This window comes from Kitasatospora sp. NBC_01302 (assembly GCF_035976515.1).
Classification (GTDB): domain Bacteria; phylum Actinomycetota; class Actinomycetes; order Streptomycetales; family Streptomycetaceae; genus Kitasatospora.
In genome coordinates this window covers 6,793,499-6,907,959 of record NZ_CP108404.1, presented here as the reverse complement: position 1 = coordinate 6,907,959, position 114,461 = coordinate 6,793,499, and the positions used below count along the sequence as shown (strand labels likewise).

The following is a 114,461-nucleotide window of genomic DNA, read 5'->3' as shown; positions in this document are numbered from 1 at the left end:
CGGTCTGGCTGGTGGGCCGGCTCGGCGAGGACGCCGCGGCCCTGACGCCCGGCGGCCCACCGGGTGCACCGCGCGGCGCACCACCGAGCGCGCGCCCGGGTGTGCCGGGCGGGCGCGCGGGCGGCGGCACTCCGGCGCCACCGGGCACGCCCGGCAGCACCGCGTGGGCCGGGCGCCCGACCGACCCCCCGGACGGACGCGGCGAGCGGGACAGCCGACGGCCTGTCAGCTAAGGTGAGCCTAACCTGATGGGTGAGGTGCGCGCGGAGACCGTCCGCGCGCACCTCACGCGTCCGGGCCCAGCTCACCCGGGGCCGCGCGCGGTCACCCGGCCGATCCGATGGGGCACGCCTTGACCGAGTGCACCGACCTCAGCCCCGGGCGACACCCGACACCCCCCTTCGCCGGCGCCTACACCGCCTTCGCCCAGGTCTTCCCCGACCTGCGGATCCACCACCGCACCGAGGTCCCGGCCCACGACGGCTGGGTGACCACCCGTCAGCTGCTCGCCGATCCGGCGCTGCGCGCCCGCCTGGTCGCCGCCGAGGCCCGGCACGGCCGGGCCCGGTTCGGCACGGCGCCGCGCGCCGATGTCGCGGCCGGCTTCTGGCTGCACCGCTATGCCTGGCCGCTCTGCCTGGTCTTCACGCTGCCCTGGCTGCTGGAGCAGCGGGTGCCGCTGCTGCCGGTCGAGCAGCTGGCCAGCCGCCGACCGGCCGGCGGCTGGGGTCCGGCCGAGCTCGCGCTGCTGCCGGGCACCGGGCCGCTCGCCTTCGCCTGCCTGCCCGGCGACCCGGCGGCCGGTCTGCCCGGCGCCCGGGTGGTGGCCGACCCGGCGGCCCTGCGCGCCACCCTGCGCACCACCGTCGCCGCCCAGTTGGACCCCCTGCTGACCGCCTTCCGCCCGCTGCTGCGGCGCGGGCCGCGCACCCTGTGGGGGCTGGTGACCGACGAGCTGGTGGAGGGGCTCTGGTACGCGGCCGGACTGCTCGGCGAGGAGGCGCGGGCGGTGACCGCCCTGACGGCGCTGCTGCCGGAGCCGCCCGCCGAAGCCACTGGGGCCACCGATGCCGGCGGGGCCGACCGCATCGACACCGCGCCGTTCACCGGCGCCGCCGCGTTCCGCCTCGCGGCCCCGCGGCAGCCGGGGGTCGCCGCGGCCCCGACCCGCACCAGGGTCAGCTGCTGCCTCTACTACACCGTGCGCCCCGCGGACCTCTGCCCCGGCTGCCCGCGCACCTGCGGCTGAGCCGTCGCCGGGCCCCTGCAGGACCCGTGTTCCGCGCGTCGGTCATACCATCATCATGACGAAACGTCAGTTCACGCTCTCTCCAGTGTATTTGAGCGCAAAACGCCCGTACGGCCGCCGGGCATCGGCCATGATGGGCGTCCTCTCGGGTGGCGCCGCGCCACCCGACCGCCGAGAGAGCGAGGCTGGCTCAGACCATGAAAATGCCGGACATACCACTGGGCTGGGCCGTCGCCGCCGTCGCCGTCCTGCTGCCGGGGGCGCTCCTGGTGGCGATCATGCGCAGCCGGGGGGCCACCGCCGCGCGCGGCGCGGACTCCTGGGAGCGCACCGAGGAGCGGCGGCGGCGCAAGGAGTCGCTCTACGGCGGCGCCTCCTACACCCTGCTCTTCTGCTGCGCGGCCGTGGCCGCCGCGCTCTCCTTCCACGGCCTGGTCGGCTTCGGCACCCAGAACCTGGGCCTGTCGGGCGGCTGGGAGTTCCTGGTCCCGTTCGGCCTGGACGGCGCCGCGATGTTCTGCTCGGTGCTCGCGGTGCGCGAGGCCAGCCACGGTGACGCGGCGCTCGGCTCGCGCCTGCTGGTCTGGCTCTTCGCCGGCGCCTCGGCCTGGTTCAACTGGGTGCACGCTCCGCGCGGCTTCGGGCACGCCGGCGCACCGCAGTTCTTCGCCGGGATGTCCCTGTCGGCCGCGGTGCTCTTCGACCGGGCGCTGAAACAGACCAGGCGGGCCGCCCTGCGCGAGCAGGGGCTGGTGCCCAGACCGCTGCCGCAGATCCGGATCGTGCGCTGGCTGCGGGCCCCGCTGGAGACCTACGCGGCCTGGTCGCTGATGCTGCTCGAAGGGGTGCGCAGCCTGGACGAGGCGGTGGAGGAGGTGCGCGACACCAAGCGCGAGGCCGTGGTCAACCGGGAGCGCCAGCGGCTGGCCAGCCGGCGTGAGCGGGCCGAGATCCGGGCGATCAACCGCTCGCACGGGGGCTGGGGCCGGGCCAGGGGTGCCGCCACGGCGCCCCAGCTGGAGCCCGGCGGTGCGGAGCCCGCGATAGCGGCGGGTGCCGCGGAGCCGCCCGCCGTGGCCGCCGCGCCCGTGCCCGGCCTGCTGACCGGCCCCGGTCGGCGGACCATCGACCTGACCGCCGACGACGAGACCATGACGCTGCCCCGGCTCGACTCGCTGGAGCAGAAGCTCAAGGACCTGGAGCGGCAGTTCGGCTGAGCATCAGCAGGCGGTGGCGGCCCGACCCCGCGGCCCTTCCCAGGGAAGGCCCGCGGTCAGGCCGCCTCGCCCGCCGACAGCTCGAACCACATCCGCTTGCCCGAGCCGCGCGGCTCCACGCCCCAGGCGTCGGCCAGCGCCTCGACCAGCATCAGTCCGCGCCCCGAGGAGGCCTGCTCGCCGGGGGTGCGGCGCTTGGGCCACAGGTCCGACTCGTCCTCCACCTCGATCCGCAGCCGCGGCTCGCGGCGGTCCTCGCGGTAGAGGCGCGCGGTGAACATCGCGTCCCGGTCGGTGTGCCGGATCGCGTTGGTGACCAGCTCGGAGGCGAGCAGCTCGGCGGTGTCGATCAGCTCCGGCACGCCCCAGCGGCGCAGCGCGTCGCGCAGCTCACCCCGCAGCTCGGCCACTCTGGCCAGATCCGCCTGGCCGATCCGGCGGCGCAGCTGCTGGGCGGCCAGCCCGCCCTCGGGACCGTCCCAGCGCAGCAGGAGCAGCGCTATGTCGTCCTCCCGCTCGGCGGAGTCCGCGGCCCGGGCGGCGATCCGGTCGGCGAGCTCCTCGATCGGGTCCACGCCGCCCTGCTCCAGCGGGGGCAGGTCGCCGGCCACCGCCTCGCACAGCCGGGCCATGCCGGTGTCCAGGTCCATCTCGCGCGACTCGACCAGGCCGTCGGTGCAGAGCACCACCGTCTCGCCGGGGTCCAGGCTGAACCGGGTGACCTGGTACTCCTGCGCGGCGCCGATCCCCAGCGGCAGGCCGCCGACCACGCTCTGCACGGTGCTGCTGCCGTCGGCCCGGCGGACCACCGGGTCCAGGTGGCCGGCCCGCACCGCGTAGACCACGCCGTAGTCGACGTTGACCTCGGCGTAGGTGCAGGTGGCGAAGTGGTCGGTGTCCAGATCGGCCAGGAAGCGGGAGGCGCGGGCCATCACGGCGGCCGGCGGGTGGCCCTCGGCGGCGTAGGCGCGCAGCGCGATCCGCAGCTGCCCCATGATGCCGGCCGCGTGCACGTCGTGGCCCTGCACGTCGCCGATCACCAGGCCGACGTGCCCGCCCGGCAGCGGCACCACGTCGTACCAGTCACCGCCGATCTGCAGGCCGGAGCCGGCCGGCAGGTAGCGCACGGCGGTGGTCACCCCGGGCACGGCCGGCACGGTGCGCGGCAGCATCACCCGCTGCAGACCGGCGGCCAGCTCGTGCTCGGCGTCGTGCAGCCGGGCCCGGGCCAGTGACTGGGCGACCAGGCCGCCCAGGGTGGAGAGCAGGGTGCGCTCGTCGGCGTCGAGCTCGCGGGCGTCGTCGAAGCTGACCACGCACAGGCCGATCGCCCGGCCGCTGGCCACCAGCGGCAGGAAGGCCCAGGCGCTGCGCCCGGTGTCCTTGGCGCGCGGCCAGGCCTCGGGAAAGCGCTCCCGGTACTCCTCGCGGCTGGCCAGGAAGACCGGCAGCCGGCGGCGGATCGCCTCGGCGGCGGGCTGGAACGGCTCCAGCGGCATCCGGTCGTAGAGGGCCACCGACTCCTGGCGGTAGCCGCTGGCGCCCAGGATCCGCAGCCGTCCGGCCTCCAGCGCGGCCAGCACCAGGCCGTCCGGCGGCAGCCCCGGCAGCGGCAGCTCGGTGAAGACCCGGGCCACGTCCCGCACGGTGACCGCCTCGGACAGCGCCCGGGCCGCCTCCTTGATGAACCGCGAGCGGTCCTCGCGCAGCGCGGCCCGGCGCCCCGCGTCGGCGCGCTTGCGCAGCTCGGCGGTGGCGTCCCAGACGAAGCCGACCATCCGCGAGGGGCGCCCGAAGGCGTCCGCGAGCACCCGCCCGCGGAACCGCACCGCGTGCAGCTCGCCGCCGGGGAAGACGGTGCGGTAGTAGGCGCCGCACTGGCCCAGCTCGGCCACCGCGCGCTCGACCCGGCGGCGCACCACCGGCGCGTCCTCGGGGTGCAGCAGCGCGAGGAAGGCCTCGGAGCTGAGGTCGAAGGTGGTGCCGTTGACGCCGATGATCGCGCAGGCGCGGTGGTCGGCCTCGATCACGTCGCGACGGATGTCCCAGTCGAAGGAGCCGATGCCGTTGGCGGCCATCGCGGGCTCCAGCCAGTCCGGCATGGCGTCCCCGGTCCGGTTGGGCAGGCTCTGCACGGCCGGGGCGGCGGTGGCCGCGGCCAGCCGCCCCGCCGCGACGCTGGTGGCGCGTACTCCGGCGCGCCGACCGCCCTGGGCCTGCGGGCCGAGCGGAAGACGCGCGGTCCCCTGTGGCTCGGGCTCAGTCGCCATGGTTCTCCTGCCCCTGCCGGGTCCGTCGGTTGGGTGGGTGTGCTCCGCGGACCGCCCCGCTGCGAGGGCCCCGGTCCGGACACACATTCTCACTATCCTGTCGAATGTTCGACCACGCGGCAATAACACTCCGGACCGCGGCCCGGATCGGGCCGTGCCCGTCAGGCGCCGGCGGCCCGTCGCCCGGGCTGCGGACGCGGGGGCGCCAGCTCGAACCAGGTGATCTTGCCGTCGGCGTGTCGGCGCACGCCCCAGCCGTCCGCCAGCACCTCGACGAGCAGCAGCCCGCGCCCGCTGGTGGCCGTCTCGGGGGCCCGGCGCGGCCTGGGCAGCTGGGGCAGCCGGGCGCCGCCGTCCCGGACCTCGACCCGCAGCCGCCCGTCGAGGCCGAGCCGGGCCTCCAGCGCCGCGCCGCCGCCGGTGTGCTGGAGCGCGTTGGCCAGCAGCTCCGAGGCCAGCAGCTCGGCGGTGTCGGCCAGTTCGGGTACGCCCCAGCGGCGGAGCGCGGCGCGCAGGGCGGCGCGCAGCGGGGCGATGGCCCCGAGGTCGGCGGGGGCGAGCACGGCGTGCAGGCCGTACTCGGGCGCGCGGTCGGGCCCGCCCGCGCACTCGGGCTCGGCTGCGGGCTCGTGGTCGGACGGGCGGTCGGACGGGCGGTCGTCGTCGGGCAGCTCGGCACCGACGCCGAACCTTTGCTGACTCTCCATCAGTTCTGTCCCCCCAGCAGTGCTCAGCTCCATCGTGAGTCCCGCGCACCCGCGGTCGCAACGGTGCACGAAACGTCGACTGGAGTACACGGGGGGCTCACGGCGCGCGAGTTGCTGACACTCTGTCAACATCCGCCGTCCGGCGGCGCTGGCGCCGGGCCCCCGACCAGGACCTCTCCCGCGGATCCGCCCCCGGAGCACGGCCCCGACCGGCGCCGCCCGCCACGCAGGCGTGCCGGCGGCACCGCGCGGTCACCCCGACGCGCAGCACAACGCGCAGAACCCCGCAAGCCAGGCGAGGCTGGACAGTGCGACCCGATCGGGGTTCAATGGCCAGCACTAGTTTGAACGCCGTTCTAACTCCGCCTACCGCGAGCGAGGCACCGTGCGACTCACCCCCACCGAACGGGACCGGCTGCTGATCTTCACAGCCGCCGAACTGGCCCGCGCCCGGCGTGCCCGGGGCTGCCTGCTGAACGTGCCCGAGGCCACCGCGCTGATCGCCGACACCGTCTGCGAGGCCGCCCGCGACGGCAGGCGGCTGGCCGAGGCGATCGAGGCGGGCCGCACCGTGCTGAGCGCGGCGGACGTGCTGCCCGGGGTGCCCGACGTGGTCACGGTGATCCAGGTGGAGGCCGTCTTCGACGACGGCACCCGGCTCGCCGTGGTCAACGACCCCTTCCAGGGCGCGGGTTCGCTCGGCGAGGACGGCCCGGGCGCGGCCCTGCCCGGCTCCGGCGAGGGGTACGACCCGGTCGAGGAGACGGTGGTCGTCACCGTCCACAACACCTCCACGGTGCCGATCTCGGTCACCTCGCACTACCACTTCTTCGAGGTCAACCCGCGTCTGGCCTTCGACCGCGCCGCCGCCTACGGCACCCGGCTCGCCGTCCCGGCCGGCTCCTCGGTCCGCTTCGACCCGGGAGCCGTGGTCGAGGTCGGCCTGGCGCCGATCGCCGGCGAGCGGGTCGCGATCGGCTTCGCCGGCCTGGTGGACGGCCCGCTGGACGCCCCCGGCGCCCGCGAGGCCGCACTCGCCAAGGCCCGCGCCACCGGCTACCTGATCAACGCCGACGACCAGGAGGTCGAGTCGTGACGTCCATCTCCCCGCACGACTACATCTCCGTGCACGGGCCGCGGGCCGGCGACCGGATCCGGCTCGGCGACTCCGGGCTGATCGTGCGGGTCGAGTCCGACTCCCAGGCGCCGGGCGAGGAGTTCCTGGCCGGCTTCGGCAAGACCGCCCGCGACGGCCTGCACCTGAAGGCCGCCGCCGTCCGCGACACCTGCGACGTGGTGATCAGCAACGTGCTGGTGATCGACGCGATCCAGGGCATCGTCAAGACCTCGATCGGCCTGATCGGCGGCCGGATCGCGGCCATCGGCCGGGCCGGCAACCCCGACACCATGGACGGCGTCGAGGTGGTGGTCGGCACCGGCACCACGATCGTCTCCGGCGAGGGCCTGATCGCCACCGCCGGCGCCATCGACACGCACGTCCACCTGCTGTCGCCGCGGATCATGGAGGCCTCGCTGGCCTCCGGCGTGACCACCATCATCGGCCAGGAGTTCGGCCCGGTCTGGGGCGTGGGCGTCAACTCCCCCTGGGCACTGCGGCACGCCTTCAACGCCTTCGACGCCTGGCCGGTCAACATCGGCTTCCTGGGCCGGGGTTCGTCCTCCGACGAGGGCCCGCTGGTGGAGGCGCTGGCCGAGGGCGGCGCGAGCGGCTTCAAGGTGCACGAGGACATGGGCGCGCACACCCGCGCACTGGACACCGCACTGCGGGTCGCCGAGCAGTACGACGTCCAAGTGGCCCTGCACACCGATGGGTTGAACGAATGCCTGTCGGTGGAGGACACCCTTGCGGTGCTGGAGGGCCGCACCATCCACGCCTTCCACATCGAGGGCTGCGGCGGCGGGCACGTGCCCAACGTGCTGAAGATGGCCGGCGTCGCCAACGTGATCGGCTCCTCCACCAACCCCACGCTGCCGTTCGGCCGCGACGCGCTCGCCGAGGCCTCCGGCATGATCGTCTCGGCCCACGACCTCAAGCTCGACCTGCCCGGCGACGCGGCGATGGCCCGTGACCGGATCCGGGCCGGCACCATGGGCGCCGAGGGCGTGCTGCACGACCTGGGCATGATCGGCATCACCTCCTCCGACGCCCAGGGCATGGGCCGGGCCGGCGAGACCGTGCGGCGCACCTTCGCGATGGCCGGCAAGATGAAGGCCGAACGCGGGCCGCTGGACGGCCCCGACGGCGGCTACGGCACCCACGACGGCGGCGACGACAACGAGCGGGTGCTGCGCTACATCGCCAAGCTCACCATCAACCCCGCCATCGCGCACGGCCTTTCCCACGAGGTCGGCTCGATCGAGATCGGCAAGCTCGCCGACATCGTGCTCTGGCGGCCCGACCACTTCGGCGCCAAGCCGCAGCTGGTCCTCAAGTCCGGCTTCCCCGCCTACGGCGTGGTGGGCGACCCGAACGCCTCCACCGACCGCTGCGAACCCCTGGTACTGGGACCGCAGTTCGGCGCACACGGCGCCACCGCCGCCGACCTCTCGGTGGCCTTCGTCGCCCAGGCCGCCGCCGACGGCGCCTACCTGGACCGGGCCGCCGACCAACTCCCCACCCGGCGACGGCGGGTGGGCGTGCGCGGCACCCGTGGCATCGGCCCGCGCGACCTGGTGCGCAACGCCCGCACCGGCCAGGTCGGCGTGGACGCCGGCACCGGGCTCGTCTCGCTGGACGGCGAACCGCTGCGCTCCGAGCCCTCCGAGAGCGTCTCGCTCAGCCGCCTCTACTTCCTCTGACCCTCCCCCACCCCCGAGGACCCCTCACCATGACCACCCCCGCTTCGCTCGGCTACTCGATGCCCGCCGAATGGCACCCGCACGAGCGCACCTGGATGGCCTTCCCCACCGCCAACCAGACCTTCGACACCCCCGAGGGTCTGCACGCCGCCCGGCTCGCCTGGGCCCGGGTGGCCGACACCATCGTCCGCTACGAGCCGGTGACCCTGGTCGTCAACCTCGGCGAGACCACCACCGCCCGCGAGTACGTCGCCGAGCAGGTCGAGATCGTCGAACGCCCGCTGGACGACGCCTGGATGCGCGACATCGGCCCCAGCTTCCTGACCGACGCCCAGGGCGCGCTGGCCACCGCCGACTGGATCTTCAACGGCTGGGGCGCCCAGTCCTGGGCCAGCTGGGAGCACGACCAGCACATCGCCGAGCACATCAGCGAACTGACGGATGCCCAGCGCTTCGCCTCCCGCCTGATCAACGAGGGCGGCGGCATCCACGTGGACGGCGAGGGCACCGTGCTCGTCACCGAGACCGTCCAGCTCGGCGAGGGCCGCAACGCCCACTGGACGAAGGAGGAGGTGGAGGCCGAGCTGCACGCCCACCTCGGCACCACCAAGGCGATCTGGCTGCCGCGCGGACTGACCCGCGACTACGACGAGTTCGGCACCCGCGGCCACATCGACATCGTCGCCGCCTTCGTGCGCCCCGGCGTCGTGGTCGCCCACGTCCAGCCCGACCCGGCCCACCCGGACCACGCCGTCTGCCAGGAGCTCGTCGCCATCCTGCGCGCCGCCACCGACGCCCGCGGCCGCCGCCTGGAGGTCGTCGAGCTGCCCGCCCCCACCGTCCTGCACGACGAGGACGGCGAGCCGGTCGACTACTCCTACATCAACCACTACGTGGCCAACGGCGCCGTCATCCTGTGCGCCTTCGACGACCCCCGCGACCAGGAGGCGGCCGACCTCCTCGGCGAGGCCTTCCCCGGCCGCACCATCGAACTCGTCGACGCCCGCGAGATCTTCGCCAACGGCGGCGGCATCCACTGCATCACCCAGCAGCAGCCCCGGGTCTGACGCCGGCTCAGCCCGCAGCCCCCGGCGGGGCCTGAGGCGGCCGGGGCGGGCGGCTGCCCTTGCGGGGGCCGGGCGTGCCACGGCGCCCGCCGGGGTGGGAGGGGCCGGCGGCGCCCGGCGGCGGGACATGGCCGCCCGGGGCGGGTCGGGGGGCGCCGGCCAGAATCCAGGCGTAGAGCGGGTCGCCCGGGCACTGGGTCGGATAGCCGTCCCGGTGCCCCTTGACCTCCGACCCGGCGCCGCCCTCCCGCCGCAACCACTCGATGGCGTCGCACACTCCGGCCAGCAGCGCATCGTTCGGCTCGGTGAGCCCGGAGTCGCCGAGCATGGCGCAGACCGCGTAGTGCGCGAGGTTGAGCGGCTGGTTGCCGTTGGCACCCGTCTCGTGGTGCGGGCCGCGTCCCTCGAAGACGTAGGAGTGCGGGCAGATCACGGCGTTGTAGGCGATGTCGATCCAACCCTCGGTGGGGTTGGCCAGGTGCGCCGCCTGGATGGCGCGTACCCGCCCCGCGCACCACTCGTGATGGTCCACCAGATCGGCCGGGACCGGCTCACCTTCGTAGTGGACCTTCACACCCTGGGTAGTCGCCACGTACGTCCAGTCGGCCTTGGGCGGTTGCGCACCCCACTCGGCGCGGGTGACCAGCTGCATGCGACCAGGCTAGCGACGTCCCGCAGGGCCTGTCACCCGACCTGCTGTCACCTAACCTGAGAAGCACCCCGCCCCCGGCCCCAAGGAGTCCGCAGCATGGCAGAGCCCCGGTCCCGGCGGCCCGCGCGGCCTCGGGAGGAGGTGCTGGCGGTGGCGATGGCGGCGATCGCGGAGCACGGGCTGGCGAAGCTGACCATGGCGGGCCTCGGCAAGCAGCTGGGGATGAGCGCCGGGCACCTGCTCTACTACTTCGGCAGCAAGGACCAGCTGCTGCTGGAGACGCTGCGCTGGAGCGAGGACCAGCTCGGCGAGCGGCGGCGGGCGGCGCTGGGGCAGCCGGGGTTGAGCGCCTGGCAGCGCTTCACGGCGTACGCGGAGCTGTATCTGGCCGACGGGCCCGGGGATCCGCGCTGGATCCTGTGGGTCGAGGTGTGGGGGCGCTCACCGGCCAGCGAGGAGATCCGGCAGGGGCAGCTGGCGATCGAGGCACCGTGGCAGGCGGACCTGGCGGCACTGATCGAGGACGGGGTGGCGCGGCGGGAGTTCCGGCCGGGCTCGGCCGAGGAGCGGGCGGCGCAGTTGCGGGCCGTGCTGGACGGGTTCTCGGTGCCGCTGGCGATCGGGCTGCCGGGAGTGGCGCGGGAGAGTTCGGCGGCGCAGGTGTCCGCGGTGGCGGCGGCGCTGCTGAAGCCGCTCGCCGCCACCGCGGAGTGCTGATCCGTCAGTCCGACCAGAGCGCGGCGGCCGTGCGGTCGTCCGCGTAGCCCTTGGCACGGACCTGGACCTGGCGCAGGAAGTCGACCGTGCCGGGCGGGTGCGGGTGGGACCAGTGGGTGGCCAGGAAGTGGGCGACGGCCGGCTCCTCGGCGATCGGCTCGGCCAGCCCCGGCGAGCAGAGCAGCAGGATGTCGCCGGGCGTCACCGGGACCAGCCGGAACCGGAACGGGCGCGGCTCGGGCACGGCGGCCGGGCCGTCCGGGTGGTGCAGCAGACGGGCGCCGTAGGCGTCGATCCAGTGCCCGGCCCGGAGCAGGTAGAGGCCGCCGGGGCCCAGGCCGAAGGCGGCCCGGTGGGTGGCCGCCGGGTCGAGGGAGATCAGCAGGCAGTGCAGCGCCCCGGCGTCCGGCGCCACCGCGCGCAGGCCCGCGGCGGCGCGCGCGGTCAGCCGCTGGAGCCCGTAGCGCAGCCGGTCGCGGGCGCCCTCGCGCAGGTCGGCGGCGAGTTCGGCGCACGAGCGGCCGATCGCCTCGGCCAGGTGGGCGCAGGCCTGCTGGATGGTGTCGGGCAGCGGTTGGGCCGGGTCGGCCGCGGCCCCGGCCGCGGAATCGACGCGCGGATCGACCCGGGGGCGGGCCCGGCTGCCGAGGACGGCGAGCACCAGGCCGTCCGGCGCCTCACCGAAGCGGGTCACCAGGAGCGCGTCCCCGCGCGGCTCGCCGCGGTAGCGGGCGGAGTCGCCGCGCACGGAGGCGGCGCGCAGGGTGAAGCCCGGGTACTGGGCGCCGTCGAGGACCGTGTCGGGGACGACGGCTGACGCGCGTTCGGGGAGCGCGGCGGGCAGCACGGTGGGCTCGGGCCCGTAGGTCGGCGGCCGGGAACCGACGTGCGGCGCGGGGGCGGGCGGGACTGCGGGGGCGGGCGGGGGCACCGGGGCAGGCGGGGCGGCGGGGGCGGGCGGGGCGGCGGGGGGACGAGCGGGCTTGGTGAGGTCCAGCTTGGCGGGAGCGGGCGCGGGCGCGGGGACGGGCACGGGTGCGGGCGCGGCCTCGGAAGCGGGCTGCGACTCAGGTCCGGGCTCGGGCTCCGCCGCCGCCAGCTCAGGCTCCGGCTCCAGGTCCGGCTCCGCCGCCGGCTCGCCCTCCCCCGAGCGCTGCGTCCCGATCAGGCCCACCGCCGAGGCGATCGAGTCGAACCAGTCGTCCACGCTGCCGTCCCCGCCCGCCGCCTGCGGGGTGTCGGGCAGGCGGCCGGCCGGACCCTCGTAGACGTGGGCCCACCAACCGTCCCGCGCGTCCCCGTCCTCCGGGCGGCGCTGTGCTGGGGCGCCCTGGTTGGTCATCTTCCGGCTCCTCGTCGCTTGGCAGGCGTGCGTGCGGGTCAGCTGCGGGGGTGGGCCACCAGGTCATTCTGCCCACGGGCTCGGCCGCTGTCCGGGCTTTGTCCGGGCTTTCCCCGCGAAGGCGACGATCCGGCCTCCGCCGCGGAAACACCCGATCCGGCACGGTTTCAGCCAAAAGAAGCGACCTATAAGGGGGACCCCACCACCCATCTGGCTGATTAATATGTGCGCATGACCGCGCCAGGACCTGTCCGACCGAAGCCGGGGAGTGCCGCTTTCGCCGGCCGCCCGGGCGGCGTGTCGTGGATCCTGCCGCTGGTCGGCCTCCTGGTGGCGCTGCTGGTCGCGCTGCCCTGCGCGGGCTCGGCCCACGCAGCGACGCCCGTCCCGACGCCCGCGCCCGTCCACACGGCGACGGCGGCACCGTCGAGCGCGGCACCGTCCGCTGACGAAGCCGGCCGGTCCCACCTCGGCAAGGACCGCCCCGGCAAGGACCGGGTCGCACCGGGGTACCCCTTCCAGCCGACCCTGTGCATGGTCAGCGACCCCGATCGCAGGCCCGGCGACGGCTGCTCCAGCCACCCGTTCAGTGGCCAGGAAGCCCAGCTGCCGAACGCCCCGCCGCACCCCGGCAAGGCCGACCCGCCACTGCTGGTGACGGTCGCACCGGCCCCGGCGCTCCGCCCCGCGGACACCGAACCAGGGCCGAGGACCGCCCCTGATCTCCACCTGCTTCAGGTCAACCGGACCTAGAGCGGAACCCCCGCCGGTCCGGCCCCGGGCACACCGTGACGTCCCGTTCGACGGTGTCCGCCCCTCGCCCGGCCTGCGGTCTCCACCCCTTCCTGTTACACCTCATTCCGCCGTGCGCACACCCCGCCGGCGGGGACAAGGATGATCTCCGTGGGTTCCGCCTCCAAGCAGACCAACAACGGCCCGGGCGGCAAGAACGCCGGCGCCGCCAAGTCGGACGAGCCGCTGGTGACCAACCGCTCGGCGAAGGCCAAGGGCGGCAAGCAGGCCGACCGCCGCGAGCGCATCGCCCAGCTGCGGGCGGAGGAGCAGCGCCGCGAGAAGCGGATGAAGGTCATCGCCTTCTCGGTGGCCGGCGTGCTGATCGCGGCCACCGTCGGCGTCGGCGGCTACATCGTCGTCGACGCCAACAAGAAGCACGACAAGGAGGTCGCGGCCGCGAAGGCGCCGATCCCGGGCGTGCAGACGTGGACCGGCCTGACCCGCAACCACGTGCAGGGCACGGTCAACTACCCGCAGACCCCGCCGGTCGGCGGCGACCACAACCCGGTCTGGCTGACCTGCATGGGCAACGTCTACGACAAGCCGGTGCAGAACGAGAACGCGGTGCACTCGCTGGAGCACGGCGCGGTCTGGGTCACCTACAACGACAAGGCCACCGCGGACGACATCAAGACGCTGTCGGACAAGGTCAAGGTCACCCCGTACTCGATGATGAGCCCGTACCCGACCGAGAAGGGCACCATCACCCTCAGCGCCTGGGGCACCCAGCTCGTGCTGGACAGCGCCAAGGACCCGCGGGTGAACGAGTTCTTCACCAAGTACGTCCAGGGCCCGCAGACCCAGGAGCCCGGCGCGTCGTGCAGCGACGGGGCGATGTAGTGGCCGCCGCGCAGGGTGGCGCCGAGCCGCCTGCCGCCGACGAGCTGCCCGGCTTCGACGAGACGGACGGGCTGGACGACACCGGCGCCCTCGAGTCCGCCGCCGCGCCCGAGCGGCGGCGCACGCTCTGGTGGCCGGCCGCGCTGGCGGCGGTCGTGGCGCTCTGCCTGGGCGTCCCGGCGCTGGTGGCCAGCGCCTCCTCGGCCTCCGGCTCGTCGGTGTCCGCGCCGTCCACCAGCTCGCCCGAGGCCGGGTTCGCGCGGGACATGGCGACGCACCATCAGCAGGCGATCGACATGTCGTTCATCGTCCGGGACCGGACCGACAACGCCGAGGTGCGCGGGCTGGCCTTCGACATCATCAACACCCAGGCGAACCAGCGGGGCATGCTGATGGGCTACCTCGACCAGTGGGGGCTGACCCAGGCCTCCTCGGCCCCGCCGATGGCCTGGATGAAGATGGCGCCCTACCAGGCGCACGACGGCTCGCTGATGCCCGGGATGGCGACCAACACGCAGCTCGCCCAGCTCCAGCAGCTCAGCGGCACCGCGGCGGAGATCTTCTACCTGCAGCTGATGCTCAACCACCACAAGGGCGGCATCGCGATGGCGCAGGCCTACGCCGACGTGGCGCAGAACGCGGCGGAGAAGCGGCTGGCGGACTCGATGGTGGCCTCGCAGAGCTCCGAGATCCAGCTGATGACGACCATGCTCGCGGAGCGCGGCGCCAAGCCGCTGCCGTCCTAGCCGTCGCAACCGCTGTCGCAGCCGCAACCGCTGTCGTACGAGTCGGGCCAGGACCGCGCCCGTCGGCCCGGGGTCTCCACGGAGATCGCCGGGCCGGCGGGCGCGGTCGTGTCCGGACGGGCGTGCGCGGCTCCGACCGGGCCGTCCGACGCGGAATCAGCAGCGGCAAACCGCTACGCTGTCGCCCATGTCCGCCGCGCCCCGCCCCCTGCCGCCGACCGACCCGGCCGATCAGGCCGATCAGTCCGGCCACGCCGGTTCCGGCCCGGAGCGGGCCCAGGGCCAGGACGCCGCCCGGCAGCTCGGCTCGGCGCTGGAGGAGGCGCAGGCCATCGAGCGGGCGCAACGGCTGACGGACGTCGTGACCCGGCTGCGCCGCGCGCTGCGCAGCAGCATCAGGACCGACTACCCGTGGGAGTCGCTGCCCATGGCGCAGGTGGAGCTGCTGCAGACGCTGGCCGCCGCCCCGCTGCGGGTCGGCGAGCTGGCGGCCCGGCAGAAGCTGGCGCCGAACACGGTCAGCGGTCTGGTCGGCAAGCTGCTGGACGCCGGCTTCGTGGACCGCCAGGCCGACCCCGGCGACCGCCGCACCGCCCGGATCGCGCTCACCGCGGCCGGCCACCAGCAGCTCGCCGACTGGCAGCGCGCGCACGAGCGCCGGATCGCGGGCGCGCTGGCCACGCTCTCCCCCGCGGAGCACGACGCGGTCATGGCCGCGCTGCCCGGCCTGGACCACCTGGCCAGGGCGCTGGCGGGCGGCATCCCGGCCGACGCCTGACCCCTGCCGCCCGCGCTGCGACCGTCCGCGCTGCGACCCGCCCGCGCTACCTCGCGTCCGACGCCGACGCCCCGTCCGAAGGCCCGTCCGACGCCGACGCCCACAGCTGGTGCACCGCGTACGAGCGCCACGGCGACCAGGCGAGCGCCGCCGCCGCAGCCGACCTGGCGTCGCCGGGTGCGCCGAGCCGGACCAGGCCGTGCCGCACGCCGAGGTCGCCGGGCAGGAAGACGTCCGGGTCGCCCAGTGCCCGCATCCGCAGGTAGCCCACCGTCCACGGGCCGATACCGCGCAGCGCGAGCAGTTGCTCGGCGGCCTGCTCGCGGTCCACGCCGGGATCCAGCCGCACGGTGCCCTCGGCGAGCGCCGCACACAGGCCGCGCAGCGCCTGCTGCCGGGAGGCGGGCATCGCGAGGTCGGCCGGGTCGGCGTCGGCCAGCGCGCCCGCCTCGGGGAAGAGCACGCTGAGCCCGCCGCTCGGCTCGCCCTCGCCGCTCGTAGGCCGCGCGGTGCCCATCGAGAGCGGGGTGCCGTAGCGGGCGGCCAGCCGGCCGGCCAGCGTGCGGGCGGCGGCCACGGTGACCTGCTGGCCGAGCACCGCGCGCACCGCGAGCTCGTGCGGGTCGACGTGGCCGGGCGAGCGCAGTCCGGGGCGCCCGGCGACCAGCGGGCCGAGCAGCGGGTCGGCGCCGAGCTGTTCGGCGACCGCCTGCGGGTCGGCGTCCAGGTCGAAGAGCGCGCGCAGCCGGTGCACGGCGGTGGTCAGGTCGCGCAGGTCGGTCAGCCGCAGCCGGCAGTCCAGCCAGCCCCGGTCCGGCCGCACCGCGTCACCGGGCGGGAGTGCGTCGACCTCGGCGATCGCCTGGCCGTGCGGCAGGCGCAGCGTGCGGCGGTAGGTGCGCACGCCCCGGGCACCGCTGACCACCTCCTCCACGCCGGGGACGGCGCGCAGTGCGAGGAAGTCCATCAGGTGCCCGGTGTCGATCGACCCCCGGTAGGCGAGCCGCAGGCTGAGCGCACCGGCCACCGCCGCCTGCGGGCCGCCGGCGCTCCCGCCGCCGCCCGCGCCGCGCACCTCGGCCCGCAGGCCGCTGGGCGTGCGGTCGTAGACCTCCCGCACGGTGTCGTTGAACTGCCGCACCGAGGCGAATCCCGCCGCGAACGCGACCTCGGTGACCGGCAGCCGGGTGGTCTGCAGCAGCAGCCGGGCCGCCTGCGCGCGCTGCGCGCGGGCCAGCGCGATCGGGCCGGCGCCCAGCTCGGCGGTCAGCTGGCGCTGCAGCTGGCGGGCGCTGTAGCCGAGCCGCTCGGCCAGCCCGGCCACGCCCTCGCGGTCCACCACGCCGTCGCCGATCAGCCGCATCGCGCGGCCGACCAGGTCGGCGCGGTGGTTCCACTCCGGGGAGCCGGGCACCGAGTCGGGGCGGCAGCGCCGGCAGGCCCGGAAGCCGGCCCCCTGCGCCGCGGCGGCGGTGGGGTAGAAGGTGCAGTTGACCCGCTTGGGCGTGACCGCCGGGCAGCTGGGCCGGCAGTAGATGCCGGTGCTCGTCACCGCCGTGAAGAACACCCCGTCGAAGCGGGCGTCCCGACTGTCCACCGCTCGGTACCGCGTCTCGTCATCGATCACGGGTCCAGTGTGCGCCGCGACGGGAGGCCGGACTGGCGGGAATCGGACATGACCGTCAGCGGCTCGACCCGGTCACGGGCGGATGTGGTCCCGCGCTCCCTTCGTGCGCAGCTTCCAGACCCGCGCCCGCTCGGCCGCCAACCGGGCGTCGGTGCGCGAGGCGATCCACTCGTTCTCGCGCTGGAGCTTGAGGTAGCTGTCCATCCGGCGCTGCGGCAGCGTGCCGTCGGCGAGCGCGGCCTGGACCGCGCAGCCGGGCTCCGTGCGGTGCGAGCAGTCGTCGAAGCGGCACTCCTCGGCCAGCTCGGCGATCTCGGCGAACGCCTGGTCCAGGCCCTCGCCACCGTAGAGGCCCACGCCACGCAGGCCGGGCGTGTCGATCAGCACGCCGCCGCCCGGCAGCGGGATCAGCTCGCGCGTGGTCGTGGTGTGCCGGCCCTTCTGGTCCACGTCGCGGGTCTGCTGAACGGTCATCACCTGCGCGCCCGCCAGCGCGTTGGTCAGGGTGGACTTGCCGGCGCCGGACTGGCCGATCAGCGCCGTCGTGGTGCCGAGGCAGGCGCGCAGCACGTCCAGTCCGGCGCCGGTCTCGGCGCTGACCACCAGGACGGCGACGCCGGGCGCGACCCGCTCGACGTCCTCGCGGACGAACTCGGCGTCGTGCACCAGGTCGGCCTTGGTGAGCGCGACCAGCGGCTGCGCACCGCTCTCCCAGGCCAGTGCGACGAAGCGCTCGACCCGGCCGAGGTCGGGATCGCCGGCCAGCGAGACCGCGATCAGCACGGTGTCGATGTTGGCCGCCAGCACCTGGCCCTCGGAGGCCTTGCCGGCGCTCTTGCGGATGATCGCGCTGCCGCGCGGCAGCAGCGCCGCGACGGCGGCCAGCGGCTCGTCCCCCTCGCCGCGGGCCGTCGCGGACCTGCCGAGGTCGAGGGCGACCCAGTCCCCGGTGCACGGGTTCTCGATCGTCTCGGCGCTGCCCACCGCGCGGGTGTCGGCGCGGACGGTGCGCAGCTCGCCGCTGTCGGGATCGGCGATGACGACGTCGGCCCGGCCGCGGTCGACCCGGGCGAGCCGGCCCGGGACCAGGCCGGCCTCGGCGAACGGGGTGAAGAGGTCGGCCAGCTCGGCTGTCCAGCCGTGGCCGCCCAGCGGGAAGGGCGCCGGCTCAGCCGCGGGCGCGGCCGAGGAGTTGAGGGAGAGCGAAGAGGAGGAGGAAACGGAGAACGCGTGAGCGTCGAACAACGTGGTGAAGCCCTTCGGGAGGAAAGCGCGGTCCCGGGGGCTGAACGATCGTCAGCCGGCGGCCGGGAAGGAGAGCGAGGTACGAGTGCTGCGCGGGGCAGCCGTGAGCGCGGTGACGGTCATCGGGGCCCACCTCCTGCTTCTGCTTCCAGGGCCGTCGTACGGCCTGACGATCACGTGGACGAGCACGTGCGGTGGCAGCCTAGAACACGCCGCCACCCGCCGCACCTGATTTTTCTACCGCGCCGCGGGCGAAGGGCCCGAGGACCTCAGGAGCCGTCCCACGGCGGCCTCGGCGGGTGGCTCGGCAGCGCCGAGTCCACCGGCCCCAGCTCCCCCGGGAACCGCCCGTCCCCCGCCCACGGCTCCACCGGCCGCTCGGCCGGCGCGCCCGGCAGCGGCTCGGCCGCCCGGTGCGGGGCGGCCCGGCGCGGCGCGGGGCGGTCGGTGTCCGGCGGCGGCGGCTGGACGCGCCGGTTGTGCCGGCGCGAGGGGCCGAGCCGCCCGCGGACGTTCTCCGGCGCCAGGAAGTCGGCCCACCGCTCGGGGTACTCCGAGGGCGCCTCGTCCTCGCCCTCGCCGTTCTCGTCCTCCTCCTCGAAGCCCTCGGCCAGGCCCAGCGCCCGGGCCCGCTGCGCCCGCTCGGCGGCCCGGCGGGCGCTGATCTCGCGGACCACGGCGGCGGCGTGCTGCTCGCTGGCCCGCTCGTTCTCGGCCCGCGCGTCGGCGGTCTCCACGCTGGGCCAGCGGCGGTCTATCGCCGCGTTCATGGCCGCGCCGATCAGCACCGCGAGGGCCAGCACGAAGATCCACAGCAGCACCGCGATCGGCGCGGCCAGCGACCCGTAGATGGTCTGGCCGCCCTCGACCGAGTGCACCAGGTACAGGCGCAGCAGCAGGCTGCAGATCACCAGCATGCCGAGCGCGACCAGCGCGCCGGGGATGTCCTCGCGCCAGGGCGTGCTGGCCGGGACGGCCAGGTGGTAGAGCGTGGTCAGGAAGATGATCAGCAGCACGATCGCCACCGGCCAGTAGAGCGCGCTGACCAGTCCGGAGATGCTCGGCACCGCCGACATCACCAGCCCCGGTCCGGCCACCAGCAGTGGCAGCACCAGGGAGCCGATCACCAGCGCGCCCAGGTACAGGCCCAGCGACATGGACCGGGTCTTGACGATGCCGCGCTTGCCGTCCAGGCCGTACATGACGGTGATGGTGTCGATGAAGATGTACAGCGCCCGGGAGCCCGACCAGAGCGAGAAGAGGAAGCCGATCGAGATCAGGTCGGGGCGGCCCTTGGCGAAGACGTTGAGCAGCAGCGGCTTGACGGTCTGGTTGATCGAGGAGGGCGAGAGCACCGTGCCGGCCGCCGTCAGGATGTCCTGCTGGAGCTTCTGGATGGTGCCGGCGCCGAGCAGGTCGTCCAGGTAGCCGAGGGTGCCGGCCAGGCAGAGCAGCAGCGGCGGGATCGACAGCAGCGTGAAGAAGGCCGCCTCGGCGGCCAGCCCGGTGACCCGGTACTCGACGCAGGTGTTGGTGGTGTCCTTGATCAGCGCCCAGGCCGTGGCCTGCCAGTTCGAACGCCGCGCCGCCCGGCGGGCGCCCTTGCCCCGTCGTCGGGAGGGTCGCTCGGCCCCCGCTCTACTGGTCTCACCTGGTGCTTGCACACCGCATACGGTATCGGGCGGCCCGCGGCACCCGACCCCCCTCGGCTCGAACCGGCGGTCCGTCTTCACTCGTGGCGGCTACGGCAGTCACGCGTGGCGGCACTCGCGGTCGCGCGTGCCGGCAATCGCCGTGCCACCCGACTCCCGGCCGCATCTCGCGATACGGAACAAACTCGTCCATCTTTTGGACACCAGTGGACCGCGCCTCGCTCGGCGTGCGAATCTCTTGCCATGCCTAGCGCCGGAACCACCTTGGTAGGTCGACTCCACGTCGATCTCCTTCGCGTGTCCAGCGCCATCTGTCCGGTGATCTGAAGCCCCACCCCGGCCGCCGCCACCGCACCCGGCGCCACCCTGCCGCTCCTCTTGCCGCCCCGACTGCGCGAGCGCCCAGAGCCACGATCACCACCCCCACCTCCTGCTGCGAACTCGCAGGTCAGCGTGGGTGCGTGCAGGTCCGAGGCCTGAGCGGGCACAGCCTCGTCAGAAACCACCTGCCCGAAGGACGTCTGTTATGGCCACCACTCCCGACCCGGTCGAGCCCCAGCCCGCGGGCGCCGTCGCGCCGCGCGCCGGCGCTGCCCGCAAGGTGACCCGCCACCGCGGCGAGGGCCAGTGGGGCATGGGGCACTACACCCCGCTGAACGCCAACGAGCAGTTCAAGAAGGACGACGACGGTCTCAACGTGCGGACACGTATTGAGACGATCTACGCCCACCGGGGCTTCGACTCGATCGACCCGTCCGACCTGCGCGGCCGGATGCGCTGGTGGGGCCTCTACACCCAGCGCAAGGAGGGGATCGACGGCGGCAAGACCGCGATCCTGGACCCGCACGAGCTGGACGCCGAGTACTTCATGCTGCGGGTGCGGATCGACGGCGGCCGACTGACGGTGGCCCAGCTCAAGGCGGTCTCCGAGGTCTCCCAGCAGTACGCGCGCGGCACCGCCGACCTGACCGACCGGCAGAACATCCAGTTCCACTGGATCCGGATCGAGGACGTCCCGGCGATCTGGCAGAAGCTGGAGGCGGTGGGCCTGTCCACCACCGAGGCCTGCGGCGACACCCCGCGCGTCATCCTCGGCTCGCCGGTGGCCGGCGTCGCCGAGGACGAGATCATCGACGGCACGCCGGCGATCGAGGAGATCAACCGCCGCTTCATCGGCAACCCCGACTTCTCCAACCTGCCGCGCAAGTTCAAGTCGGCGATCTCCGGCTCGCCGCTGCTGGACGTGGCACACGAGATCAACGACGTCGCCTTCGTCGGCGTGGTGCACCCCGAGCACGGGCCGGGCTTCGACCTGTGGGTCGGCGGCGGCCTGTCCACCAACCCCAAGCTGGGCGTGCGGCTGGGCGCCTGGGTCCCGCTGGACGAGGTCGCCGACGTCTACGGCGGCGTGATCGGCGTCTTCCGCGACTACGGCTACCGCCGGCTGCGCAACCGCGCCCGGCTGAAGTTCCTGGTCGCCGACTGGGGCGTGGCCAAGTTCCGCCAGGTGCTGGAGGACGAGTACCTCAAGTACCAGCTGGTCGACGGCCCCGCGCCGACCGAGCCGAGCGGCACCTGGCGCGACCACGTCGGCGTGCACCGGCAGAAGGACGGCCGCTACTACGTCGGCTTCGCGCCGCGGGTGGGCCGGGTGGACGGCGCGCTGCTCGGCAAGGTCGCCGAACTCGCCGCCGGGCACGGCTCGGACCGGCTGCGCACCACCGCCGAGCAGAAGATGCTGGTGCTGGACATCGCCGAGGAGCAGGTCGAGTCGCTGGTGGCCGGCCTGGAGGCGCTGGACCTGCGGGTCACCCCCTCGCCGTTCCGGCGCGGCACCATGGCCTGCACCGGCATCGAGTACTGCAAGCTCGCCATCGTCGAGACCAAGGAGCGCGGGCGCACCCTGATCGACGAACTGGAGCAGCGGCTGCCCGACTTCGCCGAGCCGCTCACCATCAACATCAACGGCTGCCCGAACGCCTGCGCCCGTATCCAGGTGGCGGACATCGGTCTCAAGGGGCAGCTGGTGACCGACGCGGACGGCAGGCAGGTGGAGGGCTACCAGGTCCACCTCGGCGGCGCGCTCGGCCTGGAGGCCGGCTTCGGCCGCAAGGTGCGCGGCCTGAAGGTCACCTCCGAGGAGCTGCCCGACTACGTGGAACGGCTGCTGACCCGCTTCCAGGCCGAGCGCCACGAGGGCGAGCGGTTCGCCCAGTGGACCGCCCGGGCCGGCGAGGAGCAGCTGTCGTGAGCGAGCGTGCGGCCCCTTTCTACTGCCCCTACTGCGGTGACGAGGACCTCCGTCCGTCGGAGACCGGCGGTCACGGCGCCTGGGAATGCGCGTCCTGCCGCCGCGCCTTCCAAGTGAAGTTCCTCGGCCTGCTGTCAGCTACGAACGGGGTATCCGCAGATGAGCACCGACCCTGAGACGACCGCCGCCACCCGCGACCTGGCGGCGCTGGCCACCGCCGCCGCCCGCGACCTGGAGGAGGCCCCGGCGCAGGAGATCCTGCGCTGGGCCGCCGACACCTTCGGGCGCGGGCTCTGCGTCACCTCCTCGATGGAGGACGCGGTGGTGGCCCACCTGGCCTCCACCGCGCTGCCCGGCATCGACGTGCTCTTCCTGGACACCGGCTACCACTTCCCCGAGACCATCGGCACCCGGGACGCGGTGGCCGCCACCATGCCGCTCAACGTGATCACCCTGACGCCGCGCCAGAGCGTGGCCGAGCAGGACGCCGAGTACGGGCCCGACCTGCACGACCGGGACCCGGACCTGTGCTGCTCGCTGCGCAAGGTCGAGCCGCTGCAGCGCGGGCTGATGGGCTACGACGCGTGGGCCACCGGGCTGCGCCGCGACGAGTCGCCGTCGCGGGCCACCACCCCGGTGGTGGCCTGGGACGCCAAGCGCCGCAAGGTGAAGATCGCGCCGATCGCCCGCTGGACCCAGGACGACGTGGACGCCTACGTCCAGGCCAACGGGGTGCTGCTCAACCCGCTGCTCTGGGAGGGTTACACCTCGGTCGGCTGCGCACCGCTCTCCTGCACCCGCAAGCCCGGCGAGGGCGAGGACGCCCGGGCCGGCCGCTGGGCCGGGTCCGGCAAGGTCGAGTGCGGCATCCACCTCTGAGCAATTTTTTTTGACCCTTCGTTACTTAATTTTGGAGCGAAACGTGAGCACAGCCGACACCTTGGCTGCCGCCGGGGAAGCCGCGGAGGCGGCCCCCGCGGCCGCCCCCTGTGACCGCGGCGCCACGGTGTGGCTGACCGGGCTGCCGAGCGCGGGCAAGACCACACTGGCCTTCGCGCTGGCCGAGCGGCTGCGGACCGAGGGGCACCGGGTGGAGGTGCTCGACGGTGACGAGATCCGCGAGTTCCTCTCCAAGGGCCTGGGTTTCTCCCGTGAGGACCGGCACACCAACGTCACCCGGATCGGCTTCGTGGCCGAGAAGCTGGCCGCCAACGGCGTGAAGGTGCTCGCCCCGGTGATCGCCCCCTACGCCGACTCGCGCGCCGCGGTGCGCGAGCGCCACGCCGAGCGGGGCAGCGCCTTCCTGGAGGTGCACGTCGCCACCTCGGTCGAGGTCTGCTCCGAGCGCGACGTCAAGGGCCTGTACGCGCAGCAGGCGGCCGGCACCCTCACCGGGCTGACCGGCGTGGACGACCCCTACGAGGCGCCCACCGCACCGGAGTTGCGCCTGCACACCGAGGGCCGCACGGTCGCCGAGTCGGCCGCCGAACTGCACACCTTCCTGACGACGAGGGGCCTGGCATGACGACCGCGACGCAGCGTCTGCTCGACACCGCGAAGAACCCCTTCGCGCTCTCCCACCTGGATGTGCTCGAAGCGGAGTCGGTGCACATCTTCCGTGAGGTGGCGGGTGAGTTCGAGCGGCCGGTGATCCTGTTCTCCGGCGGCAAGGACTCGATCGTCATGCTGCACCTGGCGTTGAAGGCCTTCGCTCCCGCGCCGGTCCCGTTCTCGCTGCTGCACGTGGACACCGGCCACAACTTCCCCGAGGTGATCGCCTACCGCGACCGCGTGGTGGCCGAACACGGCCTTCGCCTGCACGTGGCCTCGGTGCAGCGGTTCATCGACGAGGGCCGGCTGCGCGAGCGCCCCGACGGCACCCGCAACCCGCTGCAGACCGTCCCGCTGCTGGACGCCATCGAGACGGGCAGGTTCGACGCCGTCTTCGGCGGCGGGCGCCGCGACGAGGAGAAGGCCCGCGCCAAGGAACGCGTCTTCTCCCTGCGCGACGAGTTCGGCGCCTGGGACCCGCGCCGCCAACGCCCCGAACTCTGGTCGCTCTACAACGGCCGGCACGCCGTGGGCGAACACGTCCGCGTCTTCCCGCTCTCCAACTGGACCGAGCTGGACGTCTGGCAGTACATCGAGCGCGAGTCGATCGACCTGCCGGAGATCTACTACGCCCACGAGCGCGACGTCTTCGCCCGCGACGGCATGTGGCTGACCGCCGGCGACTGGGGCGGCCCCAAGGAAGGCGAAACGGTCCAGCGCCGCCTGATCCGCTACCGCACCGTGGGCGACATGTCCTGCACCGGCGCCGTCGACTCCGACGCCGCCACCATCGACCAGGTGATCACCGAGATCGCCGCCAGCCGCCTGACCGAGCGCGGAGCCACCCGGGCCGACGACAAGCTCTCCGAGGCCGCGATGGAAGACCGCAAGCGCGAGGGGTACTTCTAACCATGCCCAGCACCACCGAACTCACCCCCGCGGGGCAGAACGCAGCCACCTCGCTGCTGCGCTTCGCCACCGCCGGCTCCGTCGACGACGGCAAGTCCACCCTGGTCGGCCGCCTGCTCCACGACTCCAAGTCGGTGCTCACCGACCAGCTGGAAGCCGTCGAGCACGCCTCCCGCAAGCGCGGCCAGCAGGCACCGGACCTGGCACTGCTCACCGACGGCCTGCGCGCCGAACGCGAACAGGGCATCACCATCGACGTCGCCTACCGCTACTTCGCCACCGCCCGGCGCCGCTTCATCCTCGCCGACACCCCCGGCCACGTGCAGTACACCCGCAACATGGTCACCGGCGCCTCCACCGCCGAACTCGCCGTCGTCCTGGTCGACGCCCGCAACGGCGTCGTCGAACAGACCCGCCGCCACGCCGCCGTCGCCGCCCTGCTACGGGTTCCGCACGTGGTGCTGGCCGTCAACAAGATGGACCTGGTCGACTACGCCGAACCCGTCTTCGCCGCCATCGCCGCCGAATTCACCGCCTACGCCGCCTCCCTCGGGGTCGGTGACATCGTGGCGGTCCCGATCTCCGCGCTGGCCGGCGACAACGTCGTCGAACCCTCCGCCCACATGGACTGGTACGGCGGCCCCACCCTGCTGGAACATCTGGAGACCGTGCAGGTCACCACCGACCCCGTCGCCGACCCGGCCCGCTTCCCGGTCCAGTACGTCATCCGCCCCCAGTCCGAGGAACACCACGACTACCGCGGCTACGCCGGCCAGCTGGCCTCCGGCGTGCTGCGCACCGGCGACACCGTGACCGTCCTGCCCTCGGGCCACACCACCACCGTGGCGGGCATCGACGTGCTCGGCGAGCCGCGCGACATCGCCTGGGCACCGCAGTCGATCACCGTGCGCCTCACCGAGGACCTGGACATCTCCCGCGGCGACCTCATCGCCGCAGGCCCCACCCCTCGCCCCACCAAGGACGTCGAGGCCACCGTCTGCCACCTGCACGAGCGTCCGCTGCGCGCCGGCGACAAGGTGCTGCTCAAGCACACCACCCGCACCGTGCGCGCGCTGGTCAAGGGGATCAGCTACCGGATCGACATCGACACCCTCGAACAGCGCGGCAACACCCAGGAGTTGAAGGTCAACGACATCGGCCACGTGCTGCTGCGCACCGCCGAGCCGCTCGCCCTGGACGCCTACGCCGACAACCGGCTGACCGGCTCGTTCCTGCTGATCGACCCGGCCGACGGCAGCACCCTGACCGCCGCCATGGCCGGCGAGTCCTTCACCCGCGCGGCAGCCGAGGGCGACCCGGCGGCCGAGGAGGAGTGGGTCTGATGGCCGGCGAGGCGTTCTCCGGCATGGACAAGGAAGGCGGCCGCATCGGCAGCGGCGCCCGTGGCAGCGGCCGGGGCGGCATCACACGATGTGCCTGCGGACGGGGTCTCTGACGACGGCCCCGTCACCGGGTCCAAACGGCGACAGCGGCGCGTGAGCCCACCCACCGCTTCCCACCCGGCGTGCCGACGCACCACCCTCCCTTGAACCGTTCCAGCCCGAAGGACGCTTCGATGACTCCTCCGCAGGCCACAGGCCATAGCCTCCCCCGCCCGAACGCCGGTCGCGCCAGACGCGTCGCCGCGATGGCCCTGGCCGGCCTGACCGCCGTCAGCCTGCTGACCGCGTGCAGCTACGGCTCCAAGTCCGACAAGACCAACGCGGCCCCGGCCCCGGCGGCGTCGGGCGGCCCCAAGCTCTCCGCCGACTCGGTGAAGATCGGCTACTTCGCCAACCTGACCCACGGCACTGCGCTGGTCGGCCTCCAGGAGGGGCTGTTCCAGAAGGAGTTGGGCGCCACCCAGATCAAGACCCAGGTCTTCAACGCGGGCCCGGCCGAGATCGAGGCGCTGAACGCCGGCTCGATCGACATCGGCTGGATCGGCCCCTCGCCTGCGATCAACGGCTATGTGCAGTCCAAGAGCCAGTCGCTGAAGATCATCGGCGGCTCGGCCTCGGGCGGCGTCGAACTGGTGGTCAACCCGAACAAGATCAAGACCCTGGACGACCTCAAGGGCAAGAAGATCGCCACCCCGCAGCTGGGCAACACCCAGGACGTGGCCCTGCTCAACTACCTGGCGAGCAAGGGCTACAAGGAGGACCCGCAGACCGGCGCCGGCGACGTCTCGGTGGTGCGCACGGACAACAAGGTCACCCCGGACGCCTACGCCTCCGGCTCCATCGACGGCGCCTGGGTGCCCGAGCCGACCGCCTCCACCCTGGTGGCGAAGGGCGCGAAGGTGCTGCTGGACGAGAAGTCGCTGTGGCCGAACGGGCAGTTCGTGATCACCAACATCATCGTCTCGCAGAAGTTCCTCAAGGCCCACCCGGACGTGGTGGAGGCCGTGCTGCGCGGCTCGGTGAACACCAACGCCTTCATCAAGGCCAACCCGGCCAAGGCCGAGCAGGACGCCAACGACGCGATCAAGGCGGCGGGCGGCAACTCGCTGCCCGCCGGCATCCTCGACCCGGCCTGGAAGAGCATCGACTTCCTGGACGACCCGCTGGCCGGCACCCTGCAGGCGGAGGCGGACCACGCGGTGACCGCGGGCCTGCTCAAGAAGCCGGACATCAGCGGGATCTACGACCTGTCGCCGCTCAACAAGGTGCTCACGGCGGCCGGAAAGCCCACGGTCTCCGACGCGGGCCTCGGCACCGGCTCCTGACGCACCGTCAGACCACCTGCCCAGCACCGCGCAAGACTCCGGGCTCCGTCCCCGGCCCCGCCCAGTCGATGCCCAGTCACCGGGCCGGGCCGGGGCGGAACCCGGCTCCAGCAGCCTTCTCCGCTCGCCCCACTCATGCCAGGAGGTGCCCGCAGATGAGCCAGGCACTGACCACTCCGGACGACACCCGCCGCGACGCCGGTGCGGACGGTACGCCCGCCGTGCGGATCGCCGGCGTGCACAAGTCCTTCGGTCGTCCCGGCGCCGCCGTCGCGGTGCTGGACGACATCACCCTCGACGTCGCCCCGGGTGAGTTCCTCTGCCTGCTCGGCGCCTCCGGCTGCGGCAAGTCCACCCTGCTCAACCTGGTCGCCGGCCTGGACCTGCCGACCGCGGGGCAGATCGAGGTGCCCGGCGGGCGGCCGGCCCTGATGTTCCAGGAGCACGCGCTCTTCCCCTGGCTGACCGCCGGCAAGAACATCGAACTCGCGCTGCGCCTCAACGGCGTGCCGCGCGCCGAGCGCCGGCCGGAGGCCGAGCGGCTGCTCGAACTGGTCCGGCTCGCCGGCTCCTACGGCAAGCGGGTGCACGAGCTGTCCGGCGGCATGCGCCAGCGCGTCGCCCTGGCCCGCGCGCTGGCCCAGGGCAGCAGCGTGCTGCTGATGGACGAGCCGTTCGCCGCGCTGGACGCGATCACCCGCGACGTGCTGCACGAGGAGATCACCCGCATCTGGCAGGAGCGGCGGCTCACCGTCCTGTTCGTCACCCACAACGTGCGCGAGGCGGTGCGGCTGGCCCAGCGGGTGGTGCTGCTCTCCTCGCGTCCGGGCCGGGTGGCCCGCGAGTGGCGGATCGACCTGCCGCAGCCGCGCCGCATCGAGTCCGCCGCCGTCGCGGACCTGTCCGTCGAGATCACCGAGCACCTGCGTGGGGAGATCCGCCGCCATGGCCAGCACTGAGACCACCTCGATCCCGGCCCCGGCCGAGGCCGACCCCCGGGCCGCGACCGGGCCCCAGGCCCATGCCGACCTGGCCGGCGTCGAGGCCGGACTGGACGCGCTGGACAGCGTCCAGATCCAGCGCCCCTCGCTCGGCCAGCTGCTGCGCGAGAAGCTGCTGCCACCGGTGCTCGGCGCGCTGCTGGTGGTCGGCGCCTGGCAGCTGACCTACGAGCTGCACGTCACCGCCTCCTACAACCTGCCCAGTCCACTGGACGTCTGGCACAGCCTGACCGACCTCTGGTACCAGGGCACGCTCTTCTCGATCATCTGGACCAGCGTCTGGCGCGGCATCTCCGGCTTCGCGATGGCGGTGGTGATCGGCACGCCGATCGGGCTGGCGGTGGCGCAGGTGAAGTTCCTGCGGGCCGCCGTGGGCCCGATCCTCTCCGGGCTGCAGTCGCTGCCCTCGGTGGCCTGGGTGCCGGCCGCGGTGATCTGGCTGGGCATCAACGACCAGGCGATGTACGCGGTGATCCTGCTCGGCGCCGTCCCCTCGATCGCCAACGGCCTGATCTCGGGCATCGACCAGGTGCCGCCGCTCTTCCTGCGGGCCGGCCGCACGCTGGGCGCCCGCGGGCTCAGCGGCGCCCGGCACGTGCTGCTGCCGGCGGCGCTGCCCGGCTACCTGGCCGGCCTCAAGCAGGGCTGGGCCTTCTCCTGGCGCTCGCTGATGGCCGCCGAGCTGATCGCCAGCTCGCCGGACCTGGGCCTGGGCCTGGGCCGGTACCTGGAGAACCAGCGCGACGCCTCGGACATGTCCGGGGTGATGCTCGGGATCATCCTGATCCTGGTGGTCGGCGTCGCGATCGACCTGCTGATCTTCACCCCGCTGGAGCGCCGGGTGCTGCGCACCCGCGGCCTGCTGCAGAACGCCCGCTGATCACCTCCTCCCGAGAGAGCGTCAGATGACTGCCTCCCCAGCCCTGTTGCTGATCGCCCACGGCAGCCGCGACCCGCGGCACGCCGCGACGGTCGAGGCGCTGGTGCGGCGGGTACGCCTGCTGCGGCCCGGCCTGTCCGTCGCCACCGCCTACCTGGACCACTGCGCGCCCCGCCTGCCGCAGGTCGTCCAGCGGCTGGCCGGGGCACCGGCGGTGGCGGTGCCGCTGCTGCTCAACCGGGCCTTCCACGCCAAGCACGACATCCCGGCCGCGCTGCGGGCCGCCCGGGCGGGCGGCCCGGTGGCCGAGGTGCTCGGCCCCGATCCGTTGCTGCTGGCCGCGCTGGAGCGCCGGCTGGCCGAAGCCGGCTTGGACCTCGCCTCGGCCGCCGCCCGCGCCCGCACCGGTGTGGTGCTGGCCGCGGCCGGCTCCTCGGACCCGGCCGCCGACGCCACCACCCGGGCGCTGGCCGCCCGCTGGCAGCGCGAGCGCGGCTGGGGCGCGGTCACCGTCGCCTACGCCTCGGCCGGCGGCCCCCGGGTGCCGGACGCGCTGGCCGCGCTGCGCGCCCAGGGCCTGCGCCGCACGGCCGTCGCGCCCTACCTGCTGGCACCGGGGCTGCTGCCGGACCGGATCGCGACCGCCGCAGAGGAGGCCGGGGCCGACGTACTGGCCCCGGTGCTCGGCGCCGCCCCGGAGGTGGCCCACCTGCTGCTGCACCGCTACGCCGAGGCCGGCCAGGGCCTGCGGGCCGTCGCGGCCTGAGCCTCCCGGCCCTACGGCCCCTGGGGCGTGTCGTGCGCGGGCTCCGTCGCCCCGCGCAGCGGCACCTCACGGATCAGCCAGGCGAGCAGGAAGACCGCCCCCGACAGCAGTGCGCCGCCGACGAACACCCCGTACAGCCCGTGCGTCACCCCCTGCTCGAACGCCGCTCTGGCCGGCCCCGGCAGTCCCTTGAGCGCGGCCGGCGGGATGTGCGCCGAGATCAGCGCGTGCCCCTGCGCCCCGAGCCGCCCGGTGAGCTGGTGGTCCAGCCCGCGGGTGTAGAGCGAGCCGAGCAGCGCGATCCCCAGCGAACCGCCGATGGTGCGGAACAGCGTCACCGAGCCGCTGGCCGCTCCCATGTCCCGCAGCGCCACGCTGTTCTGGGTGATCAGCATGGTGTTCTGCATCAGGAAGCCGAGCCCGATCCCCACCACCACCGTGAGCAACGAGCCGACCAGCACACTGGTGTCCACCCGGAGCAGCAGCAGGACCAGCATGCCCACCGTGAGCACCGCGCCGCCGGTGATCACGAACGCCCGGTACCTGCCCGTCCTGGTGGTGACCTGAGCTGCCGTCAGCATCACCGCGAGCATGCCGAACATCAGCGGCAGCAACAGCAGACCGCTCGCGGTGGGCGACGCGCCCTGGACGTACTGCATGTACTGCGGAAGGAAGTTGACCGCGCCGAACATCGCCGCACCGACCAGGAAGCTGAGCACCTGGGCGACGGTGAAGTTGCGGTCCCGGAACATCCGCGGCGGCAGGATCGGCTCGGCGACCCGGTGCTGCGAGACCACGAAGGCCGCCAGCGCCAGCACCGCGAGTGCGGTCAGGGCGAGGATCGGCGCCGAGCCCCAGGCGTACTGACCGCCGCCCCAGCTCGCCACCAGGGTGATCGCCACCACGCCGACGGTCAGCAGCGCCCCGCCCAGGTAGTCGAGCCGGGCCGTGCTGCGGCGCCGCGGCAGCCGCATACCGAGCCCGGTGACCAGCAGCGCCAGCACGCCCAGCGGCAGGTTCACGTAGAAGCACCAGCGCCAGCTGAGGCTCTGGGTCAGGAAGCCGCCGAGCAGCGGGCCGCCGACGAAGGCGATCGGCATCATCGCGCCGATCATGCCCATGTAGCGACCGCGTTGGCGCGGCGGCACCAGGTCGCCGAGGGTGGCCATCGCGCCGACCATCAGGCCGCCGGCGCCCAGCCCCTGGAGCGCGCGGAATCCGATCAACTGGTCCATGTTCCGCGAGAGTCCGGCCAGCGCCGAGCCGCCCAGGAAGACCACGATGGCGACCATGAACATGCTCTTGCGACCGTGGAGGTCGCCCAGCTTGCCCCAGAACGGGGTGGTGACGGCGGCGCCCAGCGCATAGGCGGTGACCACCCAGGAGAGCCGGGCCAGGCCGCCCAGGTCGCCGACGATGGTGGGCAGCGCGGTGCTGACGATCAGGTTGTCGAGCATCGCCATCAGCATCCCGAGCATCAGCCCGGTCATGGCGACGTAGATGGTCCGCCGGCTGACGGGCTGCTGGTCGGTCTCGGGGGAAACGGCCTTGGTGTCTGTCATCGACACGCTCCTCGAATGGAGCCGGTACCTCCTTTCACGGTACCCAGTCGCCGACATCTGCGAACGATGTCGGGCAGAGGATGATTGGATCTTCCTATGACAGAACTCCACATCCTCCGGGTCTTCTGCGACGCCGACGGCGGCGCGGGCAATGCGCTGGGCGTCGTGCTGGACGGCGGCGCGGTGCCGGGCGAGCCGGCGCGGCAGGCGCTCGCGGCCGAACTCGGCTTCAGCGAGACGGTCTTCGTCGACGACCCGACGCAGGGGCGGGTCGACATCTACACGCCGAGCGTGCGGCTGCCCTTCGCCGGGCACCCGCTGGTCGGGACGGGCTGGCTGCTGCGACGCGAGGGCCTCGCGCCGGACGTGCTGCGCCCGCCGGCCGGGGACGTCCCGGTGCGCCAGGACGCGGAGTTCAGCTGGATCCGCGGCCGCGCCGAGTGGGCCGCCGGGCGCAACACCCGGCGCTACGACTCGGTGGCGGAGGTCGACGCGCTGCCCACCCCGCCCGAGGGCACCGGCTGGCTCTACGCCTGGGCCTGGCAGGACGAGACCGCGGGCCTGGTCCGGGCGCGCGCCTTCCCGCGCCGCGGCGACAGCATCGCCGAGGACGAGGCGACCGGCGCCGCCGCGCTCGTGCTCACCTCGGAACTCGGCCGCGCGCTCGACATCCGCCAGGGCGTCGGCTCGCAGATCCTGACCCGGCCGCACGGTGACGACACGATCGAGGTCGGCGGCCGGGTGGCCCTGGAGGGCACCCGGCCGCTCTGACGCCGCCGCGGGCTCTCAAATCGCCTAGGCCATACGGCTGATATGCGCGATGCCAGGTTGTATGCGCACGGTGTCACTGTGTGATCGTTTCCCCATGCGTCGTACCGCCCTCACCGTGCTCATCGCCGCCGCCACCCTCATCGGGGTGGCGGCCGCGCCCGCCCAGTCCGCCAGCGGCAATGTCGTGGTCTTCTCGACCGAGCTCCAGCCGCTGACCGTCTACCCGAACCCGCAGGGGTGCCAGCAACTGCCCAGGCTGGCCCATGTGCTGAACAACGAGACCAGCAGCGACATCCAGGTCTTCGGCGACCCGTTCTGCACCGTCCCCGCCACCCTGCCGATCAGCGGCATCGGCATCCTCCCGTCCGGCTACGGCACGCACGTCACGGGGGCGGGCAGCTTCCGCGCCCAGTGACGGCCTGACGACCGACGGGCCGTCAGCCGCCCAGCGGGTAGGTCCTGAGCACGTTCCCGGTCGGGCTGATCTCCAGGTACCCGCCGCCGTAGGTGTTGGTCAGGTAGAGGTCGAGCGTCGGGGCGCCGGTGATGATGTCGGCGCTGACGGTCAGGTAGGGCTCGTTCGGCGCCGGGACCTTCAGGGTCGCCTGGGCCTGCTGGAACAGCGCGGGCAGCTTGTCCCAGTCGAAGCCCTGGAGGTCCACCGGCTTGACGACCGGGGGCTCGGTGCCGCCCGGCGAGCGGGTGGGCCTGCCATCGCGGTACTCGACCTGGTCGTACAGCTGCGGGTTCGCGGCGACCGGGACGTCGGCGTTCGCGTAGTCCGGATAGACGGTCAGGCGAAAGACCTTGGTGCCGCCCATGGTCGGGCTCATCGCCGCGATCGTGGCGCGCACGTCGGCCGGGGCGAACCCCTTCGGCACGCCGACCGGGGCCGAGGCGGGTGTGGCGCTCGCCGACGGGCCGGCGGTCGGCGGGCTCGGCACGGGCGAGTCGGTCACCGGCGGACTCGCGGCCGGCAGGCCGGACGGCGCGCCGGCGGTCGTCCGTGCACCGCCCGCGCGGTGGCCGTCCGCCTGGGTGCCGGGCCGCAGCGTCCATCCGAGCACCCCGGCGACGGCCACCAGGGCGACGGCCAGCGCTATCAGGCCGCCCCGTCGCCCACCCGCCGCCCGCTGCGCCGCAGCCGGCACCCGGTCCGCGACCGGCGTGCCCGGCGCGCTCGCCGAGTCCGCTGAGTTCGCCGAGTTCGCCGCGCCCGGCGGCGTGAGCAGCACGGTCGGCCCGCCCGGCCGCGCGCCCCGCTCCGCCTCGTGCACCAGCCGCGCGAGCGCGTCGTCGAGCTGCGCCGCGTCCGGCCGCGCGGCCGGGTCCCTGGCCAGCAGCGCCGCCAGCAGCGGGCCGAGCGCCCCGGCCCGCGCCGGGGGCGGCAGCGGTTCGTCGAGCACCGCGGCGAGGGTGGCGATCGCGCTCGCCCGGCGCAGCGGGTGGTGGCCCTCGACCGCGACATAGAGCATCATGCCCAGCGACCACAGGTCGGAGGCGGGGTTGCCCTCCTCGCCGCGGATCCGCTCGGGCGCCATGAACTCGGGCGAGCCGATCAGCATGCCGGTGCTGGTCACCGTGGTGGCGCCGGACATCGCGGCGATGCCGAAGTCGGTGAGCACCGGGGTGCCGTCCGGCCGCAGCAGCACGTTGCCGGGCTTGACGTCCCGGTGCTGGATGCCGACGGCGTGCGCCGCGCGCAGGGCGCCGAGCACGCCCCGCCCGAGCCCGGCCGCCTCCAGGACCGTCAGCGGCCCCTGCTCCAGCCGGTCGGCGAGGCTGCCGCCGGTGACCAGTTCCATGACGAGCCAGGGGTGCGGGTGCTCGTCGGTGTCGACGATGTGGTGGATGATCACCACGTTCGGGTGCTGGAGCCGGGCCAGCGCCCGCGCCTCGCGCAGCACCCGGGCCCGGGTCTCGCGCACCTCGGCCGGATCGGTGGCCGCCGTCCCGGGGTCCGGCGGGCGGACCTCCTTGAGCGCGACCTCGCGGTGCAGGGCGTTGTCGCGCGCCCGCCAGACCAGGCCCATCCCGCCGCCGCCGAGGCGTTGCAGCAGTTCGAAGCGGTCGTCGATGAGCCGTCTGCCCGACTCCCCTGTAGTCATGCGCGCCATCGTAGAGAACCGGACCGACGGCGTCCGCCGCGGGCACCGGACCTGGCCACCCGGCCTCCCTGCACAATCTGACGTTCCGTCAGACTGTCCACCACCCAGGGGTTGAGCGCAGGTGGAGAGCACGCCTCCACCCGCGCGTTGACGACCGCCCGGCCCCGCTCCCCCGATGCTGGAGGCCCGCATGATTCGGCACGGCGCCGCCCGGCTGCGCGGCGCGGCGCGGCGGCGCGGAAGGGAGTGCTTCGTGTTCCGCACAAGGACGTTCCGCACAAGGACATTCCGCACCTCGCCGGGGCTGCTGGCGGCCGGGGCCGCCACGCTGAGCCTGCTGCTCACCGCGGCAGGCCCGGCGGGCGCCGCGACGGGCGACGACGGCAGCACCGCCGCCAGTACCCGGGACTGCCGCACCGGCACCTCGGTGGGCCGGGTGCAGGGGCTGCCCCAGGGCGGCGTCTGCTCGTACCTGGGCATCCCCTACGCCGCGCCGCCCGTCGGTGCGCTGCGCTTCGAGCCGCCGGTTGCGGCGGCCCCCTGGCACGGGACGCTGCAGGCCACCGCCGCCAAGCCGGGCTGCCCGCAGGACCTGAGCGTGATCGACCAGGGAGTGGAGGACTGCCTCTACACCAACGTCTGGCAGCCGCGCACCGGCGGTGCCCACAAGCCCGTCATGGTCTTCATCCACGGCGGCGCGGACGAACTCGGCTCGGCCGGCGAGCCGCTCTTCGACGGGGCCGGGCTGGCCGCCCGCGGCGACGCGGTCGTGGTCGACCTGGACTACCGGCTCGGCATCCTGGGCTGGACCGAACTCGGCGGCCTGGACCCGAAGTACGCCGGCTCGGGCGACAACGGGCTGCGCGATCAGATCGCGGCGCTGACCTGGGTGCACAAGCACATCGCCTCGTTCGGCGGCGACCCCTCCGACGTCACCGTCTTCGGCGAGTCGGAGGGCGCGATCTCGATCGACGCGATGCTCGCGGGCGACCACCCGGAACGGCTCTTCCACCGGGCCATCCTGGAGAGCGGTCCGGGCTACCTGGTGCACACCCAGGAGTACGCCGAGGACGCCGCCGCGCACATCCTGGCGGCCGGAAACGTCACCAGCGCCGCGCAGTTGCAGGCGATGAGCACCACCCAGGTGCTGCAGCTCCAGGAGAAGGCACAGCAGGGCATCGCGGGGCTGGCCGACGCGCTCTTCTTCGGCCCCTCCATCGACGGCCGGCTGATCCCCGGCCCGGTGGTCGACCGGATCGCGGCCGGCAGCGCCCGCGACGTCGAGATCATGGCCGGCAGCAACGAGAACGAGACCGACTACTGGGCGCTGTTCGAGCCGCAGGTGCTGGACCTGCCGCTCAGCGGCTACCGCAGCTTCCCCGCCGAACTGGCCGACGACAAGCAGCGGATGTACGAGGTGTACGCCGCCGACCGCCCGGGCCGGTCGCAGGGGCGGGTGGTGAACGCGATGATCACCGACCAGACCCAGCGGGTGCCCACCCTGCGGCTGGCCGAGGCCCAGTCGCGCTGGCGGCCCACCTACGTCTACCAGTTCGACTGGCACGTGCCGTACGTCGCGGGGCTGCCCGCCGCGCAGAACCTCGGCGCGATGCACACCCTGGAGCTGCCGTTCGTCTTCGGCAACCTCGACCTCGACGGCATCCCGCGCGGGGCCGCCACCCTGGCGGCGCAGCGCCCCCGACTCACCAGGCTCTCCGACGCCATGATGGACTCCTGGACCTCCTTCGCGCGCACCGGACGGCCCGGCTGGCCGTCCTACACCCCGGCGGTGCGGGCCACCCGGATCTGGGACCTGCAGCCGAGCGTGCAGAACGCCCCGCAGGAGCAGGAGCGGGAGCTGTGGAACGGCTACGCCTTCCCGGCCTGGAGCTTCGAGAGCTGGCCGGCGCAGTAGCCGCCCGGCCCGGTCCTCGTCAGGCCCGCAGCCCGGACCAGTCCAGCGCGAGCTGCTGACGGCGCGGCAGGCGGGCCACGATCAGGTCGTAGGAGTCCTCGATCATCTCGCCGACCAGCCGGTCCGGCAGCCAGCCGTCGAGCAGCACGGTGTTCCAGTGCCGCTTGTTCAGGTGCCAGCCCCCGGTGATCGCCGGGTGCGCCGCCCGCAGCTGCACGGCGATCTCCGGCTCGCACTTGAGGCTCACCCGCAGCGGCTCACCGTCCAGCGCGCTGATCGCGAAGATCTTCCCGCCGACCTTGAAGACGGAGGTCTCGGGGCCGAACGGGAACAGCTCCTCGGCGCCGTTGAAGTCCAGGCAGGCGGTGCGGAGCTGATCAGGCGTCATCGTCATGAGCACATACTGCTACGCGCCGCCGACAGCCCTTGCCGGGCTGTCGACGGCGCGTGGCCAGGAGTGCGGCGAAGGTCAGCGCGCGGCGCGGCGCTGGCGTCCGGTCCCGTAGTTGGAGCCGCTCTTCGAGCCGCTGCCCGGGGTGGCGCCCGAGGAGGCCTTGCCCGAGAAGCCGGCCGCGGTGCGGCCGCCGCCGGCGGCGGCGGCGGTGCCGGTGCCGCTGCCCATCCGCTGCTTGGGGCGGCGGCGCTTGGGGTTGCCGTTGATGTCCACGTCGGTCGGCCGGCTGGAGCGCGGGCCGGAGGAGCGGCGCTTGGCGGTGCCGGCGGCCGGGGCGGGCTCGGCGGTGACCGGCGGGGCCAGCGTCACCGCGACGCCCGAGGGGGTGCGGGCGCCGGTGATCCGGGCCAGCTCGGCGTCGCCGGGGCGCACCTTGGTGGTGACCGGGCGGATGCCGGCGGTGGACATCAGGCGGGTCATGTCCCGGCGCTGCTCGGGCAGCACCAGGGTGACCACGGTGCCGGACTCGCCGGCCCGGGCGGTGCGACCACCGCGGTGCAGGTAGTCCTTGTGGTCGATCGGCGGGTCCACGTTCACGACCAGGTCCAGGCCGTCGATGTGGATGCCGCGGGCGGCGACGTTGGTGGCGATCAGCGCGGTGACCTGGCCGTCGCGGAACTGGTCCAGGGTGCGGTTGCGCTGCGGCTGCGACTTGCCGCCGTGCAGCGCGGCGGCCCGCACTCCGGTGGCCAGCAGCTGCTTGGCGAGGCGGTCGGCACCGTGCTTGGTGTGCACGAACATGATCACCCGGCCCTCACGGGAGGCGATGTGCGCGGTGGCGGAGACCTTGTCGGCCGCCTCCAGCTGGAGCACGTGGTGCTCCATGGTGGTGACCGCGCCGGCCGAGGGGTCCACCGAGTGGGTGACCGGGTCGGTCAGGAAGCGCTGCACCAGGCGGTCGATGTTCTTGTCCAGGGTGGCGGAGAAGAGCATCCGCTGCCCGCCCTCGGCGACCTGCTCCAGGAGCTTGGTGACCTGCGGCAGGAAGCCCATGTCCGCCATCTGGTCGGCCTCGTCCAGGACGGTGATCTGCACCTCGTCCAGGCGGACGTCCTGGCGGTTGATCAGGTCGTCCAGCCGGCCCGGGGTGGCCACCAGCAGCTCGGCGCCGCGCCGCAGCGCGTTCGCCTGACGGGTGATCGACATGCCGCCGACCACGGTGGCGATGCGCAGGTTGACGGCGGTCGCGTAGGGCGTGAGCGCGTCGGTGACCTGCTGGGCCAGCTCGCGGGTGGGCACCAGCACCAGGGCCAGCGGCTTGCGGGCGTCCGCGCGCTTGCCGGCGGTGCGGGCCAGCACGGACAGGCCGAAGGCCAGCGTCTTGCCGGAGCCGGTGCGGCCGCGGCCGAGCACGTCGCGCCCGGCCAGCGAGTCCGGCAGGGTGGCGGACTGGATCGGGAAGGGCTCGGTGACGCCCTCGCGGGTCAGCGCGGAGAGCAGCGCCTTGGGCATCTCCAGCTCGGCGAAGGTCGCCGCCGGCGGACGGGCGGGGGTGCCGACGACCACCGTGAAGTCGGCGGAGGCGGCGGGCGCCGTGGTGCGCGGGCGGCCCTGGCCGCGACCGCGGCCCTGGGACTGGCCGCGCAGCCCGCCGGAGCTGCGCCCGGCGCGGGCCTGTGCGTCGCTGAAGCCGCCGGTGCTGCCGGAGCCCTGCGAGCGGCTGCCGCCCGCACCCTGGGCGCGGGAGCGGCCACGGCCGCCGGTGGGGCGTGACTGATCGGTCATACGAGTACTCCGTCCTAGCGGTCACCGTCGAGGGGTGACCCATGGGTCGGCCGCCAGGAGTGGAGAGCGCCGCCCCGGCCGTTGGGCGACATGGGCGAAGGCCCGCACCGTGCGGTACGGGCCTTCGCTGCGTCGTGCGAATCCAGCAGTGCCGGAAACGTCAGATGACGCGGATGTTCTCGGCCTGCGGGCCCTTCTGGCCCTGGGTGACGTCGAACTCAACGTGCTGGCCCTCGACGAGCTCGCGGAAGCCGTTGGCGTTGATGTTGGAGTAGTGGGCGAACACGTCCGGGCCGCCACCCTCCTGCTCGATGAAGCCGAAGCCCTTTTCGCTGTTGAACCACTTCACGGTGCCGGTAGCCATAACCGTCTCCTCTAAATACTGGGGCAACGAGACCACACCTCGTGGACCTCGCGTAGCCGCGATCCCCATCCGGAGATGACACCGGACAAAACAAATGCGCCTGTTGGTTGAACCAGCAGGCGCACACAAACGTTCATGGGAACCAAAACTGCAACTGACTCGACTGTAGCACGGGAGCACCGCAGATGATCGGGTTATTTTCCGCCTGCGTCACGTCGTCCGCACCTCGGGCGCACCCCGTGGCGGCGGCCCCCACGACAGCCGGGCCGCCCCCGGGGAAAGTCCCCGGGAACGGCCCGTGACGCACGGCTGACGTGTCGGTGCCGTGCTACTTGGGGTAGCGAGCCGTCACCAGCTCGTCACGCTCGGTCCACTCGCCGGGCGCGACCGGCGCCGGCTCCTGGTGGCCGGGCCACCAGGCCTTGCGGCCGAGCAGCGCGGTGAGCGCCGGGGTGAAGAACATCGCCATCACGAAGGCCGACAGCGCGATGCCGAAGGCGATCGAGAAGCCGATCTCGCTGAAGAGCACGTTGCCCGCCAGCATGAAGGTGGCGAAGGAGGCCGCCAGGATCGAGCCGGCCGAGGCCACGGTCGGACCGCCGTGCTTGATCGCCTCGTAGGCCGCCTCACGCGGGTTGCGGCCCTCGCGGGCCTCCTCCCGCAGGCGGGCGATCATCAGGATGTTGTAGTCGGTACCGATCGCCACCACGAAGAGGTAGATGAAGATCGGCAGCATGAACATCAGGCCGGACTGGTTGTCGAGCTTCTGGAACACCATGCTGGTGGCGCCCAGGGTCGCACCGAAGCCGAGGCCCACCGAGGCCATCAGGTACCACGGGGCCACCACGCTGCGCAGCAGCAGGCCCAGGATGACCATGATCAGGACCGCGGCGATCGGGAAGACCGTCTTGTAGTCGTGGTCCATGGCGGCGTTGATGTCCGCCTCGACGGCCGTCTGGCCGCCGACCACGGCCTTGGTGCCCGCGGGCGCCGCGGAGTGCGCGGTGGAGCGCAGCCCGTCCATGGTGTCGATGGCCGCGTTGGAGGCCGGGTTGTCCTTGAGCGTCACGGTGAAGTCGGCGGTCAGGCCGTCCTTGCTCAGCGCGGGCTGCGCGCCGACCTCGGCGACGCCCTTGACCCCCTTGAGCGCGTCCGTGTAGGCCGAGAAGGTCGACTTGTCCAGCGGAGCGCCGTTGGTGGAGGTGACGAAGACCTGCGAGGGGTCGGCGGCACCGGCCGAGAACTCCGACATCACGGCGTTCTGGACCACCATCGACTCGGCGGTCTTCGGCATCGAGCTGCCGGCCAGGTCGAAGGTGCCCTTGTAGCCGAGCGAGCAGAGGGTCAGCAGGATCAGGAAGCCGCCGGAGACGGCTGCGACCAGGCCGGGGCGGCGCTGGGTCATCCGGCCGAGCGCGGCGAACCGGGCCCCCGGCTTCTCCACGCGCCACTTCTTGCCGGGCCAGAAGAGCGCCTTCTCCGGGATCACCGAGAGCACGGCCGGCACCAGGGTGATCGAGGCGATCGCGGTGGTGACGACGGCGATGGCCAGCGCCGGGCCGATCGCCTTGAAGAGTCCGAGGCTGGAGAGGATCAGCACCGCGAAGGCGACGGTGACCGCACCGGCCGCGGAGGCGATCGCCTCGCCGACCCGGCCGATCGCGTTGACCATGGCCTCCTTGCGCGGCTCACCGGCCCGCAGCCGCTCCCGGTAGCGGAACATCAGGAAGAGGAAGTAGTCCGTGCCGACCCCGAGCAGCACCACGATCAGGATGGCCGACATGGTGCTGTTGGCCTTGAGGCCGAACAGCTTGGTCGCGTCCGCGATCAACGCGTTGCTGGTCGGCATGATCACGGCCATGATCAGGATCAGCGGCAGGATCGAGATGATCGCACTGCGGAAGATGATCGCGAGGATCAGCACGATCAGCAGGAAGCTGCCCAGGAAGATCAGCGCGTCGGCCGTGTTGGACGAGTCCGACTGGTCGAGGCTCTGCGCCGCCTGACCGCCGAGTTGCACCTTCAGGTTGCTGTTGCCGGCCAGCGTCTTGGCGTCGGCGCGCAGCTTCTTCGCGGTGTCGGTGTTGGACTGCGGTGCGTCCTTGGTGTATCCGATCAGGGACAGCGCGTACTTGCCGTCCTTCGACATCGACTGGTCGCTGACCGGGACGACGGCGGAGACGTACGGGATGTGCTCGGCCGTCAGCCCGTCGGTGACCTTGGTCATCGTGGTCTTGTCGTCCGCGGTCAGCTGGCCGCCGTCGGTGCGCTGGAAGAGCAGCATCGCGCTCGGCGTGAACGCCGACGGGAAGGCCTTCTGCTGCAGGTCCGCGGCCACGATGGACTCGTAGTGGCGGGGCAGGAAGTCGCTCTCGTCGTCCGAGGAGGCCAACTTGGGGGCTGTCACGGAGATCGCGACGGCAGCGACGAGCCAGGCGACTATCACCCACCAGGCACGCTTGACGACGAATTGTCCGATTCGGTGGAACATGCTTGCGATGCCTCCTGGCATGGTTCACCGCAGCCCTTGGGGGACGGGACGTTGGGCGACGGCTGAGACGGCTGAGACCTCGTCGGTCATTAGCCGGTCGGCAGGTAAGTACTGGAGGAAGCATCATACGAGAACTTACTAGCCGGCCGGTTAGCAGCCCCCCGTGGACCGACAGCCTCGGCTGAGTACCCCCTCGGGGCCTTCCAACGGCCCCGCACCATCCTGACGGGTCACCCCCCGCCCGTACCTCGTCCCCCGGGTGGAGATCCCTCCCCCTCAGGGTGGACTTCCGCCCGTACCCAGGTCGGAGGGCATGGTGGGGTAAACCCCACCCCCGACCCTGAGGCCACTCCCAGGGTCACCGGGCCCGCTGGCCGCATTCTCCGGCAACGCGCCCGTCCCTAGGGTCAGTTGTGAGCCCGGGAGCAGCCCCGGGCCGTCACGCCGGCGGGCCGCACCGCCGCGTCCCAGGGGGAGTCCACCCGTGCCAGCCACACCCGTCCCGGCCATGCCCGCAGCCCGTCCCAGAACCGGCTTCGCCGCCGCCATGGGCGCCTGGAGCGCCCGCCACCGCAGGACCGCCGTCTTCGGCTGGCTGCTCTTCGTCGTCCTGGCCGCCTACCTGGGCGGCGCGGCGGGCAGCCACAAGGTGACCGATGCCGAGTCCATGCCGGGACAGGTGGCCCAGGCCGCCCGGATCCTGGACCAGGCGGGGCTCAAGCCCCCGTCCGGCGAGAGCGTCCTGGTGCAGAGCGCCACGCTGACCGCCGACGACCCGGCCTTCCGGGCCGAGGTCGGCCAGGTGGTCGCCGCCGTCGAGGCCACCGGCCGGACCACCGACCTGCGCTCGCCCTACGACAGCAAGGCGATCTCCGCCGACCGGCACTCCGCGCTGGTCCGGTTCACCGTGGTCGGCGACAGCGACCAGGCCACCGTGAACGTGACCGCGCCGCTCGACGCGGTGGCCGCGATCCAGCGCGGCGACCGCTCCTTCACCGTCGCGGAGTTCGGCGACGCGAGCTCGAACAAGTGGTTCGCCGACCAGTTCGGCCACGACTTCGCCCGCGCCGAGTGGACGGCCGTGCCGCTCGCGCTGGGCATCCTGCTGATCGCCTTCGGCGCGGTGGTCGCCGCCGTGCTGCCGGTGGGGCTGGCGCTCACCGCGTTCGTCGCGGCCGGTGGGCTGGTCGCGCTGAGCAGTTCCTTCCTGCACACCAGCGACGACGCCGGCTCGGTGATGCTGCTGGTGGGCCTGGCCGTCGGGGTCGACTACTGCCTCTTCTACCTGCGCCGCGAACGCGAGGAGCGGGCCGCCGGGCGCAGCGCGGCCGATGCGCTGGCGGTGGCCGCCGCCACCTCGGGCCGGGCGGTGCTGGTCTCCGGGGTCACCGTGGTGGTCGCGATGGCCGGGATGTTCCTCACCGGGATCGCCGACTTCCAGGCGATGTCCTACGCGACCATCGTGGTGGTGGTCACCGCCGTGCTCGGCTCGCTCACCGTGCTGCCCGCGCTGCTGTCGATGCTCGGCGACCGGGTCGAGAAGGGCCGGGTGCCGCTGCTGCGCCGCCGGGGGGCCACAGACCCGAGCGGCGGCAGCCGGATCTGGAACGCCGTGCTGACCCCGGTGCTGCGCTTCCCGCTGGTGGCGGCCGTCCTGGCCGGCGGCCTGCTGCTCGCACTGGCGGCCCCGCTGCTGACCATGCACACCGCCAACCTCACCTTCCAGCAGATGCTGCCCCAGGGCAACGCGCTGGTGCGCACCTCCGAGCAGATCGAGGCCGCCTTCCCCGGCAGCCCCGCGCCGGCCACCGTGGTGGTCAAGGCCGCCGACCTGTCCTCCCCCGCGATGACGCAGGCGCTGGCCGACTTCCAGACCCGGGCGCTGGCCACCGGCCGGATGCACGGCCCGATCGAGATCACCCGGTACGCCGCACAGAACGTCGCCACCATCGACGTTCCGCTCAACGGCAGCGGCAACGACGCGACCAGCACCGCCGCACTGCGGACGCTGCGCCAGGACGTGGTGCCGGACACGCTGCTCAAGGTCCCCGGCACCCAGGCTCCGGTGGCCGGACAGACCGCCGGCTCCTACGACTTCAACCGGCAGATGACCGGCAGCATGCTCCCGGTCTTCGCCTTCGTGGTGCTCTTCGCCTTCCTGCTGATGCTCGCCTCGTTCCGCTCGCTGGGGATCGCGATCACCGCGGTGCTGCTCAACCTGCTCTCGGTGGGCGCCGCGTACGGGGTGCTGACCCTGGTCTTCCAGCACGGCGTGGGCGCCTCGCTGCTCGGCACGGCCGGGGTGGGCGCGGTGGAGTCCTGGGTGCCGCTCTTCCTCTTCGTGATCCTCTTCGGACTGAGCATGGACTACCACGTCTTCGTGGTCTCCCGGATCAAGGAGGCGCACGACCGGGGCCTGCCCACCCGGGCCGCGGTCTCGCACGGCATCCGCTCGACGGCCGGGGTGGTCAGCAGCGCGGCGATCATCATGGTCGCGGTCTTCGCGGTCTTCGGAACCCTGTCGATGCAGTCGATGAAGCAGATGGGCGTGGGCCTGGCGGTCGCGGTGCTGGTGGACGCGACGGTGATCCGCGGCGTGCTGCTGCCCTCGGTGATGAGCCTGCTCGGCGAGCGCAACTGGTACCTGCCGCGCTGGCTGTCCTGGCTGCCGGACCTGTCGCACAGCGAGCCGGCGGCTCCGGTGCCGGCCGCGGTGGCGGAGGGCCCGCGGCACCGACGGGTCGTGGTCTGAGCCCCGACCTGCTGCCGGTGGCCTGCCGGTCGACCTCCGCCCCCGGGGTCGACCGGTAGGTTTCGGCCATGGTCTCCCTCTCGTCGTCCCCCTTCACCGAAGCCCGGGCCCGCGCACTGCTCGCCCGGGCCCGCGCCGCCGCGGGCATCCCGGGTGGGACCGGGCAGCTGCTGGCCCTGGGGGAGAACGCCGTCTTCGGGCTCGACGACCTGGCGCTGGTGGCCAAGGTGGGCCGGGAGCCCGCGCTGCGGGCCCGGGCGGCGCGCGAACTGGCCGTCGCCCGCGGGCTGGACGACGCGGGCATCCCGGTGGTGCGGCCCGCCGACTCCCTGGTGCCGGCCCAGCGCGAGGCGGTGGTGACCGCCGACGGGCACCCGGTCACCTTCTGGCAGCAGTTGGCCCCGGCGGTTCGCCCGGCGGGCACCGCCGACCTCGCGCCGCTGCTGCGCGCGCTGCACGAACTGCCCGGGTCCGCCGGGCTGGCGCCGCCGGGCGAACCGCTGCCGCGCCGGGACCTGTTGGCCCCCGTCGAGCACTGGCTGCGCACCGCCGAGGGCCATCTCGACCCGGACGACGCCGCGTTCCTGCTGGAGCGCCGCACCGAGCTGGCCGCCGCCCTCGAGACGCTGAGCCCGGCGCTGCCGCCCGGGGTGATCCACGGCGACGCGCTGCCGCGCAATGTCCACGTCGGCCCGCACGGGCCGGTGCTGCTGGACCTGGAGTACGTCTGCGACGACCTGCGCGAGCACGACCTGGTGACGCTGGCGCTCAGCTGCGACCGGTACGGCGTGCCGGAGCAGGAGTACCTCGCCTTCACCCGCGCCTACGGCTGGGACGTGCGGGACTGGGACGGCTGCGCGGTGCTGCGCGGGGCCCGGGAGACGGCCGGCGCGGCGTGGGTGGCGCAGCAGGTGCCGGGCAGTGCGGCGGCGCTGGCGGAGTTCCGGCGCCGGGTGGCCTCGCTGCGGGAGGGGGACGCGGCGGTGCGCTGGTTCGCGTTCTGAGCCGGGCCGGGGCCCGAGCCGCAGGAGGACCCGAGCCGGAGCGGGGCGCCCGCGGACCACTGAAACGGACTCCCAGGCTCCGGTGAGATTTGTCTCAAGATGCTTTCATCATTTCGGAACTGCCTGATCGGCGGCCATCGTCGTAGGGAACAGCCGCGACCACCCGGGGGCGGCTGGTCCACGTCAGGAGTTGCCGCATGCCCGTTCCCGGCACCCACCGCACCCTGCTCCGCCGCGCCGCCGGCGGCTGCGCCGCGATCCTCACCCTCGCGCTCGCCTGCGCGTGCGGGAGTTCATCGGGCGCGACCACGTCGGCGGACCGGGCACGTCCGAGCGTGACGCTGACCGCCGCCCCGAGCACGAGCGCGGGCGCGGCCCCGACCGTGGTGGCGAGCACGAGCCCGACCACGGCAGCGAGCCCGACCACGACGCCGGGCGCGGCAGCGACACCGACCCCGACACCGAGCAGGGCGGCGAGCACGACGCCGGGCGTAACCGTGAGCCCGACCACGACGCCGGGCGCGGCAGCGGGCCGGACGCCGAGCGCGGCCGCGAGCACCCCCGCCTCGCCGGCCCCGGCGACCACCGCGGGCGCACCGGTGCCCGCGAAGGACGCGCCCGGTTCCTCGATCTCCTACGCGACCGCCACCGGCGGCCGGACCGTCGCGCTCACCTTCGACGACGGCCCCGGCAAGGCCACCGGCCAGGTCCTGGCGCTGCTCGCCCAGTACCACGCCAAGGCGACCTTCTGCGAGATCGGCCCGCAGGCCACCGCCAACCCCGCCCTGGTCAAGCAGATCCTGGCCGGCGGCCACCGCCTGTGCGACCACACCGTGCACCACCCGCAGCCGATGCACACGCTCTCGCACGACAAGCAGGTCTACGAGATCGACGCGGCCAAGGACATGATCACCGCGGCCGGCGGTCCGGGCACCCAGGTCAGCTGGTTCCGCGCGCCGGGCGGCGACTTCAGCGCCGACAACCGCCAGATAGCCGTCCAGGACGGCCTGCGCCCGCTCGGCTGGACGGTCGACACCCGCGACTGGTCCAAGCCCGGCGTCCCGGCGATCATCGCCAACGTCAAGAAGGAGCTGCACCCCGGCGGCATCATCCTGATGCACGACGGCGGCGGCGACCGCAGCCAGACCGTGGCCGCCCTCCAGCAGTTGCTCCCCTGGCTGGTGCAGCAGGGCTACACCTTCGACTTCCCTGCCGCCTGACGCCGAGTCGGCCCAGGTCGGCCCAGGTCGGCTCAGCTCACCGGATCGGCCAACGGGCGTCGACCACGGCCTGCGGGTCCTTGCCCTTGCGCAGCCAGGCCTGCAGGCCCTCGGCCCACTCCCGGTACCAGTGCACCTGCTGCTCGTGCAGCGCGGCCAGGGTCAACTCCCCCACCTGCGCCGGGTAGCGCTCGCCCAGCGCGACGGCCACCCGGACCGCCGCGAGTGCGTCGCTGGCGGCGTCGTGGGCGTCCAGCAGCTCCACCCCGTAGACCTCGCAGACCCGTTGCAGACCGCGCGAGCCCTTGCGGTAGCGGTCCACCGCGCGGTCGATCACCAGCGCGTCCAGCACCGGCGCGACCAGTCGCCCGGCCAGCCGCCCGGCCAGGCCCACCCGGCCGTGGCGGCGCAGCTCGGCGTCGAGCAGCGAGAGGTCGAAGGGGGCGTTGAACGCCACCACCGGGGTGCCCTGCGCCAGCCGCTCGCAGAGCGCGGCGGCGATCTCCTCCACCGCGGCGCCCGCGGGGCGGCCCCGGGTGCGGGCCTGTTCGTCGCTGATCCCGTGGATCGCCCGGGCCTGCTCGGGTATCGGTACCCCGGGGTCGAGCAGCCAGCGCGTGGTGCGCACCGGCACGCCGCCGACCGTCTCCACCAGCGCGGCGGTGACGATCCGTGACTCGGCCGGCTCGGTGCCGGTGGTCTCCAGGTCGAACCCGATCAGCGGGCCCTGCCACCACCGCACCCGCGCGGCCGTGCGCACCGCCCCAGCGGCAGGTCTCGCCGCATTGCCCAGCTCACCCATCAGCAGCGCCTTCCGTCGGGGTGTCCTCTGACGTCCCCCATCATGGCCGCCGCCTGTGACAACGCCGCCCGCCCACGGCCTGCGGGGCCGTGGGCGGGCGGGTGTCGCAGAGACTCCCAAGGGGTCTCAGGGGATCTCAGGCCGCGGCGAACATCGCGCGGCCGAGCCAGTCGTTGGTGTCCCGCACGCCCGGCAGCACGAAGAAGTAGCCACCGCCGGTCGGCGAGATGTAGTCCACCAGTGGCTCGTCGATCAGCCGGGTCTGGGTCGCCTCGAACTGGCGCACCACGTCCTGCTGGTAGCAGCAGAACGCCAGGCCCATGTCCAGGTTGCCGACCTTGTCGACGCCGCGGTCGTAGTTGTAGCCGCGGCGCAGGATGCGCGAGTCGTCCGTCTGGTCGGTGCGCGGGTTGGCCAGCCGGATGTGGGCGTCCACCGGGATCGCGTTGCCCTGCGGGTCCCTGGCGTAGTCGGGGATGTCGGTCTCCTTGGCCCCGTCCAGCGGAGCGCCGGTGTCCTTGCGGCGGCCGAACATCTTCTCCTGCTCGGAGAGCGAGACCCGGTCCCAGAACTCGACCAGCATCCGGATGATGCGGATCACCTGGTAGCTGCCGCCGGTGGCCCAGGCCGGTTCGCCGCCGCCGTCCTTGACCCAGACGAGCTTGTCCATCTCGCGCCCCGAGGTGACGTCGGGGTTGGCGATGCCGTCCTTGAAGCCGAGCAGGTTGCGCTGCGCGCCGGCCGGACGCGGGGCGTTCTGGAACCCGTCGATCCGCCACTTGATCTGCATCGCACCGCGGGTGTGCTTGGCGATGTCGCGCAGCGCGTGCAGCACGGTGTCCTGGCTGTTGGCGCAGATCTGCAGCGACAGGTCGCCGTGCAGCTCGGCCGCCTGCAGGTTGTCGTTCGGGAAGGTCTTCATCGGGTTCAGCTTGACCGGCTTGACCTTGCCCAGGCCGTAGCGGCCGTCGAAGAGCGAGGAGCCGACCCCGACCGTCACCGACAGGCCGTCACTGGGCACCGTCGGGCCCAGGATGCCGTTGTCGGAGGGCGGCGCGCCGACGCCCAGGTCGGGCGGGGTGCCGCCGGCGGTGAGGAACCTGATCCGGTCGGTGAGGGTGTGGAAGAGGTCTTCCAGCGCCTTGCGGTCGGGGGCGATGACGTCGAAGGAGAGGAACATCGCGGCGGTCTGCTGCGCGGTCAGCACGCCGGCCTGGTGCTCGCCGTGGAAGGGCACCAGCGCGTTGGCACCCGTGGCGTCGGCGGCCTGTGCCCGCCCGGCGCCACCCAGCGCGAGCGCTCCGCCGGCCAGCGCGGCACCGGCCGCGCCGACGCCGAGCGCCGCGCCCAGGAAGCTGCGGCGCGCGGGGGCGGCCGGGCAGCCGGCCGCATCGGCCCGGGCGGCCTCGGCGGCGGCGAGCGCCTCGTGCGGGAAGGGGCAGGAGCCGGTTCTGGGCTGGCTGGTCATCAGGCGGACTTCCTGATCTCAAGAAGGTCGGGAATGGGGGCGAGGTCTTCGAGCAGCTGGCCGGTGGCGCCGTTGAGCTGCGTGCGGACCGAGGGGTCGAGCTGCTCGACCGGGGTCCAGCTGCCGTCCTGGTGGCGGGCGCCGGCCAGCAGGTCGCCGAACCGCTTCAGGTCGGCGTTGACGGTGCCGAGCAGCTGCGGGCTGCGCTGCTGGATCAGCGGCGTCAGGACGTTCAGCAGCTCCTGGGTGCCGGCCAGGTTGGCCTGGGCGGTGGCCAGGTTGGTGCCGCTGCCCTCGTCGGTGTCGGCCGTCAGCTCGAACTGGAGGGTGTTCTCCAGGATCTCGTGGGTGCGCAGCGGCAGGTCGGTGGGGTCGAAGTCCTGGGTCGGGAACGCCTTGCCGAGGCCGTCCACGTCGGTGACCAGCTGGTCGGCGACCGGGGCGAGGTCGCTGGCGCTCTGGCCGTGCCACAGGCCGTACTCCAGGCGGTGGAAGCCGGCGAAGTCCTTGTCGGCGACGCCGTCCGGCAGGCCGTCGGCCCGGCCGTTGATCTTCTTGTCGAAGTCGGCGAAGGTGCCGTAGGCGGCGCCCAGCGAGGAGTACTGCAGGTGCGCGGTGAGCCAGTCGGCCTTGGCGGCGTCCAGGTCGCCCGCGTGCAGGTCGGCCTGGAGCTTCTGGGTCTGGGTCAGCAGCGTGGCCAGGCCCGCGTTCACGTAGGACTTGTACTGGTCGAGCGGGCCCTTGAGGTCGTCCTCGGAGACCGGCAGCACGGCGTTGACGCTCTGTCCGCCGCTGACGTGGAAGGTGGCCGAGGTGACCGGGTCGCCGCTGCTGGGCACGCAGCGCCAGGCGAGGTCGCCGCTGCCGATGGTGGCGGTCAGCGGGCGGGTGGTGCCCGGGGCCAGGCCCTCGATCTCGCCGTAGACGGCGTTGGTGGCCGGGTTGACCAGGTAGACCTCGGAGGTCTTGCTGCCGGCGTTGTGCATCTGGAAGGTCTGCTGGCCGGGCTGCGGGGTGCTGAAGCCCTTGCCGCAGTCGCTCTTGGCGTCCGAGACGGTGACGGTGCCGGCGGCGGCGGGCTTGCCGTCGCTGGCCGCGATCACCACCCCGGCCACCACGGCCGGGACGGCCACCAGGGCGGCGGGGAGCAGCCAGCGGTTGCGGGAGCCGGCGGGCCGCGGCTCGGGCGCGCTCGACGGCTCGGCCTCCGCAGCCTTCTCCGTCACCGACTCCGCAGCCTTCTCCGTCGCCGGCTCCGCAGCCTTCTCAGCAGCGGCCACCGCCGGCTTGGGCGCACTCGCCCGCACGCCGCGCACGAAGAGCGTCATCACCAGCGCGAGGTAGAGCACGTACGCGGCCACCTGCAGCCAGGTCATCGTGACGGTGATGTTGAACACGCCCTGCATCAGCGTCGCGTACCAGGACCCGCCGTCCAGCGAGCCGCTCAGGTCGAAGGCGTACGCGGTCGAGCCGGGCAGCACGCCGCCCTCCTGCAGGTCGCGCAGCCCGTAGCTGAGCACGCCGGCCGCGATGACGATCAGCACCACGCCGGTGCAGGTGAAGAACTTCGTCAGGTTGATCTTCAGCACCCGGCGGTACAGGCCCCAGCAGAGTCCGGCGGCCAGCACCAGGCCGATCCCGGCGCCGATCGCGGGCCCGGTGGCCTCACCGGCGGAGCGCGCGGTGGTCCACAGGAAGAGCGAGGTCTCCAGGCCCTCCCGGCCGACGGCCAGGAAGCTGGTCAGCACCAGCACGCCGCCGCCCATGGTGAGCGCGGAGGCGACCTTCTCGCGGATCTCCGAGGAGAGGTTGCGGGCCGAGCGCCGCATCCAGAACACCATCGCGGTGACGAAGGCCACCGCGATCAGGCTCAGGGTGCCGCCGAAAGCTTCCTGCGCGCTGCCGGAGAGGTTGGCGGCGGTGAAGGTGAGCACCGCGCCGAAGCTGAGGGCGAGCGCGATGGCGGCCAGCACACCGGTCCACACCTGGGGCAACCGGGCCTTCTGGCCCGAGCGGACCAGGGTGGCGACCAGGATCGAGACGATCAGGCCGGCCTCGAGACCCTCTCTGAGCCCGATCAGAAAGCTTGGAAACGCGTCGTCCCACATGGGTGGTGAACTCTCCTAGGCATGGCAGCGCCGCTAAGCACGGCCCGCTTAGCTTAGGCATACCTTAGCCAGAGAGGATGAGAACGTCGATGCCCGGGGGGCGGTCAAGGCGACACGCCGGGAATGCGCCGGTCCGAGCCCGCCTCAGCTGACCGGGCGTGAGTCGGTCCAGACCCCCTCGAACTCCTCCCGGTAGACCTCCAGCAGCCCGGGCTCGCCCTCCTCCGCACCGGGCTGGGCCGCCCGCAGCACCAGGGCCGGCGACTCGATCCCGCGGGCCCGGCGCAGGTAGGGCTGGACCACGCCGAGGTCGCCGCCGCGCCGCCGCACCCCGGGCGGGCGGGCGCCCTCCACCAGGTAGGCGGTGAACCGGGGCGTCTCGTCGAAGACCCGGATCTCGAAGGCGCCCTGGTCGCGCAGCCGGGCCCGGACCCGGCGCACGTGCATGATGTTGGTCTCGATCGAGCGGGACAACTCACCTCGGCCCAGCCCCAGTTCCCGCTCCCGCCGGCGCACCGCGCTGCTGGCCGGGTTGAGGAAGAGCAGCCGGATCCGGCAGCCCTCGGCGGCCAGCCTGGCCAGCCGCTTGCCGGTGAAGTTCTGGCAGAGCATGCCCAGCGCGATGCCGAGCGCGTCCAGCCGACGGGCGCCCTCCAGCAGGTCCTCCACCGGCAGGTCGCGCTGGAGCAGGATCCGGTCGGCGTGCACCGCGGCGACGTCGGCGTAGCGGCCGGCCACCAGCTCCTCGATGACGTCGGAGGGCAGCCCGGCCCCGGCGGCGGGCCGCCCGTCCAGCAGGCCGAGCACCCGGGCCGCGGCCCGCTCGGTCTGGGCCAGCACGGTGGGGGTGAGGCTGCGGTTGCGCGAGACCACGTGCCGGGCGACCTCCAGCTCGTCCAGGGTCAGCTCGATCTCCCGGCGGTCGTCCAGGTACGGCTCGAAGCACGGCCAGTGCTGCACCATCAGCTCGCGCAGCTGGGGCAGGGTCAGGAAGACCAGCGGGTCGTCGTCGACCGGGTCGAGCAGGTAACCCTTGCGCCGGCTGACCTCGCGCACGGCGGAGGCCCGGCGCACCCACTCCTCGCCGGCCGGGCCGGCCGCGGCGGTCACCCAGTCCACGCCGTGGGCGGGCTCGTAGACGGGGCGCAGCAGGTCGTCCAGCAGGGCGCGCAGCCGCTGCTCGACGAGATTGAGCCAGACGTAGGCCCGCCCGGTCAGCCGGACCCGCTGGTAGGCGTGCTGCCACCGCTCGCCGTCCCAGGCCGGCTCGATCGCCTCGGTACCGGGCTGAGCGGGGCTCAGGCGGCCGCCGCCGGGGGAGCCCAGCACCGCGGTCGGCGCCTCTGCCCGGACCCCGGTACCCGCCGCCCCGCTGGACCCTTCGGGCCATTCGTCGGCGGGATAGACCATCTGATTACCTCAACTCTCGGCACCCGGCCCTGTGACGATCAAGGGTACTGCCAGGGCGCCCCGCCAGGCAGCCCGTTGCCCATCCGCAACTCGAACGCGCACCACTGGCCGGACCGTCCCGAACATCTGATACGAGTGCGCCGGACACCCGTTCGGGCGAAAGGAAGCCGAAAGAGCGTCAGAACAGCACGGGAGCGGCAACGATGGCCATGACAGTGCGTCGATCGGCAGTGTGCCGTGCGTCACGCTGAGCGGCGCACAGACATGTGACGCGCGCCACGGGGCATACCGCACCCAGCGGTGCGCCAACGTCCCGAGGGAGCATCAGATCCCCTTGACATCAGGGAAGTTGAGGCTTATGCAGGTCTGGCCGGGGCAACCGTACCCCCTGGGTGCCACCTACGACGGGGTGGGCACCAACTTCGCGGTGTTCTCCGAGAGCGCGGACCGGATCGAGCTGTGCCTGCTCGGCCCGGACGACACCGAGACCACCATCGAGCTGCGCGAGACCGACGCGTTCGTCCGGCACGCCTACCTGCCCGGCATCCAGCCCGGCCAGCGGTACGGCTTCCGGGTCCACGGACCGTACGAGCCCGCGCGCGGCCAACGGCACAACGGCGCCAAGCTGCTGCTCGACCCGTACGCCAAGGCGATGAGCGGCACGATCGACTGGGACGAGTCGGTCTACGGGTACCACTTCGGCGCGCCCGAGCGCCGCAACGACCTCGACTCGGGCCCGCACACCATGCACTCGGTGGTGATCAACCCGTACTTCGACTGGGGCAACGACCGCCCCCCGCGCACCGACTACCACCGGTCGGTGATCTACGAGGCGCACGTCAAGGGCCTCACCCAGCTGCACCCGGGCATCCCCGAGGAGATCCGCGGCACCTACGCCGCGCTCGCCCACCCCGCGCTGATCGAGCACCTGGCCAAGCTCGGCATCACGGCGATCGAGCTGATGCCGGTGCACCAGTTCGTGCGCGACCACCGACTGCGTGACATCGGACTGTCCAACTACTGGGGTTACAACACCATCGGCTTCTTCGCCCCGCACGGCTCCTACTCCTCGGTGGGCGACCGCGGCCAGCAGGTGCAGGAGTTCAAGTCGATGGTCAAGGCGCTGCACGCGGCCGGGATCGAGGTGATCCTGGACGTGGTCTACAACCACACCGCCGAGGGCAACCACCTGGGCCCCACCCTCTCGATGCGCGGCCTGGACAACGCCTCGTACTACCGGCTGGCCACCGACCGCCGGAACTACATGGACACCACCGGCACCGGCAACAGCCTGCTGATGCGCAGCCCGCACGTGCTCCAGCTGATCATGGACTCGCTGCGCTACTGGGTCACCGAGATGCACGTGGACGGCTTCCGGTTCGACCTCGCGGCCACCCTGGCCCGGCAGTTCCACGAGGTCGACCGGCTCTCCTCGTTCTTCGACCTGGTCCAGCAGGACCCGGTGGTCTCGCAGACCAAACTGATCGCCGAGCCCTGGGACGTCGGCGAGGGCGGCTACCAGGTGGGCAACTTCCCGCCGCTGTGGACCGAGTGGAACGGCATGTACCGGGACACCGTGCGCGACCTGTGGCGCGGCGAGAACGCCACGCTGGCCGAGTTCGGCTCCCGGCTGACCGGTTCCTCCGACCTCTACCAGCACGACGGGCGGCGCCCGATCGCCTCGATCAACTTCATCACCTGCCACGACGGCTTCACGCTGCGCGACCTGGTCTCGTACAACGAGAAGCACAACGAGGCCAACGGCGAGCACAACCGGGACGGCGAGTCCTTCAACCGCTCCTGGAACTGCGGCGCGGAGGGCCCGACCACCGACCCGCAGGTGCTCCAGCTGCGCGGCCGCCAGCAGCGCAACTTCATCGCCACCCTGCTGCTCTCCCAGGGCGTGCCGATGCTCTCGCACGGCGACGAGCTCGGCCGCAGCCAGCTGGGCAACAACAACGCCTACTGCCAGGACTCCGAGCTGTCCTGGGTCGACTGGCCCGGCGACGGCGACCTGCTGGAGTTCACCCAGGGCATGGTCTGGCTGCGCCGCAACCACCCGGTCTTCCGCCGCCGGCGGTTCTTCCGGGGCCGACCGGTGGCCGCCGCCCACGACGACCTGACCGACATCGCCTGGTTCACCCCCGGCGGCGAGGAGATGACCGAGCAGGACTGGAGCGCCAGCTACGCCAAGTCGCTGACGGTCTTCCTCAACGGCGCGGCGATCTCCGAGCCGGACCGGCGCGGCGGGCGGATCACCGACGACTCGTTCCTGCTGATGTTCAACGCGCACCACGAGTCGCTGCAGTTCACCGTCCCCCGGGAGCACGGCGAGCAGTGGCAGGTCGTGGTCGACACCACCCTCGCGACACTCCCGACCCCGGGGGCCGGACTTCGGGTGAAGGAGGGCGACGGGCTCTGGCTCGCCGACCGCTCCTTGCTGGTGCTTCAGCGGTCCGCCTGAGAAACGCGGTCGCCCGGGTGCCGCAAGCGGGTCGTGCGGCCCCGGGCGACCGGGTAGGCATGGGGTGTGATCACACCCCCTACAGCGAGCTACCGGCTCCAGCTGCAGCCCTCGTTCACGCTCGCGGACGCCGCCGCGGCCCTGCCGTACCTGGCCGGGCTCGGCATCTCCCACCTGCACCTGTCGCCCCTGCTGGAGGCGACACCCGGCTCCACCCACGGGTACGACACGGTCGACCACACCCGGATCAGCGAACAGCTCGGCGGCGAGGGCGCCCTGCGCGCCCTCGCCGCCGCGGCCCACGAGCACGGGCTGCGGCTGATCGCCGACGTGGTCCCCAACCACATGGCGCTGCCGGTCCCCGAGCGCCTCAACACCCCGCTCTGGCACGTGCTGCGGGACGGGCCCGAGTCGGCCTACGCGCACTGGTTCGACATCGACTGGGCGGCGCACGGCGGCCGGATCCTGCTGCCGGTGCTGGGCGACCGGCTGGGCGCGGTGCTCGACCAGCTGAAGGTGGATCAGGACACGCTGCGCTACTACGACCACGTCTTCCCGCTGCGCCCGGGCACCGAGCACCTGCCACTGGCCCAGCTGCTCTCCCGCCAGCACTACCGGCTGGCCTGGTGGCGACTGGCCGGCACCGAGCTCAACTACCGCCGGTTCTTCAGCATCAACGAGCTGATCGCACTGCGGGTGGAGGACCCGGAGGTGTTCCGGGCCACCCACGGGGTGCTGCTGCGGCTGCGCGAGGAGGGGGTGCTGGACGGCTTCCGGGTCGACCACCCGGACGGCCTGGCCGACCCGCGCGCCTACCTGCGCCGGCTGGCCGAGACCAGCGGCTGCGCCTACACGGTGGTGGAGAAGATCCTCACCGGACACGAACGGCTGCCCGGCGACTGGCCCTGCGCGGGCACCACCGGCTACGACGCACTGCGGCACATCGACGGCGTGCTCACCGACGGGCCCGGGGTGCACCGGCTGACCGGGCTGTACGCCGAGTACACCGGCCTCGACTCCTCGGCCGCCGAGCAGGCCCGGATCGGCCGTGCCGAGATGACCGGCCCGAGCGGCGAACTGGCCGCCGAGATGAACCGCCTGGTCCGGCTGGCCGAGCAGATCGGCGCGGCCGAACCGGCGCTGGCCGACCACGCCCCGCTCGCGGTGCGGGCCGCGCTCTGTGACCTGTTCACCCACTACACGGTCTACCGGCCCTACCTCTCCCAGGCCGAACGGACCGTCACCACGCCGCAGTCCACCAAGGAGTTCGTCGAGCTGCTGACCCAGGGCCACCTGGGCTCGGGCCCGCTGAAGGACGAGTTCCGCACCCGGTTCGCCCAGACCGCCTCGGCGGTGGCGGCCAAGGGCGTGGAGGACACCGCCTTCTACCGCTGGTACCCGCTGCTCTCGCTGAACGAGGTCGGTGGCGACCCCGGCCACCCGGGCGTCGAACCGGCCGACTTCCACCGCTGGTGCGAGGACATCCAGCGCCACTGGCCGCTGACCATGACCACGCTGTCCACCCACGACACCAAGCGCAGCGCGGACGCCCGGGCCCGGCTCGCCGTGCTGGCCGAGCTGCCCGAGCAGTGGACGGCCGAGTGCCGCGCGTGGTCGGCGCTGGCCGGCGGGCTGGCCGACCGCAACGCCGAGTGGCTGCTCTGGCAGACCCTGGTGGCCGCCTGGCCGATCGACGTGGAGCGGCTGCGCTCGGTGCTGCTCAAGTCGGTCCGCGAGGCCAAGCTGACCACCAGCTGGACCGCCCAGGACGCCGACTACGAAGCCGCCCTCGCCCAGTACGCCGAGACCGTCCTGAGCATTCCCGAACTCACCGCGCGGATCGAGGCGTTCGTCGCCTTCCTGGAGCCGTACGCGCGCAGCAACAGCCTGTCGGCCGCGCTGCTGCACCTCACCATGCCGGGCGTGCCCGACCTCTACCAGGGCTCCGAGCGCCCGCTGTACACCCTGGTCGACCCCGACAACCGCGCCCCGGTCGACTTCACCCTCCCGGACGCCGCACTCGGCGACTTCGCGCGCCGCAAGCTGCACCTGACCCGCACCGCCCTGCACCTGAGCCGCCCGCTGGGCCGCTACCGCCCGCTGGCGGCGGGCGAGCACCTGATCGCCTACCAGCGCGGGCCGAACCTGACGGTGGCCGCCACCCGGCTGCCGTACGCGCTGGCCGGGCGCGGCGAAGGCGCGACCCTCGAACTGGCCGGACGCTGGCGGGACCTGCTGACCGGCCGGCCGTTCACCGGCACCGTGGACACCGTCGCGCTACTGACCAAGGAGGCATCGTGAGGTACCAGGTCTGGGCTCCGGCGGCCGGGCGGGTCGAGGTGGAGGTGGACGGTGTGCGCAGCCCGCTGGCCGCCGAGCCGGGCGGCTGGTGGCGCGGCGAGGCAGCAGCCGGGCAGGACTACGGCTTCGCACTCGACGGCGGGCCCGCCCTGCCCGACCCGCGCTCGGCCCGCCAGCCGCACGGCCCCGACGGCCCGAGCCGGCTGGTCGACCACGCGGACTTCCGCTGGTCGCAGAGCGACTGGCACGGGCGGGCGCTGCCCGGCGCGGTCGTCTACGAGCTGCACGTCGGCACCTTCACCCCGGCCGGCACCTTCGCCGGCGCCGAGCAGAAGCTCGACCACCTGGTCGAACTGGGCGTGGACTTCGTGCAGTTGCTGCCGGTCTGCCCGTTCCCCGGCCGGCACGGCTGGGGCTACGACGGGGTGGCGCCCTGGGCGGTGCACGAGCCCTACGGCGGCCCGGAGGGCCTCAAGCGCTTCGTGGACGCCGCGCACCGCAAGGGCCTGGGCGTGATCCTGGACGTGGTGCACAACCACCTCGGCCCCTCCGGCAACCACCTGCCCGCCTACGGTCCGTACTTCACCGAGCGGCACCAGACGCCCTGGGGCGCGGCGGTCAACCTGGACGCGCCCGGCTCGGACGAGGTGCGCGCCTACCTGATCGGCAGCGCGCTGGCCTGGCTGCGCGACTACCGGATCGACGGCCTGCGGCTGGACGCGGTGCACGCGTTGGTGGACGACCGCGCGGTGCACTTCCTGGAGGAACTGACCACCGCCGTACGGGCGCTGGCCGCAGCCGAGCGGCGCCCGCTGTTCCTGATCGGCGAGTCCGACCTGAACAACCCGCGGGTGACCGATCCCCGGCAGGCGGGCGGCTACGGGCTGGACGCCCAGTGGAGCGACGACTTCCACCACGCGCTGCACGCCGCGGCGACCGGCGAGACCCAGGGCTACTACGCCGACTTCGGCCGGGCCCCGCTGGCGGCGCTGGCCCGGACGCTGACCCGCGGCTGGTTCCACGACGGCACCTGGTCCTCCTTCCGCGGCCGCCACCACGGCCGCCCCTTCCCCGCGGCGGGCGGCGGGCACCGGCTGCTCGGCTACGCGCAGACCCACGACCAGATCGGCAACCGCGCCCAGGGTGACCGGCTGAGCGCCGGCCAACTCGCCCTGACCGCACCACTGGTGCTCACCTCGCCGTTCACCCCGATGCTCTTCATGGGCGAGGAGTGGGGAGCCGCGACCCCCTGGCAGTACTTCACCGACCACACCGATCCGCAGCTCGCGGAGGCGGTGCGCCAGGGCCGGCGGCGGGAGTTCGCCGCCTACGGCTGGGCGGCCGAGCAGGTGCCCGATCCGCAGGAGCCCGCCACCGTGCTGCGCTCCACCCTGGACTGGACCGAGCCGCGCGCCGGACAGCACGCCGAACTGCTCGCCTGGTACCGGCGGTTGATCCGGCTGCGGCGCGAGAACCCGCAGCTGGTGGACCCTGACCTGACCGCGGTCGCGGTGGAGTTCGACGAGGCACAGGGGCAACTGACCGTGCACCGTGGCCCGTTCAGGATCGCGGTGAACTTCGGCGACAAGCCGGGCGAGCCGCCGGCGGGCGAGGTGGTCGCCCACTGGGGCGAGCTGGGCGCCGGCCGCCTGGGGCCGCGCTCCTGCGCCATCACCCGCGTGGCAGGAAGCTGACGATCCGCTGCCGCAGTCCGGGCGCGGTGAGGCCGTAGGCCGCCAGGTGCTCCTCGATGCTCCCGTAGTGCCGGTGCTCCTCGCGCGGCACGCCGAGGCCGAGCACCCGGTGCGGCAGGTCGGCCAGCGCCCGGTTCACCTCGCCGCCGGAGGTCCCGGCGAGGTAGGGCTCGACCAGCACCACGTCGGTGGGGCCCGCGGCGCGCAGCGCGGCGGCGTCGAAGGGCCGCACCGAGGTGGCGTAGAGGACGGTGACGTCCAGCCCCTCGGTGGCGGCCAGCACCGCGTCCAGCATCGGGCCCACCGCCACCACGGTGGCGGCCGCGCCCCGGCGCAGGGTCAGGAACCGGCCCGGCACCACCGGCCTGGCCTCGGCGTTCTGGTGCGCGGAGAGCCGCACGTAGACGTTGCGCTCGCCGTCGGCCACCGCGTGCCGCAGCAGCGTCTCGGTCTCGTCGGGGTGCCCCGGCACGTGCACCGTCCAGTCGGGCAGCGTGTCGAGCAGCGCCACGTCGCCCGGCGCCATGTGGGTGCGCCCGCCGGCCGGCCAGTCGTACGAGCCCAGCGCGCTGACCAGCACCGCGCCCACCCCCTGGTGGCCGAGGTCCAGCTTGACCTGCTCGAAGGGCCGTTCGACCAGGAAGCTGGCGAAGGTGTGGGCGATCGGGCGCATCCCGGTCAGCGCCAGGCCCGCGGTCACCCCGATCAGCAACTGCTCGCGGATGCCCACGTTGAGCACCCGGTCGGGGTGGGCGGCGGCGGCCCCGGTGAGCTGGGCCGCGCCGATGTCGGCGAGCACCAGGGCGGTGCGGGGGTCCTGGTCGAGCAGGTCGCTCGCCACGGTGGCGAAGCGCTCGCGCATGGTGTCCATCGTTCTTCTCCCCGTCGGTGGTGACTAGTTCTTGGGCTCGACCCGGGCGATCACGGCGTGCGGCCGGCCCGGGTGCTCGGTGGTGTACGCCTGGTACAGCGCCTCGTGGTCGTGGCCGTCCACGGTCACCGCCGACCAGCCGGCCGCCGCGAAGCGGGAGGCGATCCCGCCCTGCCAGCCGTGGGTGGCCGAGGTGTTGTCGATCACGATGGCGTGCAGCCGCTCCAGCCCGACCGCCCCGGCGTAGGCCAGTGCCTCGTGGTTGCTGCCCTCGTCGAACTCGGCGTCCCCGATCAGCGTCCAGACCGCCGGATCGGTCAGCCCCTGCGCCCGCAGGCCCAGCGCGGTGCCCACCGCGAGCGGCAGGCCGTGGCCGAGCGAGCCGGAGCCGATCTCGACGCCCGGGACCAGCAGCCGGTCCGGGTGGTGGCCCAGCGGCGAGTGGTAGCCGCCGAAGCCATCCAGCCACTCGGCGGGCAGGAAGCCCTTGGCGGCCAGCACCGCGTAGTACGCCATCGGGCCGTGGCCCTTGGAGAGCAGGAACCGGTCCCGCGCCGGGTCGTCCGCCCGCTCGGGGTCGATGCGCAGCACCCGCTCGTACAGCACCCAGAGCGCGTCCAGGGTGGAGGTGGCCGCCGGGCCGTGCTTCTCGGCTCCGGTCATCCGGCCCAGCAGGCCGGGGAGCTCCTCGTAGGTGGTGATCATGCGGATGATCCTGCTACCTCAAGTCGACTTGAGGTCAAGCCCTAGAATCGCGGTCATGACCGCCCAGCAGCCCCGGATGACCATCGGCGAACTGTCCGCCCGCAGCGGCCTCGCGCCCAGCGCGCTGCGCTACTACGAGGAGCTGGGCCTGATCCACGCCGAGCGCACGGCCGGCGGGCGCCGGCTCTTCGCCCGCCAGATGCTGCGCCGGGTGGCCTTCGTCCGGGCCGCCCAGGCCGTCGGCCTCTCGCTGGACGAGGCCCGCGAGGCGATGGCGGGCCTGCCGGTCGACCGCTCCCCCAGCGCCGCCGAGTGGGCCCCGGTCGCCACCGCCTGGCAGGAGCGGATCGACCGCCAGATGGCCGACCTGCAGCGCCTGCGCGACCACCTCACCGGCTGCATCGGGTGCGGCTGCCTCTCGCTGGGCAAGTGCGCCCTGTACAACCCGCACGACATCCAGGGCGCCCAGGGCCCCGGAGCCCGCCGGCTTCAATCCTCGTTCAGTCGCGACAAGTCCGTGTCGCAGGCCCCCCGCAGGCCTTAGGCTCTGCCGGGACGCCGCCACGGGGCGGCAACCTTGAGCCGGGAGAACAGCGATGACCGACCATCAGTTACGTGTCGATCGGAGTTGGATGTCCTGGTCGGACGACGCACCGCCGCCCGCCGAGCTGCACCCGGAGATCCCGCACCCCGCGCGGATGTACGACTACTACCTCGGCGGCAAGGACAACTTCCCCGCCGACCGGGCCGCCGCCGAGCAGTTGCTGTCGTCCAGCCCGATGGTGCGGGTCGCCGCCCGGGCCAACCGGGACTTCCTGCAGCGGGCGGTGCGGGAGCTGGCCGGGCTCGGGGTGCGACGGTTCATCGACGTCGGCACCGGGATCCCCACCGCTGGCAACACCCACGAGACGGCGCAGCAGGTGCACCCGGAGTCCCAGGTGGTGTACCTGGACAACGATCCGATCGTGCTGGTGCACAGCCGCGCACTGCTCTCCGGCAGCACGGCGGGGTGCACCACGGTCGTCCAGGCCGACCTGCGCGAACCGGCGGTGATCCTCCAGGACCCGGCCGTGCAGCGGCTGCTGGCGCCGGGCGAGCCGGTGGCGCTGCTGCTCTTCGCGATCCTGCACTTCGTCGACGAGGCGGACGACCCGCACGCGATCGTGCGCGAGCTGGTCCGGGCACTGCCGCCGGGCAGCTACCTGGCGCTCTCGCACGGCACCGCCGACTTCCTGCCGCCGGAGGAGCGCGGCCTGGGCCCGGCGGTGTACCGCAACGCCTCCGCCCAGCTGACCCTGCGCGGCAAGGACCAGGTGGCCCGGTTCTTCGACGGCCTCGAACTGGTGGACCCGGGCCTGGTCACCGTCGCCCAGTGGCGGCCCGACCAGCCGCCCGCGCAGACCGACGCCCAGGTCGGCATCTGGGCCGCGATCGGCCGCAAGCCGTAGGTCCTGGCCCCGCGGGCAGACCGTAGGGTGGCCGGATGATCACACACACCGCACTGCTGGTCCGCGACTACGACGAGGCCATCGACTTCTACGTCCGGGCGCTCGGCTTCGAGCTGCGCGAGGACAGCCCGCGCGCCGACGGCGGGCGCTGGGTGGTGGTGGGCCCCAGGGACGGCGGCGCGGGCCTGCTGCTGGCCCGGCCCGGCAAGCCCGAGCAGCTGGCCCGGGTCGGCGACCAGACCGGCGGGCGGGTCGGCTGGTTCCTGCAGACCGCCGACTTCGCGGGCGACCACCGGCGGATGCTCGCGGCCGGGGTGCGCTTCCTGGAGGAGCCGCGCACCGAGCCCTACGGCACGGTGGCGGTCTTCGCCGACCTCTACGGCAACCGCTGGGACCTCATCCAGCCGTCGACGTCAGGCGCTGCCACAACGCCGTGACCCGCTCGGCGAGTTCGGCCTCGGTGCCGTTGTTCTCCACCACCAGGTCGGCGACGGCCAGGCGCTGCTCGCGGGTGGCCTGCGCGGCCATCCGCGCCCGGGCCTCCGGCTCGGCCATGCCGCGCAGCTCGACCAGGCGCCGCACCCGGACCTCCTCGTCGGCGTCCACCACGACCACCTGGTCGAACAGCGTCTGCAGCCCGTTCTCCGCGAGCAGCGGCACGTCGTGCACCACCACGGCGTCCGGGTCGGCCGCCGCCTCCAGCTCGGCCGAGCGGGCCCGCACCAGCGGGTGGACGATCGCGTTGAGCGCCGCCAGCCGCTCGGGGTCGGCGAAGACGACGGCACCCAGCGCGGGGCGGTCGAGCGCACCGTCGGGGCCGAGCACTCCGGGGCCGAACTCGGCGACCACGGCGGCGAGTCCGGGCGTGCCCGGGGCGACCACCTCACGGGCGATCCGGTCGGAGTCGACCAGCACCGCGCCGTGGGCGACCAGCAGCCCGGCGACCGCGCTCTTGCCCGCCCCGATACCGCCGGTCAGTCCGATCTTCCGCATGGCGGCAGACTACACAGCGTCCAGCTCCAGGCCGGCACCGGAGGGCAGGTACCGGTAGGGCGCCCCCGTCCCCGGGCCGCCCTCCCCCAGCATGCGCTCCCCGATCCCGCGCCCGATGTCGTTGAGCACCCCGTCGTGGATGCCCAGCGCCTGGGCCGGCCTCACCTCGCGGACGTAGTCGATCAGTTCGCCGATCTTGTTCCACGGCCCGGCCATCGGCAGCAGCAGCGTCTGCACCGGCTGCTCGGGGACGGTCAGCGCGTCGCCGGGGTGGAAGACCCGCCCGCCCAGCAGGAAGCCGATGTTGCCGACCCGCGGCAGGTCGGGGTGGATCACGGCGTGCCACTCGCCGTGCACCGAGACGTCGATCCCGCCGACGTCGAACGCATCCCCGGCGCCGACCGCGTGCACGGCGGCGCCGAGGCCGGCCAGCTGGTCGGCGACCGCGCGGTTGGTCCAGATCTGCAGGCCGGGGTTGGCCGCGAGGGCGGCGCGCACCTGGTCCTCGGTGAAGTGGTCGAAGTGCTCGTGGGTGATCAGCAGCGCGTCGGCGCCCTGGACGGCCTCGGGCTCGGTGAACGCGCCCGGGTCGATCACCAGTGTGCTGCCGTCCTGCTCGATGCGGACGCAGGCATGTCCGAACTTGGTCAGTCGCATGGGAAAAACAGTACAGCAATGCTGTGCAGTTCTGCTGGATAAATTTCCGGCCGCCGCTAGAGTTGACCCCATGAGCACCGACCCCGCCTCGCTCCAGCTCGCCGCCGACCTGCGCGCCGCCGTCGGCGAGCTGGTGCGCCTGGTGCGGGCCGACACGGTGCTGCCGCAGAACCAGGTCGGCGCGCTGGGCTGGCTGGTCCGCGAGGGCCCGCACACCACCGCCGAACTGGCCGACCGCCAGCGGGTGCGCCACCAGTCGATGGCCCGCACCGTCACCCTGCTGCTCCAGGCCGGCCTGATCCGCCAGCAGCCGCACCCCAGTGACGGGCGCAAGGTGGTGCTGAGCGCCACCGAGGCGGGCGTCGAGACGCTGCACGAGCAGCGCCGCCGCCGCGAGCAGCGGCTGGCCGAGGTGATCGAGCGCGAGCTGACCGAGCCGGAGCGGCAGGTGCTGCGCCAGGCGGTCGGGCTGCTGCGGCGGATCGGCTGACCGGCGGCAGTCACCTTTGCCGACCGGCCGTCGTTGTGCTGGGCAGATCCGTCCCGCCCAGCCCTAAGGACCCTCGCGTGACCTCCCTGCGCACCGACGACGCCCCGCCCGCCCGGCCGGCGCCCGCCACCTCCCTGCTGTCGAAGCGCCGCGCGCTGCCGCTGCTGACCGTCACCCTGGCCGGTCTGATCCTCGCCGGCGCCGGCAGCGCCGCGGCCTGCGACTCCGCCAACCTCGGCGGCCTCGGCAACGCCGGCTTCGGCAACGCCTGCGTCAACTCGGAGTAGGCACCGGCTCCTCGGCCACCGCCCGCGGGGTGCGCGGGCCCGGCACCGCCGCCGCGGCGGGCACCTCGAGCGGCGGCAGCGCCACGTGCTCGCGCAGCCCGAACCGGTTGTACAGCCGGCGCAACGGCGCCGGCGCCCACCAGTTGAACTCGCCGAAGAGCGACATCGCGGCCGGCACCAGCAGACAGCGCACCAGGGTCGCGTCCACCGCGACGGCCACCGCCAGCGCGATGCCCATCTGCTTGACCATGAGCATCTGCCCGGCCGCGAAGCCGGCGAAGACGATCACCATCAGCAGCGCCGCCGAGGTGATGATCCGGCCACTGCGCTGCAGGCCCAGTTGCACGGCCTCCTTGCAGTTGTAGCCCTGGTCCCGCAGCTCCTTGATCCGGGCCAGCAGGAAGACCTCGTAGTCCATCGACAGCCCGAAGGCGAAGGCGAAGACCAGCACCGGGATGAAGGTCTCCAGCCCCCCGGTCGGGGTGAAGCCCAGCAGCCCGCTGAACCAGCCGAACTGGAAGACCATGGTCAGCGCGCCCAGCGAACAGCCCAGCGAGAGCACGTTCATCAGCAGCGCCTTGACCGGCATCACCACCGACCCGGTCATCAGGAAGAGCAGCACCAGGGTGCCGACCGCCACCAGCCCCAGCGCCCACGGTCCGCGGGCCAGCAGCTCGTGCTGGAAGTCGACCACGCTCGCCGCGTCGCCCGTCACGTAGGTGGTCAGCCCGCCCCGGTCGGCGCGCAGCTCGTCCACCACCGACTTGGCCGCGCTGCCCTGCGGGTCGCCGTGCACCAACACCTCGACGGTGCTCAGGTCCGGGCCGGCCGGCTGCACCGCGCGCACCCCGGCGACCTCGGGCAGCTTGGCGACCACGGTGTCGGCGTAGTGCGCGGCGGCCTGCTGGTCGCCCTGCACCACCACCGTCACCGGGGCCGGGGCCAGCTGCGGGAAGCGCTGCGCGATGGTGTCGCTGACCTGGCGGCCCGCCGAACTGGTCGGCAGCACGGCGGCGCCGGTGCTGCGCATGTCGGCGTGCAGGAACGGCGCCCCGGCCGCCGTCAGCAGCGCCACGCAGATCAGCGCGACCGGCACCGCCCGGCGCTGGACCCGGCGCACGGTGCGGGCGAAGAAGCCCTCGTCGGGCTCGGAGTGCTTGGGCGGCTTGATCCGGTGCCCGGCGAAGCCGAGCAGCGCGGGGACCAGGGTGAGCGCGGCGAGCACCGCGATCACCACCACGCTGACGCCGGCGGCGGCCACCGCCCGGAAGACCGGGCTGGTGAAGACGAAGAGCCCGCTGAGCGCGACCGCCACCGTCAGCCCGGAGAAGGCCACCGTGCGCCCGGCCGTCGCGGCCGTCCGCTCCACGGCGGCGGCCTGCCCGGCGCCGGCCCCGCGCTCCTCGCGGAACCGGTTGACCATCAGCAGCGCGTAGTCGATCGACAGGCCGAGGCCGAGCACGGTGGCGATCGGCAGCACCGTGGTGTCGATGTCCATGATCTGGCTGAAACCGAACATCGCCAGCAGCGCGCCGCCCACCGAGGCGACGGCACCGATCACCGGCAGGCTGGCCGCGGCGAGCCCGCCGAAGACCAGCACCATCACGATCAGGGTCAGCGGCAGGGTGACGATCTCGCCGAACTTCGTGTCCGACTGGGTCTGCGCCTTGACCTCGTGCTGCAGCACCAGGTCACCGCCGACGGTCACGTGCGCGCCCGGCACCTTGAGGTTCGCCAGCTGCTGGCCGACCGCCTGCTGCTGCTTGGCGGTGGAGTCGGCGGCGAGCCGCACGTCCAGCACGCTCGCCGACCCGTCGGCCGCACGCAGCGCCTGCTGGCCGCCCTGGTAGGCGTCGGAGACCGAGAGCACGCCGGGCAGCTTCGCCAGGTCCTGGGCGGCGGCGGTGACGGCGTCGCGCACCGCGGGGGTGTCCACCGGTGCTCCGTCGACGACCGCGGTGACCGTCCCGGCCGACGGGTCGGCGGCGGCCACCACGGCGGTGCCCTTGGTGGACTCGTAGCCGTCGGAGGAGGTGTTGGTGACGGAGCCCTCGAAGACCCGGCCACCGATCAGGACGCCGAGCGCGAGCACGCCCACCCAGAAGGCGAGGACCCAGCGCCGGTGGCGGTGGCAGAAACGGCCGAGCACGGCGAGCCGCCCGGGAGCGGCGGCAGGGGCTGAGGTTGGTGCGGCGAAGGAGCGCATCAAGCGGGTGGCCTAGCGTGCGAGAGCGGGGAAGCCACCCGGCCGTTGACGGTGCGGGTAACTCGTCCCACGCTAGGCGTTGTGTCCTAAAAGACCCATAAAGTTGGCATGAGCGCCTTATCACATCGACGCACTCCGGTGGCACCCATCAGGCGGGAACCACCGGCAACAGGCCGGTGAACGGCAAGTGGGCCCCCACCCGGTCTCCCGGGTGGGGGCCCACTCTCAGTTCAGCTCAGCCGAGCTGCCCTGGTGCGATCAGCTCTGGCCGCCGGCCAGCTTCTCGCGCAGGGCGGCCAGCGCCTCGTCCGAGGCGAGGGCGCCGGAGCCCTCGTCGCTGGAGGAGGTGTAGTTGCCACCGGCGGCGGCGGCAACAGCGTCGCCACCCTCGGCAGCGGCCTCGGCGTCGGCCTCGCGGCTCTTGATGACCTGGGCCTGGTGCTGCTCGAAGCGGGCCTGCGCCTCGGCGTACTGGCGCTCCCACTCCTCGCGCTGCTTGTCGAAGCCGGGCAGCCAGTCATTCGCCTCGGGGTCGAAGCCCTCGGGGTAGATGTAGTTGCCGGCGTCGTCGTACGAGGCAGCCATGCCGTACAGGGTCGGGTCGAACTCGACCGAGGCCGGGTCGGCACCGAGCGACTCGTTGGCCTGCTTCAGCGAGAGGCTGATGCGGCGGCGCTCGAGGTCGATGTCGATGACCTTGACGAAGATCTCGTCGCCGACCTGGACGACCTGCTCCGGGATCTCCACGTGGCGCTCGGCCAGCTCGGAGATGTGGACCAGACCCTCGATGCCCTCGTCCACGCGGACGAACGCACCGAACGGAACCAGCTTGGTGACCTTACCCGGGACGACCTGGCCGATCTGGTGCGTACGGGCGAACTGCTGCCACGGGTCCTCCTGGGTCGCCTTCAGCGACAGGGAGACGCGCTCGCGGTCCATGTCAACGTCGAGAACCTCGACGGTGACCTCCTGGCCGACCTCGACAACCTCGGACGGGTGGTCGATGTGCTTCCAGGACAGCTCGGAGACGTGAACCAGACCGTCGACGCCGCCCAGGTCCACGAAGGCACCGAAGTTGACGATCGAGGAGACGACGCCGGAGCGCACCTGGCCCTTCTGCAGGGTGGTGAGGAAGGTCTGGCGGACCTCGCTCTGGGTCTGCTCCAGCCAGGCACGGCGGGACAGGACCACGTTGTTGCGGTTCTTGTCCAGCTCGATGATCTTGGCCTCGAGCTCCTTGCCCACGTAGGGCTGGAGGTCGCGGACGCGGCGCATCTCGACCAGCGAGGCCGGGAGGAAGCCACGGAGGCCGATGTCGAGGATGAGACCACCCTTGACGACCTCGATGACGGTACCGGTGACGATCCCGTCCTCTTCCTTGATCTTCTCGATCGTGCCCCAGGCGCGCTCGTACTGCGCACGCTTCTTGGACAGGATCAGACGACCCTCCTTGTCCTCCTTCTGGAGAACCAGGGCCTCGATCTCGTCGCCGACCTTGACGACCTCGTGCGGGTCGACGTCGTGCTTGATCGAGAGCTCACGGGAGGGGATGACACCCTCGGTCTTGTAACCGATGTCGAGGAGCACCTCGTCACGGTCGACCTTCACGATGATGCCCTCAACGATGTCGCCATCGTTGAAGTACTTGATGGTCTCGTCGATCGCCGCGAGGAAAGCTTCCGCGTCGCCGATGTCGTTGACCGCAACCTGCGGGGTGGTGCTGACAGAGGTGTCGGTGGGGCTCGTCATTAGGAAAAGGGCTCCGGTACGGACATGAAGTCGTAGGTAATGCCACGCGGAGGGCCCGTATCGCTCCCACCGAAAGCCGGACAGCCCAGAACACGGCCCACCGTCCTGGAAATTCAGGAGGGGTCCGTCTTGCGACCGTGGGGTCTTCGACAGACGCGAGCGCGACCTGCTCCGTCCGAGGCGCGCAGGCCCGCAGCGCAACTTGTAGCATACGGGGACAGTCAGCCATGGTCAACGCCGAAGAAGACGAGACCGGCAGTCTGGTATGGATCAGGCCATATCCTCCAACTGCGCACCTCACGCGAGCCACCCGGGCCGCGTGGGGAGTGGCAGTCGACAGGGCCCGCTCCCCGGATGCCACCGCCTGCTCCCGACCCCCGAAAGGGACGGTCGCACGCAGCGGCGCTTTCCGCATCCCCCACCCTACGCGAGGCGCATCATGATCCCCGACACCGCCCCTGGCAACCCGGCCGACGCGGCCTTCGAGGACTCCGACGACGAGGACTTCGCGCTGCGCCGCCCGGCCCCGGCCGCGGAGAGCAGCCGGGCCAGCCGCCACTGGTGGGACCGCAACGCCGACGAGTACCAGGACGAGCACGGCGCCTTCCTCGGCGACGACCGCTTCACCTGGTGCCCCGAGGGCCTGGACGAGGCCGAGGCGCACCTGCTCGGCCCCACCGCCGAGCTCGCCGGCCGCGAGGTGCTGGAGATCGGCGCGGGTGCCGCGCAGTGCTCGCGCTGGCTGCGGGCGCGCGGCGCCAGGCCGGTGGCGCTCGACATCTCGCACCGGCAGCTGCAGCACTCGCGGCGGATCGACCTGTCCCGCGGGGACGTGCCCGTCGCACTGGTGCAGGCGGACGCGGCGGTGCTGCCGTTCGCGGACGGCTCCTTCGACCTGGCCTGCTCGGCGTACGGCGCGGTGCCGTTCAGCGCCGACACCGCGGCGCTGATGCGCGAGGTGCACCGGGTGCTGCGCCCGGGCGGGCGCTGGGTCTTCTCGGTCACCCACCCGATCCGCTGGGCCTTCCCGGACGATCCCGGGGTGGAGGGGCTGACCGCAACCGCCTCCTACTTCGACCGCACGCCCTACGTCGAGCAGGACGAGCAGGGGCGGGCCAGCTACGTCGAGCACCACCGCACGCTGGGCGACCGGGTGCGCGAGCTGGTGGCCGCCGGGTTCACGCTGCTCGACCTGGTGGAGCCGGAGTGGCCGGCCGGGCTGCGGCAGGAGTGGGGCGGCTGGAGCCCGCTGCGCGGCAAGCACCTGCCGGGGACGGCGATCTTCGTGAGCCGGCGGGCTTCGTGAGCTGACGGCTTCGTCGAAGGGGCGGGCTTCGTCGAAGGGGAGAGCTTCGTCGAAGGGGCGGGCTTCGTCGAAGGGGCGGGGCTGAATACTGGCACCCGTGACCTTCGACCTCCCCGTCCGCAGCGCCCTGCCCGCGCTGGCCGCCGCCCTCGACGAACGGGGCGTGGCCGTGCTCGCGGCGCCGCCCGGCACCGGCAAGACCACCCTGGTGCCGCTCGCGCTGGCCGGGCTGCTCGACTCCGCCGGCCCGCGGCGCACGGTGCTGGTGGCCGAGCCCCGACGGCTCGCGGTGCGGGCGGCCGCCCGGCGGATGGCCTACCTGCTGGGCGAACAGGTGGGCGGGCGCGTCGGCCACACCATCCGCGGCGAGCGGGTGGTCGGGCCCGCGACGGTGGTCGAGGTGGTCACCACCGGCGTGCTGCTGCAACGGCTGCAGCGCGACCCGGAGTTGCCCGGGGTGGACCTGGTGCTGCTGGACGAGTGCCACGAGCGGCACCTGGACGCGGACACCGCGCTCGCCTTCCTGCTGGACGTACGCGCCGCGCTGCGGCCCGAACTGGCCGTGGTGGTCGCCTCCGCGACCTCGGACACCGCGGCCTGGGCCCGCCTGCTGGACGACGGCCCGGTGGTGGAAGCACACGGCAGCGCGCACCCCGTCGAGGTCGTGTGGGCGCCGCCGCCGAGCGCCGTGCGACCGCCCCAGGGCACCCGCACCGACCCCGCCCTGCTGGAGCACGTGGCGGCCGTGGTGCGCCGGGCGCTGACCGAGCGCGGCGGCGACCTGCTCTGCTTCCTGCCCGGGGTCGGCGAGATCGCCCGGGTGGCGGGGCGGCTCGCGGACCTCACCGGCGTCGACGTCCTCCAGCTGCACGGGCAGGCGCCGGCCGCCGTGCAGGACGCGGCGCTCACCGCCGGGGCGCGGCGCCGGGTCATCCTGGCCACCTCGGTGGCGGAGTCCTCGCTGACCGTCCCCGGCGTGCGGATCGTGGTGGACAGCGGGCTGGCCCGCGAGCCGCGCACCGACCACGCGCGCGGCCTCGGCAGCCTGGTCACCGTGCGGGCCTCGCTCGCCGCCGGGCGCCAGCGCGCGGGGCGGGCCGGGCGTGAGGCACCGGGGACGGTGTACCGGTGCTGGGCCGAGGTGGCCGACGCCCGCGCCCCGCGCTTCCCCACGCCGGAGATCGCGCTGGCCGATCTGACCGGGTTCGCGCTGCAGGCCGCCTGCTGGGGCGACCCCGACGCGCAGGGGCTCGCACTGCCCGACCAGCCGCCGGCGGGCGCGCTGGCGGCGGCCCGGCAGACGCTGCTCGCGCTGGGCGCGGTGACGGCGGACGGGCGCGCCACCGAGCGCGGGCGCCGCTTCGCGCGCACCGGGCTGCACCCGCGGCTGGCCCGCGCACTGCTCGACGGCGCGCCGCTGGTCGGGGCGCGGCGGGCGGCGGAGCTCGTCGCGCTGCTCTCCGAGGAGCCGCCGCGCGCACTGGGCGACGACCTGGTGGCGGTGTGGCGCGCGGTGCGGGAGGCCGGCGACCCCTACGCGGGCCGCTGGCGGCAGGAGGTGCGCCGGCTGCGCGCCCAACTGCCGGGTGCCCAGGCGAAGGCGCCCGACGGCGCGCTGACGGATGCGGGCGCCGCCGGGCTGGTGGTCGCGCTCGCCCACCCGGAGCGGGTGGCGCGGGCCCGGGGCGACGCCTTCCTGATGGCCTCCGGCACGGCCGCCCGGACCGCGCCGGGCTCGGCGCTCGGCGGCGCGCCGTGGCTGGCCATCGCGGTCGCCGACCGGCCCGCGGGGGCGCCCTCGGCGCGCGTCCAGCGGGCCGTGCCGATCGACGAGAGCACCGCGCGCACCGCCGCCGCCCACCTGCTCACCGAGCGGGACGAGGTGCACTGGGCGACCCCGCCCGGCAGCCGGCGCGGCGACCTGACCGCGCGCCGGCTCACCGCCCTGGGGGCGCTCGAACTCGACGAGGCCGCGCTGCGCTCCCCCGACCCGGCGCTGCTGCGGGCCGCGCTGCTCGAGGGCCTGGCCCGCGAGGGCGTGAGCGAGCTGCTGCGCTGGCCGGAGGGCGCGCTCTCGCTGCGCGCCCGGCTCGCCTTCCTGCACCACGCGCTCGGCGCACCCTGGCCCGACGTCGGCGACCAGGCGCTGCTGGCCGCCGCCGAGCAGTGGCTGGAGCCCGAGCTCTCCCGCGCCAGGCGCCGGGCCGACCTGGAGCGCCTGGACGTCACCTCGGCGCTACAGCGCCTGCTGCCCTGGGCCACCGGGGAGGCGGGCCGACTGGACGAGCTGGCCCCCGAGCGGATCACCGTGCCCAGCGGCTCGCGGATCCGGGTGGACTATTCGAGCGAGCGCCCGGTGCTGGCGGTCAAGCTCCAGGAGCTCTTCGGCTGGTCCGCGGCCCCGGCGCTGGCCGGCGGCCGCGTGCCGCTGACCATCCACCTGCTCTCCCCGGCCGGCCGCCCGGCCGCGGTCACCGGCGACCTCGCCTCCTTCTGGCGCGAGGGCTACCGCGCCGTCCGCGCCGACCTGCGCGGCCGCTACCCCCGCCACCCCTGGCCCGAGGACCCCACCACCGCGGAGCCGACCAGGCGGACCAACCCGAGGAAGTGATCCGTGCCACGAACCGGCCGTCCAGAAGCCCTGGGCCGGGGCGAGTCGGACCTGGAGGACGGATGTACGCGCACCGTCTCGACCTGATCGAGGGAGACTGGGAGGGAAGGTCCGGGACTACCCCCGGACGGGGATCCCCGCCTACCTGATCGTCGACCCCGGGCAGCAGACCGTGACGCTGCTCAGCGAGCCCGGGAACGACCGCTACCGGCTCCGGGAGGACGCCGTCTTCGGGGAATCGGTCCACATCCCCGCGCCGTTCGGGTTCGTTCTCGACACCACCGGTCTCCTGCCGTACCGACCGGCGGGCCGGGCCGCCGGGCTCCGCACGGAACCCGGCGGCCCTTGGCCTCAGTGCGCCGCCGCCTCCCAGTCGGGGCCGACGCCGACCGAGACGTCCAGCGGGGCGCGCAGGTCGTAGGCGCCGGCCATCTGCTCGCGGACGATGGCCTCGACCGGCTCGCGCTCGCCGGGGGCCAGTTCGAGCACGATTTCGTCGTGCACCTGGAGCAGCATCCGCGAGCGCAGCCGCGCCTTCGTCAGCTCGGCGTCGACTCGGAGCATCGCGATCTTGACGATGTCGGCGGCCGAGCCCTGCACGGGGGCGTTGAGCGCCATCCGCTCGGCCATCTCGCGGCGCTGGCGGTTGTCGCTGGTGAGGTCGGGCAGGTAGCGGCGACGGCCGAGCAGGGTCTCGGTGTAGCCGGTGGCGCGGGCCTCCTCGACCACCCGGTGCAGGTAGGTGCGGATGCCGCCGAAGCGCTCGAAGTAGGTGTCCATCAGGCCCTGGGCCTCGGCCGGCTTGATGCCCAGCTGCTGGGAGAGCCCGAAGGCGGACAGGCCGTAGGCCAGGCCGTAGGACATCGCCTTGATCTTGCGGCGCATCTCGGCGTCGACGGCCTCGGGGGCCACGCTGAAGACCGAGGAGGCGACCGTGGTGTGCAGGTCCTCGCCGCTGGCGAAGGCCTCGATGAGCGCCGCGTCCTCGGACAGGTGGGCCATGATGCGCAGTTCGATCTGCGAGTAGTCGGCCGTCAGCAGCGACTCGTACCCCTCGCCGACCACGAAGGCCCGCCGGATCAGGCGGCCCTCCTCGGTGCGCACGGGGATGTTCTGCAGGTTCGGGTCCTGCGAGGAGAGGCGGCCGGTGGCGGCGACCATCTGGTTGAAGGTGGTGTGGATCCGGCCCTGCGGCGAGACCGTCTTGAGCAGGCCCTCGACCGTGGTGCGCAGCTTGGCCTGGTCGCGGTGGCGCAGCAGGATGACCGGCAGCTCGTTCTCGGTCTGCCCGGCCAGCCAGGTCAGCGCGTCGGCGTCGGTGGTGTACCCGGTCTTGATCTTCTTGGTCTTGGGCAGCGCCAGCTCGCCGAAGAGGATCTCCTGGAGCTGCTTGGGCGAGCCGAGGTTGAACTCGCGCCCGGCCGCGCGGTGCGCCTCCTCCACCACGCGCTGGATCTCGGCGGCGAACTGCTGCTCCAGCGACTGGAGCCAGGCGCGGTCGGCGGCGATGCCGGTGCGCTCCATCCGGGCCAGCAGGGCTGCGATCGGCAGCTCCATGTCGCGCACCAGCTCCACCGCGCCGGCCTCGGCCAGCCGGGCCTCGAAGAGGGCGGCCAGGTCGAGCACCGTGCGGGCCTGGACCATCAGCGCGCGGGCCCCGGCGGTGGTGTCCTCCTCCGGGGCGTCGAAGGCGAGTTGGCCGCTCTCGGCCGCCTCCACCGGGGCCAGCGAACGGCCCAGGTACTCCTCGGCGAGCACCTCCAGGGTGAAGGTGCGCCGACCGGGCTTCTCCAGGTAGGCGGCGAGCGCGGTGTCGGCGGCGATGCCCTCGATCGCCCAGCCCCGCTCGGCGAAGGCCCGCAGCACGTGCTTGGCGATGTGCAGCGCCTTGGGGCGCTCGGGGTCGGCGAGCCAGCCGGCGAAGGCGCGTTCGTCCTCCTCGGCGAGCTGGCTCGGGTCGAACCAGGCGGCGGACTCGGCGGTGGCCAGCGCCACCTCCTGCACCTCGCCGCTGCCCAGCGCCCACTGGTAGACGGCCGCCAGCGCGACCTGCCCGGGGCCGGCCGCATGCTCGGCCAGCCAGCCGGCCAACGCACCGGGCTCGGTGAGCAGTTCGCCCGCCACCTCGATGCCGGGGGCGGCCACCGCCTCCTCGGCCGCCTCGGCGGCGCCCACGTCCAGCGCGAAGACGCGGTCGCGGAAGTTGGCGTTGCGGAACTCCAGCGACTCCATCAGCTGCCCGACCGCCTCGCGGTCGAACGGCTCGCGGCCCAGCTCGGCCACGCCCACCGGCAGTTCGACGTCGCGGACCAGCTCGGTGAGGACCCGGTTGCGCTTGACCGAGTCGAGGTGCTCGCGCAGCTTCTCGCCGATCTTGCCCTTGACCTCGTCGGCCCGGGAGACCAGTTCGTCGAACGAGCCGAACTGGTTGACCCACTTGGCGGCGGTCTTCTCGCCGACGCCGGGGATGCCGGGCAGGTTGTCCGACGGGTCGCCGCGCAGGGCGGCCAGGTCCGGGTACTGGCTCGGGGTCACGCCGTACTTCTCGGCGACCTTCTCGGGGGTGTAGCGGGTCAGTTCGGAGACGCCCTTGGTGGGGTAGAGCACGGTGACGTGCTCGGTGACCAGCTGGAGGGAGTCCCGGTCGCCGGTGACGATCAGGACGTCGAAGCCGTCCGCCTCGGCGGCGGTGGCCAGGGTCGCGATGATGTCGTCGGCCTCGAAGCCCTCCAGCGAGAGCCGGGTCACCTTCATCGCGTCCAGCAGCTCGCCGATCAGGCCGATCTGGCTGCGGAACTCGTCCGGCGTCTTGGCGCGGTTGGCCTTGTAGTCGGGGAACTCCTCGGACCGGAAGGTCTTGCGGGAGACGTCGAAGGCGACCGCGAGGTGGGTGGGGGCCTCGTCGCGCACGGTGTTGGCGACCATCGAGGCGAAGCCGTACACGGCATTGGTGGGCTGCCCGGTGGAGGTGTTGAAGTTCTCCACCGGCAGCGCGTAGAACGCCCGGTAGGCCAGCGAATGGCCGTCGAGCAGCATCAGCCGGGGCCGGGCCCCGGCCGCCGCGCCAGTACCGCCCGCGTTCTGCACCGCACTCCGCGTAGCCACGTCAACGTCCGTTCCTTGCCGGTTTCACTGCCGCCCCCGATCCTAGGGCGCCCCGCCGACAACACCGACCAGCCACGGCCGGGCTCACCGGCGCCCGGAGCCGCCTCGGCCGTACGATCACGAAAGGCGATCACGAGAGGCGATCACCACCGTCGACCAGGAGAGAGACCGATGACCGAGCAAGCCCCGACCGACAGCCCCGCCCAGGCGCCCGCCCACCAGGCGCCGCTGGTGCTGGACGTGCCGCAGGACGTGCTGGACCACTTCGCCAAGCTCGGCGTGGAGCCCGGCACCTTCTCCGGCGGCACCCTCGGCGACAAGATGGGGATCCGGGTGGTGGAGGCCTCCGGCGACCGGGTGGTGGGGACGATGCCGGTGGAGGGCAACCAGCAGCCGTACGGGCTGCTGCACGGCGGCGCCTCGGCCGCGCTGGCCGAGACGCTCGGTTCGATAGGCGCGATGCTGCACGCCGGCCCCGGCCGCTACGCGGTGGGCGTGGATCTCAACGTCACCCACCACCGCTCGGCCACCTCCGGACTGGTCACCGGTGTGGCCACCGCCGTCTTCAAGGGCCGCACCGCCGCCACCTACGAGATCGCGGTCACCGACGACACCGGCCGCCGCCTCACCAGCTGCCGCCTGACCTGCGCGCTGCGCGACCTGTAGCAGCCGCACCACCCACAAGACCCTGACGCGCCCCCTCGTTTGGCCGCCGCCCGCCCTGGGCAGGTCCCTGGCCTACGAGGGGGCGCAGCCATGTCACCGGCCGACCGCGCCGGGCGACGGCCACCCCCGTTTGTAACGCTGCGTAACAAGCAGGTCATCCGCTCCACCCCTCGCCTTCATGATCCGAGCACCGCACGAGGCCTGTCCCAACGCTTCGTCAAGTCCGTATTTCGGACATGCGCGCCCGGATCAACCCGTCTGAACACTGACGTTCGGTCAGCGAACGGACGGCCAACCACCACGGGATTCCACGGCACTTGGCACGCGACGCAACAATCGCCCGCCCTCCGGCCGGCCCCGCCGATGCCTCCCGGGCCCATGATGCGAGACGACCCGCATGCCTCACTGATAACAAGAGAATCACAGCAGGCGCACACCCCTGCCACCATCGCGCCCCTCGCTCTAGAGTCACCGCCAGTCACCGCGCCACCGGATCGGGCCACCAGTTCGGGCTGCCCCAGTGCGCGAACCGGCCGTCGGCCGCCCCCGGCCACTGCCTTTCAGACCAGAAGGGGACCCTCGTGCGTCATCGTTCACTGCTCGTGCTGAGCATCGCCCTCACCGGAGCCCTCACCGTCACCGCCTGCGGCTCCCGCGGCGGCAGCAGCGGGAGCACCAACTCCGCCGGCGGCGTGACCGTCACCATCGGCGTCGACGCCCCGCTGTCCGGCGAGAACTCCTCGACCGGCCTCGGCATCGAGTACGGCGTGAAGATCGCCGTGGACGACGCCAACGCCAACCACCTGGTGCCCGGCGTCACCTTCGCCGTCAAGGCGCTGGACGACCAGGCGCAGCCCGCCACCGGCCAGCAGAACGCCACCGCACTGGTCGCCGACAACAGCGTGCTCGGCGTCGTAGGACCGCTCAACTCCGGCGTGGCGCAGTCGATGCAGCAGGTCTTCTCGACCGCCAACCTGGTCGAGATCTCGCCCTCCAACACCAACCCGCAGCTCACCCAGGGCCCCAACTGGGCCAGCGGCCAGAAGGTGCGCCCGTACAAGACCTACTTCCGCACCGCCACCACCGACGCCCTGCAGGGCGCCTTCGCCGCCCAGTACGCGAGCGGCATCGGCAAGAAGAAGGCCTTCGTCGTCGACGACAAGCAGACCTACGGCGCGGGCCTGGCCAGCATCTTCAAGGACTCCTTCCAGAAGGACGGCGGCTCGATCGTCGGCACCGACCACGTCAACACCGGCGACAAGGACTTCTCCACCCTGGTCACCAAGATCAAGTCCTCCGGTGCCGACCTGCTCTACTACGGCGGCCAGTACGACGAGTCCTCGCTGCTCACCAAGCAGCTCAAGGCGGCCGGCGCCGCCATCCCGCTGATGGGCGGCGACGGCATGTACTCCACCACCTACATCTCCACCGCCGGCCAGGCCGCCGAGGGCGACTACGCCACCGCCGTCGGCGTCCCGGTCGACACCCTGGACACCGCCAAGGACTTCATCGCCAAGTACAAGTCCGCCAACTACCCCGGCGACTACGGCTCCTACGGCGGCTACTCGTACGACGCGGCCACCGCGATCATCAAGTCGGTGGGCACCGTGCTGGCCGCAGGCGGGAACAAGATCTCCTCGGACACCCGCAGCAAGGTCGTCGACGCCGTACAGAAGATCGACTTCAACGGCATCGCCGGCCACGTCTCCTTCGACCAGTACGGCGACACCACCAACAAGCAGCTGACGGTCTACCAGGTCACCGGCGGCAAGTGGGTCTCGGTCAAGACCGGTACCTACAACGGCTGATCGAGCCCCGCACCACCGTCACGGGGCCGCCGCCCGAAGGCGCGCGGCCCCGCTCCACCCGCCCCGGCCCCGGCCCGGGGACCCCCATCCCGTGCGGGCGCCGCAGACCCCCGCGGCCCGCGCGCACCCACGCGACGTCAGCACAGCGACCTGGAGGCTGCGGTGCACACCCTGCCGCAACAACTCGCCAACGGCCTGTTCCTAGGCTCCACTTACGGGCTCATCGCCATCGGATACACGATGGTCTACGGCATCGTGCAGCTCATCAACTTCGCCCACGGCGAGATCTTCATGACCGGCGGCTTCGGCGCGCTCACCGTCTGGCTGGTCCTGCCGCACGGCACCAGCCTCTGGCTCGCCCTGCCACTGATGCTCATCGGCGGCGCACTGACCTCCGTCCTGATCGCGCTGGGCGCCGAGCGGTTCGCCTACCGGCCGCTGCGCAACGCCCCACGGCTGGCCCCGCTGATCGCCGCGATCGGCCTCTCGCTCGCCCTGCAGCAGGCCGTGCACAACCTCTACCCCAAGGCCACCAGCCCCCGCACCTTCCCCCAACTGGCCGCCGGACCCTGGCACCTGGGCAGCATCCGGATCCAGGCCGGCGACCTGTTCACCGTCCTCGCCGCCCCGGTCTGCATGATCGTCCTGGCACTGTTCGTCCAGCGCTCCCGCACCGGACGCGCCATGCAGGCCACCGCCCAGGACCCGGACACCGCCCAGCTGATGGGCATCGACACCAACAAGATCATCGCCGCCGCCTTCGCCATCGGCGCCCTGTTCGCCGCCGTCGCCGCCGTCTGCTACGGCCTGCGCTACGGCGAAGTCGACTACAGCATGGGCTTCGAAGCCGGACTCAAGGCCTTCACCGCCGCCGTCCTCGGCGGCATCGGCAACATCTACGGCGCCATGCTCGGCGGCCTGGTCCTGGGCCTGGCCGAAGCCCTCGCCACCGCCTACGTCTCCGACATCCCCGGCATGCAGCAACTGGGCGGCGGCAGCTGGGCCTCCGTCTGGGCCTTCGTGCTGCTCATCCTGGTCCTGCTGCTACGACCACAGGGACTGCTCGGCGAACGCGTCGCGGACCGGGCCTGAGGCCGAAGGAGAAGCAGAGATGACCACCAGCCCCACCACGGCCGCCCTGCGCCGCACCGCCACCGCCGCACTCGCCCGGCTCCAGGGCACCGTCCCCGCCCCCGTGGCCCGCGCCCTGATCGCCGCCGGCGGCGTCCTCGCCATCGCCTCCGCGTTCCTCTCCTGGACCTGGACCGCCCGCTTCCCCGGCGACCTCACCGTCACCGGCTACCCCGGCGGCCTGCAGTGGCTCACCATCGCCACCGCCGCCCTGCTGCTCCTCCAACTGCTCGGCGCCCACGGCGTGCCGGTGCTGCGCGCCCTGGCCCCGCACGGCCACACCGCGCCGCTGCGCCTGCTCGCCCTGGCCACCCTCGCCACCACCTGGTTCACCCTGATCGCGATCGCCGCCGAACTCGGCGGCCTGGCCAACCTGACCACCGGCGGCTGGATCGCCGGCATCGCCGTCCTGCCCGCCCTCTACGGCGCACTCGCGCTGCCCGACGAGCAGCGCACCACGGCGCGCGCCGCCGCACCCGCACCCGCACCCGCACCCGCACCCGCACCCGCCTGGATCGAACGCCTCCAGGTCACCCTGCTCGCCGCCCTGGGCCTGGCCGTCTTCACCTACGGCATCGACACCGCCTACGGCGAACTCTTCGAGGGCTTCCTGATCGCCGTCGCCCTCAGCGCCGCCGCCTACCTCAAGGGCGGACTCCTCGAACACCTGGCCACCCTGCTCCAGCGCCAGCGCCCCTTCGCCCTGGCCGCCGGCTTCGTGGCCGCCGCACTCTTCCCGCTGACCCAGAACAACGACCACGACGCCAACGTCGGCGTCAACATCCTGATCTTCGCCACCGTCGCACTCGGCCTCAACATCGTCGTCGGCCTCACCGGCCTGCTCGACCTCGGCTACGTCGCCTTCCTCGGCGTCGGCGCCTACACCGCCGCCCTCGTCTCCGGCTCGCCCTACTCGCCCTTCCAGCACGCCGAAGTCCCCTTCTGGGCCGCCGCCCTGATCGGCGCCGCGGTCTCCCTGGTGTTCGGCGTACTGATCGGCGCCCCCACCCTGCGCCTGCGCGGCGACTACCTGGCCATCGTCACCATCGGCTTCGGTGAGATCTTCCACATCACCGTGCAGAACCTCGACGGCACCTCCGGCCCGAAGATCACCAACGGCCCCAACGGCATCCCCGCCATCCCCGACATCAGCCTCTTCGGCCTCGACCTCGGCACCCCCCACCAGCTCGGCTCCATCACCATCGGCCGGTTCGCCAACTACTTCTTCCTGATGCTGATCGTCACCCTGATCGTCATCGCCGTCTTCAGCCGGGCCGGCAACTCCCGCATCGGACGCGCCTGGATCGCCATCCGCGAGGACGAGACCGCCGCCGAGGCGATGGGCATCAACGGCTTCCGCACCAAGCTCACCGCCTTCGCCCTCGGCGCCTCCCTCGCGGGCCTGGCCGGCACCGTCAGCGCGCACGTCACCTACAGCGTGGTCCCCGACCCGTACGTCTTCGCCGGCTCCACCCCGCCCAACTCCGCCTTCCTGCTGGCCGCGGTGGTCCTCGGCGGCATGGGAACCGTCAGCGGACCACTGCTCGGCGCCTCGCTGCTCTACCTCATCCCGGAGAAGCTCTCCTTCCTGCAGAACTACCAACTGCTCGCCTTCGGCGTCGCGTTGATCCTGCTGATGCGCTTCCGCCCGGAGGGCATCATCGCCAACCGGCGCCGCCAGCGCGAGTTCCACCAGGACGATGCGGCAACCCCGGACCTGCCCGCCCAGAGCGGCGGTCCTGGCACCGGCAAGCTGAACCTCGACACGGCAGGGGCGTGACCGATGAGCACCACCACCGCGACCACCCTGCTGGACGCGCGCGGCGTCACCATGCGCTTCGGCGGCCTGACCGCCGTCAACAACGTCGACCTCACCGTCGGCGAAGGCGAGATCATCGGTCTGATCGGCCCCAACGGTGCCGGCAAGACCACCTTCTTCAACTGCCTCACCGGCCTCTACGTGCCCACCGAGGGCACCGTCAGCTACCGCGACAAGGTGCTGCCGCCCAAGCCCCACCTGGTCACCCAGGCCGGCATCGCCCGCACCTTCCAGAACATCCGGCTCTTCGCCAACATGACCGTGCTGGAGAACGTCCTCGTCGGCCGGCACAGCCGCACCAAGGAGGGCCTCGTCTCCGCACTGCTGCGCGGCCCCGGCTACCGGCGCGCCGAAGCCGACAGCCGCGAGAAGGCGATGGCCCTGCTCGAATTCACCGGCCTCGCCGACAAGGCCGACCACCTGGCCCGCAACCTCCCCTACGGCGAGCAGCGCAAACTGGAGATCGCCCGCGCCCTGGCCAGCGAACCCGGCCTGCTGCTGCTCGACGAACCCACCGCCGGCATGAACCCCCAGGAGACCCGCGCCGCCGAGGAACTCGTCTTCGCGATCCGCGACCGGGGCGTGGCGATCCTGGTCATCGAGCACGACATGCGCTTCATCTTCAACCTGTGCGACCGGACCGCGGTGCTGGTCCAGGGCGAGAAGATCGTCGAGGGCGACCGCGAACTCGTCCAGAACGACGAGCGGGTGATCACGGCATACCTGGGCGAACCGCTGGTCACCGAAGCTGCCGGAGCTGCTGAAGCCGTCGATGCCGCTACCGACGCCGCCGCCGATGCCGCTCCCGACGACACCACGGAGAACCCCGCATGAGCAACGCCCTCCTGGACGTCCAGGACCTCCGGGTCGCCTACGGCAAGATCGAGGCCGTCAAGGGCATCAGCTTCACCGTCGCCGCCGGCGAGGTCACCACCCTGATCGGCACCAACGGCGCCGGCAAGACCACCACCCTGCGCACCCTCTCCGGCCTGCTGCGCCCCACCGCCGGCAGCATCACCTTCGACGGCCAGGACCTCGCGACCGTCCCCGCCCACCGCATCGTCGCCCTGGGCCTGGCCCACTCCCCCGAAGGCCGGCACATCTTCCCCCGGATGACCATCGAGGAGAACCTGCTCCTCGGCGCCTTCCTGCGCAAGGACCAGGCCGGCATCACCCAGGACGTCGAGCGCGCCTACACGCTCTTCCCGATCCTCGGCGAACGCCGCAAGCAGGCCGCCGGCACCCTCTCCGGCGGCGAGCAGCAAATGCTGGCGATGGGCCGGGCCCTGATGTCCCGGCCCAAGCTGCTGATGCTGGACGAGCCGTCCATGGGCCTCTCGCCGATCATGATGCAGAAGATCATGGCGACCATCGTCGAGCTGAAGGCCGCCGGCACCACCATCCTGCTCGTCGAGCAGAACGCCCAGGCCGCCCTCTCCCTCTCCGACCACGGCTACGTGATGCAGACCGGGCGGATCGTCCTCACCGGGACGGGCGCGGAACTGCTGCGCGACGAGTCGGTGCGCAAGTCCTACCTCGGCGAGGACTGAGCCAAGGACTGAGCCCGTACACGCCGAGGGCCGGCCACGCGAGCGTGACCGGCCCTCGGGGCGGACCTGCTTCCGTCCTGCCTACCGCGCTACTTCCCGCTCTGCTCCCCGGCGGAGTCGGCGCTCTTCTTGTCCTGCGCCGCACCCTCCTCGATCACGGCCTCCGCCACGGCGGCCATGGTCATCCGGCGGTCCATCGAGGTCTTCTGGATCCAGCGGAAGGCCGCCGGCTCGTTCAACCCGAACTTCGTCTGCAGCACGCTCTTCGCCCGGTCCACCAGCTTGCGCGTCTCCAGCCGCTGGGTGAGGTCGGCGATCTCCTGCTCGAGCGTGCGCATCTCGGTGTACCGCGAGACCGCCATCTCGATCGCCGGCACCAGGTCGCTCTTGGAGAACGGCTTGACGATGTACGCCATCGCCCCCGCATCCCGCGCCCGGTCCACCAACTCCCGCTGCGAGAACGCGGTCAGCATCAGCACCGGCGCGATCTGCGCCTCATGGATCTGCTCGGCGGCGGACAGCCCGTCGAGGATCGGCATCTTGACGTCCAGGATGACCAGGTCGGGCCGCAACTCCTCGGCCAACCTGAGCGCCGTCGCCCCGTCCCCGGCCTCCCCGACCACGGTGTAGCCCTCCTCCTCGAGCATCTCCTTCAGGTCGAGACGGATGAGCGCCTCGTCCTCGGCGATGACAATTCGGGTGATCTGGGGCGAGTCGGTCTCAAGCGCCTGGGGCTGCTCGTCGGCGGTGCTCACGGGACTCCTCGTTCCGGCGGGGGGTGCATGCACGAGGGTACCTAGACCCTGTATGTTTGAGATTCGCAGGGTCGAGGGGAACCTTCGATTCAACGGGCGCCCCGGTAGCCCAGCGGGAGAGGCACGGTGCTCAAACCACCGACAGCGTGGGTTCGAATCCCACCCGGGGCACTTTTCCTTTGATTCGAAGGTTATCAGGATATTCGAACAGTCGCCGATCTTCGTGCATCCGGGTGATCTTTCTCGGCTTTTTGGTGCCAATCGGCATAATGCCGTCGATCCTCGGTCGTATGTACGACCAGGCCACTCGCTCACGCGCCATCGCGCTGCACCGCTCAGGCCTGACCCTCAGTGAGGTCAGCCGAGCCACCGGCATCTCGCGCCACTCCCTCCGGCAGTGGACTCTCAACGGCACCGCCCCGAGCGCCCGGATGACCGCCGAGTGCCCGGTCGCATCGGGCAGCCTATGGCGTGCTGCGCGTCCCGGCCCCCGGTTGCACATCGGTAGTGAGCACCAGCAAGCACTGGCCGTGCCTCTTCCCCCAGCACGGCCCCGGCAAGAAGCACGAGCGCCCCATCGTGCTCGTGCCGTGGCAGCAAGAGATCGTGGACGCCCATCCCTTCCAGCTGCTGCGTGGCCTGATCCACTCCGACGGTTGCCGGATCGTCAACTGGACCACCCGGGGCAGCAAGAGGTACGAGTACCCCCGGTACTTCTTCACCAACACCTCCACGACATCCTGCGCATCTTCACCGACACCCTCGACGCCGTCGGCGTCCAGTGGAAGGCCGCCCGCCGACCCAACGGCGCCGTCAACATCTCCATCGCCCGCCGCGCCTCCGTCGCCCTGCTCGACCAGCACATCGGCCCGAAGTACTGACCACCCCGCAGCTGGTCAGCTCACGCCGACCCCGAACACCGTGAGCCGCCCGCCCCCCGTGTGCGAGGTGGCGGCGTCGTCCTGCTCGTAGTCGCCGGCCATGAAGCGCACCAGGTGCCCGCTCCAGGCCGGCGGCACCGGAACGGTGACCGGGGAGCCGGCCTGGCAGCCGGGGGTGCCGGCGCAGTCGCCGGTGAAGGTGAGGGTGCCGTTGCCGTTGTCGGTCATGGTGTAGCCGAACGGCGTCCCCAGCCGGACCCCGCTGAGCAGGTGGTACTTCAGGATCTTCTCGCCGGCCGGCGCGGGCCCGACCGATCCCTCGCTCTTGGGCACCGTCTCCAGCGTCACCCCGACACTGTCGCCCTGGACGGCCAGCATGACGAAGGGCGCGGCCTCGTCGGCGTCCGTGCCGTGGATCTGTCCGATGGTGATCTCGTGTGACACCTCCGGCAGTTGGCCGACGGCCAGGCTCTCGGTCAGGTGGTGGCAGGCGGTGCCGGGGGTGAACGTCCCGAGCGCGGCCAGCTCGGTGCGGGAGTGCAGCGAGTGCGCGGTGGTGGCACCACCGGCGGGGGCCCAGAAGGTGAGGCTGCCGCCGGGGCCCTGGGTGAGGTAGGGGTCGGTGGGCCGGGCTGGGGTCAGTTGCTCGGCCGCCTTCGGATCGCCGGGCTTCGCGACGGGGAGGATCAGCTGCCAGGCGTTCAGGTCGACCGGGGTGACGGCCGGGCCGGCGCCGGACGCGGGCGCAGCCGTCGTGCAGCCGCCCGCCTGAGCCGTCGTGGCTGCGGTCGGGGCTGTGGTCGGGGCCGCGGTGGGGGCCGACGCCGCTGCCCGGTGGTGGCCGCTGGCCCCAGCGGCCCCACCAGACCCACCCGTCCCACCGCACCCGCTCAGCAGAAGCGCGCCGGCCACGGCCGCCGCCGCCCCGCCTGCCCGGGCTCGGGATCGGGCCGTGGCACGCTGGGTGTCCGTCATGTGGGGGGTCCTTCCGGATGCGATCGATCCCTGCGCCCGTCATGACGCACCGAGGCGGCCCCCGGTTCACACCTCCGCGGCCACGACCCCCACCGGTGCCGCCGCCCCCGCCACTGGCGTCACCACTGTCGCCGCCACCGCGTGTCGCGCGGCGGTGAACAGTGCCTGCGGGTCCGTCTCCCGGCTCAGCCAGGCCAGGTGTCCGTCGGGGCGGACCAGGGCCGCGCTGACCCCGGACCACTGGGCCCGGCCCTCGACCGGCGGCGCGCTGTGCACGTCCAGGCCGGGGCCGGTGCGGTGGGCGAGCGCGGCAAGCGGGGCCGGCGGAGCGAGGTCGCCACCGAGCCGGCCGGTCAGGTCGAGCAGCACGAAGCGCCCGGGACGCAGCAGCCCGAAGAGGCTGCCCGTGCCCGCCAGTGCGAGGTCCGGTGCGCGGGTGCCGGTGAGCGGGTGTGCCGCCGCGCTGGCCGCCGGCGGGTAGGCGACCGCGAGTCCGGCCACCCGGTTGGCCAGCTCGGTGGAGAACTCCCCGACCGTGGTGATGAGTTCGCCGATCAACTCGCGCAGGGCCAGCGTCTCGGGGGTGTAGCTGGTCATGAGTCCGGTCTGTGCCCGGGTACTGCGCAGCAGTTCGGCGCCGACCGGGTGGCGTTCGGTGTGGTAGCTGTCCAGCAGCCCGGCGGGGGCGGTGCCGAAGAGCGTCTGCGCGAGCTTCCAGCCGAGGTTGGCGGCGTCCTGGAGGCCGACGTTGAGTCCGGGGCCGCCGGAGGGGAAGTGCATGTGCGCGGCGTCGCCCGCGAGCAGCACCCGTCCCTTGCGGTACTGGGCGGCCTGTCGGGTGGCGTTGCCGAAGCTGGAGAGCCAGCCGGGGTCGCGCATGCCGAAGTCGGTGCCGGCGATCCGGCGGACCTTGGCGCGCAGTTCCTCGAAGGTGGGCGTGCCGGGGCGGGTGCGGACGCTCTCGGCGTCGTTGCCGACCACCCGGTGCACTCCGCCGGGCAGGGGCCAGACCATCACGGCGCCCTGGGCGTTGGAGACGGAGCGCCGGTGGGGCGGTTCGTCGAGGACGACGTCGGCCATCCAGGCCCAGGCGGTCGCGTCCGTGCCGGGGAAGTCGATCCCGGCTGCGGTGCGCACGGTGCTGCGCGTGCCGTCGCAGCCGACGAGGTAGGCGGCCCGCAGGCGCCGTTCGCCCTGCGGTCCTTCGACGTGCACGGTCACCGCGTCGCCGTCCTGGGCCAGTCCCGTCACCCGGTGGCCGCGCAGCAGGCGGACGCCGACCGCCTCGGCGTGCGCCGCCAGCAGTGCCTCGGTGCGGGCCTGCGGGAGGGCGAGGGTGAACGGGAACGGCGTGTCCAGGTCCGTGAAGTCCATCCGGTCGGGGAGGGCGGCGAAGTGTCCGCTGGGGATCTTGAGTCCCTCAGCGAGGAACGGCTCCACCAGGCCTCGACAGGCGAGCAGTTCGAGGGTGCGCGGGTGGAGGGTGAGGGCCCGGGAGTGCGGGTCGGGCTCGGTGCGGCTCTCCAGCACGGTGACCGGGATGCCGTAGAGGCGCAGTTCGGCGGCGAGCCAGAGGCCGACCGGGCCGCCTCCGGCGATGACGACCTGTTCCATGTGCTGCTCCATCATCCGCTCCCCTTTTTCCTTGGTCGGTGACCAATGGCGTGCCTTCAGTAGACTAGGTCAGTGACCAAGAATCAAGCCCCGCCCTCCCCCCGGACCCGACTGGACCCGGACACCGTGGTGCGCGCCGCCCTGGAGCTGCTGGACGAGAAGGGCGCCGACGCGGTCTCGGTGCGCGGCACCGCGGATCGGCTGGGCGTGCGGATGAACACCGTGCTGTGGCACGCCAAGACGAAGGCGCGCCTGCTGGAGCTGATGGCCGAGGCGATCGTCGGCGGGATCTCGCTGGCGGAGCTGCCCGAGCCGTGGCCGGACCGGGTGGCCGAGCTGGCCCGCCGCTACCGGCGCTGTCTGCTGGCCCATCGCGACGGCGCGGCCATCGTCGCGGGTACGTACGCCGCCGAGCCGGCGACGCTGGGCTTCGCCGACGTCGCGATCGAAGCCCTGCTCGGCGGCGGGCTGGACGAGCGGCAGGCGGCCTGGGCGTTCTGGAGCATCCAGTACCTGACGCTCGGACTCACCCAGGAGGAGCAGTCGCTGGCCGCGCAGGGCGACGGCGAGCACTCGCTCACCGGTGCGCTGGCCGCGGGGAGTTACCCGTCACTGGCGCGGGTGGCGGCCCACCTGGAGGACACCGCCTTCGACGAGCGCTTCGAGTTCGGCCTCTCGCTGATCCTGCGCACCCTGGAGACACTGCCGCACGCGCGCCCCTGACCGGCCCCCGTCCCGCGCGCGGGACCTCGATGTGCTCCCTCAGGCCTCCCCCTCGGCCACCCCCACCACCGTCGCCACGCCCGGGTGCGTCGCCGCGATCCCGGCCACCACCATCGCGAGCCCCCGCTCGAACCGCTCCTCGAACCCCGTGAAGAGCCCCCTCCCGGCGCCGGCCGCGAGCGGGAGCTCCGGGCCGATCCGCTCGGCCCGCGCCGCCACGTCGAAGTAGGGGTCGCTCTCGCCGGGCACGGGGTGGACGGCCTGCTCCTCGACGACGAAGCCGATGGTGAAGGCGTAGGCGGTCGACGAGACGAGCACGGCCTCGTCCAGCGTGAAGCCGGCCGCGCACAGTGCGCCGAGGTGGCGATCGAGCTGGACGGCGTGGTCGTTGCCGACGAAGCGGGTGCCGCTGAAGACCTTCGCACCGTCCCGGTACCCGAGCAGCGCCCGGCGCAGCGTGCGGGCGGAGGCGGTGATCCACTCCTGCCAAGGGGCGTCCGCCGCGGGCGGCGGCGTGGCGGCCATCCGCCGGTGGATCTCGGTGGCCATGGCGTCGAGCAGCGCCTGCTTGTTGGCGAAGTGCCAGTAGAGGGCCGGCGCCTGGACGTCCAGCTCCTTGGCGATCCGTCGCAGGGTCAGGCCTTCGAGGCCGGTCTCGTTGAGCAGCCGCAGCGCCGTGTCGGTGACCTGGTCGGGGTCGAGTTTGCTTGCCACCGCCCCATCCTCTCAGGCCGGCGAGCCGGAGCCCCATTGACAACTTAACACCGTTAAGCCGACACTGGGCGAGCTCGAACTTAACAACGTTAAGGAGACGGCTCATGACTCTTCCCTCCACACAGCCCGAGGCCCTGCCGCCCGACGCCCTCGCCGACGTGCTGGTGGTGGGCGCCGGCGCGACCGGACTCGCCCTCGCCTGCGACCTGGCCAGGCGCGACGTGCGCGCGCTGGTCATCGAGCAGCAGGACGGCCTCTTCCCCGGCTCGCGCGGCAAGGGTGTCCAGCCGCGCACCCAGGAGGTCTTCGACGACCTCGGCGTGATCGACGCGATCCGGGCCGCCGGCGGCCGGTACCCGAAGATGCTCACCTGGCGGGGCGACCAGCCGGTGCGGGAGTGGGACCTGATCGCGCAGGACGCGACCGAGCCCGGCACGCCCTACCCGGCGCCGCTGATGATCCCGCAGTGGCGCACCCAGGAGATCCTGCACGAGCGGCTGCTGCAGCTCGGCGGCTCGGTGGCCTTCGGCACCCGCCTGGCGGAGTTCACCCAGGACGCCGAGGCGGTGACCGCCGTCCTGGAGTCCGCCGACGGCGACCGGCGCACCGTCCGCGCCCGCTACCTGGTCGGCGCCGACGGCGGGCGCAGCACCGTGCGGCGGGCGCTCGGCATCGCGATGGACGGCGAGACGGTCGACCCCCGGCCCGCCCTGGTGGCCGACGTGCGGATCGACGGCCTCGGCCGCGGCAACTGGCACGCGTGGCCCGAGGCGCCCGAAGGTGCGCTGCTGCTCTGCCCGTTGGCGGGCACCGACCTCTTCCAGCTCTTCGCCCAGTACGCCACGGGCGAGCCGGCCCTCTCCCTGGACGAGGTCCGGCGACTGATCGGCGAGCGGACGCCGCTCGACCCCGAGGCGGTGCGCGAGGTGCGCTGGGCCTCCGACTTCCGCCCCCGGGCCGCCCTGGCCGACCGGTACCGGGCCGGGCGGGTCCTGCTGGCCGGTGACGCCGCGCACGTCCACTCACCGGCGGGCGGGCAGGGGCTCAACACCGGCGTGCAGGACGCCTACAACCTCGGCTGGAAGCTCGGCCAGGTGCTCCGGCACGGCGCCCCGGACTCCCTGCTGGACAGCTACGAATCCGAGCGCCGCCCGGTCGCCGCCGACGTCCTGGGCCTGAGCACCAGGCTGCACCGGGCCGGGCGCAGCGGCGACCCGGTCTCCGTGCAACGCGGCAAGCAGACCTCACAGTTGGGCGTCGGCTACCCGGACAGCCCGCTGACCGCCGAGCGTCGCACCGGCCTGCCCGAGGACGCGCTGCGCGCGGGCGGGCGCGTGCCGGATTTCGAACTCCCCGACTCCACAAGGCTCTTCGACCTGCTACGCGGACCGCACTTCACCCTCCTCGCGGTCGCGACCCCGGCACCTGCCACCCACCCAGACATCCTGACCAGGGAGTTCGCCGCCCTGGATCCCCTGTCCCCGGGCCTCTACCTGATCCGCCCGGACGGCTACCTGGGCCTGGCCACCCGCGACGCGGCCGACCTGGCGGACTACCTCGCCCTGGTCTCCGGCCAGCATGCAGGCAGGGCCATGTGACGATACGTCAGCTTCCTATTCCGGACCTCCGCTGACCACGACCGACGACCGGAGGCCGACCTCACCACGGAGACTTCCCTGGGCAGCCACCGATGGCCACGACGAATGCCGAGCCAGCCGCCCAACTGCAGGACCACAGTCCTTGGAAGCGCAGTCCTGACGGAACGGCATCTGCCACACCTCGAACAGCCGGACCGCGCGGGGGATCTTGCGACCAGGAAAGCGGAGCGCCCGCGCCGTGAAACGGCGCGGGCTCTCCGCCCTGCACAGGACACGAGCCTCGAACGCGCAAGAGGTTGCTACCCACGAGCCTTTTCAGCCACCGGCCGGGAAGCCCCCGGTACGCACGCCCGCCAGGAACAACCGCCACGCCTCGGCGCTGAACACCAGTGCGGCGCCATCCGGATCCTTGGAGTCGCGGACCGGCAGCAGCCCGGGGAAACCGTCAGCGACCTCGATGCAGTCGCCGGAATCGCCACTGAAGGTGCTCTTTCGCCACCGGGCGCCACGGAAGTTCTGAGTGAGCATTCCTGATACCTCTCAACTGTCCTAGTGTCATGAGTCTCAGAACGGCTGCATATCTAGGGGTTGGGGTTCGGCAGGCGGTTCAGATAGCCGGCGAGACGTTCGAAGATCTCGTCGGCGGACTTGGTCCAGGTGAACGGCTTGGGGTCTTCGTTCCAGTGGGCAATCCAGTCGCGGATGTCCTTCTCCAGCGCCTGGACGTTCTTGTGGACTCCGCGCCGTATCTGCTTGTCCGTCAGTAGGCCGAACCAGCGCTCGACTTGGTTGAGCCAGGACGAGCTGGTGGGAGTGAAGTGCATGTGGAAGCGCGGGTGCGCGAGTAGCCACTTCTTGATGGCGGGGGGTCTTGTGGGTGGCGTAGTTGTCGCAGATCAGGTGGACGTCGAGTTCGGCGGGGACCTCCTTGTCGAGCTTGGCGAGGAACTTCTTGAACTCGACGGCGCGGTGGCGGCGGTGCAGGGAGCCGATGACCTCGCCGGTGGCGGTATTGAGCGCCGCGAACAGGGTGGTGACACCTCCTCGCAGGTAGTCGTGGGTGCGGCGCTCGGGCATGCCGGGCATCATCGGCAGCACCGGCGCGGAGCGGTCCAGTGCCTGTATCTGCGATTTCTCGTCGACGCAGAGCACGATGGCGCGCTCGGGCGGATCGAGGTAGAGGCCCACCACGTCGCGGACCTTCTCGATGAACTGCGGATCCTTGCTCAGCTTGAAGGTGTCGACCTGGTGCGGCTTGAGGCCGAAGGTGCGCCAGATCCGCGAGACCGTCGACTGGCTCAGCCCGCTCTGCTTCGACATCTCGCGGGTGGACCAGTGTGTGGCGCCCTTCGGCGTCGTCTCCAGAGTCCGCACGATCACGTCCTCGACCTGCTCGTCCGTCACCGTGCGGGCAGGGCCCGGCCGCTTTTCATCGGCCAGGCCCTCCAGTCGCTGGGCCGCGAACCGCTTGCGCCAGGTGGCCACGGTGGTCGGATGAATCCCGAGGTTCGCGCCGACCTGGGTGTTCGACAGTCCGTCGGCACACGCGAGGACGATCCTGCAGCGCAGCGCCAGCGCCTGCGCGGACGTCGCCCGCCGCGACCAACGCAGCAACGTCTCACGCTCGTCATCCGTCAGAACCACTTCGACCGTCGGCCGACCCATCCGCGCCATGAACCCAGCATACTTCTATAGCTTTCCTAAGACTCATGACACTAGCGGTTAGAGTTCTTGCTTGACCCTAGTGATCATGTCGAGGCTCTCGGTAGGGCTCAGGGCAGCCGATCGCAGCGAGTCGAAGGTAAGCGTGTAGGCGTCCGTCTCCTCTGGCGTCTCCATGTACAGGGTGCCCGTCCGGTGCTCCACGCACACGACATCAGAGAACGCTGGTGTCGGGAAGCTGAACAGTACGAACGACCCCATGACACCGGCATGAGCTCCGGCGCTGAGTGGCAGCACCTGGAGTTCGACCACCTCGGCCAGCTCCTGGAGAGCTCCGAGCTGAGCTTTCATGACCTCAGGTCCGCATGCGAACCGCCACCAGCTCCTCCACGCGATGCGGAGCGATCCGGGTGGGTGAGGCTGGAACGAGCGGATGTAGTCAGCCGTCTGCTCGTAGTCGATGTAGTCCGCGTAGGACGGCAGCGCTATTCCCACACGCTGGGTCCAGCCCCGCTCACCACTCCGGCGAGCGAGATCCACCAGGTTCTCCACATAGTCGGTGTCCGCCACCCCGTAGAACGAGAGCAGGTCCCGAAGTTCGCTCATGGACAGCGGCAGACGAGCATTCTCGATTCTGCTGATCTTCGTACGATGGCAGCCGATTCGCTCAGCCGCCTCCTCTGGCGTCCTGCCGGCCTGCCCACCCACCGGGGGCGCAGAGGCGCGGGCGCGCGCCTGAAAGTGCGCAACAGCGAAGGCTGGCGGGACTGCACCCCCTGCGCCGAGCCACCCGTCCATCACTACGGACTGGAACGGGCTTCTCACCGTGAGCACTTGACGTTCCGGCAAGCCTGCGACACCGTAGCGCAAACACGTAGAAGCGACCTGTCATCGGAGGACGCCATGTCGCTACTGTTCACTGGCATTGACCCGAACACCGGCGGTGGCGGCTCGCCGACGGTGTGGGTGGACGACGAGAACTGGGACATCCTGGTGCAGAGCACCACCGCCGACGGCGCCACCGTCACCAAGATCGGCGACACCGAATGGGTTCCCGGGCACGCCAAGGGTGTGCCCGCCCACGAGTCCGTGATCCGGATCCCGTCCCGTATGGTGCCGATCTTGAGGAAGGCGTGCGATGTTGCAGAGCAGCGAGCAGCCGCAGACGGTTCCTGACTTCGCAGCGCTGCTGCGGAGGGCGACCCGATCGGCCGCCCACCTGGAGATGCGTGACCTTTACAGCGTCGGCGACGAGTCCGAGATCATCAGCAAGTTCAAGCGCACTGGAAAGGCCGCTCTCGACCCCACCGACCCTTACTGGGCCGAATGGCTGGGGATCGTGCGGGAAGCCGTCGGGCGCGGTGTCGTGATGCGCCGTGCCCGGATCGTTTCCGAGCCGGTCACCGACTACATCCGGTGGGAACACGCCGTCACACCGTTGAACTTGAACGCCGGCGAACAGGTCCGCTGGCTGCCCCGTCGGCTCTCGTCCGACATCGCGCTTCCCGGCAACGACTTGTGGCTGATCGACGACCGTCTGATCATGTTCCACTGGTTCACGGGTGATGGAGACTGGGCCGGCCACGAGTTCAACGAGGACCCGGCCACGGTGAAGATGGTGACGGATGCCTTCGAAGCGGTGTGGGCACGCGCCATCCCGCACGACCAGTACGCCGTCTGACCCTCCGAGCACCGGACAGCCCGCCCATGGCCACCCTGCCGTCATCCAGCGCCCAGGGCGCCCGCGAAGCGGTCGCCTCACGCCTGCGTGAACTGATGCTCGACGCCGGCCTCAGGGGCCAGGAGCTGGCTGCCCGGTGCGGGTGGAACCCGTCGAAGACCTCCCGCATCGTCAACGGCATCACGCCCCCGTCCGAGGGCGACATCCGGGCGTGGTGCACGGCGTGCGACGCCGACGACCAGGCGACCGACCTGATCGCCACCTCACGTGCCGTTGAGTCGATGTACATGGAGTGGCGACGACTCCACCGCACTGGGCTGCGCCGGACACAAGAGGACTTCTACACCCGGCACAAGGAAGCCCAGATCTGTCGCGTCTACGTCTCCAACGTGGTGCCGGGGTTCTTCCAGACCCCGGGCTATGCGACCGCACTGCTGAAGTCGATCACCCAGTTCCAGGGAACACCTGATGACGTGTCCGATGCGGTCGCCGCCCGCGTCGCCCGCTCCCGCTTCCTGTATGAAGGCGGGCACCGCTTCGCCGTCGTCATGGAGGAAACGGTGCTGCGGCACCGACTCGGTGACGCGGCCACGATGGCCGGCCAACTTCGGCATCTGCTCGCGGTGATGCCGCTCGCGTCCGTCTCCCTCGGGATCATCCCGTTCGGCGCCGAGCGGACCGTGTGGCCGCTCGAAGCCTTCTATCTCTACGACGACCGATCCACCCTGGTGGAGACGCTGACCGCAGAGATCAACGTCAGGCAACCACGCGAGATCGCCGACTACGTAAGGGCGTTCACTCAGCTGTCGCACTCTGCCGTGTACGGAGATGCCGCACGCGAGCTGATCCATTCAGCGTTGACCGCCCTCGGGTGAATCCGTGCAATCACGTAGAAGTCTGTGGCGGGTGCGCGGGCTTGCTCCCTACCGTCGACCTCGTCGCCCGGAGTAACGGACTGGGAGCTCAGGGGGACGCACCGCTCGACGACACCGAGAGGGAGCACTGATCGTGACCATCACCACCTTGGACAACCCCACTGCCGTGCGCACGCGGGATCCTCGTGAGCTGCTGAACGCTGTGCAGCCCCACGTCCAGCACCTGAGCATCAATGTGCTCGACTCCGGCATGACCATCTGGGACCGCGAGGTGGCGCTGCTGCTCCGCGACGAGGTCATGGTCCGGGACCTGGCCGAGCGGATCCTGGGCAACGCGATCATGTATGTGGTCGCCTCCATGGAACACCCCGAGGTCCACCTTGGCGTGGGCAAGATCGTGGACATCGGCGTTCACCAGGTCATCCTCGACACCCCCGTGTACTTCGCCCTGTGCGAGCTGTACAACGGCAGCGCCTACAAGCACCACGCGCCGTTCATCCAGCGCCGCAACGACGGGACCGTCGCCAGCACCGCCGACTTCCTGCGCTCGATCGGATTCGACCCCGACGACGAGTTGTGGGCCCGCGACGGCGCCGAGTGCTCCCCGTGTGACAGCAAAGTCCCTGACAGCCACTGATGGCTGACGGATCGTTCAAGGGGAGGGGCTCCACAGGCTAGGCCATGGCGGAGCCCCTTCCATTCCCACCCGAGTGAGGAAACTCCCGTTGCCGACCGCTCCGCACAACCTCGACCACGAACGGCAGCTCTGGGACACCTACGCCGAGTCGGCGTTCACGGACGACTTGGAGCCGGCGTTCGGGTGGACGCAGTACCGCGACCACCCCGGAGCCCCGGGGCCGGAACTGCTGGGCGATGCCGGGTCGGTTCTTGAAATCGGGTGCGGCACCGGCCGCGCCCTGGCCCACCTCGCTCAGCGGGGCGTCAAGGGCACCGGTGTGGACCTGTCCAGGGTGATGGTGGAGCGCGCCAGCGAGCAGTGGGAGCAGCTCGGGGTGGAGTTCGTCCAGGCGGAGATCCTGGAGTACCTGGGTAACACAGGGCAGCGGTTCGACGCCGTGTACTCCATCTTCGGCGCGGCCTGGTTCACCGACCCCGAGCGCCTGTTCCCGCTCGTGGCCGCACACCTGAGCCCGAGTGGCGTCTTCGTCTTCTCCCAGCCACCGGCCATTCCCGGCGCGTACGGGCCGCAGGGCATGTACAAGGGCGGATTCGCCGGGCCAGCGATGTACACCTACCGCTACAGCTACGAACCGGCGGGCTGGACGCGCTTCCTCACCGAGGCCGGGTTCGTCCACGCGGACGTCCGCGTGATCACCGCCCCCACCCCGGGCCACATCGGCACACTGATCGGCCGCGCCGTACGCCCCTGAGCAACACGTGAGCGCCCGGCACATCCGGCCACTCTGCGCGGGCGCCGGCGGACCCGTCATGGACTGCCACCTAGCAGTGAACCTGAACGACCCCGTAGGCGCCGCTGGTCCGCCACTTCTCCCCCGTGGCGTCCAGCCTCGCGACCACCGCAGCGTCGAGGCCGACGATGACGTCCGACTTCAATGTGCGCAGCGCCGCCACCGGGGACGGGAAGTGGCCGGCCCGCTCCCCGAACGGGGTCGTGGGGTCCCAGAGCTGGTCCCCCACCAGGCGGCGGTAGTTGAGGTCGCCCTTGACGAGGGTCAGCGTGGCGCCGGAGAGTTCGGCCCTGAGGTCGGCGGGCATGGCGTGGAACGGGAGCGGTGCGCTGAAGAACGGGTGGGTGCGGACCACGAGGGCGCCGCTGTTCATCGCCTGCCAGAGCCGGCGCCCGATCCGCTCCGCCTCCCGTCCCGCCTCCCGATCCGCCTCCTGCCCTGCCTGCTGCCCCGCTTCCGGCCCCGGCGCGCTGCGAAGGCGGCGGACGGTCGCGAGGACGTCGGCCGTCGTCGCGTCCGACACGTAGTACGGGGAGGGCTTGACGTACAGCACCACCTCGGCGGCCTGCCCGCTCACCAGGAGGTGGTCGATCAGGACCAGGTCGGGCAGCAGCTCCCGCCCGGCGTTGTCCGCGATCACGCAGACCTTCGGGCTGCCCGCGGCGGCGAGCGCGGACCACAGGAGCGCGCTGTCGTCCGCGATCAGGGCCGAGGAGTGGCCGGCGTCCCCGCGCGAGGCCGTGATCTGGAAGCTGAGGTCCGCCCGGTTCCCCCAGAGCGCCGACCCGAGCAGCGCCTCTCCCCGCTTGTCGGCCGCGAGCGCGGCCAGTTCACCCAGCGCCGCCAACTCGGCATCGACCGCGGGGCCGGCCAGTTCGGCGTCCTTGAACGGCGCGAACGGGTCGATGCCTCGCCACGCTCCGGGGCGGAAGTAGCCGGTGGCTTCGAGCAGTCTGCGGTAGAAGTAGCTCTCGGCCCACAGGAAGGGCGCCTCACCCCACGGCCGCCCGAACAGGCCCTGGCCCCACTGCAGCCACTGCTCGTGGTCGTGGGCGTCCGGGCCGAGCGGCTCCAGCACGCCGCCGGTGCTCTCGGCGAGGAGCTCCTCGATCGCCGCCCGCTCGGTGGGCCCGTACGGCAGCGCGTCGAGCACCTGTCGGATCAGCTTCGGGTGCCGCTCGTGGAAGACGCTCCAGGCGAAGGAGCCGGGTGCGTCACTGCGGATCACGGGCGCGGTGGTGGGCATGCGCGGACCGTATCAGCCTGGTCGGCGGCGGTGCTCGAAGACCCGCACGGGGGTGCCCGCTCGGCGGACACCCCCGTCCGGGAGGGTCAGTTGTCCAGCTCTCCCACGTGGTGCACCCGCACCAGGTTGGTCGAGCCCGCCAGTCCGGGCGGGGAGCCCGCCGTGATGATGACGATGTCGCCGCGCTGGCACCGCCCCAGGCTGAGCAGCGCGCTGTCCACCTGGGCGACCATCTCGTCGGTGGTCGGCACGAACGGGCCCAGGAAGGTCTCCACGCCCCAGGTGAGCGCCAACTGGCTGCGCACGGAGGGCTCGTAGGTGAAGGCCAGGACCGGGATCGGGGAGCGGTAGCGGGTCAGCCGGCGGGCGGTGTCGCCGCTCTGGGTGAAGGCGATCAGGTACTTGGCGCCCAGGAAGTCGCCGATCTCGGCGGCGGCCCGGGCGACCGCGCCGCCCTGGGTGCGGGGCTTGTTGCGCTCGGTCAGCGGTGGCAGGCCGGCGGCCAGCACCTCCTCCTCGACCGCCTCGACGATGCGGCCCATGGTCTTGACCGTCTCGATCGGGTACTTGCCCACCGAGGTCTCGCCGGAGAGCATCACCGCGTCGGCCTGGTCGAGGATCGCGTTGGCGACGTCGGAGGCCTCGGCCCGGGTGGGGCGCGAGGCGTGGATCATCGAGTCGAGCATCTGGGTGGCGACGATGACCGGCTTGGCGTTGCGCTTGGCCAGCTTGACCGCGCGCTTCTGGACCAACGGCACCTGTTCCAGCGGAAGTTCGACGCCCAGGTCGCCGCGGGCGACCATGATGCCGTCGAAGGCGCTGACGATGCCCTCCAGGCCGTCCACCGCCTGGGGCTTCTCGATCTTGGCGATGACGGGGAGGAAGCGGCCCTCCTCGCGCATCACGGTGTGCACGTCCTCGATGTCCTTGCCGCTGCGGACGAACGAGAGTGCGATCAGGTCGGCGCCGACTCGCAGGGCCCAGCGCAGGTCGGCGACGTCCTTGTCGCTGAGCGCGGGCACCGAGACGGCGACTCCGGGCAGGTTGAGGCCCTTGTGGTCGGAGACCAGGCCGCCTTCGATGACGATGCAGTGGACGCGCGGCCCCTCCACCCGGGTGACTTCGAGGCAGACCCGGCCGTCGTCGATCAGGATCCGCTCCCCGCGCGAGACGTCGCCCGCGAGGCCGGAGTAGGTGGTGCCGCAGATCTCCTTGTCGCCGGGGACGTCGTCCACCGTGATGGTGAACTCGTCGCCGCGTTCGAGGAGTACGGGGCCTTCGGCGAAGGTGCCCAGGCGGATCTTCGGGCCTTGAAGGTCGACCAGGATGCCGACGCTGCGGCCGGTCTCGTCGGAAGCCTTGCGGACCCGGCGGTACCGTTCCTCGTGTTCGGCCTGGGAGCCGTGGCTCAGGTTGAAGCGGGCGATGTCCATGCCGGCGTCGACCAGGGACTTGATCTGGTCGTACGAGTCGGTGGCCGGCCCGAGAGTACAGACGATTTTTGCTCGGCGCATGGTCCGAGCGTATGCACTACCCGTGCGTAACAACGACGCTCCGACGGACCGTCACATGTCCACTACCAGAAGCTTCGTTGAACTTTCCGACGCAACGCGACCCTGCGTGATCGAATCCGCGGTCGGCCAACGGCCGCCGCGTCGGCGGTGCCACGGATGCGGATCCGTGAAGGCCTGTTCACCCCTGGTTCACCGAGGCGTCGGCCGGCGCTCGACCCCCGGCGGGAGGCTCTGCACCCGAGCCGCGACGGCCCGGGGTGGCGACGGGGAACGGGGAGGGGCGCCATGGGACGACGGCTGCTCGGGCTCATCGTGGCACTGGGGCTGGTGATCGGTGTCCTGGTGCTGGTCCAGCAGCAGCACCGGCCGCCCAAGCCCGGCCCGCAATCGTCGGCCACGGCCGGCACCATCGCGCTCACCGGCCTGATCGGCTCCGAGAAGAGCGACTTCTTCACCTCCGACCAGGTCCGGCAGGCCCTGCGGGCCAAGGGGCTGGCGGTCTCGGTGCGCACCTCGGGCTCCTGGCAGATGGCCGACGAGGCCAGGGCCGAGCCGCCCGGCGCGGCCTTGGGCCCGGCTTCCGGTCCACCGCCCGGCTCGGCCTACGACTTCGTGATCCCGGCCAGTTCGGTGGCCGCCAAGGCGATCGGCACCCCGATCACCACCACCCCGGTCCGGCCGTTCTACTCCCCGCTGGTGGTGGTCACCCACCAGCAGACCGCCCAGTTCCTGAAGGGCGTGGGCCTCGCGTCGCCGGACGCCGACGGCGTCTGGACCTTCCACATGGCGCAGTACCTGACGGACGTCCAACAGCACCTGGGCTGGGGCGATCTGAAGGGCGCCACCCCGCCGCCGGACCTCGCCGGGAAGATCTACATCGCCACCACCGACCCGAACACCTCCTCCTCCGCCTCGCTCTACCTGGCGGTGATGTCCTACCTGGCCAACGGTGACCAGGTGGTGTCGGATCAGAGCGGAATCGACCGGACCGCATCGCTTCTGCGCTATCTGATGGCCAATCAGGGCGCCCTGCTCGCCAGCAGCGACCAGTTGTTCCGGGACTTCGTGGCCGGCACCGGCAAGCCGCTGAGCTGGACCTACGAGTCCGAGGTGGCCGAACAGGCGATGAAGGGCAAGCTGCCCGGCGACATGGTGGTGCTCTATCCGGATATCGGCATCACGAGTGACCACACCGTGGTGGAGTTGACGCCGAAGGCGGACGCGCTCGCCCAGGCGCTGCTGAACGACCCGGCACTGATCAGCCTGGAGGCCCAGTACGGGTTCCGGCCCACCGCCGATCCGCAGGCGATGGTGGCGGCCCTGAAGGCCAAGGGGCACGCCCAGGGCTTCCTCGCCGGCCTGACCTCGCTCGGCTCCCAACCACCGCCGCCGACCACGGACATCCTGCAGAAGATCGTGGCGGCGGCCTCCCCGGCAGGAGGTGGCAACTGATGAGCCAGGAACCTTCGAGGCTCACCCGCCGCCGGCTGGTCGGCGCGCTGGCGCTGGGCCTGGCCGCTGCGACGACCGGATGTGACAGCGGCGGGGGCGCGAAGCCGCAGCCTGGCCCGGCCCGCAGCACGGCCACCGCAGCGACGCCGAGCCCCACCGGGCCGTCGCCCACCGGCGCCCCGTACACCCTGCGGGTGCTGGCGGGCAGCGAACTGCAGGACATGCAGCCGGTGCTGGACGACGTCCGCAAGGCCACCGGCGTCACCGTCACGCTCAGCTACACCGGCACCCTGGACGGCGCCCAGACGGTCGCCGGCGGCAAGGCGGACGGGAACTACGACGCGATCTGGTTCGCCTCCAACCGCTACCTGCGCCTGGACCCGACCACGGCCGGCAAGCTCCTCTCGGACACCTCGGTGATGGTCTCCCCGGTGGCACTCGGGGTCCGCTCCTCGGTGCTCACCGCCCTGGGCTGGGATCCGGCGGGGACCACCTGGTCGCAGGTGGGCGCGGCGGTGGCGGCGGGCATGCTGACCTTCGGCATGGCGGACCCCTCGCAGTCCAACTCGGGCCTGTCCGCGCTGATCGCGCTGGCCTCCGCGTTCTCCGGGGCGCAGGCGGCGCTGACCCAGGACGACGTGGCCAAGGCGGCCCCGGCGCTGCACGCGTTCTTCGCCGGGCAGAAGCTGACCTCGGGCTCCTCGGGCTGGCTGGCCCAGGCCTACCAGCGCACGGCGCAGGGCGGTTCGGGCGAGCAGGTGGGCGCGCTGGTGAACTACGAGTCGGTGCTGCTCTCGCTGAACCGCACGCTGCCCTCCAGCGGCCAGCTGACGGTGATCCGACCGACCGACGGGGTGGTGTCGGCCGACTACCCGCTGACCCTGCTGAGTTCGGCCGGCGCCGCAGCCGCGGACGCCTTCTCCCGGCTGACCACCGAGCTGCTGCGCCCGGAGATCCAGCGCGAGCTGTCGGACGTCACCGAGCGGCGCCCGGTGGTCCCGGGAGTGGCGCCGGGGCCGGGGCTGGGCGCCGACCGGCGGCCCGAACTGCCCTTCCCCGGCAGCCGGGCGGTGGCGGACGCACTGCTGGCGGCCTACCAGAACCAGCTGCGCCGCCCGTCCCGGACGGCGTACGTGCTGGACACCTCGGGTTCGATGCAGGGGGCCCGGCTGGCCGCGCTGCAGCAGGCGCTGGAGCAGCTGACGGGCGCCGGCGGCAACCTGGTGGCGAACGGGTTCCGGGAGCGCGAGGAGGTCACGCTGATCTCCTTCGCGGACGGCGTGAAGTGGCAGCACACGCACCAGATCCCGGCCGACGCCCCGCAGGCGGCGCTGGCGGCGATCACGGCCGATGTGCAGAGCCTGACGGCCGAGGGCGGCACCGCGATCTACAGCACGCTGGAGCGGGCCTACCAGCTCCTGGCCCAGCAGCAGGCGGCCGAGCAGGACGACCGGTTCACCTCGATCGTGCTGATGACGGACGGCGAGAGCAACGAGGGCGCCTCGGCGGACGACTTCACGGCGTTCTACAAGAAGCTGCCGGCCTCGGGCCAGGCGGTGCCGGTCTTCCCGATCCTGTTCGGCGAGGGCGCCAAGCAGCAGCTGCAGGGGATCGCCGACCTCACCGGCGGCAAGCTGTTCGACGCGCTGACGGACGGCTCGCTGGGCGGCGTCTTCGAGGAGATCCGTGGCTACCAGTGACCGGCGCGGCGCGCTGCCGGCCTGGTTCGGCAGCCGCGCGCACTACGCGGGCAGCGGCGGGGCCGTGCTGGGTCTGGTGGTCTCGCTGGTGGACGGGCTCGGCCCGGTCGGGGTGGCGGTGGTCGGCGGGCTGTACGCAGCGGGCGCACTGGTCGCGCTGGTGATCGCACCACCCGCACCGCCTCCACCGCCTCCACCCCCGCCGCCTCCCCCGCCGCCGCCTCCCCCGCTGCTGGACGAGCTGGCCGCCCAGCGCGAGCGGGTGGCGCTGTCCCGCTGGCCGGAGGCGAGCATCGTCCGCGCGGAGCAGCTGCTGGAACAGCTGGCCGACCGCCTCGGTGCACCCGCCGGCCACCCGGCCGAGGAGCTGCACGAGCTGAACGGGCTGGTGGACGCCACGGTGACCGCCCTGGACCACTACGAGCGCGACCGCTGCTGGGCCCGCCTCGAACCGGCCGACCCGCCGCCCGAGAGCCGCTTCGGCGAGCGGCTGGAGGCGGTGCTGGCGCGGCTCGGGCAGCCCGCCGCCCAGGCATGAGGAGCCGGCACCCCGCGCCTGCGGGGTGCCGGCTCCTGGCGGCCGTGAGTCGGCTCGCCCGCGCCTGCCGGCGTCAGTGCGCCGAGTGCCGCTCCGCACCGCGGTGCCGGTGGCCCTTGAGCTCGGCGTGGCCGGGTTGCGCCCCGGTGTGGGCCCGCTCCTCCGGGGCCCGCCGCCCGCCGTGGCTGAAGGGTGCCTCGCCGGCCAGCGCCGCGTACGTGCCGTGGCCCACGGCGCCGCTGCCGCCGTTCGTCCCGGTGTGCAGGACCGGGCCGAACGGGCGGGGCTTGGCGCCCGCGCCGGACACCATGCCGCGGCTCGCCAGCAGCTCCTGGGTACCGCGGCGCAGCTTGTTCGTCTTGCCCGTCGGTCGCTTGGTCATGCCTGGCCTCCCATCCGTCTTTCTGTGATGGTATGTCCAGGTTCGCCAGCTTTCACCCGGCCGGTCCCAGAGGGCCGCAGCCCCACGGCCCCGCAGCCCCACGGCCCCGCAGCCCCGCAGCCCCGCGGAGCTTCTCAGCCCCGCAGACCCGCAGCCCCTCAGAACGGGAAGCGGCTGCGCCCGTGCTGGATCGAGATCCACTTCAGCGTGGTGAAGGCCTCCACCGTGGACTCGCCGTTCAGCCGCCCGAGCCCCGAGTTCTTCTCGCCGCCGAAGGGCACGATCGCCTCGTCGTGGATGGTGCCGTCGTTGACGTGGATCATGCCGGTCTCGACCCGCCTGGCCACCCGCACACCGCGCTCCAGGTCGCCGGTGTGCACCGCGCCGCTGAGGCCGAAGGGCGTGTCGTTGGCGAGCGCCACCGCCTCCTCCTCGCCCTCGAAGGGCACCAGCAGCACGACCGGGCCGAACAGCTCGCGCTGCAGGATCGGCGCCTGCGGAGCCAGGTCGGTGAGCACCGCCGGGGACATCAGGGTGCCCACCGTGCTGCCGCGCAGCAACGCCGTGGCGCCCTCGGCGAGCGCCTGGTCGACCTGCGCGGTGAGCGCGTCGGCCTGGGTGGTGTTGATCAGCGGGCCGATCTGGGTGGCGGGGTCCTTGGGGTCACCGACCGTGAGCGAGGCGACCTTGGCGACGAACTTCTCGGTGAACTCGGCCAGCACCGCGCGGTCCACCAGGATCCGGTTGGCCGCCATGCAGACCTGGCCCTGGTGGGCGAAGCGGCTGAACACCGCGGCGTCCACCGCGTAGTCGACGTCGGCGTCGTCCAGCACGATCAGCGCGCTGTTGCCGCCGAGCTCCAGCACCGAGCGCTTGAAGTGCGAGGCGGCCACGGTGGCCACGTGCCGCCCGACCCGGTCGGAGCCGGTGAACGAGATGACCTTGGGCACGGGGTGCTCGATCAGCGCGTCGCCGATCTCGGCGATGTCGGTGATCACCACGTTGAGCAGGCCGGCCGGCAGCCCGGCCTCCTCGAAGATCTTGGCGAGCAGGGTGCCGCCGACGATCGGGGCGTCCTGGTGCGGCTTGAGGACCACCGCGTTGCCGAGCGCCAGCGCGGGCGCGACCGGCTTCATCGACAGGAAGAGCGGGAAGTTGAAGGGGCTGATCACGCCGACCACGCCGACCGGCAGCCGGTAGACGCGGTTCTCCTTGCCGTCCACCGCCGAGGGCAGGATGCGGCCCTCGGGGCGCAGCGCCAGCTGCATCGCCTCGCGCAGCATGTCCTTGGTCAGCGAGAGCTCGAAGGCAGCCTTGAGGCGGGTGCCGCCGAGCTCCGCGATGATCGTCTCGGTGATCTCCTGCTCGCGCTCCTCGATGATCCGCAGGGCGCGCTCGAAGACCAGGCGACGGGCGTAGGGGTTGGTCTCGGCCCACGCGCGCTGGGCGCGCTCGGCCGCCCGGTAGGCCTCGTCGACCTCGGCCACCGTGGCCACGGTGATCACCGCGAGCTTCTCGCCGTTGTACGGGTTGATGTCCACGATGTCCCAGGAGCCGCTGCCCGGGCGCCACTGGCCGTCGATGTACTGCAGGGCGAGGTCCGAAAAGTGAGACACCTGACTCCCCTTCAAGGCTGACTGGGAATCATCCTACTGACACGTCAGGCCTCTTGGAGCAAAGTGCCCAAAAGCGCGCGACTGCGCTCGGGGCTCAGGCTGTCGGCCCTCAACCGCTCCAGGGCGTCCACGTATTCGGCCACCTCGCGCGGCCGGTCCAGGTAGAGCGCGGTGGTGAACTGCTCCAGGTAGACGACCTCGGCGAGGTCCGGCTCGTCGAAGCCGAGCAGCGAGAACGCCCCGCTCTCGGCGACCAGCCCGTCGAAGCCCAGCGGCATCACCTGGAGTTCGAGCCGCGGCAGCTCGGCCAGCGCCAGCAGCCGGGCCAGCTGGCCGCGCATCACCTCGGGTCCGCCGCACGGCCGGCGCAGCGCGGCCTCGTCGATCACGGCGACCAGCTTCGGCCCGCTCTCGCCGGCCAGCAGCCGCTGGCGGCGCATCCGCACCGCGACCCGGCGCTCGATCTCCTCCTGCGGCGCGTTCTGCGCGCCGAGCCGGATCACGGCGCGGGCGTACTCCTCGGTCTGCAGCAGGCCCGGGACGAACTGCACCTCGTAGCTGGAGATGGTGCCGGCCGCCTCCTCGAAGCCCAGGTAGGTCTGGAACCAGCCGGGCACCACGTCGGCGTAGGCGTGCCACCACGGCGTGGCATTGGCGGCGCGGACCATCGAGAGCAACTCGGCACGCTGATCGGGGGCGTTGACGCCGTAGAGGGTGAGCAGGTCGGCGACGTCGCGCTCCTTGAAGCTGACCCGGCCCAGTTCCATCCGCCCGATCTTGGACTCGGAGGCGCGGATCTCGTAGCCGGCGTCCTCCCGGCTGACGCCCCGGGCCTCGCGCAGCCGGCGCAGCTGCGAGCCCAGCAGCAGCCGGCGGACCGTCACCCCACCGCCGGTCTGACCGGTGCCCGCGCTCATCGCCCTCTCCTCCCCAAGTGCCGTTCCGGGCCGCAGTCTGCCATGTCGCACGGATACAAAGCACGGGCTGGAACCTGTGAGTTCACCCAGACGTCCAACCGCGGTCCCGACGAACCGTCAGCTATCCCGAAGGAGTTGAGTTCCGCGATGACCTGGCGCATCTTCCGGTCGCTCCCCGCCGCGCTGCTGCTTCTCGCCGCCCTGGCCGGCTGCGGCAGCACCGGCGCGTCCCACGGGCCCGTCGGGGTCCCGGTCCACGTGACCCTGCCCCCGGCGACCGGCAGCCCGAGCGGCCCGCAGCTGGCCCGGGCCACCGCGGTGGCCCGGGCCTGGCCCGGCTCGCCGTCGGCGCGCAGCTGGGACCACGGCTACGCCCCGGTGGCCGTGCCGAACGTCTGGCTGCCGGCCGACGGCTTCCACAGCCCTGCCGACGCCCTCGCCTACCAGAACGACGAGTTGGACCTGCGGGCCGCCCTGCCCTACTCCCCCGAGACCGGCACGGTGCGCTGGGCGGACGGCTCGACGCTCACGCTGCCGCTGCTGGCGGCCGCGCAGCTGATCAAGGAGCCGCCCGCGGCCTCGACCTGCTCGGCGTCCACGGAGTCCTGCGCACCGCCGCCCGGCCGGCCCAGCGGGGGCAACCCCGGCTGCCCGAGCCACCAGTGCACCGGCTGGCTGGTCGTCACGGCCGTCACGCCCGGCACCCGCGAGGTCGACACCAGCCGCGGCACGGCGACCATCCCCACCTGGCAATTCACCGTCCAGGGCTACGGGACCCCGTTCAGCTACCCGGCTGTCAGCGCCCCGCCCGCCACCCCTCTGCCCGGCGGCACGCCCGTCGCCGGCCTGACCGCCGTGACCGACTGGACCTCGGTGTCGGGGGACGGCCTGACCCTCACCGCCCACCAGGAGGGCGGCGGCTGCCGCCAGCCGCTGCCCGGCGAGGTCTACGAGACGGACACGGCCGTCGTCCTCCTCGGCCGCTACACCCCGCACACCGGCAGCGGCCTCTGCCCGGCGAACGCCTTCATCGCCCCCGTCACCTTCCGCCTCAGCCACCCGCTCGGCACCCGCGACGTCCTGGACGCGGCCACCGGCACCGCCCTCGCCCGCACCCCGATCCAGCCCGGCGGCCCGATCGGCTCGCCCACGCCCTGAGCGCAGGACGCCGGGCACCTTCGGGCGGGTCCGGACAGCACCCGACGGCACCTGCCCGCAACTTGGTCGGGGAGTGGGCAGGCGCCGTCGTTAGTGCTCCGCTGAGGGACCGGCGGCTCTGGCGGGTCAGCGGGTGGTGCGGCCCGCTGGAAGCAGCGGGCGGTGTGCGGGAGGGTTTTTCCCGGTATGGCTCTTCGGGGGCGGTCGGACCGGCAGCGGTCAGACCACCAGGGGGCGGTCGGTGGGGCGGATCGGGGCGGGCAGCGGGCTCTTGCCGCCGAGGTGGGCGTCGACCGCGGCAGCGGCCGAGCGGCCCTCGGCGATCGCCCACACGATCAACGACTGACCACGGCCGGCGTCACCGCAGACGTAGACACCCTCCACGTTGGTGGCGAACCTGCCGTCACGGGCCACGTTGCCGCGCGCGTCCAGCTCGACGCCCAGTTGCTCGACGAGGCCGTTCTTCACGTCCGTCCCGGTGAAGCCCATGGCCAGGGTGACCAGCTGCGCCGGGATGGCCCGCTCGGTGCCGGGCACCGGCTCGAATCGGCCGTCCTTGAACTCCACCTCCACCAGGTGCAGCTCGGCGACGTTGCCGTCCGCGTCCCCCGTGAAGTGGGTGGTGTTCACAGAGTACACGCGCTCCCCGCCCTCCTCGTGCGCGGAGGTGACCTTGTAGGTCATCGGCATCGTCGGCCACGGCTGGTGGGCCGGGCGCTCGTCGCCGGGGCGCGGCATGATCTCCAGCTGGGTGACCGAGGCCGCCCCCTGGCGCAGCGCGGTGCCCAGGCAGTCGGCACCGGTGTCGCCGCCGCCGATCACGATGACGTGCTTGCCCTTGGCGCTGATCGGGGCCTCGACGTAGTCGCCCTCCTGGACCTTGTTGGCCAGCGGCAGGTACTCCATCGCCTGGTGGATCCCGCCCAGCTCGCGCCCGGGCACCGGCAGGTCGCGCGCGGTGGTGGCGCCGGCGGCGACCACGACCGCGTCGAACCGCTCGCGCAGCTGCTGGCCGGTGAGGTCGGTGCCGACCTCCACGCCGGTGCGGAACCGGGTGCCCTCCGCGCGCATCTGCTCGATGCGGCGGTTGATGTGGCGCTTCTCCATCTTGAACTCGGGGATGCCGTAGCGCAGCAGGCCGCCGATCCGGTCGGCCCGCTCGTAGACGACGACCGTGTGCCCGGCCCGGGTGAGCTGCTGGGCGGCGGCCAGGCCCGCGGGGCCCGAGCCGACCACGGCCACCGTCTTGCCGGACAGCCGCTCGGGCGCCTGCGGGCGGACCCCGCCGTTGTCCCAGGCCTTGTCGATGATGGTGACCTCGACGTTCTTGATGGTCACCGCGTCCTGGTTGATCCCCAGCACACAGGCCGACTCGCACGGCGCCGGGCACAGCCGCCCGGTGAACTCCGGGAAGTTGTTGGTCGCGTGCAGCCGCTCGATCGCCCCGGACCAGTCGTCCCGGAAGGCGAGGTCGTTCCACTCGGGGATCAGGTTCCCCAGCGGGCAGCCGTTGTGGCAGAACGGGATGCCGCAGTCCATGCAGCGCCCGGCCTGCTTGCTGATGACCGGCAGCAGGCTGCGCTCGACGTAGACCTCGTTCCAGTCCCGCAGCCGCACGTCCACCGGACGGCGCTCGGCGAGCTGCTTCGGGGTGGTCAGGAAGCCCTTGGGGTCAGCCATGTGCCGCCTCCATCATCTTGCGAGTGGTCTCGGACTCGGAGAGTCCATCGCGCTGCGCGGCGTCCTTGGCGGCGAGCACTGCCTTGTAGTCGGTGGGCATGATCTTGGAGAAGCGGGAGACCCCGCTGCCCCAGTCGGCCAGCAGCTCGGCGGCGATCGTCGAGCCGGTCTCCTCGTAGTGCTGCTGCACGGTCTCGCGCAGCCACTCGCGGTCCGCCGCGTCGGGGGCCTCGATGCCCACCATGCCGCCGTTGACGTTGGCCGGACGCAGGTCCAGCACGTAGCCGATGCCACCGGACATGCCCGCGGCCAGGTTGCGCCCGGTGGCGCCCAGGATCAGCACCCGCCCGCCGGTCATGTACTCCAGGCCGTGGTCGCCCACGCCCTCCACCACCAGGGTGGCGCCGGAGTTGCGCACCGCGAACCGCTCACCGGCCTTGCCGCGCAGGTGGATCCGGCCGCCGGTGGCGCCGTAGCCGATGGTGTTGCCGGCGATCACGTGGGCCTGCGCGTCGGCGCCGATCGCGGCCGCGTCACGGGCCGGGCGGACCACCAGCACGCCGCCGGACAGGCCCTTGCCGACGTAGTCGTTGGCGTCGCCCTCCAGGCGCAGCGTGATGCCGCGCGGCACGAAGGCGCCGAAGGACTGGCCCGCGCTGCCGGTGAAGGTGACGTCGATGGTCCCCTCCGGCAGGCCCTCGCCGCGGTAGCGCCTGGTCACCTCGTGGCCGAGCATGGTGCCGACCGTGCGGTTGACGTTGCGGATCGGCAGCTGGATGCGGACCGCCTCGCCGCGCTCCAGGGCGTCGGCGGCCAGCTCGATCAGCTGGTTGTCGAGCGCCTTGTCCAGCGCGTGGTCCTGCGCGGTGGTGCAGTGCAGGGCCGCTCCCTCGGGCAGCTCGGGGACGTGCAGCAGCGGGGCGAGGTCGAGCCCGGCGGCCTTCCAGTGGTCGACGGCGGCGGTGGCGTCGATGTGCTCGGCGTGGCCGACCGCCTCCTCGATCGAACGGAAGCCCAGCTCGGCGAGGATCTCGCGGACCTCCTCGGCGATGAACTCGAAGAAGTTGACCACGAATTCGGGCTTGCCGGAGAAGCGCTCGCGCAGCACCGGGTTCTGCGTGGCGACGCCGACCGGGCAGGTGTCCAGGTGGCAGACCCGCATCATGATGCAGCCGGAGACCACCAGCGGAGCGGTGGCGAAGCCGAACTCCTCGGCGCCGAGCAGCGCGGCGATCACCACGTCGCGGCCGGTCTTGAGCTGGCCGTCGGTCTGCACCACGATCCGGTCGCGCAGGCCGTTGAGCAGCAGGGTCTGCTGGGTCTCGGCCAGGCCGAGCTCCCAGGGGCCGCCCGCGTGCTTGAGCGAGGTCAGCGGGGAGGCGCCGGTGCCGCCGTCGTGGCCGGAGACCAGCACCACGTCCGCGTGCGCCTTGGAGACGCCGGCCGCCACCGTGCCCACGCCGACCTCGGAGACCAGCTTCACGTGGATGCGGGCGGCCGGGTTGGCGTTCTTCAGGTCGTGGATCAGCTGGGCCAGATCCTCGATGGAGTAGATGTCGTGGTGCGGCGGCGGCGAGATCAGACCGACGCCGGGGGTGGAGTGCCGGGTCGTGGCGATCCACGGGTAGACCTTGTGGCCGGGCAGCTGGCCGCCCTCGCCGGGCTTGGCGCCCTGGGCCATCTTGATCTGGATGTCGTCGGCGTTGACCAGGTACTCGGAGGTGACGCCGAAGCGGCCGGAGGCGACCTGCTTGATCGCCGAGCGGCGGGCCGGGTCGTACAGGCGCTCCGGGTCCTCACCGCCCTCACCGGTGTTGGACTTGCCGCCGAGCCGGTTCATCGCGATGGCCAGCGTCTCGTGCGCCTCCATCGAGATGGAGCCGTAGGACATCGCGCCGGTGGAGAAGCGCTTGACGATCTCGGAGACCGGCTCGACCTCCTCCAGCGGGACCGGCGGGCGGCCCTGGCCGTCCAGCTTGAACAGGCCGCGCAGCGTCATCAGCCGGGTCGACTGCTCGTTCACCCGCTCGGTGTACTGCTTGAAGATGTCGTAGCGGCGGCTGCGGGTGGCGTGCTGCAGCCGGAAGACGGTGTCCGGGTCGAACAGGTGCGGCTCGCCCTCGCGCCGCCACTGGTACTCGCCGCCGATCTCCAGCGCGCGGTGCGCGGCCGGGATCCCGGAGGCCGGGTAGGCCTTGGCGTGCCGGGCGGCCACCTCGCGGGCGATCTCGCCCAGCGAGATGCCGCCGAGCTTGCTGGTGGTGCCGGTGAAGTAGGCGTCCACCGTCTCCTGGGAGAGGCCGATCACCTCGAACACCTGGGCGCCGCGGTAGGAGGCGACCGTGGAGATGCCCATCTTGGACATCACCTTGAGCACGCCCTTGCCGAGCGCCTTGATCAGGTTGCGGATCGCCTTCTCGGGCTCGACGCCGGTCAGGAAGGTGCCCTGGGCGACCAGGTCCTCGACCGACTCCATGGCCAGGTAGGGGTTGATCGCGCTGGCGCCGTAGCCGATCAGCAGCGCCACGTGGTGCACCTCGCGGACGTCGCCGGCCTCCACCAGCAGCGAGATCCGGGTGCGCTGCTTGGTGCGGATCAGGTGGTGGTGCACCGCGGAGGTGAGCAGCAGCGAGGGGATCGGTGCGTGCTCGGCGTCCGAGTGGCGGTCGGAGAGCACCAGGATCCGGGCGCCGTCGGCGATCGCCGCGTCCGCCTCGGCCGCGATGGCCGCGAGCCGTGCGGCCAGCGCCTCGCCGCCGCCGGAGACCTTGTAGAGACCGGAGAGCGTGACCGCCTTCAGGCCCGGCTGGTCGCCGTCGGCGTTGATGTGGATCAGCTTGGCGAGCTCGTCGTTGTCGATCACCGGGAACGGCATGCCGACCGAGCGGCAGGCGGCGGCCTCGGTGGCCAGCAGGTTGCCCTCGGGGCCGAGGTTGCTCAGCAGGGAGGTGACCAGCTCCTCGCGGATCGCGTCCAGCGGCGGGTTGGTGACCTGGGCGAAGAGCTGGATGAAGTAGTCGAAGAGCAGCCGGGGCTTCTCGGAGAGCGCGGCGATCGGCGAGTCGGTGCCCATCGAGCCGAGCGCCTCACCACCGGTCCTGGCCATCGGCGCCAGGATGACCCGCAGCTCCTCCTCGGTGTAGCCGAAGGTCTGCTGACGGCGCGTCACCGAGGCGTGGGTGTGCGCGATGTGCTCGCGCTCCGGCAGCTTGGAGAGCTGGATCTGCCCGCCCGCCACCCACTCCGCGTAGGGGTGCTCGGCGGCGAGCTCGGACTTGATCTCCTCGTCGGTGACGATCCGGTGCTGCTCGGTGTCGATCAGGAACATCCGGCCGGGCTGGAGCCGGCCCTTCTCGACCACCTTCTCCTGCGCCAGGTCGAGCACACCGACCTCGGAGGAGAGCACCACCAGGCCGTCCTCGGTGATCCAGTACCGGGCCGGGCGCAGGCCGTTGCGGTCCAGCACGGCGCCGATCTGGGTGCCGTCGGTGAAGGTGACGCAGGCCGGGCCGTCCCAGGGCTCCATCAGGTTGGAGTGGTACTGGTAGAAGGCGCGCCGGGCCGGGTCCATGGTGGCGTGGTTCTCCCAGGCCTCCGGGATCATCATCAGCACCGAGTGCGGCAGCGAACGGCCGCCGAGGTGGAGCAGCTCCAGGACCTCGTCGAACGAGGCCGAGTCGGAGTGGTCGGGGGTGCAGACCGGGAAGATCCGGCTGAGGTCCTGCCCGTTGCGGTTGGCCGGGATCAGGTCGGTGGCCAGCTGCGACTCCCGGGCCTGCATCCAGTTCCGGTTGCCCCGGACGGTGTTGATCTCACCGTTGTGCGCGACGAACCGGTACGGGTGGGCCAGCGGCCAGCTCGGGAAGGTGTTGGTGGAGAAGCGCGAGTGGATCAGGCCGATCGCGGAGGCGTAGAGCCGGTCCGACAGGTCGGGGAAGAACGGCTCCAGCTGCCCGGTGGTGAGCATGCCCTTGTAGACGATGGTGCGGGCGGAGAGCGAGGGGAAGTACACCCCGGCCTCGCGCTCGGCGCGCTTGCGCACCACGAAGGCGACCCGGTCCAGCGCGAGGCCGGCCTTGCGCTCGCCGCCCAGGCTCTGTTCGTTGCTCGCTGCCGCGAGGCTCTGCCCATTGCTCGCTGCCGCGAGGCTCTGTTCATTGCTCGCTGCCGCGAGGAAGAGCTGCCGGAAGCGCGGCATCACCGAGCGGGCGGTGGCGCCCAACAGGTCGGGGGCGATGGGGACTTCGCGCCACCCGAGGACGGTCAGGCCCTCCTCGTCGGCGATCCGCTCGATCTGCGCCACCGCGGCGGCGTCGGCCGCGTCCTCGTCCGGCAGGAAGGCGATGCCCACCGCGTACTCGCCGGCGGCCGGCAGCTCGAAGGCGGTGCGGGCGCGCAGGAAGGCGTCCGGGATCTGGGTCAGGATGCCCGCGCCGTCCCCGGAGTCCGGCTCGGCGCCGGTGGCGCCGCGGTGCTCCAGGTTGCGCAGGACGGTCAGCGCCTGCTCGACGATGGTGTGGTCGGCGATGCCGGTCAGCGTGGCGACGAAGCCGACGCCGCAGGCGTCGTGCTCGTTTCGTGGGTCGTACAGGCCCTGAGCTGCAGGTCGCGCATCCGGAACGAGCGCGTACGGGGAGCGGCTGCTGCCCTGGGGCTCGTTGGCGGAGTGCATGGATGCAGACAGCATCGGCTCTCCCGTCGTCGTCTTGGCATGAGGGGCATCCACCCGGCCGATGGCCAGGGGAGCGGTGGTGCAACAGGGACGACGTTGGCCCTCTGCGATTTCGTGCAGGTTACATGATGCGGCAAATCCCGGGAAGTGGAATCTGGCGTCCATATGGCGGACACAGTCCCAGCTCAGGGGCCGTTACCGGCCAGTAGTCACGCGCCCGGAAATCGTCTTCCCGGCGGCTGCGTGCCTCACCAGTGTGCCCCGGGCTCCGGCGCCTGAAACAGGGGCGACATCCCGCCGACCACCACCGCACCACCGCCCGCCTGCGATTCCGCCCCACGGGAACGACGCGAGGCGCTGGACCGATGGTCGCCAGCGCCTCGCAGCAGGGAATCCTGCATGATTATGCAGTCACCTGAGTGATTTTCCACACACGGTCAGCCCACGTGGCCGCCGATCAGAGCGCCCAGCAGGTACGTCACGCCGGCCGCGGCACCGCCCAGCACCAGCTGGCGCAGCCCGCTGAACCACCAGCTGCGGGCCGTCACCCGGGCCACCACCGCACCGCACAGGAAGAGGCCGAGCACGGCCAGGACCAGCGCCGGCAGCAGCGAGGTGGCACCCAGCAGGTAGGGCAGCAGCGGCAGCAGCGCACCGAGCGCGAAGCAGCCGAACGAGGAGACGGCGGCCACCAGCGGGCTGGGCAGGTCGTGCGGGTCCAGGCCCAGCTCCTCGCGCGCGTGCACCTCCAGCGCCTGCTCCGGGTCGCGGGTCAGCTGCCGGGCCACCTCGCGGGCGAGCTCCGGCTCGACCCCGCGGGAGATGTAGACCTGCGCCAGCTCGGCGAGTTCGCCCTCCGGGTTGCGGCGCAGCTCGATCCGCTCGGCCTCGATCTCCGCCAGCACCAGCTCGCGCTGCGAGGCCACCGAGGTGTACTCCCCCGCCGCCATCGAGCAGGCACCGGCCGCCAGCCCCGCCAGGCCCGTGAGGATCACCGTGCTGTTGGCCGCCGCGCCGCCGACCACACCGGTCATCAGCGCGAGGTTGGAGACCAGTCCGTCCATCGCACCGAAGACCGCGGGGCGCAGCCAGCCGCCGTTGACGTCGCGGTGGTGCCCCTCGGCCGGCACCCTCGGCTGAGCGGGCTCCTCGACGACGGGCTTGGTCATGGTCACGGACATGGTGGTGCGCCCTCCTGTTGCTGCTCCCCCCTGCCAGGCTGCGTCCGAGCACGGCGAAGAGCCGTGAGACCAGTGCTGCCGCCAGGGCTTCTCACGCCTCGAACGTAGCCCGATGATCTGACGTTTTCCAGCAAGCAAGCCCTGGCTTACCTCGCTGACCTGCGGCTTTGTCGAGCGGGGCAGCAAAACGGGCCCCGGAGTGCGTGCACTCCGGGGCCCGTTCGACAGGGCGGGTCAGGGGGTCGGGCGCTTCTCCTCGGACGCCTGGGCGCCGCCGCCGGCCGCCTCGGGGCCACCGGCGTCACCCGGAAGCTCCGGCTCCGCCGGCGCGTCCGCCACCGGCTCGCCCTCGACGGGCACCGGCCGGGCGGCCGGGTCGATCGAGTCGGGCGCCTCCCGCCCGGGCCGCTTCCTGCCGACGATCACCAGGTAGGCCACCGCACCCAGGAAGACGACGATCGAGGTCCAGTCGTTGAGCCGCAGGCCCAGGATGTGGTGCGCCTCGTCGATCCGCAGGTACTCGATCCAGGCCCGGCCCACCGTGTAGGCCGCGACGTAGAGCGCGAAGGCCCGGCCGTGGCCGAGCTTGTAGCGGCGGTCGGCCCACAGGACCAGGAAGGCCACGCCGACGCACCAGATCGACTCGTACAGGAAGGTCGGCTGGAAGATCCCGTCGGTGACCGTGCCGTCCGGGTTCACCTTGTGGATGTGCAGGCCCCAGGGCAGCGTGGTGGCCTTGCCGTAGAGCTCCTGGTTGAACCAGTTGCCCCACCGGCCGCAGGCCTGGGCCAGCGCGATGCCGGGCGCGATGGCGTCGGCGTAGGCCGGCAGCGGCACTCCGCGGCGGCGGCAGCCGATCCAGGCGCCGACCGCGCCCAGCGCGATGGCGCCCCAGATGCCGAGGCCGCCCTCCCAGATCTTGAAGGCGTTCCAGGGGTTCTGCCCCGGGTCGAAGTAGAGCTGGTGGTCGGTGATCACGTGGTAGAGGCGACCGCCGACCAGGCCGAACGGCACCGCCCAGACCGCGATGTCACCGACCGTGTGCTTGGCGCCACCACGGGCGACCCAGCGCTTGCTGCCGAGCCAGACGGCGACGGCGACACCGATGATGATGCAGAAGGCGTACGCGCGCAGCGGGATCGGTCCGAGGTGGATGACGCCCCGCGACGGGCTCGGGATGTAAGCGAATTCCATGGCGCCTCCGACGCTACCGCCTCGTGACCTCCGGACCAGCACCGACGGGGGTACCGGTTCGGAAACGGCCGACCCGCACCCCGGGGCGGCGGGGTGCGGGCCGGCGCGGGTCCGGCCTGCCTCAGCTGCCGGGGCTGGCCGGCGGCTGGTTCGGGTCGGTCTCGGCGGCCGTGCTGGTCGGCGCGGGGCTGGCCGAGGCGCTGCCGGTGGTGCCCAGCTGCTTGCCCTGGTTGGCCTCGTTCACCCACTTGACCAGGTTGTCCGGGGTGATCTCGTCGTTGCCGTTCTTCGGGTAGATCGGCTTGCCGTTGAGCAGCACGGTGGGGGTGGAGCTGTAGCCGGACTTGTCGAAGTCCTCCTCCACCGCCGAGACCCAGCCGCCGAACTTGTTGGTGTTGACGCAGGCCTCGAAGTTCGGCGAGTCCAGCCCGGGGACCTGCTTGGCCAGGTCGATCAGCTTGGACTTGTCCTTCCAGCT

97 protein-coding genes, 1 tRNA gene and 2 pseudogenes (2 of these 100 running past the window's edge) are annotated in these 114,461 nt (G+C 72.6%); 58 read left to right on the top strand and 42 right to left on the bottom strand.

Translation table 11 applies throughout. The features are described 5' to 3' along the window. From OG294_RS30340 to OG294_RS30330, 3 genes are all read left to right on the top strand, one after another. Positions 1-233: the final stretch of a hypothetical protein gene (locus OG294_RS30340; protein WP_442789247.1), read on the top strand. The gene continues 850 nt to the left of window position 1, outside the view; the window shows 233 of its 1,083 coding nt (coding positions 851-1,083); the start codon falls outside the window, past its left edge; the stop codon is at positions 231-233. A 119-nt stretch (positions 234-352) separates the two neighbouring features. Further along, a complete protein-coding gene (locus tag OG294_RS30335) occupies positions 353-1,249 on the top strand; it encodes a (2Fe-2S)-binding protein (protein WP_327069732.1) in 897 nt (298 codons plus the stop codon). Between the two features lie 197 nt (positions 1,250-1,446). Further along, the gene (locus tag OG294_RS30330) at positions 1,447-2,466 is read left to right on the top strand and encodes a DUF2637 domain-containing protein (protein ID WP_327069731.1); all 1,020 of its coding nucleotides are present in this window, start codon (positions 1,447-1,449) and stop codon (positions 2,464-2,466) included. 56 nt (positions 2,467-2,522) lie between these two features. Here the strand turns inward: OG294_RS30330 and OG294_RS30325 are convergent, their stop codons facing one another. Both OG294_RS30325 and OG294_RS30320 read right to left on the bottom strand, forming a co-directional pair. Next, positions 2,523-4,736, bottom strand: coding sequence for a SpoIIE family protein phosphatase (locus OG294_RS30325; RefSeq protein ID WP_327069730.1), 2,214 nt, complete (start codon positions 4,734-4,736; stop codon positions 2,523-2,525). A 161-nt stretch (positions 4,737-4,897) separates the two neighbouring features. Beyond that, positions 4,898-5,443 carry an ATP-binding protein gene (locus OG294_RS30320; protein ID WP_327069729.1) on the bottom strand — a complete coding sequence of 182 codons (546 nt, stop codon included), beginning with the start codon at positions 5,441-5,443 and terminating at the stop codon, positions 4,898-4,900. 385 nt (positions 5,444-5,828) lie between these two features. Here OG294_RS30320 and ureA point away from each other — a divergent pair, with 385 nt between their 5' ends. Genes ureA through OG294_RS30305 form a run of 3 tightly spaced genes read left to right on the top strand, consistent with a single transcriptional unit; the run spans position 5,829 to position 9,330 of the window. Continuing rightward, positions 5,829-6,539: an urease subunit gamma gene (gene ureA / locus OG294_RS30315; RefSeq protein ID WP_327069728.1), complete on the top strand. Its 711-nt coding sequence runs from the start codon at positions 5,829-5,831 to the stop codon at positions 6,537-6,539. Beyond that, positions 6,536-8,263: an urease subunit alpha gene (locus OG294_RS30310; RefSeq protein ID WP_442789246.1), complete on the top strand. Its 1,728-nt coding sequence runs from the start codon at positions 6,536-6,538 to the stop codon at positions 8,261-8,263. Before ureA ends, OG294_RS30310 begins: the two co-directional genes overlap by 4 nt. Positions 8,264-8,292: 29 nt before the next feature. After that, a complete protein-coding gene (locus tag OG294_RS30305) occupies positions 8,293-9,330 on the top strand; it encodes an agmatine deiminase family protein (protein ID WP_327069727.1) in 1,038 nt (345 codons plus the stop codon). 7 nt (positions 9,331-9,337) lie between these two features. On the opposite strand, the gene OG294_RS30300 is transcribed toward OG294_RS30305, so the two are convergent. Then, a complete protein-coding gene (locus OG294_RS30300; RefSeq protein WP_327069726.1) occupies positions 9,338-9,982 on the bottom strand; it encodes a peptidoglycan recognition protein family protein in 645 nt (214 codons plus the stop codon). A 96-nt stretch (positions 9,983-10,078) separates the two neighbouring features. Here OG294_RS30300 and OG294_RS30295 point away from each other — a divergent pair, with 96 nt between their 5' ends. Then, positions 10,079-10,699 carry a TetR/AcrR family transcriptional regulator gene (locus tag OG294_RS30295; RefSeq protein ID WP_327069725.1) on the top strand — a complete coding sequence of 207 codons (621 nt, stop codon included), beginning with the start codon at positions 10,079-10,081 and terminating at the stop codon, positions 10,697-10,699. Positions 10,700-10,703: 4 nt separating this feature from the next. Here the strand turns inward: OG294_RS30295 and OG294_RS30290 are convergent, their stop codons facing one another. After that, complete coding sequence (locus OG294_RS30290; RefSeq protein WP_327069724.1) at positions 10,704-12,041, bottom strand: hypothetical protein; 1,338 nt, start codon at positions 12,039-12,041, stop codon at positions 10,704-10,706. Positions 12,042-12,272: 231 nt separating this feature from the next. On the opposite strand from OG294_RS30290, the gene OG294_RS30285 reads away from it, so the two are divergent. From OG294_RS30285 to OG294_RS30270, 4 genes are all read left to right on the top strand, one after another. Next, complete coding sequence (locus tag OG294_RS30285) at positions 12,273-12,794, top strand: hypothetical protein (RefSeq protein ID WP_327069723.1); 522 nt, start codon at positions 12,273-12,275, stop codon at positions 12,792-12,794. Positions 12,795-12,944: 150 nt separating this feature from the next. Beyond that, positions 12,945-13,676: a DUF3105 domain-containing protein gene (locus OG294_RS30280; RefSeq protein WP_327069722.1), complete on the top strand. Its 732-nt coding sequence runs from the start codon at positions 12,945-12,947 to the stop codon at positions 13,674-13,676. Continuing rightward, a complete protein-coding gene (locus tag OG294_RS30275; RefSeq protein WP_327069721.1) occupies positions 13,655-14,422 on the top strand; it encodes a DUF305 domain-containing protein in 768 nt (255 codons plus the stop codon). The genes OG294_RS30280 and OG294_RS30275 overlap by 22 nt, the downstream gene beginning before the upstream one ends. Before the next feature lie 187 nt (positions 14,423-14,609). Beyond that, on the top strand, positions 14,610-15,200 hold the full coding sequence (locus tag OG294_RS30270; RefSeq protein WP_327069720.1) for a MarR family winged helix-turn-helix transcriptional regulator: 591 nt from the start codon (positions 14,610-14,612) through the stop codon (positions 15,198-15,200). 46 nt (positions 15,201-15,246) lie between these two features. On the opposite strand, the gene OG294_RS30265 is transcribed toward OG294_RS30270, so the two are convergent. From OG294_RS30265 to OG294_RS30255, 3 genes are all read right to left on the bottom strand, one after another. Further along, the gene (locus OG294_RS30265) at positions 15,247-16,827 is read right to left on the bottom strand and encodes a DNA-3-methyladenine glycosylase 2 family protein (protein WP_327069719.1); all 1,581 of its coding nucleotides are present in this window, start codon (positions 16,825-16,827) and stop codon (positions 15,247-15,249) included. 72 nt (positions 16,828-16,899) lie between these two features. Continuing rightward, positions 16,900-18,072 carry a ribosome small subunit-dependent GTPase A gene (gene rsgA, locus OG294_RS30260; RefSeq protein WP_442789245.1) on the bottom strand — a complete coding sequence of 391 codons (1,173 nt, stop codon included), beginning with the start codon at positions 18,070-18,072 and terminating at the stop codon, positions 16,900-16,902. Positions 18,073-18,341: 269 nt separating this feature from the next. Next, the gene (locus tag OG294_RS30255) at positions 18,342-19,736 is read right to left on the bottom strand and encodes a YihY/virulence factor BrkB family protein (protein ID WP_327069718.1); all 1,395 of its coding nucleotides are present in this window, start codon (positions 19,734-19,736) and stop codon (positions 18,342-18,344) included. Between the two features lie 231 nt (positions 19,737-19,967). Between OG294_RS30255 and OG294_RS41215 the strand changes: the two genes are divergently transcribed. The 11 genes from OG294_RS41215 to OG294_RS30205 all read left to right on the top strand — a co-directional run bounded on the left by OG294_RS41215 (position 19,968) and on the right by OG294_RS30205 (position 29,810). Beyond that, positions 19,968-20,051: a putative leader peptide gene (locus OG294_RS41215; protein WP_329492070.1), complete on the top strand. Its 84-nt coding sequence runs from the start codon at positions 19,968-19,970 to the stop codon at positions 20,049-20,051. 199 nt (positions 20,052-20,250) lie between these two features. Next, complete coding sequence (locus tag OG294_RS30250; protein ID WP_327069717.1) at positions 20,251-21,975, top strand: nitrite/sulfite reductase; 1,725 nt, start codon at positions 20,251-20,253, stop codon at positions 21,973-21,975. Continuing rightward, entirely contained in the window at positions 21,972-22,151 is a 180-nt protein-coding gene (locus OG294_RS30245; protein WP_327069716.1) for a hypothetical protein, read from the top strand. The genes OG294_RS30250 and OG294_RS30245 overlap by 4 nt, the downstream gene beginning before the upstream one ends. Beyond that, positions 22,135-22,854, top strand: coding sequence for a phosphoadenylyl-sulfate reductase (locus OG294_RS30240; protein ID WP_327069715.1), 720 nt, complete (start codon positions 22,135-22,137; stop codon positions 22,852-22,854). Before OG294_RS30245 ends, OG294_RS30240 begins: the two co-directional genes overlap by 17 nt. 61 nt (positions 22,855-22,915) lie before the next feature. Then, complete coding sequence (gene cysC, locus OG294_RS30235; RefSeq protein ID WP_327071724.1) at positions 22,916-23,500, top strand: adenylyl-sulfate kinase; 585 nt, start codon at positions 22,916-22,918, stop codon at positions 23,498-23,500. Further along, a complete protein-coding gene (cysD, locus tag OG294_RS30230; protein ID WP_327069714.1) occupies positions 23,497-24,435 on the top strand; it encodes a sulfate adenylyltransferase subunit CysD in 939 nt (312 codons plus the stop codon). Before cysC ends, cysD begins: the two co-directional genes overlap by 4 nt. A gap of 2 nt (positions 24,436-24,437) precedes the next feature. Continuing rightward, on the top strand, positions 24,438-25,778 hold the full coding sequence (locus tag OG294_RS30225) for a sulfate adenylyltransferase subunit 1 (protein WP_327069713.1): 1,341 nt from the start codon (positions 24,438-24,440) through the stop codon (positions 25,776-25,778). Positions 25,779-26,083: 305 nt separating this feature from the next. Then, complete coding sequence (locus OG294_RS30220) at positions 26,084-27,163, top strand: aliphatic sulfonate ABC transporter substrate-binding protein (RefSeq protein ID WP_327069712.1); 1,080 nt, start codon at positions 26,084-26,086, stop codon at positions 27,161-27,163. 155 nt (positions 27,164-27,318) lie between these two features. Continuing rightward, positions 27,319-28,122 (top strand): ABC transporter ATP-binding protein, encoded by an 804-nt coding sequence (locus OG294_RS30215; RefSeq protein ID WP_327069711.1) that lies wholly within the window; start codon positions 27,319-27,321, stop codon positions 28,120-28,122. Further along, positions 28,109-29,044, top strand: coding sequence for an ABC transporter permease (locus tag OG294_RS30210; RefSeq protein ID WP_327069710.1), 936 nt, complete (start codon positions 28,109-28,111; stop codon positions 29,042-29,044). Before OG294_RS30215 ends, OG294_RS30210 begins: the two co-directional genes overlap by 14 nt. 25 nt (positions 29,045-29,069) lie before the next feature. Continuing rightward, on the top strand, positions 29,070-29,810 hold the full coding sequence (locus OG294_RS30205) for a sirohydrochlorin chelatase (RefSeq protein WP_327069709.1): 741 nt from the start codon (positions 29,070-29,072) through the stop codon (positions 29,808-29,810). An 11-nt stretch (positions 29,811-29,821) separates the two neighbouring features. On the opposite strand, the gene OG294_RS30200 is transcribed toward OG294_RS30205, so the two are convergent. Further along, the gene (locus OG294_RS30200; RefSeq protein WP_327069708.1) at positions 29,822-31,372 is read right to left on the bottom strand and encodes an MDR family MFS transporter; all 1,551 of its coding nucleotides are present in this window, start codon (positions 31,370-31,372) and stop codon (positions 29,822-29,824) included. A gap of 96 nt (positions 31,373-31,468) precedes the next feature. Here OG294_RS30200 and OG294_RS30195 point away from each other — a divergent pair, with 96 nt between their 5' ends. Both OG294_RS30195 and OG294_RS30190 read left to right on the top strand, forming a co-directional pair. Continuing rightward, positions 31,469-32,143, top strand: a complete 675-nt coding sequence (locus OG294_RS30195; protein WP_327069707.1) for a PhzF family phenazine biosynthesis protein — start codon at positions 31,469-31,471, stop codon at positions 32,141-32,143. 94 nt (positions 32,144-32,237) lie between these two features. Further along, entirely contained in the window at positions 32,238-32,558 is a 321-nt protein-coding gene (locus OG294_RS30190; protein ID WP_327069706.1) for a hypothetical protein, read from the top strand. A gap of 22 nt (positions 32,559-32,580) precedes the next feature. Here OG294_RS30190 and OG294_RS30185 read toward each other — a convergent pair whose 3' ends face one another. Next, positions 32,581-34,251 (bottom strand): protein kinase domain-containing protein, encoded by a 1,671-nt coding sequence (locus OG294_RS30185; RefSeq protein WP_327069705.1) that lies wholly within the window; start codon positions 34,249-34,251, stop codon positions 32,581-32,583. A gap of 190 nt (positions 34,252-34,441) precedes the next feature. Here OG294_RS30185 and OG294_RS30180 point away from each other — a divergent pair, with 190 nt between their 5' ends. After that, positions 34,442-36,166, top strand: coding sequence for a carboxylesterase/lipase family protein (locus tag OG294_RS30180; RefSeq protein WP_327069704.1), 1,725 nt, complete (start codon positions 34,442-34,444; stop codon positions 36,164-36,166). A 19-nt stretch (positions 36,167-36,185) separates the two neighbouring features. On the opposite strand, the gene OG294_RS30175 is transcribed toward OG294_RS30180, so the two are convergent. The 4 genes from OG294_RS30175 to OG294_RS30160 all read right to left on the bottom strand — a co-directional run bounded on the left by OG294_RS30175 (position 36,186) and on the right by OG294_RS30160 (position 41,200). After that, positions 36,186-36,554, bottom strand: a complete 369-nt coding sequence (locus OG294_RS30175) for an MmcQ/YjbR family DNA-binding protein (protein ID WP_327071723.1) — start codon at positions 36,552-36,554, stop codon at positions 36,186-36,188. A gap of 81 nt (positions 36,555-36,635) precedes the next feature. Further along, positions 36,636-38,345: a DEAD/DEAH box helicase gene (locus tag OG294_RS30170; protein ID WP_327069703.1), complete on the bottom strand. Its 1,710-nt coding sequence runs from the start codon at positions 38,343-38,345 to the stop codon at positions 36,636-36,638. 160 nt (positions 38,346-38,505) lie between these two features. Further along, positions 38,506-38,709 carry a cold-shock protein gene (locus OG294_RS30165; RefSeq protein WP_184934859.1) on the bottom strand — a complete coding sequence of 68 codons (204 nt, stop codon included), beginning with the start codon at positions 38,707-38,709 and terminating at the stop codon, positions 38,506-38,508. Positions 38,710-39,037: 328 nt separating this feature from the next. Next, positions 39,038-41,200, bottom strand: coding sequence for an MMPL family transporter (locus OG294_RS30160; protein ID WP_327069702.1), 2,163 nt, complete (start codon positions 41,198-41,200; stop codon positions 39,038-39,040). Between the two features lie 508 nt (positions 41,201-41,708). Between OG294_RS30160 and OG294_RS30155 the strand changes: the two genes are divergently transcribed. Next, on the top strand, positions 41,709-43,952 hold the full coding sequence (locus OG294_RS30155; RefSeq protein ID WP_327071722.1) for an MMPL family transporter: 2,244 nt from the start codon (positions 41,709-41,711) through the stop codon (positions 43,950-43,952). 68 nt (positions 43,953-44,020) lie between these two features. Next, the gene (locus tag OG294_RS30150) at positions 44,021-44,956 is read left to right on the top strand and encodes a phosphotransferase enzyme family protein (protein WP_327069701.1); all 936 of its coding nucleotides are present in this window, start codon (positions 44,021-44,023) and stop codon (positions 44,954-44,956) included. Between the two features lie 94 nt (positions 44,957-45,050). Here the strand turns inward: OG294_RS30150 and OG294_RS30145 are convergent, their stop codons facing one another. After that, entirely contained in the window at positions 45,051-45,437 is a 387-nt protein-coding gene (locus OG294_RS30145) for a hypothetical protein (protein WP_327069700.1), read from the bottom strand. A 16-nt stretch (positions 45,438-45,453) separates the two neighbouring features. Here OG294_RS30145 and OG294_RS30140 point away from each other — a divergent pair, with 16 nt between their 5' ends. Next, a complete protein-coding gene (locus tag OG294_RS30140; RefSeq protein ID WP_327069699.1) occupies positions 45,454-46,176 on the top strand; it encodes a polysaccharide deacetylase family protein in 723 nt (240 codons plus the stop codon). A gap of 37 nt (positions 46,177-46,213) precedes the next feature. Here the strand turns inward: OG294_RS30140 and OG294_RS30135 are convergent, their stop codons facing one another. The 4 genes from OG294_RS30135 to OG294_RS30120 form a co-directional block, all read right to left on the bottom strand. Next, complete coding sequence (locus OG294_RS30135) at positions 46,214-46,936, bottom strand: exonuclease domain-containing protein (RefSeq protein ID WP_327069698.1); 723 nt, start codon at positions 46,934-46,936, stop codon at positions 46,214-46,216. Between the two features lie 178 nt (positions 46,937-47,114). Then, positions 47,115-48,446, bottom strand: a complete 1,332-nt coding sequence (gene efeB / locus OG294_RS30130) for an iron uptake transporter deferrochelatase/peroxidase subunit (RefSeq protein ID WP_327069697.1) — start codon at positions 48,444-48,446, stop codon at positions 47,115-47,117. Further along, positions 48,446-50,554, bottom strand: coding sequence for an iron uptake transporter permease EfeU (gene efeU / locus OG294_RS30125; RefSeq protein ID WP_327069696.1), 2,109 nt, complete (start codon positions 50,552-50,554; stop codon positions 48,446-48,448). Before efeU ends, efeB begins: the two co-directional genes overlap by 1 nt. Positions 50,555-50,698: 144 nt before the next feature. Next, a complete protein-coding gene (locus OG294_RS30120) occupies positions 50,699-51,964 on the bottom strand; it encodes an SAV2148 family HEPN domain-containing protein (protein ID WP_327069695.1) in 1,266 nt (421 codons plus the stop codon). Positions 51,965-52,322: 358 nt separating this feature from the next. On the opposite strand from OG294_RS30120, the gene glgX reads away from it, so the two are divergent. The 3 genes from glgX to treZ all read left to right on the top strand — a co-directional run bounded on the left by glgX (position 52,323) and on the right by treZ (position 58,423). Next, positions 52,323-54,428 carry a glycogen debranching protein GlgX gene (gene glgX, locus OG294_RS30115; protein WP_327069694.1) on the top strand — a complete coding sequence of 702 codons (2,106 nt, stop codon included), beginning with the start codon at positions 52,323-52,325 and terminating at the stop codon, positions 54,426-54,428. Positions 54,429-54,494: 66 nt separating this feature from the next. Beyond that, complete coding sequence (treY, locus tag OG294_RS30110) at positions 54,495-56,729, top strand: malto-oligosyltrehalose synthase (protein ID WP_327069693.1); 2,235 nt, start codon at positions 54,495-54,497, stop codon at positions 56,727-56,729. After that, positions 56,726-58,423: a malto-oligosyltrehalose trehalohydrolase gene (gene treZ / locus OG294_RS30105; RefSeq protein WP_327069692.1), complete on the top strand. Its 1,698-nt coding sequence runs from the start codon at positions 56,726-56,728 to the stop codon at positions 58,421-58,423. Before treY ends, treZ begins: the two co-directional genes overlap by 4 nt. Here the strand turns inward: treZ and OG294_RS30100 are convergent. Both OG294_RS30100 and OG294_RS30095 read right to left on the bottom strand, forming a co-directional pair. After that, complete coding sequence (locus OG294_RS30100) at positions 58,401-59,294, bottom strand: transketolase family protein (protein WP_327069691.1); 894 nt, start codon at positions 59,292-59,294, stop codon at positions 58,401-58,403. The two genes, treZ and OG294_RS30100, sit on opposite strands and share 23 nt — an antisense overlap. A 24-nt stretch (positions 59,295-59,318) precedes the next feature. Further along, positions 59,319-59,999: a transketolase gene (locus OG294_RS30095; protein ID WP_327069690.1), complete on the bottom strand. Its 681-nt coding sequence runs from the start codon at positions 59,997-59,999 to the stop codon at positions 59,319-59,321. Between the two features lie 55 nt (positions 60,000-60,054). Between OG294_RS30095 and soxR the strand changes: the two genes are divergently transcribed. Genes soxR through OG294_RS30080 form a run of 3 tightly spaced genes read left to right on the top strand, consistent with a single transcriptional unit; the run spans position 60,055 to position 61,884 of the window. Then, entirely contained in the window at positions 60,055-60,543 is a 489-nt protein-coding gene (gene soxR / locus OG294_RS30090) for a redox-sensitive transcriptional activator SoxR (protein ID WP_327069689.1), read from the top strand. 52 nt (positions 60,544-60,595) lie between these two features. After that, positions 60,596-61,447 (top strand): SAM-dependent methyltransferase, encoded by an 852-nt coding sequence (locus OG294_RS30085; protein WP_327069688.1) that lies wholly within the window; start codon positions 60,596-60,598, stop codon positions 61,445-61,447. A gap of 35 nt (positions 61,448-61,482) precedes the next feature. Then, positions 61,483-61,884: a VOC family protein gene (locus OG294_RS30080; RefSeq protein WP_327069687.1), complete on the top strand. Its 402-nt coding sequence runs from the start codon at positions 61,483-61,485 to the stop codon at positions 61,882-61,884. On the opposite strand, the gene coaE is transcribed toward OG294_RS30080, so the two are convergent. Beyond that, positions 61,844-62,440 (bottom strand): dephospho-CoA kinase, encoded by a 597-nt coding sequence (gene coaE / locus OG294_RS30075; RefSeq protein ID WP_327069686.1) that lies wholly within the window; start codon positions 62,438-62,440, stop codon positions 61,844-61,846. The genes OG294_RS30080 and coaE overlap by 41 nt on opposite strands. A gap of 9 nt (positions 62,441-62,449) precedes the next feature. Continuing rightward, on the bottom strand, positions 62,450-63,097 hold the full coding sequence (locus tag OG294_RS30070; protein WP_327069685.1) for an MBL fold metallo-hydrolase: 648 nt from the start codon (positions 63,095-63,097) through the stop codon (positions 62,450-62,452). A 70-nt stretch (positions 63,098-63,167) separates the two neighbouring features. On the opposite strand from OG294_RS30070, the gene OG294_RS30065 reads away from it, so the two are divergent. Both OG294_RS30065 and OG294_RS30060 read left to right on the top strand, forming a co-directional pair. Further along, positions 63,168-63,587 carry a MarR family winged helix-turn-helix transcriptional regulator gene (locus OG294_RS30065; RefSeq protein WP_327069684.1) on the top strand — a complete coding sequence of 140 codons (420 nt, stop codon included), beginning with the start codon at positions 63,168-63,170 and terminating at the stop codon, positions 63,585-63,587. A gap of 77 nt (positions 63,588-63,664) precedes the next feature. Continuing rightward, the gene (locus OG294_RS30060) at positions 63,665-63,874 is read left to right on the top strand and encodes a hypothetical protein (protein ID WP_327069683.1); all 210 of its coding nucleotides are present in this window, start codon (positions 63,665-63,667) and stop codon (positions 63,872-63,874) included. Here OG294_RS30060 and OG294_RS30055 read toward each other — a convergent pair. Continuing rightward, positions 63,861-66,080: an MMPL family transporter gene (locus OG294_RS30055; RefSeq protein WP_327071721.1), complete on the bottom strand. Its 2,220-nt coding sequence runs from the start codon at positions 66,078-66,080 to the stop codon at positions 63,861-63,863. The two genes, OG294_RS30060 and OG294_RS30055, sit on opposite strands and share 14 nt — an antisense overlap. A 258-nt stretch (positions 66,081-66,338) precedes the next feature. Further along, entirely contained in the window at positions 66,339-67,829 is a 1,491-nt protein-coding gene (rpsA, locus tag OG294_RS30050) for a 30S ribosomal protein S1 (protein ID WP_184934878.1), read from the bottom strand. Positions 67,830-68,268: 439 nt separating this feature from the next. Here rpsA and OG294_RS30045 point away from each other — a divergent pair, with 439 nt between their 5' ends. From OG294_RS30045 to OG294_RS30035, 3 genes are all read left to right on the top strand, one after another. Further along, positions 68,269-69,135 carry a class I SAM-dependent methyltransferase gene (locus tag OG294_RS30045; protein ID WP_327069682.1) on the top strand — a complete coding sequence of 289 codons (867 nt, stop codon included), beginning with the start codon at positions 68,269-68,271 and terminating at the stop codon, positions 69,133-69,135. Between the two features lie 97 nt (positions 69,136-69,232). After that, positions 69,233-71,746 (top strand): ATP-dependent helicase HrpB, encoded by a 2,514-nt coding sequence (gene hrpB / locus OG294_RS30040; protein ID WP_327069681.1) that lies wholly within the window; start codon positions 69,233-69,235, stop codon positions 71,744-71,746. Between the two features lie 97 nt (positions 71,747-71,843). Then, positions 71,844-72,167 carry a Uma2 family endonuclease gene (locus tag OG294_RS30035; protein WP_327071720.1) on the top strand — a complete coding sequence of 108 codons (324 nt, stop codon included), beginning with the start codon at positions 71,844-71,846 and terminating at the stop codon, positions 72,165-72,167. Here OG294_RS30035 and polA read toward each other — a convergent pair. Beyond that, positions 72,098-74,782 (bottom strand): DNA polymerase I, encoded by a 2,685-nt coding sequence (polA, locus tag OG294_RS30030; RefSeq protein WP_327071719.1) that lies wholly within the window; start codon positions 74,780-74,782, stop codon positions 72,098-72,100. The two genes, OG294_RS30035 and polA, sit on opposite strands and share 70 nt — an antisense overlap. A gap of 240 nt (positions 74,783-75,022) precedes the next feature. On the opposite strand from polA, the gene OG294_RS30025 reads away from it, so the two are divergent. The 6 genes from OG294_RS30025 to OG294_RS30000 all read left to right on the top strand — a co-directional run bounded on the left by OG294_RS30025 (position 75,023) and on the right by OG294_RS30000 (position 81,825). Further along, positions 75,023-75,517 (top strand): PaaI family thioesterase, encoded by a 495-nt coding sequence (locus OG294_RS30025; protein WP_327069680.1) that lies wholly within the window; start codon positions 75,023-75,025, stop codon positions 75,515-75,517. 581 nt (positions 75,518-76,098) lie between these two features. After that, positions 76,099-77,325 carry a branched-chain amino acid ABC transporter substrate-binding protein gene (locus OG294_RS30020; RefSeq protein ID WP_327069679.1) on the top strand — a complete coding sequence of 409 codons (1,227 nt, stop codon included), beginning with the start codon at positions 76,099-76,101 and terminating at the stop codon, positions 77,323-77,325. Positions 77,326-77,487: 162 nt separating this feature from the next. After that, the gene (locus tag OG294_RS30015; RefSeq protein ID WP_327069678.1) at positions 77,488-78,417 is read left to right on the top strand and encodes a branched-chain amino acid ABC transporter permease; all 930 of its coding nucleotides are present in this window, start codon (positions 77,488-77,490) and stop codon (positions 78,415-78,417) included. 19 nt (positions 78,418-78,436) lie between these two features. Then, positions 78,437-80,236 (top strand): branched-chain amino acid ABC transporter permease, encoded by a 1,800-nt coding sequence (locus OG294_RS30010; protein WP_327069677.1) that lies wholly within the window; start codon positions 78,437-78,439, stop codon positions 80,234-80,236. Between the two features lie 3 nt (positions 80,237-80,239). Beyond that, the gene (locus OG294_RS30005) at positions 80,240-81,109 is read left to right on the top strand and encodes an ABC transporter ATP-binding protein (RefSeq protein ID WP_327069676.1); all 870 of its coding nucleotides are present in this window, start codon (positions 80,240-80,242) and stop codon (positions 81,107-81,109) included. Then, entirely contained in the window at positions 81,106-81,825 is a 720-nt protein-coding gene (locus OG294_RS30000; protein WP_327069675.1) for an ABC transporter ATP-binding protein, read from the top strand. Before OG294_RS30005 ends, OG294_RS30000 begins: the two co-directional genes overlap by 4 nt. A gap of 89 nt (positions 81,826-81,914) precedes the next feature. On the opposite strand, the gene OG294_RS29995 is transcribed toward OG294_RS30000, so the two are convergent. Next, the gene (locus OG294_RS29995; protein WP_327069674.1) at positions 81,915-82,580 is read right to left on the bottom strand and encodes an ANTAR domain-containing response regulator; all 666 of its coding nucleotides are present in this window, start codon (positions 82,578-82,580) and stop codon (positions 81,915-81,917) included. Between the two features lie 98 nt (positions 82,581-82,678). On the opposite strand from OG294_RS29995, the gene OG294_RS29990 reads away from it, so the two are divergent. After that, positions 82,679-82,751 (top strand) — tRNA-Leu (locus tag OG294_RS29990). Positions 82,752-82,870: 119 nt separating this feature from the next. Next, positions 82,871-83,461 (top strand): annotated as a pseudogene (locus OG294_RS41210) (transcriptional regulator). A 15-nt stretch (positions 83,462-83,476) separates the two neighbouring features. Here OG294_RS41210 and OG294_RS29980 read toward each other — a convergent pair. Both OG294_RS29980 and OG294_RS29975 read right to left on the bottom strand, forming a co-directional pair. Further along, complete coding sequence (locus tag OG294_RS29980; protein ID WP_327069672.1) at positions 83,477-84,436, bottom strand: polysaccharide lyase family 7 protein; 960 nt, start codon at positions 84,434-84,436, stop codon at positions 83,477-83,479. Between the two features lie 66 nt (positions 84,437-84,502). After that, positions 84,503-86,050 (bottom strand): FAD-dependent monooxygenase, encoded by a 1,548-nt coding sequence (locus OG294_RS29975; protein WP_327069671.1) that lies wholly within the window; start codon positions 86,048-86,050, stop codon positions 84,503-84,505. A gap of 72 nt (positions 86,051-86,122) precedes the next feature. Between OG294_RS29975 and OG294_RS29970 the strand changes: the two genes are divergently transcribed. Then, a complete protein-coding gene (locus OG294_RS29970) occupies positions 86,123-86,773 on the top strand; it encodes a TetR/AcrR family transcriptional regulator C-terminal domain-containing protein (protein ID WP_327069670.1) in 651 nt (216 codons plus the stop codon). Between the two features lie 39 nt (positions 86,774-86,812). Here the strand turns inward: OG294_RS29970 and OG294_RS29965 are convergent, their stop codons facing one another. Further along, positions 86,813-87,487 carry a TetR/AcrR family transcriptional regulator C-terminal domain-containing protein gene (locus tag OG294_RS29965; protein ID WP_327069669.1) on the bottom strand — a complete coding sequence of 225 codons (675 nt, stop codon included), beginning with the start codon at positions 87,485-87,487 and terminating at the stop codon, positions 86,813-86,815. Between the two features lie 104 nt (positions 87,488-87,591). On the opposite strand from OG294_RS29965, the gene OG294_RS29960 reads away from it, so the two are divergent. Further along, entirely contained in the window at positions 87,592-89,085 is a 1,494-nt protein-coding gene (locus tag OG294_RS29960; protein ID WP_327069668.1) for an FAD-dependent monooxygenase, read from the top strand. 315 nt (positions 89,086-89,400) lie between these two features. Here OG294_RS29960 and OG294_RS29955 read toward each other — a convergent pair whose 3' ends face one another. The 3 genes and pseudogenes from OG294_RS29955 to OG294_RS29945 form a co-directional block, all read right to left on the bottom strand. Next, positions 89,401-89,613, bottom strand: coding sequence for a DUF397 domain-containing protein (locus OG294_RS29955; protein ID WP_327069667.1), 213 nt, complete (start codon positions 89,611-89,613; stop codon positions 89,401-89,403). A gap of 53 nt (positions 89,614-89,666) precedes the next feature. Next, positions 89,667-90,759, bottom strand: a pseudogene (locus OG294_RS29950) (IS630 family transposase). A gap of 48 nt (positions 90,760-90,807) precedes the next feature. After that, positions 90,808-91,455: a helix-turn-helix domain-containing protein gene (locus OG294_RS29945; RefSeq protein ID WP_327071718.1), complete on the bottom strand. Its 648-nt coding sequence runs from the start codon at positions 91,453-91,455 to the stop codon at positions 90,808-90,810. Between OG294_RS29945 and OG294_RS41205 the strand changes: the two genes are divergently transcribed. From OG294_RS41205 to OG294_RS29920, 5 genes are all read left to right on the top strand, one after another. Further along, positions 91,399-91,923, top strand: a complete 525-nt coding sequence (locus tag OG294_RS41205) for a hypothetical protein (RefSeq protein ID WP_442789395.1) — start codon at positions 91,399-91,401, stop codon at positions 91,921-91,923. The two genes, OG294_RS29945 and OG294_RS41205, sit on opposite strands and share 57 nt — an antisense overlap. Further along, positions 91,886-92,428, top strand: a complete 543-nt coding sequence (locus tag OG294_RS29935; protein WP_327069665.1) for a DUF6879 family protein — start codon at positions 91,886-91,888, stop codon at positions 92,426-92,428. Before OG294_RS41205 ends, OG294_RS29935 begins: the two co-directional genes overlap by 38 nt. Positions 92,429-92,454: 26 nt before the next feature. Next, complete coding sequence (locus tag OG294_RS29930) at positions 92,455-93,303, top strand: helix-turn-helix domain-containing protein (RefSeq protein WP_327069664.1); 849 nt, start codon at positions 92,455-92,457, stop codon at positions 93,301-93,303. A 133-nt stretch (positions 93,304-93,436) separates the two neighbouring features. Beyond that, on the top strand, positions 93,437-93,940 hold the full coding sequence (locus OG294_RS29925; protein WP_327069663.1) for a hypothetical protein: 504 nt from the start codon (positions 93,437-93,439) through the stop codon (positions 93,938-93,940). An 88-nt stretch (positions 93,941-94,028) separates the two neighbouring features. Next, a complete protein-coding gene (locus OG294_RS29920) occupies positions 94,029-94,694 on the top strand; it encodes a class I SAM-dependent methyltransferase (RefSeq protein ID WP_327069662.1) in 666 nt (221 codons plus the stop codon). 70 nt (positions 94,695-94,764) lie between these two features. Here OG294_RS29920 and OG294_RS29915 read toward each other — a convergent pair whose 3' ends face one another. After that, complete coding sequence (locus tag OG294_RS29915) at positions 94,765-95,979, bottom strand: damage-control phosphatase ARMT1 family protein (RefSeq protein WP_327069661.1); 1,215 nt, start codon at positions 95,977-95,979, stop codon at positions 94,765-94,767. An 86-nt stretch (positions 95,980-96,065) separates the two neighbouring features. Next, complete coding sequence (gene pyk / locus OG294_RS29910; protein ID WP_327069660.1) at positions 96,066-97,493, bottom strand: pyruvate kinase; 1,428 nt, start codon at positions 97,491-97,493, stop codon at positions 96,066-96,068. Positions 97,494-97,778: 285 nt separating this feature from the next. Here pyk and OG294_RS29905 point away from each other — a divergent pair, with 285 nt between their 5' ends. Genes OG294_RS29905 through OG294_RS29895 form a run of 3 tightly spaced genes read left to right on the top strand, consistent with a single transcriptional unit; the run spans position 97,779 to position 101,183 of the window. Next, positions 97,779-98,945 carry a hypothetical protein gene (locus tag OG294_RS29905; RefSeq protein ID WP_327069659.1) on the top strand — a complete coding sequence of 389 codons (1,167 nt, stop codon included), beginning with the start codon at positions 97,779-97,781 and terminating at the stop codon, positions 98,943-98,945. Beyond that, positions 98,945-100,645, top strand: coding sequence for a VWA domain-containing protein (locus OG294_RS29900; RefSeq protein ID WP_327069658.1), 1,701 nt, complete (start codon positions 98,945-98,947; stop codon positions 100,643-100,645). Before OG294_RS29905 ends, OG294_RS29900 begins: the two co-directional genes overlap by 1 nt. Then, positions 100,632-101,183 carry a hypothetical protein gene (locus OG294_RS29895; RefSeq protein WP_327069657.1) on the top strand — a complete coding sequence of 184 codons (552 nt, stop codon included), beginning with the start codon at positions 100,632-100,634 and terminating at the stop codon, positions 101,181-101,183. Before OG294_RS29900 ends, OG294_RS29895 begins: the two co-directional genes overlap by 14 nt. Positions 101,184-101,256: 73 nt before the next feature. Here the strand turns inward: OG294_RS29895 and OG294_RS29890 are convergent, their stop codons facing one another. From OG294_RS29890 to OG294_RS29880, 3 genes are all read right to left on the bottom strand, one after another. Further along, on the bottom strand, positions 101,257-101,565 hold the full coding sequence (locus tag OG294_RS29890; protein WP_327069656.1) for a hypothetical protein: 309 nt from the start codon (positions 101,563-101,565) through the stop codon (positions 101,257-101,259). 158 nt (positions 101,566-101,723) lie between these two features. Then, entirely contained in the window at positions 101,724-103,181 is a 1,458-nt protein-coding gene (locus tag OG294_RS29885; RefSeq protein WP_327069655.1) for an aldehyde dehydrogenase family protein, read from the bottom strand. A gap of 44 nt (positions 103,182-103,225) precedes the next feature. Then, a complete protein-coding gene (locus OG294_RS29880) occupies positions 103,226-104,098 on the bottom strand; it encodes a helix-turn-helix domain-containing protein (protein ID WP_327069654.1) in 873 nt (290 codons plus the stop codon). A 147-nt stretch (positions 104,099-104,245) separates the two neighbouring features. Here OG294_RS29880 and OG294_RS29875 point away from each other — a divergent pair, with 147 nt between their 5' ends. Then, on the top strand, positions 104,246-105,256 hold the full coding sequence (locus tag OG294_RS29875; RefSeq protein WP_327069653.1) for a hypothetical protein: 1,011 nt from the start codon (positions 104,246-104,248) through the stop codon (positions 105,254-105,256). A gap of 219 nt (positions 105,257-105,475) precedes the next feature. Here the strand turns inward: OG294_RS29875 and OG294_RS29870 are convergent, their stop codons facing one another. The 5 genes from OG294_RS29870 to OG294_RS29850 all read right to left on the bottom strand — a co-directional run. Further along, positions 105,476-106,936: a glutamate synthase subunit beta gene (locus OG294_RS29870; protein WP_327069652.1), complete on the bottom strand. Its 1,461-nt coding sequence runs from the start codon at positions 106,934-106,936 to the stop codon at positions 105,476-105,478. Further along, positions 106,929-111,608 (bottom strand): glutamate synthase large subunit, encoded by a 4,680-nt coding sequence (gltB, locus tag OG294_RS29865; RefSeq protein WP_327071717.1) that lies wholly within the window; start codon positions 111,606-111,608, stop codon positions 106,929-106,931. The genes OG294_RS29870 and gltB overlap by 8 nt, the downstream gene beginning before the upstream one ends. Positions 111,609-112,045: 437 nt before the next feature. Continuing rightward, positions 112,046-112,777: a VIT1/CCC1 transporter family protein gene (locus OG294_RS29860; RefSeq protein ID WP_327071716.1), complete on the bottom strand. Its 732-nt coding sequence runs from the start codon at positions 112,775-112,777 to the stop codon at positions 112,046-112,048. Positions 112,778-113,023: 246 nt separating this feature from the next. Further along, on the bottom strand, positions 113,024-113,983 hold the full coding sequence (gene lgt / locus OG294_RS29855; protein ID WP_327069651.1) for a prolipoprotein diacylglyceryl transferase: 960 nt from the start codon (positions 113,981-113,983) through the stop codon (positions 113,024-113,026). Positions 113,984-114,104: 121 nt separating this feature from the next. Beyond that, positions 114,105-114,461, bottom strand: the end of a protein-coding gene (locus OG294_RS29850) for a DsbA family protein (RefSeq protein WP_327069650.1). It continues 516 nt past the right edge of the window; the window shows 357 of its 873 coding nt (coding positions 517-873); its start codon lies off the right edge, out of view — the gene reads right to left on this strand; it ends in the stop codon at positions 114,105-114,107.

Excerpts from the sequence above, each read along its gene's own strand:
- OG294_RS30330 (WP_327069731.1), top strand. The coding sequence starts at position 1,447 with ATGAAAATGCCGGACATACCACTGGGCTGGGCCGTCGCCGCCGTCGCC.
- OG294_RS30325 (WP_327069730.1), bottom strand. The coding sequence starts at position 4,736 with ATGGCGACTGAGCCCGAGCCACAGGGGACCGCGCGTCTTCCGCTCGGC.
- OG294_RS30320 (WP_327069729.1), bottom strand. The coding sequence starts at position 5,443 with ATGGAGAGTCAGCAAAGGTTCGGCGTCGGTGCCGAGCTGCCCGACGAC.
- OG294_RS30305 (WP_327069727.1), top strand. The coding sequence starts at position 8,293 with ATGACCACCCCCGCTTCGCTCGGCTACTCGATGCCCGCCGAATGGCAC.
- OG294_RS30300 (WP_327069726.1), bottom strand. The coding sequence starts at position 9,982 with ATGCAGCTGGTCACCCGCGCCGAGTGGGGTGCGCAACCGCCCAAGGCC.
- OG294_RS30295 (WP_327069725.1), top strand. The coding sequence starts at position 10,079 with ATGGCAGAGCCCCGGTCCCGGCGGCCCGCGCGGCCTCGGGAGGAGGTG.
- OG294_RS30290 (WP_327069724.1), bottom strand. The coding sequence starts at position 12,041 with ATGACCAACCAGGGCGCCCCAGCACAGCGCCGCCCGGAGGACGGGGAC.
- OG294_RS30285 (WP_327069723.1), top strand. The coding sequence starts at position 12,273 with ATGACCGCGCCAGGACCTGTCCGACCGAAGCCGGGGAGTGCCGCTTTC.
- OG294_RS30270 (WP_327069720.1), top strand. The coding sequence starts at position 14,610 with ATGTCCGCCGCGCCCCGCCCCCTGCCGCCGACCGACCCGGCCGATCAG.
- OG294_RS41215 (WP_329492070.1), top strand. The coding sequence starts at position 19,968 with ATGCCTAGCGCCGGAACCACCTTGGTAGGTCGACTCCACGTCGATCTC.
- OG294_RS30250 (WP_327069717.1), top strand. The coding sequence starts at position 20,251 with ATGGCCACCACTCCCGACCCGGTCGAGCCCCAGCCCGCGGGCGCCGTC.
- OG294_RS30240 (WP_327069715.1), top strand. The coding sequence starts at position 22,135 with ATGAGCACCGACCCTGAGACGACCGCCGCCACCCGCGACCTGGCGGCG.
- cysD (WP_327069714.1), top strand. The coding sequence starts at position 23,497 with ATGACGACCGCGACGCAGCGTCTGCTCGACACCGCGAAGAACCCCTTC.
- OG294_RS30225 (WP_327069713.1), top strand. The coding sequence starts at position 24,438 with ATGCCCAGCACCACCGAACTCACCCCCGCGGGGCAGAACGCAGCCACC.
- OG294_RS30220 (WP_327069712.1), top strand. The coding sequence starts at position 26,084 with ATGGCCCTGGCCGGCCTGACCGCCGTCAGCCTGCTGACCGCGTGCAGC.
- OG294_RS30215 (WP_327069711.1), top strand. The coding sequence starts at position 27,319 with ATGAGCCAGGCACTGACCACTCCGGACGACACCCGCCGCGACGCCGGT.
- OG294_RS30210 (WP_327069710.1), top strand. The coding sequence starts at position 28,109 with ATGGCCAGCACTGAGACCACCTCGATCCCGGCCCCGGCCGAGGCCGAC.
- OG294_RS30205 (WP_327069709.1), top strand. The coding sequence starts at position 29,070 with ATGACTGCCTCCCCAGCCCTGTTGCTGATCGCCCACGGCAGCCGCGAC.
- OG294_RS30200 (WP_327069708.1), bottom strand. The coding sequence starts at position 31,372 with ATGACAGACACCAAGGCCGTTTCCCCCGAGACCGACCAGCAGCCCGTC.
- OG294_RS30195 (WP_327069707.1), top strand. The coding sequence starts at position 31,469 with ATGACAGAACTCCACATCCTCCGGGTCTTCTGCGACGCCGACGGCGGC.
- OG294_RS30190 (WP_327069706.1), top strand. The coding sequence starts at position 32,238 with ATGCGTCGTACCGCCCTCACCGTGCTCATCGCCGCCGCCACCCTCATC.
- OG294_RS30185 (WP_327069705.1), bottom strand. The coding sequence starts at position 34,251 with ATGACTACAGGGGAGTCGGGCAGACGGCTCATCGACGACCGCTTCGAA.
- OG294_RS30180 (WP_327069704.1), top strand. The coding sequence starts at position 34,442 with ATGATTCGGCACGGCGCCGCCCGGCTGCGCGGCGCGGCGCGGCGGCGC.
- OG294_RS30175 (WP_327071723.1), bottom strand. The coding sequence starts at position 36,554 with ATGACGCCTGATCAGCTCCGCACCGCCTGCCTGGACTTCAACGGCGCC.
- OG294_RS30170 (WP_327069703.1), bottom strand. The coding sequence starts at position 38,345 with ATGACCGATCAGTCACGCCCCACCGGCGGCCGTGGCCGCTCCCGCGCC.
- OG294_RS30165 (WP_184934859.1), bottom strand. The coding sequence starts at position 38,709 with ATGGCTACCGGCACCGTGAAGTGGTTCAACAGCGAAAAGGGCTTCGGC.
- OG294_RS30160 (WP_327069702.1), bottom strand. The coding sequence starts at position 41,200 with ATGTTCCACCGAATCGGACAATTCGTCGTCAAGCGTGCCTGGTGGGTG.
- OG294_RS30155 (WP_327071722.1), top strand. The coding sequence starts at position 41,709 with ATGCCCGCAGCCCGTCCCAGAACCGGCTTCGCCGCCGCCATGGGCGCC.
- OG294_RS30150 (WP_327069701.1), top strand. The coding sequence starts at position 44,021 with ATGGTCTCCCTCTCGTCGTCCCCCTTCACCGAAGCCCGGGCCCGCGCA.
- efeB (WP_327069697.1), bottom strand. The coding sequence starts at position 48,446 with ATGACCAGCCAGCCCAGAACCGGCTCCTGCCCCTTCCCGCACGAGGCG.
- efeU (WP_327069696.1), bottom strand. The coding sequence starts at position 50,554 with ATGTGGGACGACGCGTTTCCAAGCTTTCTGATCGGGCTCAGAGAGGGT.
- OG294_RS30120 (WP_327069695.1), bottom strand. The coding sequence starts at position 51,964 with ATGGTCTATCCCGCCGACGAATGGCCCGAAGGGTCCAGCGGGGCGGCG.
- glgX (WP_327069694.1), top strand. The coding sequence starts at position 52,323 with ATGCAGGTCTGGCCGGGGCAACCGTACCCCCTGGGTGCCACCTACGAC.
- OG294_RS30100 (WP_327069691.1), bottom strand. The coding sequence starts at position 59,294 with ATGGACACCATGCGCGAGCGCTTCGCCACCGTGGCGAGCGACCTGCTC.
- OG294_RS30095 (WP_327069690.1), bottom strand. The coding sequence starts at position 59,999 with ATGATCACCACCTACGAGGAGCTCCCCGGCCTGCTGGGCCGGATGACC.
- soxR (WP_327069689.1), top strand. The coding sequence starts at position 60,055 with ATGACCGCCCAGCAGCCCCGGATGACCATCGGCGAACTGTCCGCCCGC.
- OG294_RS30085 (WP_327069688.1), top strand. The coding sequence starts at position 60,596 with ATGACCGACCATCAGTTACGTGTCGATCGGAGTTGGATGTCCTGGTCG.
- OG294_RS30080 (WP_327069687.1), top strand. The coding sequence starts at position 61,483 with ATGATCACACACACCGCACTGCTGGTCCGCGACTACGACGAGGCCATC.
- coaE (WP_327069686.1), bottom strand. The coding sequence starts at position 62,440 with ATGCGGAAGATCGGACTGACCGGCGGTATCGGGGCGGGCAAGAGCGCG.
- OG294_RS30070 (WP_327069685.1), bottom strand. The coding sequence starts at position 63,097 with ATGCGACTGACCAAGTTCGGACATGCCTGCGTCCGCATCGAGCAGGAC.
- OG294_RS30065 (WP_327069684.1), top strand. The coding sequence starts at position 63,168 with ATGAGCACCGACCCCGCCTCGCTCCAGCTCGCCGCCGACCTGCGCGCC.
- OG294_RS30055 (WP_327071721.1), bottom strand. The coding sequence starts at position 66,080 with ATGCGCTCCTTCGCCGCACCAACCTCAGCCCCTGCCGCCGCTCCCGGG.
- rpsA (WP_184934878.1), bottom strand. The coding sequence starts at position 67,829 with ATGACGAGCCCCACCGACACCTCTGTCAGCACCACCCCGCAGGTTGCG.
- OG294_RS30045 (WP_327069682.1), top strand. The coding sequence starts at position 68,269 with ATGATCCCCGACACCGCCCCTGGCAACCCGGCCGACGCGGCCTTCGAG.
- polA (WP_327071719.1), bottom strand. The coding sequence starts at position 74,782 with ATGCTGCTCGACGGCCATTCGCTGGCCTACCGGGCGTTCTACGCGCTG.
- OG294_RS30025 (WP_327069680.1), top strand. The coding sequence starts at position 75,023 with ATGACCGAGCAAGCCCCGACCGACAGCCCCGCCCAGGCGCCCGCCCAC.
- OG294_RS30010 (WP_327069677.1), top strand. The coding sequence starts at position 78,437 with ATGACCACCAGCCCCACCACGGCCGCCCTGCGCCGCACCGCCACCGCC.
- OG294_RS30005 (WP_327069676.1), top strand. The coding sequence starts at position 80,240 with ATGAGCACCACCACCGCGACCACCCTGCTGGACGCGCGCGGCGTCACC.
- OG294_RS30000 (WP_327069675.1), top strand. The coding sequence starts at position 81,106 with ATGAGCAACGCCCTCCTGGACGTCCAGGACCTCCGGGTCGCCTACGGC.
- OG294_RS29980 (WP_327069672.1), bottom strand. The coding sequence starts at position 84,436 with ATGACGGACACCCAGCGTGCCACGGCCCGATCCCGAGCCCGGGCAGGC.
- OG294_RS29975 (WP_327069671.1), bottom strand. The coding sequence starts at position 86,050 with ATGGAACAGGTCGTCATCGCCGGAGGCGGCCCGGTCGGCCTCTGGCTC.
- OG294_RS29960 (WP_327069668.1), top strand. The coding sequence starts at position 87,592 with ATGACTCTTCCCTCCACACAGCCCGAGGCCCTGCCGCCCGACGCCCTC.
- OG294_RS29955 (WP_327069667.1), bottom strand. The coding sequence starts at position 89,613 with ATGCTCACTCAGAACTTCCGTGGCGCCCGGTGGCGAAAGAGCACCTTC.
- OG294_RS41205 (WP_442789395.1), top strand. The coding sequence starts at position 91,399 with ATGGCAGCCGATTCGCTCAGCCGCCTCCTCTGGCGTCCTGCCGGCCTG.
- OG294_RS29935 (WP_327069665.1), top strand. The coding sequence starts at position 91,886 with ATGTTGCAGAGCAGCGAGCAGCCGCAGACGGTTCCTGACTTCGCAGCG.
- OG294_RS29930 (WP_327069664.1), top strand. The coding sequence starts at position 92,455 with ATGGCCACCCTGCCGTCATCCAGCGCCCAGGGCGCCCGCGAAGCGGTC.
- OG294_RS29915 (WP_327069661.1), bottom strand. The coding sequence starts at position 95,979 with ATGCCCACCACCGCGCCCGTGATCCGCAGTGACGCACCCGGCTCCTTC.
- pyk (WP_327069660.1), bottom strand. The coding sequence starts at position 97,493 with ATGCGCCGAGCAAAAATCGTCTGTACTCTCGGGCCGGCCACCGACTCG.
- OG294_RS29905 (WP_327069659.1), top strand. The coding sequence starts at position 97,779 with ATGGGACGACGGCTGCTCGGGCTCATCGTGGCACTGGGGCTGGTGATC.
- OG294_RS29900 (WP_327069658.1), top strand. The coding sequence starts at position 98,945 with ATGAGCCAGGAACCTTCGAGGCTCACCCGCCGCCGGCTGGTCGGCGCG.
- OG294_RS29890 (WP_327069656.1), bottom strand. The coding sequence starts at position 101,565 with ATGACCAAGCGACCGACGGGCAAGACGAACAAGCTGCGCCGCGGTACC.
- OG294_RS29880 (WP_327069654.1), bottom strand. The coding sequence starts at position 104,098 with ATGAGCGCGGGCACCGGTCAGACCGGCGGTGGGGTGACGGTCCGCCGG.
- OG294_RS29875 (WP_327069653.1), top strand. The coding sequence starts at position 104,246 with ATGACCTGGCGCATCTTCCGGTCGCTCCCCGCCGCGCTGCTGCTTCTC.
- OG294_RS29870 (WP_327069652.1), bottom strand. The coding sequence starts at position 106,936 with ATGGCTGACCCCAAGGGCTTCCTGACCACCCCGAAGCAGCTCGCCGAG.
- gltB (WP_327071717.1), bottom strand. The coding sequence starts at position 111,608 with ATGCACTCCGCCAACGAGCCCCAGGGCAGCAGCCGCTCCCCGTACGCG.
- OG294_RS29860 (WP_327071716.1), bottom strand. The coding sequence starts at position 112,777 with ATGACCAAGCCCGTCGTCGAGGAGCCCGCTCAGCCGAGGGTGCCGGCC.
- lgt (WP_327069651.1), bottom strand. The coding sequence starts at position 113,983 with ATGGAATTCGCTTACATCCCGAGCCCGTCGCGGGGCGTCATCCACCTC.